The following is a 115,343-nucleotide window of genomic DNA, read 5'->3' as shown; positions in this document are numbered from 1 at the left end:
TCACGTATTAACTTTAAGATGAGTTCAATGTTCACTTTATGTGTACATGCTGCTGCGGAAACCACGTTCTCTTCTAACATGGTACTTCCAAAATCATTGCAACCATAAGATAAAGATTTTTTCCCTATTTCTGGTCCTAATGTAACCCATGAGGCTTGGAAGTTAGGAATGTTATCTAACATCAAACGACTAATAGCTAACGTCTTCAAATATTCTTCATTGGATACTTTCTCCGCTTTTAAATTGGTATTGTCTGGCTGGAAAGTCCAAATAATAAATGCCAGAAATCCTGGCGTATTTAATTTTTGTTGGATGACCTCATCTTGTGCATCACGAATGCGCATTAAATGCAGCACTCTTTCTTCCATCGTTTCACCGAAACCAATAACCATCGTAGCCGTGGTGTGTAACTCTGCTCGGTGTGCAGCTTTCATAATATCTATCCATTCTTGCCAAGAACCTTTCAGTCGACTAATTTTATTTCTAATTCGATCGACCAGCATTTCAGCACCTGCACCAGGAAGAGAGTCAAGCCCCGCTTTTTTCAGCTCCGCAAACACTTCCTCATACGTAGCTAAACCAGATAGTTCTTTCATCTTTCTAATTTCCACAGTAGAAAAAGAATGAACATGGATATCAAATCTATTTTTAATCTCTTTTAATAATTCAAGATAATATGAGAATGGTAAGTTAGGATTTACCCCACCTTGCATTAATAATTCTGTGCCACCTACATCGACTAACTCTTGAATTTTTTCATATATAACTTCATTTGGAAGCACATACCCTTCATCTGAATCAGGCCCTCGATAAAAAGCACAAAAACGACAATATACATCACATACATTCGTATAGTTTACATTTCTCCCTATGACGAATGTAGCAACTGGATCAGGATGAAACCTTTTCATCACTTGATCAGCAGCATGACCAATTTTCTCCACCTCATTTGAAGCAAATAAAGCAATTCCATCCTCCATGCTCAACCGCTTTCCTTTGATTGCTTTATCTAAAATGGAATCGATATGGCTCATATGAACTTCCCCCTTTTAATCCTACTCATATCCTATCATATGTGAGAGGCTTTTTCATGACATAACAGCATAAAGTTCATAATTATCTTATGGAAAATCACATTTTTTGTTAGGTTATTCTTTGAATTGTTTAACAAGTAAATATTAATATAAAAACGCTTTCATTTTATAAAAAAGTATGATATGTTTTGTGTTGAATAACACGTCATACCATAGAAATACACATATCACTACACCTATCATCTATCAACTAAATTGGGGGAAGGTACAAATGGCACGAAAAAAAGAAAAAAAATTCATTACACCTATCGTTTCATCTCTACTTGCTCTATCATTAACGACCGCACCAATATCTTTTGCTGCAGAAGAAGACGCAACGCTAAACCTAAGAATTATGGAAACAACAGACATCCATGTGAACGTGTTGAATTACGACTATTATAAAGACGAAGCAACAGATGAATATGGTCTTGTGAAAACAGCTACGTTAATCAAACAAGCAAGAGCAGAAGTAAATAACAGCATGTTGTTTGACAACGGAGATTTGATCCAAGGGAATCCAATGGGCGATTATGTCGCTAAAGTGGATACGTTAGAACAAGGTGAGATACATCCTGTATATAAAGCAATGAATGAGCTAGGATACGACGCAGGAAACATCGGCAATCATGAATTTAATTACGGACTAGAATTTTTAGAAAGAGCATTAGAAGGAGCCAATTTCCCCTATGTCAGCGCAAACGTGTTCAACGATGACGGGGACAACGATCCTACCAATGACGTTCACCGCTATGATCCATACATTATTTTAGAAAGAACGTTTCAAGATAGCCACGGTAAAGATGTCATTTTAAATGTAGGTGTCATCGGATTTGTCCCTCCACAAATTATGACTTGGGATAAAAGTAACCTAGAAGGACAAGTCATTGCAAAAAGTATGATAGAAACCGCAGAAATGTATATCCCTAAAATGAAAGAAGAAGGTGCAGATATCATCGTCGCCATTCCTCATTCTGGTATATCTTCTATAAGTGGGAATACAGAAAATGCCGTAGCAGATCTGAGTAAAATAGAAGGCATAGATGCCATTTTGTTCGGTCATTCTCATCGTCTGTTTCCAAGTGAAGAATATAGTGATGTAGAAGGCGTTAATATTGAAAAAGGCACGATTAATGGAGTTGCTTCTGTCATGCCAGGGTACTGGGGAAATCACCTAGGCATCATTGACTTAAAACTTGAAGAAGTAGATGGGGAATGGGTAGTCGTAGACAGTCAAAGTACAAACCTTGCAATATACGACAGAAATGAAGGGTCTTTAGTTGATGCAGATCAGGACATCATCGATGCTTTAAAAGACGATCATGAGCATACGTTAACTTACATAAGAGGACCAGTAGGTACAACGACCGCACCTATCAACAGTTTCTTTGCGCTTATACAAGATGATCCGTCGGTTCAAATTGTAAATAACGCTCAACGTTGGTACGCTGAGAAATATATTCAAGGTACAGAATACGATGGTATGCCTGTATTGTCTGCTGCTGCACCGTTTAAATCCGGTTATAGAGATCCAAATAATTATACAGACATGGAAGCAGGGACAATCGCAGTCAAAAACGTGGCAGACTTATACGTTTATCCGAACACATTTAAAGCAGTTATGCTCACAGGAGCAGAAGTGAAAGAATGGCTAGAGATGTCCGCAGGCCAATTTAATCAAATCGATGTCAACACAACAGCACCGCAGCATATTAAAAATGAAAAATTCCCAACGTATAATTTCGATGTCATCGATGGTGTAACGTACGAAATTGATATTACTCAACCTGCAAAATATGACAACAGCACAGGTGAAATCATTAATGAGGGAGCAAATCGTATTGTCAATCTTCAATACGATGGCAAACCGATTGATTTAGAACAATCATTTATCGTAGCAACGAACAACTACCGTGCATTCGGTGGCGGAAGCTTTCCTAACTTAGGTAGCGAAGACAAAGTTGTCATTGATTCTCCTGATGAAAATCGTCAAATTATTATTAATTACATTATTGAAAATGAAACTATTAACCCAAGTGCGGATGGAAACTGGACATTTGCCTCAATTGAAGAAGACGTGACTGTAACATTCGAAACTTCTGCAAAATCTGAATCCTTTGCAGCGGAATATGATCTTGAAACATTTGAAAGTGAAGATATGATTCCTGTAAGAGCTACTAGCGATTCCCTCGGAGTAGAAGTGAAGTGGGATGAACCTACAATGAAAGTGACGTTACAAAAAGATGACCAAATGTTAGAATACGTGCTTTATGAAAAGATGGCAATGCTGAATGGGGAAGAAATCGAAATAGAAACAGAAATAAGAGATCAACATCTATACATCCGTAACAACGTTTATAGTGACATCTTCGGCGGAACAGGTTATACCACCTATAAAGTTCCACTTCAAAAGTAAACCACATCATAAAAAACAAATAACAGATATGATACTGTCATCATCTTGTTCCCTGTTTACATAAGCAGGGAACATTTTTTGTATCGCACTGTTAATCTTATCATTTGACTGTTATACACTCCCACATGTTAAGATGCAGCAAATCATATCATAGGAGGAAATCTTGATGCATCCACATTTAGAACATGATAAATTGCAATTTCAGGCTCTTTTAGAGCAAGTAAAACACCATAGTGTTTCCCATTATGATCAAATCGCTGATCACGTTGTGTCCCCTGTCAGTCAACATAAAGAGCATGAGACTTTACCTGCTAACGGATTAGGTGGAGAACAAACGTTGCAGTATTTTATACAAAAATTCAATCAGGACCTTAAAGCGACAGCAGGCCCTCGTTATTTCGGCTTTGTCACAGGTGGTGCGACACCGGCATCCATTGCTGGAGATTGGTTAAGTAGTATTTATGATCAAAATGCAATGGGCGGGAATCAAGGAGATGTGGAATACGTCATAGAACAAGAAGCATTATCATTATTTAAGCAACTATTAGATTTACCTGATTCCTTATATGCTTCGTTTGTTAGTGGTGCAACGATGGCGAACTTTGTCAGTCTAGCAGTAGGAAGGCAGTGGTTAGCAAAACAACAAGGTATTAACGTAGCAGAAGAGGGCTTATTTCACTTAAACGCCTTTCCCATACTGAGTGCAACTCCTCATTCTTCCATCTACAAGGCAATATCTATGCTTGGAATAGGGAGAAAACAATTACAAGTCATACCGAAACAAGAGAATAGAGAAGCGATTGACATCCCATTGCTAGAACAACAACTACAAAAATTAAACGGAACACCATGCATTGTGATTGCCAATTGCGGTACCGTCAATACTGGCGACAGCGATGATTTGCATGCGCTACTAGCGTTAAAAGAAGCATATCCTTTTTGGTTGCACGTAGATGCTGCTTTTGCCGGCATTGCTGCATGTTCTCCTCGCTACCAAGCTATGTTATCGGGAATAGAGAAAGCAGATTCCATCACCATTGATGCGCATAAGTGGTTAAATGTGCCTTACGATTCCGCTATACAACTTACGAAACATAAAGCACTGCAATACGAAGTATTCTATAATGCAGCTCCTTATTTAGGTCATGAACCTTCGATGATCGATTATACCCCTGAAAATTCCAGACGCTTACGTGCGCTACCTGTCTGGTTTGCTCTCATGGCATATGGAAAAGAAGGTTATATCGACATTGTAGAACGACATTGCCGCATCGCTTCATTATTTGGTGAAAAAATAAAAAAATCGAAGTTATTTACTTTATTATCTCCCGTGCATTTAAACATTGTTTGCTTTACGCTAGATCAAAAAAATATTACAAAAGAAACCATTCATCAATTTCTGGTCAAGCTAAATGGCAGTGGAAAAACGTTTTTAACACCTACTGTATACCAAGGCATACCTGCTATTCGCATCGCTGTAAGTAACTGGATTACAACAGAAGATGATGTGAAAACAACTTGGGATGCCATCGTAGCAGCCGCAAGTCATGAATGATACATTTTTTAAATACATTCATCTTATGCATTGCGGTAATAAGTTGATTGAACACGTTCATTCATCTTATGCATGATGTTTAGGACATCGTATACCTACAACGGTACCTTGTCCTAATATACTTTCAATTAATAATGAACCTCCATGTAGTTCCATCAGCTCTTTACAAATGGCCAGACCTAGTCCACTGCCGGCGGTATGTGGACTATTTTTATAAAATTTTTCGGTCACATGTGCCAAATCTTCTTGGGATATTCCTTCCCCTGTATCACGAACATAAATCATCACGTACTCTGCTTTATCTTCCACTTCAATTATAATATCACCTCCCTGAGGCGTATGTTTTAACGCATTATCAATGACGTTAATCAGTACTTGCTTCAAGCGATTGTAATCTGCTATCAGAATGATGGAGTCTTTAACGTATTGAAGTGTAATTGCAATCTCTTTCTGTTTAGCAGTCATCACATACTGATGAAACACTTCTTGCAGCAATTCGATGACATTCATCGGTGTTTTAGACAATGTTAATTGTGCCGACTGCAACTTAGAAAAATCAAGTAAGTCTTCTACTAATGCAGACAAGCGATCTGTTTCTTTGGATATAATGAGTAAGCCTTGCTTCGTTTCTTCTTTATTGTGTAAATCACCTGTTATCATCGTCTCACTCCAACCTTTGATCGAAGTAAGTGGTGTTCTTAGTTCATGTGAAATGGAAGATATAAAGTCTTTTTTCAACTTTTCATTTTTCAATATTTGTTTTGCCATAAAATTTAACGTTTCTGCAAGTTGTCCAATTTCATCATTATATCGTTTCACAATGGACAATTGGAAATTACCTTCTGCCATTGTTATCGCGGCGTTGTTAATTTCTTTTATAGGTTTTACTATCGTTTTAGAAAGGTACAGACTAATGAGAAGGGACACCATAACAATGACAAACGCAATGGCAGAAGTAATGAATGTAATTTGGGCAATTTGTTTATCTATTAATGCTAAAGAAGTGGTATAGCGAATAATGCCTATTTTTTTTTTAGACTGACGTATTGGTGCAGAAATAGACAATATTTTTTCCCCAGTCATTTCATCCTTACCAATCCATATCGATCTTCCACCTTCTATGGCTTCCTCTACATCTGGTGAAAGGGATGTAGACTCTACATAAAACCCGTAGGAGTCCATCATTTTAATAAGGTCTAAATTAAGTACTTCCATGCGAATATACGGTCTAACAAACACACTATCTCTCATAAATAACGCTTGCTCGTATAAGGATGCCTGAGGTAAATACCGTTCTAAATAAAATGATGCCGTTTTAGCATTATGATTAAGTTCTCGTCTCACGCTTTCATAATAATAATTTTCCATCGTCATAATAAACAGTATTTGCAGCAAAATAATGATAAAAAGAATAATGAGCATAAAACTGAATACGATCCTACTTCGAATGCTAGTCACATGCTATTCCTCTTTCCATATGTACCCGTAACCCCAGATGGTTTGAATATACTTAGGTTTGGATGCATCTTCTTCAATTTTTTTCCGCAGCCTTCTTACGTTTACATCTACAATCTTTAGATCCCCTATGTAATTTCTACCCCATACTTCATTTAAAATTTCATCTCTGCTTATGTTTTCATTTGGATGTTGAATAAACAGACTCATCATATGAAATTCCGTTGGTGTCAAATACATTTCTATGTCGTGCTTGTACAATTTGTGTTCTTTCATCGCTAAAGTAAACGGACCCGAATATAACGTTTCTACCTTTTCTCCATTAACGGCAGGAGTTCTCCTCCGTTGTAATGCTTTCACCCTCGCGACCAGCTCAGCAGGGCTAAAAGGTTTGATGATATAATCATCTGCCCCAAGCTCTAATCCTTTTATTTTATCCTGCTCCTCCCCCTTTGCTGTGAGCATAATAATACCCATATTGGCATGATGCTTACGAAGTTTAATGCAAACGTCAAAACCCGTTATAGTAGGTAGCATCACATCTAATACAGCAATATCTATATCTTTATTTTCGTTTATCAATGCCATCTTCAGTGCTTCTTCTCCGTTAGAAGCTTCAATAACATCTATTCCTTCACGTCTTAAATTGATCGCAATAAAATGCCGTATCGCTGTTTCGTCCTCTACAATTAACACTTTCATTAGAGCAACCTCCTGTCCACATCATTGCACTAATTCGTCCAGTGAAAGCTTTTTTTTATCGTTTCTTCATCTAACATCATATTTTTATATTCAGCCAGAGCCGGTGGTGAAAGATCATATGGTATGGATGCCATAATAGCAATAACCATTGTATCTCTTCTTGAACCCAGTTCCACAAACGTTTGTTGATTTTGTTGTAAATTTTCTTTCTCCGCCCTCCAGTTGGTAAGGGAATAAGCTTGTAATTTTAATAGCTCGGCCTGCTCTTGTGTACTAGGGTTAAAATACTGAATGACGATGTCCTGCTCTCCTTCTTTAATTAACGTAATGTTATCCCACCAAAATGTCGGAAAGTCAAAGCGATAGCCTGCTTTACTATCGATAACACTTTCCTGCACTCTTACGAGCTTGTTATCTCCGTCCCATTGCATCCAACGATGAATCAATTCTCTCTCATTCAACGATACATCATCGGTATTAGATGGAATGACGAGCGTGTCCATTTCTATAATCCCATCTTCATTCACATCCATACTCATCGTCGGAATAGGCTTGTAGCGAATATTTTCTTCTTCTGATTGTTCCGATGTCGCGAACACATCTTGTAGTTGGCCATCCATCGCTAATAATAGTGCAGTATAATGCGCAACATCACCTGCTGTTAATTCTAAAAAAACTCCCGTCTTATCGAATGAAGCTTTTCCCACTATCATTTGGCTATATCCAGTAACATCACCGTATAATTCAACTTCATTTACTAACTCTAATTCCTCTGTTTCAGATGAAAAACGGTAATAAGACGCAAAACCAGAAGATGTTTCACTGTCTAATTGAAATGAAAGCAGGTCGTCTACATTATCTCCATCCAAATCTGCGATGACGATATCCGTATAGGTTAAACTTCCTATATCTCGCACATCGCTGTTATCAAACGTATAAGCAGAAAAACCATAACTCACTTCTGTTCCTCCGCCCCAACCTATGAGCATTTCTTTTTGCCCGTCCCCTGTAATATCTTGAAATATTGCCCTTTCTAATTCGAAGCCAACTTGTTCAATTTGATGCACTAGTGTCCAGTTTTCTTCGATCTTTTCCAATACAAGGACTCCAACATGCAGCAACTCTTCTTGTTTATAAAATACAATAGCTTCATTTGCTTCATCTCCATACACATCTATTTCTTGAATAGAGCCAATCCATTTGGATTGCGTAGGAATGGTTAATTTTGCTCCATCCGGTAATAAAGTCGTCACGGATTCTCTTAAATTTTGCAAGTTCGTAGCTACTTTTGGTGCAGTCAACAAATCTGCCGGTGCAGTTAAGAAACTACAGCCGGCAGCTAAACTGATGAGTAAACATACATAGATAAACCTTAGACTACTTACAATCATGTTTGCGATTGCAGCTCCTCAATCATTGGATTTATACTGCCCTTCGTTTTCATTAGTATGTTCACTTTCATTTATTTCAATCATTTTGATGTAAGCGCGTCTGACACTTTTTATTTCTTTGAGAATTTTTTTATCTCCTAATTTATGAAACACTCTAATGAGAGGTTTTGTATTCACCTCTATGATCCATGGATGTAATTGATCGTCTAATCCTATATCTAATCCTAATTCGCCCAACTTCGGATATTTTCGATGAAGGATAGTAGCTACTTTGATTCCCACTTCTTCTAACTTGGTTTTTACTTCTTCATATTGTTCTACTTTGTTTGCTCCCTTTAATAATTCTTGCAATGAAAGTACTTTTGCTCCTTTACTTGCATTCGTAATAATTTTTTTGTCACGAGCAGAGCGACAAACGATTCCTGTTACTTTCCATTCCTTTTTTACTGTTTTTTGAACCATGACACGAACATCACTGATTTTATTATAGTAACGAAGTAAAGGTATTCCTTTTTGAATAATATACGGTCTTTTCAGTCCACTACTTTTTAACGCCACGTACATGGCCTTTAAATATTTAAATCTTCTGGTCCTATTTCCAATCTGAAATTGAAATTTAAAGTTTGCTGTTGGTTTGTATTGTGCACGCATCACACCGTTGCCATTCGAACCTCTAATCGGTTTAACGTAAACTGTTTTATGCTTTAATAACATGTAGCGCAAATGGCGTAAGGTCAGCTTTCTTGATTCCGGAATATATGCTTTTAGTTCATTATGTTGTGCTAATAATCTCGCTTTATCCCATTTACTCTTAATAATCGCAAAACGATACTTACTCAAGCAAAACACCATCCTGTCAAATGTTAATGATGAATACCCATCATCCATACTTCACCATATGATGCTTACTGCAAAAAAGCTCTTCATAACATAAAATTCATCGCCCATTTTTACGCAAAAAAACTGCCCTTTAGCAGCATAGGCATTCCCCGCAAAAGCTATTTTTTACTCTAACTTTTTTGGAGAACGTTACTTTACTGTTTAGGACAGTGCTTTGTTCATTTATATTTACTTTTTAATTTGGTTCATTCATCTATTTTGATGTTTGATTTATTATTTATACTTCATATTGATGAACAAGCTTCCTTCGCTTTGTCCAATGCTTGAGCTAAGTCTGCAATTAAATCATCTACATGCTCTATTCCAACAGAGAAGCGAAGCAATGTATGATCTACACCAATTTGATTGCGGATTTCTTCTGGAATATCCATATGGGTTTGCATCACTGGATACGTCATTAGCGATTCGACTCCGCCTAAACTTTCTGCAAAAGCAATGAGGGTAAGATGTTCTAATATAGGCGCGATCATACTTTCATGTTTTACTTTAAATGAAAATATACCTGTGTTCCCTGTTGCCTGCTTTTTTTGTATTTCATAATCGGGATGAGAAGACAAACCTGGATAATACACATCGGTAATCAACGGGTGAGTTTGTAAATATTCCGCAATTTTTTGTGTGTTATGCTGGTGTCTTTCCATTCTAAGTGCGAGTGTTTTCATCCCACGCATCAACAAGTAACAATCATGGGGACTAAGTACAGCGCCAATGGAGTTGTGAAGAAAAGCTATCTCTTCTGCCAACTTCTCTCCTTTCACTGCTATTAACCCTGCGAGCACATCGTTATGGCCTCCCAAATATTTCGTAGCACTATGGACAACAATATCAGCACCAAGCTTTAACGGTTGTTGGAAAAAAGGAGTGAGTAGTGTATTATCCACCATCACCAATATATTTTTCTCTTTGGCCCAAGCACTGACTTTTGCAATATCTGTAATCATCATCAGTGGATTTGTCGGTGTCTCGATTAACAATGCTTTTGTATTGGGTTGGTATAGTGATTCTAGTTGCTCTATACTTCGCATGTCTGCATAAGTCGTCGTAATACCAAACCTAGACATAATTTGTTCCAACAAACGATATGTACCACCATATAAATCCAAGGAAACAATGAGATGATCTCCTTGTGAAAATAAAGAGAGCACCGTTTGCAATGCAGCCATACCTGAACTACATGCAAAAGCAGCATCTCCTACTTCTAACTCTGAGAATGCTTCTTCTAATACTTGTTTGGTAGGGCTTTGTGTACGAATGTAATCGTATCCCGTACTTTTTCCTAATCCAGGATGACGAAATGCCGTTGATGAATAAATAGGAAAATTAACAGCGCCTGTTTTTGTATCAACAGTAGAGCCAATTTGTGCTAACTTACTTTCTATTTTCATTCTCTCTCCCCCCTATAAATCATTACGATATGCCAATAGGTTTGACATTAAATACTCCAATCGTAAGGCGTCACTTGATATACGTAATAGTTCAACCAATTAGAAAATAAAACATTTGCATGCGCTCTCCAAGTAACGATTGGAGGTTGTTTCGGATCATCGTGCTTAAAATAGTTTGAAGGTAACTTTACATCCATCCCTTTTTGCACATCTCGCTCATATTCCCATTGCAGCGTATTGACATCATACTCTGGGTGGCCTGTCAAAAAAATTTGTTTACCATGATCTGTTCCAACAATATATACCCCGCTCTCCTGTGACTCAGACCAAATTTCTAATCTATCATGCTGTTCTATATCTTCTTTCAAAATATCTGTATGTCTAGACTGTGGCACATAAAATGTTTCGTCAAAGCCTTTCAACAACTTCACATTCTTTTTTGCAACTTCATGAGGGAAAACACCGAATGTTTTCTCAGGTAATGCCACTTTGCGTATCCCATAGTGATGATACAGCCCTGCTTGGGCTCCCCAACAAATATGCATGGTAGAAATAACATGATCTTTAGACCAAGTCATAATACTTTTTAACTCTTCCCAATATTCAACTTCTTCAAAAGGAAGTGTTTCGACTGGTGCCCCCGTAATAATCATCCCATCAAACTTCTCATATTTGACATCATCAAAAGTTTTATAAAATTGTTGCAAATGTTCCTGCGAAGTATGTTTAGAATGATATGTTTTGGTATGCAATAATACTGGATCTACTTGAAGCGGTGTGTTTGAGATTAATCTGAGTAGCTGTGTTTCCGTCGTTTCTTTTGTAGGCATCAGATTCACAATAGCCACTTTGAGTGGTCTAATATCTTGATGATAAGCCCTCGTTTCGGTCATCACAAAAATATTTTCTTTAGATAATACTTCTTTTGCCGGTAAATGATCGGGAATTTTAATCGGCATACAATCACCTTCCTCCATTTTTATTCCATCACTCAAACGGTTTTATTACAATCAATGAAGAGGGTGTGTATATAACAAAAAAACCTCTCTTCATGAAAAGAAAGGCTTAACAAGTTCACGTTCAGCCTCTCTCATCTGTCAGAGATACAGCATCTCTGCAAGACTTAGCACCGTGCATTTCCCAGGAAATGTCGGTTGCCGGGTTTCATCGGGCCAGTCCCTCCACCTGCTCTTGATAAAAGAGTTTCATATTAATTATGTTTACTTTAAAACATGAAGCACATTACGTCAAGGTTATTTTTGTATAAAGCTATGTATAAACATGCCTGTAACATGAAACCCTATTTCATGTGGAATGAAATTAGTGTAAAATTATAGATGAAAAACAAAAACTGTAATCAAAGGAGCTACTATCATGTCGCAAAACAACTTAATTGAAATTGTAAACAAGCAAGTAGCAAACTGGTCTGTACTGTACATGAAGCTACATAATTTTCATTGGTTTGTTAAGGGTCCAGCATTTTATACGTTGCATGACAAATTCGAAGAGCTATACACAGAAGGCGCAACGTACATTGATGATTTAGCGGAACGTCTACTTGCTCTAAAAGGGAAGCCTGTCGCAACGATGCGCGAAGCGTTAGAAATGTCATCTATTCAAGAAGCAGAGGGTAACGAGTCAGCTGAACAAATGGTACAATGTATCAAAGATGATTTTGATACCATGATAGAAGAGTTAAAGGCTGGTATTGAAATAGCTGGTGAATTAGGAGATGAAGCAACAGGGGACATGCTGCTCGCTATCTATCAAAGTCTTGAAAAGCACAATTGGATGTTCACGTCGTTCTTAGGAAAATAAACGACGGCATGATTTAATCATGAATAAATTTTAAATAACATCTGAAACAAGAACGTGATTTTTTTCACAAATAAAAAATGAAACTTAATACTTAGGCAAGCGCATGCAATGTATAAAATAGTGACGTGGAACTTGCCATGTACGTTACTTAGACGGATGTAATTTTCAATTTTTTTACACGATAACCCACTACCATTATGATATGATCTTAAGAGGGATCTGTTCAACTATCGTAGTGGGTTTACTTATTCTATGAAATATAATTGAGGTGATATGCATGACGCAACCATTAAATTTAGAGGACTCCTTGCTGCATGTCATTAAACTATTAAAGGAACCTCATCATCATGGACTACATGTTTATTTAGAAGAATTTCAACCGTATGACATTGCAGAAATTTATCGCAACTTACCTACCAAACATCGTGCAAAATTTGTTACAAGTTTAGAGGCAGAATTGCTAGCGGATCTCATTCAAGAGCTGGAGTATGAACAGCAGCTTAACATTTTTCTTTTACTAGGCATTGAGAGAGCCTCCAAAATCATGGATATTATGGAAAATGACGATTTGGCTGATCTACTGAATGAATTATCTAACGATCAGACGGAACAATTTCTAGGCTCCATGGAAGCAGAAGAATCCAAAAATGTAAAAGACCTCATGCAGTATCCACGTGAAACAGCAGGGGGTATTATGACAAACCGCTTCGTATGGATACGGGAAAACTATTCCGTCCGCGAAGCAGTAGACAAGTTGAAAGCATTTGCGGAATATGCTGAAAATATTTATTATCTCTATGTGTTAAACGATCAGAAGCAGCTAGTTGGTGTCGTATCGTATCGTGATTTATTGCTAGCTGACATCAACGAAACGATACATAACATTATGTACTCACGGGTTATTTCTGTTCCTGATGATATGGACCAAGAAGAAGTAGCAAGAACGATCGGACGTTATGACTTTATTGCTGTACCTGTTATTGATAATGAGCAAAAATTAGTCGGCATCGTTACCGTTGATGATATCATTGACGTTATCGTGATTGAAGCCAATGAAGACGTTGAAAAGTTATCTGCAACAGGTAAAAATAGCATCGATTTTACTACCAATGCCCTTACGGCCTCCTTACGTCGCTTACCTTGGCTTATTCTTTTATTATTTTTAGGTCTACTTTCTGGTAGTGTCATTGCCTCTTATGAAGCTACGTTGGATAAAGTCGTTGCACTAGCCTTCTTTATGCCAATGATTGCGGGGATGACAGGGAATACAGGAACACAGTCGTTAGGTATTGTTATTCGGGGTATTGCTTCACAACATATGGATCGCAAGACGATTTTTAATCTTGTTTGGCGTGACATCGGTGTAGGGCTTATATTAGGTCTTGTTTGTGGTATTTTGATTGCCGCTATCACGTTTGTATGGCAAGGAAACTTTATCTTAAGTGTCATCACTGGGGTTTCACTTTTATTAACCCTTATTATTGGCACGTTAGCAGGGACAATGATCCCACTTCTCTTATTCAAGTTAAAAATTGATCCAGCTATTGCTTCAGGACCACTCATTACCACCCTTAATGATATTTTTTCTTTAACCGTCTATTTTGGATTAGCTACCATCTTTATTCAATATATTATTTAACCTATTTTTTGAAGAAAACGGTTGAACCGTTGGCTAAAAAAGTTGTTTTATATGAACATCCTATAAGGTGAGCTTTATTACAGTTTTGCAGATGCATGCTCGTTAATAAGCTCACAAAGCCTTTGGACTGCATAGTCCATGTCTTTTTCAGAAAGGATGGAAAAACTAATCCGCAAGTGATTATACTCTCGTTCATTCGGATAGCAAACCGATCCTGGTAAAAAGGAAATCCCTTCTTGCATTGTCTGATGAAGTAACTCATCCGTATTCAACCATTCAGGTAAAGCTAGCCATAAATTTAATCCACCAGAAACCGTATGATATGTAAATTCCACTTTTAAGGTTTGATTTATGATTTGTTGCACCCTGTCACGACGTAATTGTAAAGCCGTTCTAAGCTTTTCTAAATGATCTATCATTCTTTTCGTACTTAAAAAAGGTAAGATGGCCTTCTGTAACAAAAACGGTGTTCCTAAGTCCATCGTTGTTTTAGCAGTAAGCAATAAGTTTAAAATTGGACCATTTGCTACCATCACACCCGTCCTTACACCAGGTGCTAATATTTTACTAAAACCTTTTAGGTAAATAACGTGGCCACTTTGATCAAATCGTTTTATCGATGGGGGTGGTGGAACATCATCAAAATAAATTTCACTCGTAGGATCATCCTCCATAATAATAAAGTGATACTGTTCAGCTAAGCGAATTAACTCCATTCGTCGTTCAATACTCCATACAGCTCCAGTGGGATTTTGAAAAGTTGGATTAACATAAACCAATTTGGGTCTCAGCTTGATGCACAATTTTTCCAATTGTTCTAATATCATGCCTTGCTCATCGGATGCAGCTGATACTACATTAGCTCCTTGATTCAAAAACACATCGATAGAAGTCGCATACGTTGGTGATTGTGTGATAACGGTGTCACCATAACGAATAAATGTTTTTGTAATGATTTCTATAGCTTGCTGTGTCCCTGAAGTAATGATCATATCCTGAGGATCAACTTTCAACCTACTTTGCTTATACAGGTAAGTGGAAATCTCGTGTCTTAAATGATCATCTCCTTGTATAGGACTATATATAGCTAAAATTTCTCTATTTTTTTGTAACATCGTATCCATTTGATCTGCTATATATGCGGTAGGAATTAGTCCATGGTGTACAACGGAATGGGAAAGTGGGTATCTACTCGGTTTAAGTTTAAGCAAAAATGGTTTTTTTACCAGTGAATGCGCTATGTTATGTTGCCAATCATAAGGGGAATCCATTTCATACTTTTCTGATGACTTCCCTCCAACAAAAACCCCTTTTCCATGTTTAATATAAACTAATTTTTCTTTCTCTAATTTTTTGTATGCTTTGTTCACTGTAATGAAGCTTACATTTAGTTTTTTTGCTAGGCTACGTAAAGATGGTAACTGTTCGCCAGCTGGTAACAACTTAGAACGGATTTTGTTTGATAATTGATCATATATTTGATCACTGACTGCAACTTTGCTGTTTGGTTCAATTTGAATCAACATGACCATCACCTCTTATGATTTTCCTTCATCCATTTTCCTTTTCATCGATCTAAACTTATTGTAACAAAAATAATACGTCATTTCTCCCGAACTGTTAACCATCTCGATTTACTGTTAACTATCTCGTTTTGCTGTTAACTCCATTTTACACTATAGTCATTACAACAAGAGGAGGAATACATGATGATTATACTCAGCTACATTATAGTGTGCATTATTTTTGGCACTACCTTTTTGGGGATTAAATTAGGAATTGAAGCCGGTGCACCACCGCTCATGTTCGCTGGATTACGATTTATGACAGCAGCATTATTGGTTCTGTTATGGTATGCTTTCAAAAACCACAACATTATTTCTATCTTAAGAAATAAACAAATGATGTTTATCGGATTCTGCCTTACATTTATGACATTCTCTACGTTATATTGGGCAGAGCAATATATTAGCTCTGGGTTAGCCGCTATTTTAGCTGCTTTTGGACCGATGATGATGTACTTTATGCAAGCCTATATCAACAAAGAAAAATTAGATATGCAAAAAAGCAGTGCACTTGTTCTGGCCATGCTAGGTGTAGGGATTATATGTATGCCTGCATTAGAATTTGATGCTTCGTTTTATTGGTTTTTAGGTTGTGCTGCTGTTATCGTAGGGATGTTTTTTTATGGATTAGGTTCCATTTTTGTTAAAAAAACGTTTGCGCAATTTGAGGGGACATCACCATTTCTCCTCAATGGGATACAGATGTTTTATGGAGGGTTAGGCTTAATCCTTTTCTCCTTCATTACGGAAGCTCCGACGTTAACCTCATTCGCTAATGCGAATGCCATGCTTGCCCTGCTGTATTTAATTTTTGTAGGTTCCATCATTGGTGCTGGATTGTTTTACTGGCTCATCTCAAAAACAAACCCTATTTTCCCTGCTACGTGGTTATATGTTTCACCGCTTATCGCACTTATTTTAGGTTATATATTTTTAGATGAAGCATTATATGTGGAAACCATCATCGGTTCGATTTTTATTTTAGCAGGTGTATTTGTTGTGAATAAAAATATATTATTAGCACAATTCAAACAAGGAACGTTTTTCAAATCTAGTACACCAACGAACAATCTCTGTGACAAGTCATATCGTTAAAAAATAATCGCAAATCTATGTTACAACTAAGATTTGCGATTACTTCTTGAGCATTCCATTTTACTATTCTAAAACAATAACATTATCGTAAATAAGGATGAATAAAGCTCAGCGCTTCTGAAAGATGTTTACTCCAATAATCCCAGTCATGATCCCCAGAAAAACGATCATACTGAAAGGGGTACTTTTCCTTTTCTAAAAAAGACGCTAACTTCTCATTGACAGGGTAAACAAAATCTTCTTTGCCACAATTAAAATATAAGGGAGGGAGCGTATCTTTGCTGTATGTTTTAATCCAGTATATTAAACTTCGTTCCTGTGCGTACAATCCATTCACTGGACCAAAGATTTGTTCATATATTTCCTCACCTAACCATTCCAGTTGATCTGAAAAAGCACCAGACAAACTTGCCCCTGCAGTAAACAACTTACGATATCTCAAGGTGAAATAAAGTGCCCCAAATCCTCCCATCGAAAGTCCAGCAATGGCTCTTGTTGGTTTTGTACGGAATTGTTCTTCTACTTCTGGAATAAGATCCTGAATGATATAGTCTTCAAAGTTACCATCTCCATTAAACCAGTTCATATAATATGTACCTTGATCATGACCACCATCATTCGGCATCACCACGATAGAAGGAGGAAATTGATTTTGCTCTATCATGTTCGAAATCGTTTCATTTGCCAATCCTTTGCTATCCCAATCTATTTCTGAACCGAATCTACCATGCAGCAAATAGAGAACGGGATATCGCTCCTTACTATGTTCATAATCAAGTGGAAGATAGACATAGTAGGTTTTTCTAGCGTTTAATACAGGAGAGTAAAACGTTACGGGTTTACATATCATATGGGTCATAGCAATTCAGCTCCTTATTGTACTCACCCAGTGTCGTTACATCATATGACGAAACAGCGCTATAACATAGATAGAGCAGCACCATAACAAAGCGTGCTGCTCGACATAACCTAGTACAGAATGAAGTTTCATTTGTAGCGATTTATGCCTTATCATCTATCTATAGCATGATGCATGCAAGACAGTCATTCATGTTCTTTCATGCTATTTACTGTCCTTCTCCCATAGCCTTGGAAGATAGTATGAACGTACCGCCTTGATCTTTTCCAGGTATAGTAACGACCAGCTGTTGATTTTGTTGAACGGTATACTGCATATCATTATATTCATCATACCATACTGTTCCAACAGGGCTGTCTCCGGTCAAGGTAACTTCTTGCTCTTTGTCTGTTACATTTAACCCAATCATTAACGATTTACCTTCATACTGACGATCGAACACCAGATATCCTAGTTCGTCATTGCCTACAACGCTGCCTCTCGTCCCTTTAGCGAAGATGTGACTATATTCATTGCGAATTTCAAGTAGCTTCTTGTAGTGATTAAGCAAACTATGTTCTTCATTTTTTTGTATTTCCACTTGTCCCCATGGCATATCGGTTCGATTTTCTGAATAAATACCTTGAGAAAAATCAGCCGTTTGCCCTGTTCTCCCTAGTTCTTCACCATAATAAATGACAGGTTGCCCTTTTGCTGTGATTTGTAAAGCCGCAGCTACTTTCAGCTTACCTTCATCTCCGTCCATTTCATACAAAAATCCATTTTCATCATGACTGCTTAAAAACTGCCCCAAAGTCGCTTTATTATCGATCATTTGGTTTCGCTCTTGTAGAAATTGGTTTACCAATGTTACTTCACCATTTACAAAGTCACGTGCTTGTTCATTAAAATCGAAGTCTAACAACGAATCCATCATGCCGCTATTCAAATATCCCTCTTGGTTATACACGCCACCACCGTAGTACTCTCCGATCATTTTGAACGTTGGATCGATCTTTGTAAGTTCATTTTTCAATGAAATCCAAGTCTCATCTTCTATATGTTTCAATGTGTCAATACGGAAGTAATCTATATTATATTTCTCCACTAACTCCGTTTGCCATGCTATGACTTGTGCTCTCACCGCTGGATCTTCTGTTTTAAAATCAGGCAATCCCGCTAATTCATCTCGAAAAGGATCTCCGGGCACAATATCTCCCTCTCCTCTAAACATACCTGCGAATCTGGCTTTATCTTCAGCAGTAATGCCTTCAACGGCTGCATCAGTTTCTTTTAAGCCATAACCAGCGTGATTTAACACGACATCTACCATGACCTTCATGCCTTTTTCATGAGCAGCATCAATAAATTCCATAAATTTCTCTTCTTTACCTAAATGCTCATCAATGGCTTCGAAATTTTTTGCCCAGTAGCCATGATAACCGAAATGATCGATTTCTGGGTTAATGTTATGATCTACGTTATCTACTACAGGAGTGATCCATAACGTGTTGATGCCAAGCTCTTGCAAATAGTCCATGTTGTCGATTAAACCTTGGAAATCTCCTCCACGGTATCGTTCTAACGTTGTTGCTGCTTCATCACTATGCATCTCTGACCCATTATTCATTTCATCTCCATCGGCAAATCGATCAGTAACGACGAAGTAAATAATAGATTCATCCCAACCAGCATCAGTGGGAGATGGGGAAGACACCACTTCAATCGGTATGGGCTGCATTATTTTATTCCCGTAAGCATCTACTATCGTCACAGTAATATTTTTTTCTCCCATCGGTATATCGTCATGTACACCAAACGCAATTTCGTTTATTTCTGTGTTAATAGCTGTATGTTCATTTCCACCAAGCTCACTTAAGTCCACGTACATGTCAGCTAGTTCAAAGGTAGCATCTGCATTCAACATATCCACTTTTAACAGTACATTCTCATCATAAGAAAGCGTATTTTTCGATAAGACAGGTTGAAAATTGATCTCTGGCTGCGCATAACGGAAAGTAGAACGTGTCCCGTCATTGACATAAGGATCTAGCATCGTATAAGTGGTATTCCCTCGTGTGACAAGAAACACATATTCGTATTCCCCTTCTTCCAGATCTGCTAATTCACTATGGAAGTATTGGGCATCGGAATGATACTCCATGTCCATTACCTGTACTTCATCAGTCTGTAAGTTTTTCACTTGTACTTGCAGGGATAACGTATTTAATTTATCTTTGGCATACATCGCTTCATCACGGTAATAAAACGTAATATTACCATCTTCCATCACGGGTCCCGTTACTGCAGGTAACGTTGTAATATCAAACTCCTCTTGTTGTACAAACACTTTTGTCACGTAATTACGAACATCCGTAGTCACGCTGCGATCTGCATCGATATCTACATTCAGCCAATCATTCCATTCACCGGTACTATCCAATCCACCTTGCCTTAACTTGAATCCTACATTGGTTGCTTCTGGTCCGATAGGGATGATTGCTTTCGCAGTTTTGTCTTCCGTGAGTTCACTAAAGGCAACACCACCGTCATTTGCACCAGTAAACCACGTCCAAATGTCCCATCCTTCATAGTCATGTTCTTCTCTGTCGTAATACATGACAATGTAGCGATCATCCATCTTTTCTGTTGTAAACGTCGAGGTTAGCGTTTGCTTCTGCTTCAACTTTCCACGTTCAGATTGCAATGCTCCCTTTCGAATATTTATAGCGTAATCTGCATCATGCCAAAGCTCATCCTGTAATGTAATGATTAGTTCGTTATTGTTCGTACTGATAACATAATCACTCTGGTCCACGACATCACCGTGGACCTTCACTTCAATCCAAGATTCTTTTTTCACTTTCACGTTATCGTTAAAGAAGAAATGGATTTGCTGCTGATCAACTGGCACTTTATTTTCATCCGTACTATCCATACCAGTGTAAAGCATCTCTAACTGCTTGCTTTCTATTTGTATCACGACAGCAGTCAATGGTTGTAACGTTATATTGTCTTTCGTTAAGGTGAATCCTGAAGCCTTCTTCACTTTTTTAGTTCCCGCTTCATCGTCATCTACAATCACTTTCCCTTTAGAAAGATCTTCAGATAATGTCAATGTTCTCTCTTTATCATCGGCATTGATGAACACGTAGTACTCCCCAGTTCCGTCTGTCGCAATATTCTTGTATGCAATGACAAGATCCTCTTCTTCCATTTCAGGTGCTTCCAAGCGTGTCACTAATGTATCTACTTGTGCTTGATCTCCTAGTCTAAATGCATTGGTGTATTGACGAAGTTCGATTAACCCTTCTGTGTATGCACGAGTGAGGTTATGCGCTGGGTACTCTTTTTTATTCGTTGCTTTCTCCCAATCGAACTGATTGACAGCATCCGATGAGTCATAAGAATCATGGATCATATAACGTATCAACTTACCGTCCTCATCTAATAGCTCTGTAAATTTCTGTTCTGGCATGTCATCAGACAACCACTGCTTGGTGCGACCATATTCCTGTCCTGCATGTAAAAATACTGTTCCTTGTGATGTTAATATCATCGTATTTCCAAGTCGCATCCGTTTTAAAATTTCTTCATTGTTCTCTGGTATGGCTGGATCTTTTTTAATAGAATGAGCGATGACATCATAAAGTGGTAAGTTGTCATGTGCTGCAATGTACTGAACCATATCACCTGGATCATCGGCAGGCGTATTACTTGGCTGCCCTTTAATATTATTGAAAATGACATCCAAATTTCTTGCTCCGCCAGTAATAAAACGCGGCTCTCCTTCAGAACCAAAACCAGATTTCAACTCATTGCGTATTTCATCCGAAAATACGGCTACATCATTCGTCTGATTCATCCAATCTTGTGTGGCACCTAATCCTGCTAATGATGGTTCTGCTTCCGCAGCACTGAACGTTCTCCAACCTTCTCCGATGAATAGTGCATTTGGATTTACTTTTGCAGCTGCATCATACGCCTGCTGTACTGCTTCATATGTTGCATCTCCCATCATATCGAAACGCATACCATCGATACGATATTCCTCAAACCAATAACGCACGGAATCGACCATTAATTTTTCCGCCATCTTATGATTAGTCGCTAAGTTGTTACCGAATCCCCCTACGAAACTACCGTTTTGATCTACCCAGTAGTAGTAATCCGGAACGATGTCATTCAATGTACTCGATTTCGCTGTATGCGTGTACACCACGTCTAAAATGACACCCATTTCTGCTTCGTGTATCGCATGGATTAGTTGTTTTAATTCTTTTATTCTTAATTCAGGATCTTCCGCATCCTCCGAATACGCTCCGTCAGGTGAAAAGTAGTGATGAGGGTCATATCCCCAATTGTATGCATTCCCTGCTGCAGCATATTCCGTTTCTCTCTCGTCCATACCTAATTCATCCCCGTAATACCAAGCCATCACAGGTAAAAGTTGAACATGGGTCACACCTAATGATTTAATATAATCCAATTTTTCGATAAAAGCTTGATAGCTGCCCCATCTCACTTTATTCAAATCATCTTCGATAGAAGGATCTGAAGTAAAGTCTCTAATATGTACTTCCCAGATGATCGCGTGTTCTCTTTTTTCATAACCATCTATTTTTGCAAAATCATATCCTTTTGGATCTGTACCTTGTAAATCTACAATGGCAGATTTTCCCACTTCATCCCCATCTGCTCCTACTTCTCCGTTACTATTCACACGAAAAGCAGCCATGGACTTACCATAAGGATCTAGCACCTTTTTAGTTACGCCATTGTTTGTCACTTCATATTGATAAAAATAATGCTGTACATCTGAAAGCTCAAATTGTGCTGGCTCTAATGTAACAGACCATACACCTTGCTCTCCTAACGTTAACGCTGCTGTTCCAATTTGCTTCGTTGCATCATTTTTATCGTATAGATGAGCGACAACGTCACTTGCCATCGGCGCCCATAATTTTAAGGTAGCGCTTCCATCTTCATGATAGGTTGCTCCTAAGTCATCTCCATCATAAGCATACTGTTCATCTAACCATCTCCACCCTATATCTGCACTAACTTGTTGACCTTGATGGGTAACAGATAAAGGAACATGGTTCAAATCCATAGAAGCCAGTGTAATTTTAAGTTGAATATCATTGATAACATCAATACTTGTAATGGATAATACCTGCTCATTGGCATCCGTTATGACGAGATCACTTACCCATTCTTCTGGTTGTAATTCTTCCGTTGTGCTTAACGTTAACAACAACTCATTTTCTGATATGATTTCTGACTTTTGGAGACTATGAGAAGATTCCCAATAAGGCGTTTGATATATCGCATCATCATTTTCTCTCATCCAATAATGTTGCTGTTCTGGAGAAATTGTAATGATTTTATCTCCACCATCTTTATCTCCAGTCACTTTATTTACGATTACAAAACCTAGTTCAGCGGCTGTTTCCTGTACCGTAACATCCACATATGCGCCAAAGTCATCACGCTGCTCATCTGAGAAGGAAGTTGCTCCTGTAGGCCACTCTCCATTGGCATCAGATGCAGTCTTCACGTCCCCCCATAACCACAATCCGAGATCATCAAAGTTCTGATCTTCCCTTACATAATGTATACGTATTGTTTGATCTGGAAGCATGACCGGTTCAAATAAATGTACCATATCGGAGCCCTCACTGATCCAGACTTCCTTCATCTCAGGAGTAGCGATCATAATCAGTTTATCGCCGCCATCTTTCTCCCCATTAGCCCTATTCACAACGACTAAACCTACATTTTTTGCACTGTCCTGCAAAGGAACATCCACATATGCACCAAAATGATCTTGCTGTTCATTAGTAAATGGTAGCGCCCCACTCGGCCATCCATTTGATGGAGAAACGACATCATTGAATAACCACAATCCGTATTCTTCATATTCACCATCAGTTCGCTGGTAATGAATACGAATATGATTTTCAGGTATGACGTTCTCTTTCATTTCACTGTCCCCTGGAGACTCTATTTCGTTTGCCACCGTTTGTACCGGTGTTCCTGTAAAAATAGAAGTAAAAGTAAACATGAACATAATTCCTATAACCCATAGTTTTCTGTGAAGTCTTTTGCTCAACAATTGTTTCATCTTTTCTCCTCCTTATCATGATCCATACTACAATGGAAACGTTTGCATTTTAGGTCATCAAGTACCCTCTTTGTCTCGAGAAATAATTTGTGATTTATCAACCATTTTTTCTAACTACTTATTAATATTCTACAAATTCCCGTTTATTCTTTAAATGCAATCGTTTTCATGATTATGATAGATTCTTGTGTTTTCGTCAATACCTTTCTCTATTCTCTAAAAATAAAAAAAAGTAAAACTATTGAAAACGTTTTCACAATATAGTAAACTATCAATATAGAAAAATTTTCATATAAGGAGGGATAAAAAGGATTTAAAAAAGTAAAAATAAGTTGTTTTGTTAAGTGTTATACCTTACCAACTGAAAGCGCTTTATTTTTATTTTGATCTTTATGCAATCGTTTGAATTGCATTAAAAAATAACTTGGAGGAATATGATATGTTTAAAAACTTAAAGAAATTTTCCGCTATTTTCTCTATTCTTTGTCTCTTATTGACTTTAACACCAGGCATTGGTGCCAGTGCGAATGACGAAGCAACCACAGCAACATCATTTAATGGTACGATGATGCAATATTTCGAATGGTATCTACCAAATGGTGGAGACCATTGGAATTTTCTAAAAGGACAAGCCGATGAGCTAGCTGATGCAGGGATTACCGCAGTTTGGATTCCACCTGCATATAAAGGTGATTTCGGAATCGATGATGTAGGGTATGGGGCATATGACTTATATGACTTAGGAGAGTTTAACCAACAAGATACGGTTAGAACGAAATATGGTACAAAATCTCAATTAGAAAGTGCCATTTCATCCCTACACAGTGAAGGTGTACAAGTATATGGCGATGTTGTAGTCAACCATAAAGGTGGTGCAGACGGCACAGAATACGTTCAAGCCGTTGCAGTAAATGGTGGCAATCGTCTAGAAGATATTAGTGGACAACAAACCATTCAAGCATGGACAAAGTTCAACTTCCCTGGTCGTAACAATAAGTATTCTAGCTTCAAATGGGATTGGACACATTTTGACGGCGTGGACTGGGATCAATCTACACAACGAAACGAAGTTTTTAGATTAGTTGGAGATTTCAAATATTGGGATAAAAACGTATCATCTGAAAATGGTAACTATGATTATTTACTTTATGCAGATGTAGACTTTGAACATCCTGATGTACAAAAAGAAGTTAAAAATTGGGGAACATGGTTTGTTAATGAATTAGACTTAGATGGTTTCCGCCTTGATGCTATTAAGCACATTAACAGCGATTTCATGAAAAGCTTTTTAGACAGCACAAGATCCAATACGAACAAAGAATTGTTCTCTGTAGGAGAATATTGGAACGATAATTTAGGTTTACTCAAAAATTACTTAAATCAAGTTGACTATTCCATGTCCTTGTTTGATGTACCGTTACATTACAATTTCCAAGAAATTTCAACTGGTAATGGTAATTTTGATATGCGTAACATTTTAGAAGGAACATTAGTACAAACTGACCCAGTACATGCGGTAACATTTGTCGACAATCATGATTCACAACCAGGACAATCGCTTGAATCTTGGGTATTAGATTGGTTCAAACCTTCTGCATATGCGTTTATTCTAACTCGTGAAGCAGGATATCCTTCTGTTTTCTACGGAGATTACTACGGTATTGATCCTAACAACACAGCAGGTAAAAAGTGGGATGGAATGAAAAGTGAAATTGATCCTATTTTAAAGGCTAGAAAAGAATTTGCTTATGGAACACAGCATGACTATATCGATGATCAAAATATCATTGGTTGGACGCGTGAAGGTGACAGTTCACATGATAAATCTGGTCTTGCTGCTATCATCACCGACAATGCTGGTGGTTCCAAAACGATGTACGTTGGAAGTCAGCATGCAGGCGAGACATGGGTAGATATGACAGGAAACCAACAAACGGAAGTCACCATTGATGGAAGTGGAAACGGACTCTTTACTGTTGGTGGTGGATCTGTATCCATCTACGTTAACAAAGCTGCTTTAAATGGTGGCGGCGGTGGCGGCGGTGGAGGTGGCGGTGGCGACGATACAGTCACTGTCTACTACAAAGAAGGTTTCAGTAATCCATACATTCATTACAATGCAAATGGTACTTGGACGACGCCTCCAGGTGTGAAAATGGAAGATACAGTTGTCGATGGATACTACAAATATACGGTGGATATCAATAGTGGGACAGAACTAGAAGCTGTATTCAATGATGGCAATGGAAACTGGGATAATAATGATGAAAAGAACTACTTCTTCCCTGCTGGTACATGGACTTTTGATGAAGGTACTATCACAGCTGGAGCTCCTGCTGGCATAGATGATGAAGTCACCATCTACTACAAAGAAGGTTTCAGTAATCCATACATTCATTACAATGCAAATGGTACTTGGACGACGCCTCCTGGTGTGAAAATGGATGACAGCGATATCGATGGTTACTACAAATTTACGGTGAACATCAATAGTGGGACAGAACTAGAAGCTGTGTTCAATGATGGCAATGGAAACTGGGATAACAATGATGAAAAGAACTACTTCTTCCCTGCTGGTACATGGACTTTTGATGAAGGTACTATCACAGCTGGAGCTCCTAGCGGCGGTGGTGGTGGTGGCGACGATTCCGTCACGGTCTACTACAGAGAAGGTTTCAGCAATCCATACATTCATTACAATGCAAACGGTACATGGACGACTCCTCCTGGTGTAAAGATGGATAGTGCAGATACCGATAGATACTACAAATATACGGTGAACATCAATAGTGGCACAGAACTAGAAGCTGTATTCAATGATGGTAAAGGCAACTGGGATAACAATGATGAAAAGAACTACTTCTTCCCTGCTGGTACATGGACTTTTGATAATGGTCTGATTACATCTGGAGCTCCTGGCGGTGGTGGCGACGAAGATGGGTTAACCATTATCTTAGATGCACCTGCGGATACAGAACAAGTGTATTTAGCTACTGATTTAAACGAATGGGATCCTGGTGATGAAGCATATAAGTTAACAAAAAATGGAGACGGTGAATTTGAAATTACGCTAGACCTTGAAGAAGGAACATCTTTCAAATATAAATTCACACAAGGTTCTTGGGCATCTGTAGAAGTTAGTAGTGATGGAGGAGATGCTCCCAACCGTAGTTATACTACTGAAGGTGGTAGCGAAACGATTACCGATACTGTTGTAAGGTGGAATAACAGTTAACAACTCACATTGATATTCTAATGTATTCGTTAACAAAACATAAGAAGAGACTAGTTTAATACTGACTAGTCTCTTCTCTTTTTATTGAGGACTGTGTAGATTTGGGAAGCATTTTATATGTTCATGACACTATAATTGTACTTTTATTGTTAGTGTAGATTTTTGAAGAAATATGTCAAAATATATTCAGTGATACTATTGAAAACGTTTGCATAACATAGTAAACTAGTAAAGTAGTAAATTTTTCATATAAGGAGGAAATTATAATTAAATAAAATGTAAAATTGTTTTACATCCAGGAGGTGCAGAGGTAAATATAAATGATACTTTCGATATGTATAGCGAAATACACGCTTATAACAAATGAACTTTAATTTAAGTATTGACGTTTGTGCAAACGTTTTCAAAAACATCAGGAGGTCTATAATATGAATAAAACATTTAAAAAAATGACTGCTATTTTTTCTATCCTTTGTCTTATATTCACTTTAACACCCGCTTTCTCTGCCAGCGCAAATGAGGAAGCAACAACAGCATCATCATTTAACGGAACGATGATGCAATATTTTGAATGGTATTTGCCGAGTGATGGTTCTCACTGGAACTTTATGAAAGAACAAGCAGACGAGCTCGCGGATGCTGGTATTACCGCTCTTTGGATTCCACCTGCTTACAAAGCCGCAGGAGGAACTGAGGATGTAGGATATGGAGCGTATGACTTATATGATTTAGGAGAATTTTATCAACAAGGTGCGGTTAGAACCAAATACGGTACAAAATCTCAGTTGCAAGATGCTATTTCTTCTCTTCACAATGAAGGTGTGCAAGTCTATGGGGATGTTGTTATCAATCATAAAGGTGGCGCGGATGCAACAGAAAATGTACAAGCCATTCAAGTCAATTGGAACAATCGCTTAGAAGATATTAGTGGTCAACAAAGCATTGAAGCATGGACAAAATTTGACTTCCCTGGCCGTAACAATAAGTATTCCAGCTTCAAATGGAACTGGACACATTTTGACGGCGTGGACTGGAATCAAGCAACAAAAACGAAAGCATTGTATCGTCTAGTTGGAGATTATAAGTATTGGGATTTAAATGTTGGATCTGAGAATGGAAACTATGATTATTTACTTTACGCTGACGTAGATTTTGATAATCCATACGTACAACAGGAAATGAAAGATTGGGGAACATGGTTTGTCAATGAATTAGGATTAGATGGTTTCCGTCTTGATGCTATTAAACACATTGACAGTCAATATATGAAAAGCTTTTTGGGGAGCACAAGATCCAATACAAACAAAGAATTATTTACTGTTGGAGAATATTGGCTCAATGACTTGGGTGCACTTAAAGGTTATTTAAATCAAGTTGACTATTCAATGTCCTTATTTGATGTACCTTTACATTATAATTTCTACGAAATTTCTAATGGTAATGGAAATTATGATATGCGTAACATTTTAGAAGGAACATTAGTACAAAGTAATCCTGAGCACGCGGTAACGTTAGTAGATAATCATGATTCACAGCCAGGACAATCGCTAGAATCTTGGGTGCTAGATTGGTTCAAACCTTCTGCATATGCGTTTATTCTAACTCGTGAAGCTGGATACCCTACTCTTTTCTACGGTGATTACTACGGTATTGATCCTACCAATGCAGATGGTAAAAAGTGGGGCGGAATGAAAAGTGAAATTGATCCTATTTTGAAGGCTAGAAAAGAATTTGCTTATGGAACTCAGCATGACTATATCGATGATCAAAATATCATTGGTTGGACGCGTGAAGGTGACAGTTCACATGATAAATCTGGTCTTGCTGCTATCATCACCGACAATGCTGGAGGTTCCAAAAAAATGTACGTTGGAAGTCAGCATTCAGGTGAAACATGGGTAGATATGACAGGAAACCAACAAACGGAAGTCACTATTGATGGAAGTGGACATGGCCTATTTACTGTTGGTGGTGGATCTGTATCCATTTACGTCAACAAAGCTGCTTTAAATGGTGGCGGAAGTGGCGGCGGTGGTGGAGGTGGCGACGATACAGTCACTGTCTACTACAAAGAAGGTTTCAGTAATCCATACATTCATTACAATGCAAATGGTACTTGGACGACACCTCCTGGTGCGAAAATGGATGACAGCGGTATCGATGGTTACTACAAATATACGGTGAACATCAATAGTGGTACAGAACTAACAGCTGCATTCAATGATGGACAAGGCAACTGGGATAGTAACAATGATAACAACTATGTCTTCCCTGCTGGTACATGGACGTTAGATGACGGTACTATCACAGCTGGAGCTCCAAGTGGCGGTGGAGGTGGCGACGATACAGTCACTGTCTACTACAAAGAAGGTTTCAGTAATCCATACATTCATTACAATGCAAATGGTACTTGGACGACACCTCCTGGTGCGAAAATGGATGACAGCGGTATCGATGGTTACTACAAATATACGGTGAACATCAATAGTGGTACAGAACTAACAGCTGTATTCAATGATGGACAAGGCAACTGGGATAATAACAATGATGACAACTATGTTTTCTCTGCTGGTACGTGGACTTTGGATGACGGTACTATCACAGCTGGAGCACCAAGTGGCGGTGGCGGTGGAGGTGGCGACACAGATGAAGATACGTTAAAAATTGTCGTAGATGCACCTTCGAATACAAGCCAAGTGTATTTAGCTAGTGAGTTAAACAATTGGAATGCTGGTGATGAAGCATATAAGTTAACGCAAAATGGAAACGGTGAATTTGAAATCACCCTAAACCTTGAAGAAGGAACGTCTTTCAATTATAAATTCACACAAGGCTCTTGGGAATCTGTAGAAGTAAATCAGGATGGCAGTGATACGAACAACCGCAGTTATACTACTAAGGGTGGAAGTGAAGTAGTTTCTGTTACTGTTACAAACTGGAAAAACTAATAGTTGACAACATCACTTTAATATTTTAGTCAACAATGCTCATTTAAAGAGACACAAAAAGAGACTAGTTTCTACTAACTAGTCTCTTTTCTTTTCATTCAATGTTGCGTAGATTTGTGAAGTCCATATCATTGCATTTCAATCTTATTCAGCTTCTATTGTTGGTGTTGTGTTCTTTTTTTTGCGATTTCTCATAACACCTATAAAGATTCTTCCAGCTTGTATCAATATAGCCATGATCAGTGCAGTGAAAAAATGTCTAATTATGATCATGATGTTATCCATCTCATCATAAGCTTTATAATATTTTAGCTCTATTACAGGCGTTGCTATAATGTCGTCGTAATATCCTAGCAATTCACCATAGAACGTAATAGAATGTCCAACATCTCCATTTGATTTCGCAATAAGATCTGGTAAGCCACTATCACTTTGTATTACAAAACTAGCAAATTCTTCATAATAAGAGAATAAAGAAATTTCGTTGTATGGGTAATCATCCTTCTGTACATTTAAAAAACCACTAATATACACATTATCTCCTGCAACGGAGTAATCGTTCGCCCTTGAAAACTCATCACCATTTACTTCAACCACAGAATTCCAAAAACCTAACCAGCTAGATACTGTACCTATAATTGCCGTCATTAATATAATTGTAAATATATGTTTCATTACAGAACGTACTTTTTTCATTATTATTCCCCTATCTTCATTGAATTAATATAATGTTTTAAAATCATTATTTCATTTTATTAATGAAACGTTTCGATGTAAATAGGTCTTTGGTTTTAATATTTATATAATATAAGAGTATTTAAGAGTAAAATTGGAAAAATAGATCAAAATGTGATAATTTTGAATATATACATAATGAATGAAGGTGTTAACCATGGAGTAGAAAGGATGCGCTACTTATGCATATCGTTTCCTGTGAAACAATAAACAAAAAAGATATAGAAACATTTTTGATTAGACATTGGGGCAGCACCCACATGGTTATTTCAAGCGGCGTCTATGATTGTAGTCAATTAGCAGGGTTTGCAGCTATTCAGAATGATAGACATATGGTAGGTCTAATTACATATATCATAAAAGACAAAATTTGCGAAATCATCTCATTAGATAGTGTGGAAGAGCGTAAAGGTATTGGTACGGAGCTACTTCATGCAGTAGAGGAAGACGCAAAGAAACAACGTCTTGACGCAATAAATGTAATCACGACAAATGATAATTTACAAGCCCTTAAATTTTATCAAAAAAGAGGCTATCGTATGCAGACAATATACCCTAATGCAGTAGACAAAGCGAGAGCAATCAAACCGCAAATTCCTCTCATCGGTCATGATGATATACCCATTACGGATGAAATTGAATTGTGCAAAGTCATACAAATAGAAAGAAAAAGAAATAGTAAGCATGAAAGGTAGGTTATTATTTATGCATACAAAGCTAATATTAATAGAAGGACTAGTAGGATTCGGAAAGTCTACCACTGCTAAAATGGTCAATGACATACTAAAAGAGATGGGTATTCAAACTAAACTATTTCTAGAAGGAAACCTAGATCATCCGGCAGATTATGATGGTGTATCTGTCTTTAGCAAAAAAGAATTTGATGAGCTCTTATCTTTCAGTAACGAATTCAAGGATATTTTCATGAATAAAGTGATGAAAAAAGAAGATATGTATTTCTTACCTTATCGAAAGATAGAAAATGAACAAAATACAAGTTTCCCCAAACCATTATTTGATATGATCTTTAAAAAGGATATTTATGAAATTCCACTAGATCAAAATATCGAACTAATCTCAAATAGGTGGAGAGCGTTTGCAGAAACCGCTGTTCATGACGATCATACTTATATTTTTGAATGTTGTTTTATGCAAAACCCACTAGCTATCGGTATGATGAAAGAAAATGCACCAAATGAACAAGTCATAGACTACGTTATGCAATTGTCGGAGACTATTGAACATTTAAACCCACTACTCATTTATATAGAACAAGATGACCTGGCATTTTCTTTTAACAAAGCGCTGACGGAAAGATCGAAAGAATGGTCTGAAGGGTTTATTCAATATGCTACTAATCAAGGTTATGGCAAAATGCACGGACTTAAAGGTGCAGAAGGCACGTTGAAAGTACTGGAAGCGAGAAGGCAGTTAGAGTCACAAATATTGGATATGCTAAAAATGAATACGATCAAAGTGAACAATTCAAATTATGACATGGATACGTATAAGCTAAAATTAGCTGACGCTTTAAAAGTGTCATGTGATCGTGTATAATAATGATAATCAAATGAATGGAATCAATGAAGAGAACAGTAAGTTAAGCCCTGATCTATAGAGAGTTGGCATTTGGTGCAAGTCAACGTTCAGCCTTAACCGAAGATCATCTCTGAGATATAAAGCTGAACAGCGCATAGATGAAGCAATGAAGCACATTTCTTCATAACAAGTAAGCTTTATCGGAAATCCACCGTTAACAGGATCGTATCGAGAGTCCATGATATAGCGTCAACATATTATGGGAATTAGGGTGGTACCGCGAGTATAAATAACAGCAGCTCGTCCCTTTTTGGGATGGAGCTGTTTTTTAGTTTGTTTATAACATAACAAAGTCTGTTTATAATAAGAAAGGGTGATTGAAGTGGAGAAAGTAAACATTAAAGAAAATGCGCGTTCCAGAGAACTTCGCATATTAGAGCAATGGAAAAGTGAGAACACATTCCATCAGTCCATGGAAAAAAGAGAAGGTGCGCCGCCATTCGTCATGTATGAAGGTCCACCCACTGCAAACGGAATGCCTCATATTGGACACGTACTTGGACGTGCACTGAAGGACTTTTTTGGTCGTTACAAAACGATGGCTGGCTATCAAGTCACTCGTAAAGCAGGATGGGATACGCACGGTCTTCCCGTAGAGCTTGGTGTAGAAAAACAACTCGGCATCTCTGGTAAACATGAAATAGAAAATTACGGCGTGGAAGCATTCATTAACAAATGCAAAGACAGCGTATTTAATTACGAGCAAGAATGGCGTGAATTAACGGAAGCAATTGCGTATTGGACAGACTTAGACGATCCATACATTACACTAAAAAACGAATATATTGAAAGTGTATGGGCCATCTTATCCGATATTCATGAAAAACAACTATTACAAAAAGGACATCGCGTTAGCCCGTATTGCCCAAGCTGTCAAACGACATTGAGCTCGCATGAAGTGGCACAAGGATACAAAGACGTCAAAGATTTAAGTGTCATTGCCAAATTTAAAAATAAAGAAGTGGACGGAGAATATTTCTTAGCATGGACGACAACACCTTGGACATTGCCAGCTAACACCGCGCTAGCTGTGAACAACGACATGGACTATGTCAAAGTGAAACAAGGATCAGAAACGTATGTCGTAGCACATAGTTTAGTGGAGAAAGTTTTCTCCGACAGCGAATATGAGATCGTTTCACAGCACAAAGGAAGTGAATTTGTTGGACAAACGTATGTCCCACCATTTACTTACAATGCAATTGAAAAAGGTCACTTTGTCATCCATGCAGATTTCGTTAGCGACACTAGCGGTACAGGTATTGTTCATACCGCTCCTGCGCACGGGGAAGATGACTATAAAGCAACGAGAAAACACGGCATTAGCATGCTCAACGTCGTGCAATCAGATGGTACGTATGACAGTTCGATCACACCATTTGCTGGTCGCTTCGTAAAAGATTGCGATGTCGATATTATTAAGTATTTAGCAGAGCATGGATTGCTATTCTCCAAAGAAAAATATGAGCACAGTTACCCATTCTGTTGGCGTTGTGACTCTCCACTCTTATACTATGCATCTGAAAGTTGGTTCATTGAAACCACGAAAGTAAAAGAGCAGCTCATTGCAAACAACAACACCGTACAGTGGTTCCCCGATCACGTACAGCAAGGCAGATTCGGTAAGTTTTTAGAAGAGCTCGTCGATTGGAATATTAGCCGTAACCGCTATTGGGGTACACCACTTAACGTATGGGAATGTGAATCTTGTCAAACACAGTACGCACCGGGCAGCATCGCAGACCTGAAACAAAGATCGATTAAACCGTTAGAAGAAATCGAATTACACAAACCATACATTGATGAAGTCAAACTAACATGCCATGCATGTAACGGTACGATGGACAGAACACCAGAAGTAATTGATGTGTGGTTCGATAGCGGATCGATGCCATTTGCACAACATCACTATCCGTTTGAAAATAAAGAGCAATTCGAAAAACAATATCCTGCGGATCTCATCATCGAAGGGATTGATCAAACGAGAGGATGGTTCTTTAGCTTACTGGCTGTTTCCACGTTATATACTGGAAAAGCACCTTACAAAGCCGTTATTGCTACAGGCCATATTCTTGATGAAAATGGGCAGAAGATGTCCAAGAGTAAAGGCAACGTCATCAGCCCTTGGGATATTATTGGTGAATACGGTACCGATGCTTTTCGTTGGGCTTTATTAGGAGACAGTGCGCCATGGAATACGAAGCGTTTCTCCAAACAAGTCGTACAAGAAGCAAAATCGAAAGTCATCGATACATTAAATAACACCCACTCATTCTTCACCCTGTATGCGCTAATTGACGGATACAATTTAGAAGAAAATAAAGATGTAAAACCAACACATCGTCTAGATCGCTGGATTTTATCCCGCTTAAATAGCACGTTAAAGCAGATCATTCCAGCACTAGATAGTAACGACATATTGAATCCAGCGAAGCAAATAGAGCAGCTCATTGATGAATTAAGCAACTGGTACATTCGTCGTTCTCGTGATCGTTTCTGGGGCAGCGGATTGACAGAAGATAAGCGTTCAGCTTATTTCACATTGCACCACGTTCTTATCACCATTAGCAAAATGATTGCACCGTATGCACCGTTTATTGCAGACGATATTTATCGTAATTTAGGTCATGAAGAAAGTGTACATTTAGCAGATTATCCGAAAGTAGACGAAGCATGGATAGATGAGCAATTAGAAGAAGAAATGCTAACGGTTCGTCAAATCGTTGAACTTGCTCGCAACGTACGTAACACAACGAACATTAAAACACGTCAACCACTTTCTGAACTTAAAGTGTCATTACCTAGCAACGTGGATATGACTTCTTATGAAGAAATCATTCAAGACGAAGTCAACGTGAAAAATATTAATATTGTGCAAGATGACAGTGAATTTGTACAATACAACTTGAAAATGAATTTAAAAGTAGCTGGACCTAAATACGGCAAACATATCGGTCCATTACAAGGTTTCTTAAAGCAGAGATCTGCACAAGAAGCTGGTGAAATCGTGTCTAATGGTGGCTTTACATTCGAAGCGCCTACGGGTGACACATTATCGATAACCAATGAAGAGTTGCTTATCGAAAAGCAGGCCAAAGAAGGCTTTGCTTCTGCATCAAGCAGCAACATTACGGTAGCGTTGTTAACGACCATTACACCTGAATTAAAGCAAGAAGGACTTGTAAGAGAAGTCATTCGTGCCGTACAAGACTACCGTAAACAGTTAGATCTTCCTGTGGAACAACGCGTACATCTCACTTTGGATGTCCATGATTCATTAAGAGAAGCGATACAGAACTTCGAGCAAGTGCTGCAAGATAATGTACTATTGCTTAGCATCACCTTTGCAAGCGAAGAAGGCATGGAACAAATCGAAATAGCGGATGATACCATTGGTGTACGTATCAGTTAATTTACTGTCATGCAATTAAAGTAGTATAAAAAGTAGCGAATTCAAAATATAAGGATGATGGGGCTGTTTTATTAAACTTCCCTCATCCTTATTTTTATGTAGACACACTTATCTCATTGCATAAATGAGTATAAAATTTCTCCATTTACTTTACTACAATACTGACTATTGACATTATAAAGTTTAGTTACTATACTATATACAATGAATAGTGTTTTTTATACATTTAACTCTAGATTGTCTTTATGAGCGTAAACTTATATTCCATTATTTCTTCAACTTATTACCGCTAACTTAAGATGGAGAAATTTCTACTTCACAACCTTTACGCCTGGTTACTGAGGCGTAAACTTATATTTCATTATTTCTTCAACTTAAAATAAGTTGAATGAACTTGTTCAACCAACTTATTACCGCTACATGTAAAATTTTTTTCATTATTTTGTTTAGTAACTAAACTACATGGGAGGAAAGTACAATGAGATGTAAAGCAACTGTTCTTTCAGAAAATACTGTATTTGGTAACCTAGGGGCTATCGCAGAACATGGATGGGCCGTATATTTAGAAACAGATTATGGAAACTATTTATTTGATACAGGGCAAGGTTATGCGTTAATTAACAATGCTACGATATTTAAAAAATCGTTAACCGACCTAAAAGGCATTATCTTAAGCCACCATCATATCGATCATACAGGAGGGTTACTGGATGCAGTGAAAATGGTAGAGTCCAAGCAAGTGAATGTATATGCACATCCACATTTATTTAAAGAAAGCTACCTTGTAAGAAATGATTATAAGCATATTGGTGTACCACATGCTAAATCTGTACTAGAAAGCAATGGAGCCAATTTTGTTTGGAATACAACATTTACAGAAATTGCTCCACATATTTTCCTTACAGGAGAAGTTCCACGCATAACGAATTTTGAGCATGGCGATCAAGATATGGTGGAAAAAATAAATCAAAACTATGTGCAAGATGATTTTATCGACGATCAATCCATTGTCATTCAAACTACAAAAGGATTATTTGTCATTTTAGGCTGCTCCCATGCTGGAATCATTAATATTCTTCATCACGCTATCAAACAAACCGGAGACGATAGAATTCATACCGTCATTGGTGGCACTCATTTATGGCCGGTAAGTGACGAACAAAAGAAAAAAAGTATTGCAGCATTAAAAGAATTAAATGTGCAACATCTGGGCGTATCACACTGTACAGGTTTTGAAGTGAGTACTCAGTTAGCAGAACAATTTGGAGATGCATTCTTTTTATGTAATGTAGGTACCAGTGTAGCATACTAATTCAATCACCCATCTATTGGGCTCATTGACACCAACACAATTCATTTTTATACTACGTGTATGAATAATATAAATCGAAGTCAAAAATTAGGCCGTTTGTTTTTTCAATTACAACGCCTTGAAAAAAATCCAAAAAAATATGGGGAAGCAGGTCACTTAACTCCTAGTGAGATTCATACCATTGATGCGATAGGGATAGAAGATCCCATCCAAATGAGTGAACTAGCTACTAAATTAAAAGTAACAAAAGGTGCGATCACACAGATTTTCAAAAAACTAGAAACCAAAGGACTTGTCAAAAAAGGTCCTCATCCAACCGATTCGCGATCGTTCATCATATCTCTTACCGAAAAAGGCAAAGCAGCTTATCTCCTTCATGAACAATTACATTTGCGTTTTTTTCAATCATTAAGTGATCAGTTTAACGAACAAGAATTGGAAATTTTTGAGTTGGGAATTGAAAAGTTAACGAAATTCATTCAAGATAATGAAGAAGTATGAAAACGAATGCAATATGATGATGAGAAAGAAATGCCATAAAAAGGGCTGTACGACGAAATGTACAGTCCTCTTCTAGTTTTACTCGTGTTTTATTTCCCCTCTTCTCCATCTGTCACCAACGGAAGCAGTAGTGTCATCGTCGTTCCTTCACTGGAACTTTTTTTCAAAACCAATTCCCCTTGTTGCATCTCAGCAATCATTTTACTAAGCGCTAATCCTAAGCCTAGTCCACGCACTTTATGTTTTTTATTTTCTCCTCGATACAATCGTTCAAAAATAAAGGGTTGCTCTTCTACTCGAATGCCACATCCTTGATCTCGAACATCGACAGAAACATAATGTTGATCATTTTTCATTATACTTTTAACCAGTACAGTAATTTTGCCTCCAGTTTCCATCGCTTGCTGACTGTTTTGCAGTAGATTAATAAGTATTTGCTTCGTTCTTAGGGAATCTATATTGACTGGTAAATGTTCATCAAACAGAATCATCTCCACTTCCATTCCACTATGGTGAAGTACTTTCCACTCATGAATGGTTTCCTTTATCCATGGAATAAGGTTCATGTTTTCTGCGTTTATCGTTATGGCACCGGTTGCAAATGTATTAAAATCAAGTAAATCTTCTACCATCGTTTGCAATCGCTGTGTTTCCCTTAATGAAATATCGAGAAACTCTGCTTTTTCTTCCCCATCCACCACTTCATCTTTTACAGACTGAATGAGCGCGCTTATGGAAGCTATTGGTGTTTTTAATTCATGAGTCACACTTGCCAACAGCTGTGTTCGTAGCTTTTCAAGTTGATCTAGCCTTTTTGTCATTTCAGTAAATGACCCGACGAGATCGTAAATTTCTTTTTGCTTTACGATGGATGGATGAATGTCGACATTGTAGTTTCCTTTTTTCACTTCATTTGCAGCTTGTGCAACTTGAATGATAGGCTTAGCTAATTTCTTGGATAAAATATAAATCGTAACCCAACCTAGTATAGCTAAGGAACATAACCAAATAACCAGAAGAAAAAAATCTCTACCAAGCACTAATCGCTTTTCAGGTTGTACAACAATGACATGACCTATAATCGTATTATCTTCATCCAATACGACAGGTTCGACAACTAAATAGGTTTTCCCTATACTTTTTAATCTCTTAGTAAGTACAGTAGTATCAGTGATGTCCTCAGGTAAAACAACACCCAATATGTCTTGCCCCATTTTCTCATTATAAGCCAGATCATTCTGATCGTTCGGATTATTTGGATTGGGACGAAGTTGCTGTTCTTTTGAGAACGGAAATAATACGTTCCCTTCATCATTGATTACCATCAGTACCAGTGGCTCATTGATACGAAAAAATTTCCTTCTCTGTTCGATAAGATTAGGAAAGTTTCTGTCCACTACCACTTCCCCATCCGATGTTATCACGGTTTCAGAAAGATCTGCAGCTAGTATTTTATTGACATTCAACGTATTTTGATTATTGTTATACTGCATCCAGAATGTACTTACCGTACCGATCAGAAACAATCCAATGAGCAATGTGACTAAATATCTGCTCGTTAAATAATGCAGTAATGGTATTTTGTTATTCCTTGTCCTCTTTATAAACACGGAACTGATACCCCAATCCTCTCAATGTCTTAATTTCTCCGTACGCATGATCCCAGCCATACAAACATTTTCTAATCCTTTTGACCGCCAAGTCGACCGCTCTATCACTGCCATCAAAATCAATTCCCCACACCTTTTCAATAAGCTGCTCTCTTGAGAATGTTTGATTAGGATGTTTCAGCAAAAATAAAAGTAAGGAGAGGTCTCGTGGTGTCAACGTAACCTCTTCCCCATCCACAAAAATATGATGAGCGCGAAAATCAACTTTGAGATTACCTAGCATCAGCATATCATCACTAGATTCGAAAATGGGGGAAGACCTTCGCAATACGGCACTGACACGAGCAACCACTTCATCAGCAATGAAAGGTTTCGTAATATAATCATCGGCACCGCTATGCAGTCCATTTAAGCGATATTCTACATCGCTAAGTGCAGTGATCATGATGACAGGACAAGCATTCTGTTTACGTATATGTGCTAGTACGTTCCATCCATCTTGACCTGGCATCATCACATCCAGTAGCACAAGGGCAGGGGAGAAAGCTTCAAACTTCTCCACTGCCTGATGCCCATCATGTGCGAACTCCACTTCATAATCTGCTTTTTTTAAATATGCCCCGAGTACACGAGCAATGGGAACTTCATCTTCAACAATTAAGATCTTTTTTGCCATCGTTCCTCCTACTATTTTGGTATCACTTTAACTTCTCCATTTATTTAATTAACTTGTGTTATAGGTTAACGGCTTCTTTATTTCCTTTATGGACTTGCTCTCCTATTTGTTTCACACCTACAACACTTTTCATATAATCTAACAGTGGCTGTTTTAATTCGGGGTGCTCTGATAATGCGATTTCAATCGTGGTAGTAATAAAACCTAACTTCTCCCCTACATCATATCTTGTCCCATCAAATTCATAAGCATAAATAAATTGTTCTTCATTTAAGGAGGCTATCGCATCCGTTAACTGAATTTCATTTTTACTACCAGGCTTTGTACGTTCTAAATGAGTTAAAATATCCGGAGTAAAAATATATCTACCCATAATTGCTAAATTGGAAGGTGGATTCTGCAACGGCTTCTCCACACAACGTTTCAAGCGGTGCATGCGCTCTGCACTGTGTTCTATTTCTACTATACCATAACGATGTGTTTCCTCCATAGGTACCTGTTTCACTCCGATAATAGAGGCATTCGTACGCTCATACTGCTGCATCAACTGCTGCAAACACGGTGTTTTTGCCTTAACGACATCATCGCCAAGTAAAACGGCAAAAGGCTCGTTACCAATAAACTTTCTGGCACACCATACGGCATGCCCTAGACCTAGTGGCTCTTTTTGACGAATATAATGAATATCAATAAGGCTAGATGGTTTCTGCACTTTCTTCAATATATCTGTTTTATTTCGCTGCTCCAATATTTGTTCTAACTCACAGGCATGATCGAAATGATCTTCAATCGATCTTTTCCCTTTACCTGTAACGATAATAATTTCTTCTATTCCAGACTGAACCGCTTCTTCTACAATATATTGAATCGTAGGTTTATCCACGATAGGTAGCATTTCCTTGGGCATTGCCTTCGTTGCTGGTAAAAATCGTGTGCCTAATCCTGCTGCAGGAATAATCGCTTTTTTTATTTTCATGTTCTTTTCCCCTTTTCACTTTATTAGATTCCCTGTTTATGATTTAAATACCCATACTTTCGATGCGATAAAATTAATCGACATCGCCCCAATCGTTGCTATTGCTTTGCTCACCAACATATTGCCATTGGAGATGAACATCACCGACTGTAATAAACCTAAACTTAACAGTAAAGAGCAACTGTTCACTACGATAAATTTCATCCATTCTCCAACATTAGATTTACGCTTGCTTTGAAATGTAAAATGCTTATTCAAAAAATACGAATGAACCATTCCACCGCTATAAGCTACGATTTGCGAAACGATGAAAGGATATTGAAATCTTTCATATAAAATAAAGAAAATGATAAAGTCAACGACCGTATTCATGACACCAACAAGTGCGAATTTAATGCCTTGTTTCGATAGCATCTTCGCTAGTATGAACACTGTGCTGGTGCTCTTTTTCATAAGTGTTGATGTTATTTTGCACTTGGTCTACATCAGCCTCTGTGCCATGTTCGATCGTGTCAATGATATATAACGGTCGATCCCTTGTTTCATCGTAAATTCTAGCTATATATTGGCCCATAATGCCAAGCATAATAAACGTAAATCCAAAGAAAAATAAGTTAATAGAAACCATGGAGGACCAACCTGTTACTGTACTATCCGTAAACAATCTCATATAGAGAACGTACAGTAAATATACAAAGCTTGCACCAGAAAGCATAAAACCTAAATATACTGTCATTAATAATGGCTTATACGAAAAAGAAGTAATAGCATCCATCGATAAACGAAGCATTTTTTTCAATGGATATTTAGTTTCTCCAGCAAATCGTTCCTCTCGCTCATACTCTATTGCTGTTTGTTTGAATCCAACCCAACTGACAAGCCCGCGTACAAAGCGATTCTTCTCCTTCATTCGAGACATGACTTCCTTCACTTTACGATCTATTAAGCGAAAATCACCAGTATCTAGAGGAATATGAACTTCCGTCATTTTGCTTAACATGCGATAGAAACAAGCTGCTGTCCATTTTTTGAATTTTGTTTCTCCTTTACGAGAAGAGCGTTTGGCATAAACAACTTCATATCCTTCCTCCCATTTCTCCATCATAGAAAGAATGAGGTGAGGCGGATCTTGTAAATCCGCATCAATGACTACAATAGCTTCCCCTTGTGCATGTTCCATGCCAGCCGTAATCGCAACCTGATGACCAAAATTACGAGAAAAGTTAATGAGTTTAACATGATGATCTTCATGACAATAACGTGTGATGATTTCTTTTGTTTTATCTTTACTACCATCGTTTACAAATATCAGTTCATAGGGCCTTTCCGTTGCTCTCATGACTTTTGTTAGTGCATCATAACACTGCTCTATGACTTCCTCTTCATTAAAAGCGGGGATAACTACGGAAATGATGACTTGTTCTTCTCTCATGTCCCTACCTCTCCTTCCGTATCTGGTATTAGTTCATATAAGTTACTTGTATTAGCTCCATCTATCAGTACTGGAATGGTATGCTCTCTTAACCACACATCCAGCTCTGAGTTACCATTTTGATCTAGCAAAATATATTTCAGTGTGCCTTCATGGACTAGCTGTTCAAAATCAGCTACCGTATACACTTCATCTCCACCGTTAAAACCCCCATACGATATAGCCGGAAGACCTGTTTCGATAATAAATTCCGATACACTGTGTGAACTATTTGCAGCAACAAGATACGTTCCTTCTTCATACTGTGATACTAAGAAATCTTGCAGTGCAGAAGATTCATCTTCGTCATTTCTTTCATCGCCTCTAGTATCTGTAGCCAGCTCTGGACCAGCGTAAGGTAATGCAGCATTATTCGAATAGATCATCGGAGTAAGTGACCAATATAATGGTGCAGCCAGCATAGCAGCGAGACTGATAATTAATATCCCATTCGTCATCCACTTTACATGCTTTTGTCCCAGCATGTGATAAAGCATCAAACCTATGCTAACCACCGTGAATATCATCATAATGGGTAGCAGCCATTGGCTTACTTCTGGATAACGTAGCACCACAATAGATTGCCATACCATCGTAATAAGGATACTAAGCGGCATGATCCAGCCCCATAATTTATCTTTGTTCTTCATTCGTTTCCACATCTCCACTAATCCTGTTCCTACAAGTGCAGCGATAGCAGGAGCCAACATGATCAAGTAATATCGGTGAAAGAAAGATGCAAAGCTAAAGAAGTACAATATCGGCAGTAACCAACTCAACCAAAACAACGTTTTTAGTTGTTGTTCCGTTGGTGCTTTCCACGTTTTTACGATATTTCTTAATAGTACAATTGCGGAAATAAGTGCAATGAATATAAGCCAACTACTTTGCCCTGCTAGTTGAGTACTAAATAAACGAAATAGTCCTGGGTCACTTACTTCACTATTTCCTCTTCCCCCATCTGCATTACCTCCGCCTGTATTTCCTCCATCTGTATTGCCTCTATTTCTGCCATCGTTGCCATTAGGTGCATTGGGTCTATTTTGAGAACCGTCATTAGGCGGATTTTGCATATTTCCACCACTACCATCTGGATTCACAGTACCATCTAACGCTAGTGACAGGCCACTCATTGCTTCATTCATACTTACAGATGACGTAGGTGTAACTTGAATACTTGGTGGGGTTGTGTTATTGGGATTTCTGCCATTCCCTCCATCATTATTCCTACCATCATTTCCGTCATTATTTCCGTCATTATTTCCGTCATTGTTACCATTATTATTACCACCATCTCCACCGCCATCATTGCTACCACCACTCCAGCGATTAAGCCCGTTATGTCCAAAAATTAATTCCATTACCGTATTATTTTCACTGCTGCTAATATACGGTCTATCCTCTGGATCTACGAGATCTACGGTTACGGCCCATGATAATGAAATCACAACTACGATGATACCAACCAACATGAGATGCACTATTTTTCGGAGCCAATTGGTTTGAGCTGCAAGAAAATAAAATAAGAAGAACGCAGGTAGTATCATATAGGCTTGCATCATTTTGATATTAAACCCAACCCCAACTAAACCTGCTGCAAACATCAGCCACATTATTTTTTTCTTTTCCACCGCTCTAAACAAACACCAAGTAGACAGCAGCAATGTAAAAACGAGCAAACTATCTATCGTATTGTTGCGAGCCGCTGCTACAGCAATTGGAGTCACAGCTAGAATCAATGAAGCTATCCATCCCGCTGTTCTGCCAAATGGTTTTGCAACTAAGACATACAACAGTAGAACCGAGCCTGCTCCTGCTAACGCTTGCGGCAGCATGATAACCCACCCTTGGTAGCCAAATAAATTGGCAAAAGTCGTTTGAATCCAAAATCCAAGGGGCGGCTTATCAATCGTAGCCACTCCAGCAGGATCATAAGAATTAAAGAAGAAGTTATGCCAACTCTGCATCATACTTTGCACACCAGCTGCATAATAATCATTCCCAAACCCTTCTACTCCTATATTGAAAAAATTAAGAAAAAACGAAAGTAAAACGATCATACCAATCACAACATGATGGTTCCATTTGTATATGGTAGTTAAAGGTCTCATGTACTCTCCTCACTCCCTTTATATATTGTTCATAATTGAACTATACAGAAGAAGAGTGTCAGATAGATGTCAATCAATAAGATAAATGCATGAAGCATGCCTAGGCATGTTTTTATAATATAAAGATAAGACAAATACAGAAGTAACAGACAAAGAAGGGCACACTGAAGAAGTAAACGATAAAGTTTACGAAGGAGGATAACGATGAGGTTAACCGAAAGTCATTTCGTCTAACCGCTTTTTTTACTTTAATATGTTTATTAGCTTAGAGTACAAACTGAAAGAGTAGATAAATTAACGTTGGACAAAAAGAGGGGCAGATGCTTGGCAGCGAAGTTGCAGTTGTAAGAGTGAAAAACGTCGACAGTGCAGTACAAAAAAACCATTACACGTGTCGACGTTTTATCCTATTATCGTTACCACAACTTTCGTAGGGAACTACTTTCACTTATCTCACATGGTTTCGCTGTTTTTTCCTTTTCTCCTAAATTGTCTTCGCAAGAAAGGCAGCACATAGTAATCTAATCCAAATCTACCGGCATTGGCACCTGCAACAAGGATAAAGATCGTGAGTAACACCATTTGAGGGTTTGTACTGGTTGTCCCAGAAAACAAATAAGCAAAATTCATAATAATACCCATCAATCCTGCAAACGTCGTAAAAATACCCGCAATAAGAGCGATACCCACTAAAACTTCTCCCCATGCAACAAGAAAGTTGAATAATTCAACGTTTGGTATGGCGAATCCCTCTAAAAAACTTGCCCACCAACTTTGTACTGTGGGGCGCTCACCCTCCGCTTTTGTTACGGCATCTTGTAAAAAGAACGTTGCATCAAATTCTTTTGTCACTTTCCCCCATCCAGCAGAGAGCCATTCCCATCCAAGATATACTCTCACAACGAGAAGAATGATGGATGCATAGACGTTTTCTCTTAAAAATTTAACAAAAATTCTAACCACTCCTTTGTTATATTTTGTGTAAAAGCATATTTATTATATCATATGTAATATTTGGTTTATTTTTTTGAATATTATATTATTTTGTAACATGTTTAAACAGCGATACCGAGAAAAACAGATTCACGATATCGCTGTTACTTAAGATACAAGTTTGCCCCTCAGTACAGACATAAAGGTTGTTATGTTGAGATTTCTACATCTTATGCACAGTGGTAATAAGTTGGGTAAACAAGTTAATTCAACTTATATAGCATGATTTCCTGTCCTGGGAAAATAAGATGCGGGCTATGGAGATTGTTAATCACTTGCAGCTCTCGCCAAGTTGTTTCATAACGTAATCCAATATGATACAATGTATCTCCTGGTTGGACAATATATACACTATCTTTAGTTGGAGCTTGACTTTCTTCAGCTACGGAAAATCTTCCGTCCACGGTTGGATTTACTTCACCCATAGATTGAATGTAATCAATTAATACTTCATCTAACGCTGGATACTCATTCACTATCGGTGCTTCAGCAAACATTGTATACTCGTCTCCACCTGCTGCCATGAAATCGTTCGTCGCTAACACGTAGTTTTTGCTCATATCCAACGCTTCGCCATTAATCATCACCTTCGACACTCTATCTCCAGCCGGTTGACTTGGATCAATTTCGAATGTCATGCCGGACACATGTGGGAAAGCACCTTTTAATTCAGGATAATCCGTGACTCCGTTTTCTAACGCTGCTTTCATATGTTCCCCTGTTACTTGTTTCGTTACCACGTAATTACCGAATGGGAATACCGTTATAATATTACCTTTCGTGATATCACCAGCAGGGATAGAAGCACGAATGCCACCACCGTTTGTTATAGCAACATCTGCGCCAGATACACGGATCATTGCATCCGTCGCTAAATTCCCTAAGTTTGTTTCTCCGTTTCTTACTTGTTCTCTCTCTCCATCTAACGTTACTGCAGAAGTCCCAATCACTTCATTTAAGATAAGCTCCTGTTCAGCTTTAATGTTTTCAATGATTGCAACTACCTCAGGATCAGGCACAACATCTGCTGCATCTTCTTTTGTCATTCTTGATGCTGTTTTAGTGACCAATGTATTTTCTTCATCAAATTGTAATTCTACGACACCAAGATTTTTAGTGTATTCACCCGCGCTGACAATTAATGTTCCTGCTTCTGTATCTAAATTATCCACTGTATGGCTGTGACCATCTACGATAAGGTCAATACCTTGTGCTTCCTTCGCTACTTTAATGCTCGTATCCGTACTAGAAGCATCTGTACCTAAATGTGTTACTGCAATGATGGCATCCACGTTTTGTGCTTGTAATTCTTCTACCATTAATTTTGCTTCTGCAGCTGGATCTGTAAAGGTTAGTCCTGCAACATTATTCGGATGTGTTTTATAATGTGTTTCCGGTGTAGACAAGCCGAAAATACCTAATGAAACGCCATCTACTTCTTTAATGACATATGGAGTTAACAAACGTGATCCATCTTCTTTACGCACGTTGGCACTTAGGATAGGAAAATCTAATAACTTCTCAATGTTAAGCAATTGCTCATAACCGTAATTAAAATCATGATTTCCTGCTGCCATACCATCATAACCGACTTCGTTCAACACCTCTACAATGCTTACACCTTCTTCAAGCGTAGCAAATGATGTACCGTGTAACGTATCTCCAGCATCAAGCAACAATGTGTTTGGATTTTTCATGTGATATGCTTCTACTAATGTCGCAATTTTAGCAAATCCCATGCCGTCATACTTTCCTTCTTCTACTCTACCATGTGAATCGTTTGTGTGTAGAATCGTAATCTTCGTTCCGTTGATCTCTTTTTCTTCCATGTGTTGTTTCATTTCATATACTGCAATAGTTCCACTTACTTCATGTGCTACTAGTAATAAAGCATTTCCTGTAGGACTGTGCTCAGCAGCAACGAATGTTAATCCTTCTGGAGCTGTATCCCCACCAAATGCTTCACCATCTAGGTTACGACTAGAAAAATAACCAGCAAATTTTGCTTCTTTCACGTTAGTTACATCATATGCCATCACGCCACCTACACGCTCTAGGCCAATGAAAGAGTACGTTTTGTCCCCTACTTGACCAACCACTACGGCTTCTGGTTCAGGACCTTTATCGTCACTTCGATCATCTGCACCGTCTTCGTCGTTCGTAGCATTAAAGTATGCAGGAATAATTTCAGCCGTTTTCATTTCAAAATCACTACCACTGTCATATACAACGCTCATATCTGATGTATCCCAAATCGTAAATGAACGTGCACCGTAACCGTAAATCGCTTCGTATTGACCTTCTTCATTCATTGGAGCAGATATCGTTGTTTTCAATCTTCCAAGCTGCTCCTCTTCGAACAAGCCATTAGCAACCATTTCATCTAATTGAGCTTGTGTCACATTTTCATAATGTTTCGCGTTCAAAGCGTATTGATCTTTTATATCTGAAACTCTAGTTTCTTCGGAAAATCCTTCGTAATCTGCGCTATCCCCTTCATTTGCAGTGAGTAAATACGTCTTTCCTCCCTGTTCAAACAACGTGATACCGTCAGGTTGATACATTCCAAGCACTGGCCAAGATTTAATTTGAACAGCATCATCTTTGTTTGATGCATCCAACTCGTTTCCAGCTATACTGTGATCTTTATATCCTAAATCGTTGACACTAACCATGCTCATATTCACCAAGTCCACTAATGCGATGGCATTCGCCTCTTGTAAAACAACGTAAGCCATTTCACTATTAGCATCTACTGCAATGTACTCTGGTTCTAAATCTTGTGCATACGATGCACCCCCATATACTTTCCTAACGCTTTCATCGATGATAGATTCATCAGCAAATGATAATGTTGTAACTTGATCTGCACTCAAAGCAGCAATATCTCCTGTTACATCAATAACGGAAATACTGCCTTCTGGGTTTATAGTATAATCAGCATTTGGCTGTCCTTCGTTAGCTACTACTACCTTCGTACCATCTGGCGTTACGGTTACCATATCTGGTAAAGCTCCGACTTCAACAGCGTTTAACACGTTACCTTCCATATCCATAAACACGATATGTCCTGGATCATGCTGTGGGTCAGCTGGAGCAGCAACAGCAATCCAATCTGAATTGGGGCTCACCGCAACACTCGTTAAATCGCTTACAGATGTTAACGTTTCTTTTAATTGATCTAAAGATACTCTCTTCACTAGTGAAAGCTCCGATGCTCCTTCACTTAAAACAGATAAATCTAATATATCTAATGCTTTCTCCGCACCATTTACAGAGAAAGTCGTTTGCGTCTTGTGGTCATAAGCAACGATTTCAGTGCCGCCTTCTCCCTCTACTTTACTATCATAATGAGCAATTTTTTCAACATGTAATAAACTTTCCTCTTTCATCGCTGAAGTTAATCCCATATCTGCAAAGCCGACGGTTAAAGACGAAAAAATCAAGATTAAGCTTAACAATAATGCACTATATCCTTTAATTTTCTTCATAATCTACTCCCTTTTTTGAATTTTATCAACATTTTATTCACTCTAAGCATACTGGTAAACTATTAATTCTTTATAACGGTTATATTAATTCAGTGTAAATAATAGCTTGTACTGGACATATGGATAAGTACAAATGATACCAAAAATCTATTACCTATATACGAATGTTTAATTAAATAACCACACATGTATAGTTGAATCAAAGGTATTTTTTCAACTAACAGTACATAAAAAAACTTCCCACCGTATATAAGTGGGAAGTTTTTATCACCATATTCCTCAGCCGTCTATAGATTCTAACTGCTGAACAATACTATTTATTCGATCATCAATGAAAGTAAGTAAACCATAGGCAATTTGAGCTCCACTTTCACCTGCTTGGGTTTGCATTCCACCATTGGGTCCTTGTTGGTTTCCATTCGGTCCTGGCTGTCCTTGTTGATCTGGATTTAAACCTTGTGGATCTGGATTTAGTCCTTGTTGACCTTCATTCGGCCCTTGTTGGTTTCCGTTAGGCGCTTGTTGATTTTCTTGGAATGAATAATCCTCTGTCCATGCATTCAAGAATGCTTCATACCCATAAAAAGACGTAGGATCATTTTCTACATAAGGATTGATTAAATCCGAAACCTCTTCTATGACCGCAGAAATATTATCGTAAGCCATAGGACCAGTAATAATGTCCTCTACATATTGATAATAGCGTTCTCTATATTCATCCACTTGTAAAAGCTGATAAGTGAGGACATTGGATGAGTCGTTCACAATATCACTGATACTATACGTCGCATCTTTATTACCGAATGTTCCAAAACCCATATTATAGTCCCATGGAATCATGGTATACACATCATCATTTTGATACAAGTAATAGTTATGCTGGTATTTACCTATATAACTGTCCATACTCACCGTTGTCGTTACTAGAGCTGCATATTTTAGTACACTATCCACATCGAGAACAGATTCATAATCATCGCCACTATTCAATTCATTTAACATCGCTACCAACATATCAGTATCTTGTGTATCTTCATCGGTTTCCAATTCAAATCCAGGATAACTCTCGAAGTTATCATCTATCCATGCGTAACTCTCTTCTTCAGGTTGGTACAAATCACCTTCGGTGTAAGTGAAATTCTTCTCAATAAATTGCTCATCCACTTGTTCAATACAAGGGAATAATCCTATTAATTCGTCATTAATATACACATTAACAAACGTAACGTCTGGTGTAGCTAATCCAATCTCATCCGCAATATAATAAGATAAATAGTCTCTCAAATAACTTGGATCGTATAAATTATTATTCAAATTAATTCGTTCGATACCATCAACATATTGACCATCTACATATTTATCAAAGTCCACCTTCAAACTATAACGATCACTATCTTCATTATCAGCAACGTCCATTAAACTTGAATTCCCTTTTGTTCTTACAGCTATATCATTAAATTCCACTCCATTAATGACAATATCACCTTGTTTCCATTCTTCTTCAAGTGGATTAGCTAACATATCAGCGTAATCTTCCTCGTCCAGATATATCTTTACTTCACCAACTTCGTCATCACGAAACAATATATTTTCCTCTATATCACTATCTGCTTCACTTTCATCCAAAAGCTCATCTTCTTCTGCACTATAGTTCGCATCATTATCTGTCCATTCATCTTCATTCTCCAAACTAGTTGCATTACCTGTACTACAACCAGATAAAATAACAAGCATCGCTAACAAAGAAATGACTACACGCTTTTTAATCATTTTCATTTATACTCCCTCCGTTTGTGTGTTCTATTGTTGTCATGGGTTAAAACGACTACATGAGGAAGTATAACTAAGATTTATGTCAGCAAAAAGTCAAGTTCAAATTAAAAACCAGTATCCACAATAAAGTGAGATACTGGTTTAAAAAAACTATAAATTTGTTATTCTAAAAAAACAATTTCAAAAAAGATATTCCTAAAAAGATATCACAGTCATGACGTTACTTTTCATATGAAAACCCCACTACACCCTAGCCTTACCACTACTTTCCCTTACGACAAGGTGAGAAGGAACGATAACACGCTTCGTCAGCTCTCTTTTAGATTGCATTTGGTCTAGTAGTAGCTCTACCGCACTTTCCCCCATGAATTGGGTATATACTTTCACTGTCGTTAAGGATGGCTGTAGAAACTTCGACGTCCCATTATCATTAAAACCTACAATGGAAACTTGATCAGGCACACGTATATTTTCTTCGTGCAGTGCTCGGAGCGCCCCAACAGCCATCGAGTCGTTAGCGATGAAAAAAGCCGTCGGGATTTCCTCTCCAGTCAATGCCTTCTTCATCAGCTCATATCCTGATTCTGCGGAAAAAGTGTCCTCCCATACGTACTTCTCATCATACATATCTCTCAGCTTTAAAAATTCGTAAAACGTAATACTCCGCTCATCTACAATTTGTTCGCCTAAATCGTTATACTCTTTTCCACCAATGTACCCAATATCCGTATGACCTAAGTCCAGTAAATACGTTAAGACATCGGTCATCGATTTACGGAAATCTACAACAACACAGTCCATATCATCCACAGGACTGTAATCGATGAGGACAATACAGTCACTTACTTGTTTAAATTCCTCTATCTCTTGCTTACTGTACTTTCCAACGACAATTAATCCATCCATGTCGCTTATCCATTCATCTGAGCGATCTGCTTTATTTTTAACCACTTTTATCAGCTCGATATCCCGCTCCATACATTCATGCTCTATACCTAAACGAACATCCATATAATATGGATCTGTCAACTCTTCAGCATCCGAATACCAGTACAGCATACCGAATGTTAAACGCTCGTTGGGAGGAGTCATATGTAATTGCTTCTTTTTCTTCACATAGTTTAACGATTGGGCAGCTTCAAACACACGTTTTCGTGTATCATCAGTGACTGACAGGGTGCTATCGTAATTTAATACACGAGAAACCGTAGCTAGTGAAACTCCCGCCATTTCAGCAATGTCTTTTAATGTCGCCATCGATGCTCCCCCTTTTTCTTGTAACGTACACCTTTGTAACCATTAATTTCATTATACACCAATAGGACAAAATACATAGTTGTATGCTTTTCTTTATGTTTTCTTTTCTGTTTTGTTTCTTCCGTTTTATCTATTCCTTTAGCGCACTTCCAAGCATCCCGGAAATGAAATAACGTTGCAATGATAAAAAGAAAATAATAATCGGCACGGTAGCAAGCGTTACTCCCGTCATCACCTGTCCATAGTCAATACGAGAAAGACCAAATAAACTAGAGAGCGCAACTGGGAATGTATACATATCTGTAGAAGAAAGCGCAATTAAAGGCCACAAAAAGCTGTTCCACTGATACATAAATAAGAAAATAGCAGTTGCAGCTAGTGCAGGCTTCATACTAGGCAGTACGACTTTATAAAATATTTTCCATTCCGATGCCCCGTCTATTCTGGAAGCTTCAATAAGTGCCGTAGGGAAGGCCAACATATTTTGTCGCATCAGAAAAATAGCAAACGGATAAGCAATATTAGGAAGGATGACAGCTTGATACTGATTCAACCATCCCCAAGACGCCATCATTTTAAACAACGGAATAATGGTCGCGTGATAAGGAACCATCATCGATAGTAGAAATATGGTGAAAATGATGTCTCTTCCTTTAAATTTAAATTTAGCAAAAGCATACGAAGCCATGGAGCAAACAAATAAAGCAATAATGGTATATGTGATAGATATAAAGAGAGAGTTGAACATGACTCTACCAATCCCAATTTGTTCATTTAAGTTGCTCATATTCTCAAGTAATTGATTGCCAGGAATCAACGTTGGTGGTTTGGTAAACATACTACCAGATTCATTCGTCGCTCCTATTGCGGACCAATAAAATGGAAACAAGGATATTAACGCACCAACTAACAACAAGAAATATAATCCAAATTTCCGAACTTTAACATTTCTCTTCTTCATTCTGAATCACCTGCAATCTTAAATTGGAAATACGTCATGATGGCAACCAATATGACAATGACATAAGCAATAGTTGAAGCATATCCAAAATCGAAATAACGGAATCCAGTTTGATATAAATACATCCCTATCGTTAACGTTTCATCACTTGGTCCGCCTTCCGTTAATGTGTAAGGCTCATCAAACAATTGCAACGTTCCAATCGTGGATAGTACAGCGGAAAACAAGATCACTGGCTTTAACTGTGGGATGGTAATGCTGAAAAACTGACGAAAACGAGAAGCACCATCGATATCCGCAGCTTCATAAAGTTGATCTGGTATGTTTTGCAATGCGGCTAGGAAAATGATCATATTATAACCACACCAACGCCAAGTTATCGCTAGAACGAGCGAAGCTTTGGCCCAAAACGGGTCGCTTAACCATGGTATTGCACCAAATCCTAAACTCATTAACACCTGATTGATGACACCGTCATTCATCAGCATAATCGAGAAAATGATAGAATACGCAACAAGTGAAGTGACTGCTGGTAAAAAGAAAGTAACTCTAAATAAACCTTTAAATTTTAAAATAGAGGAATTCAATAGATTTGCCAATACTAACGCCAGAAAAATCATAATTGGCACTTGTATAATAAGTAGAATAAACGTATTCTTTAATGCCTTCAAAAAAATCTCATCTGAAAATAATCGCTTGTAGTTCTCAATTCCATTGAACTCCATGATACCACCAACACTGGTTTGAAAACTCATTACGAAAGAGTATAGTATGGGGTACAACATAAAGACGGAAAATAGAATAACAGCAGGTGCAATAAAAAAGTATGGGACATAGGCTTTATTTTTCATGAGGTGTCATGTCCTTCCCTGTATAAATTTGCTTAAGATAAAATATAAAAAAAGAAAGACTGAAGGGATATCAGAGATAACCTTTCAGTCTCCCCTTTACGACGCTAGTATTGATTCAATTCTCGTTCTGTACGATCAGCTAAGCGATTCGCTGACTCTTGTAATGCTGTTGCAGGGTCTTCTCCGTTAAACACACTCGCCTGTGCTTTAATCGCTTCATCTAAACCGATAGAGAAATCTTTTGTGAAATAAGGTGTCTCTACATCTGCCATTTCATCTGCAAACAACTTCCATATCGGTTGATTGCCAAAGAACTCTATTTCCTCTGTAAAGATATCCGCCTCATATGCACTTGAAAGAGAAGGGAACAGTCCGTAATCTTTCATCGCCATAATCTGTACATCTGATTCTGTCGTGAAAAATTCCATAAACTCATATGCTGCTTGTTTTTTCTTAGATGCCTCTAATACCATAAAGCTGGAACCACCTAAGTTGGAAGCGCGATTACCTCCTTCTTCAAATGCAGGAAGTAAGAATACGCCCCAATCTCCTGCTGTATCTTTCGCTTGATCAATAATGGTTCCATAATACCAAGCTCCAAATGGAATTGCCGCTGTCGATCCATCTACCGTTGCAGACACGGTACCATTCCAACCATCTACATCTTTAATAAGATCAGCTTCTCCAAACTTTTTAATCATTTCCATCGCTTGCACGGCTTTCGGATGAGTAAGGTCTATATTTCCAGCTTCGTCGAAATAAAATATACCGAGCTGATTTAACATCATACGAAATGTTGGATCATCTTTGAACTTATCCAGCGACATAGCATATACGCCTGTTTTTTCTTTTATCTCTTTTCCTGCTTCAAAAAAGTCATCCCACGTTTCTATGCTGTCCACATCCACTCCAGCCTCATTAAAAATAGAGCGGCGATAGAACATGCCACCAGGGCCTGCGTCAAACGGCATCGCATAATAACTATCATTTAGACTTGCTAATTCATTTTTAAAATTAGGAAAATTCTGTTTGTGTTGATCAAACCCTAGTTCACTTAAATTTGCAAATCCTTTCGGAAAAGCTTCCAAATAGCTTTGGATTCGGTCATCTTCCACTAGAACAATATCAGGAAGTCCTACTCCACCAGCAGCGAGTCCTGTTGACAACTTATCATACACATCGGATCTACCGATGTCCTCTACTTTAATAGAGATATTAGGATTCTCTTCTTGATACATGGTCATTGCATCTTCTAACGCACCAACATTAACGTTCCATGCCCATGCTACTAACTCTACTTTACCATCTTCGGAACTACCTTCATCACTACTGGAGCAACCTACTACGAATAACGATAATGCCATTATCATCAAAACTATGATTTTAAATTTCTTCATTTTAAAAACCCCTCCTCGGAAAGCGCTTACAACTCTTTTATTAAATTTTAGTTAATTTTTGCGTATTAGTCAATAACTTTTACTAAATTTTTTACTAAAAATTTTAGGATGATGGTTTAAAGCAACCCACCATCCTCTAAGTATTCATTTTCTAATGTTGTTCTCTCTTTACTTGTTTACTCTTATACGCTGCTATGCAGGTGTTTACTTTGCTAGTGTTTCATTTACTATGCTAGTATTGATTTATATCTCGAGCTGTACGATCAGCCAGACTCTCGGCAGCATTTTGCAATGCTGTAGCAGGATCTTCCCCATTAAACATACTTGCCTGTGCCTTCATCGCTTCATTTAACCCAAGCGAGTAATCTTTCGTATAATAAGGCATTTTTACATCTTTTATTTCTTCAGCAAATAGTGTCCATATTTTTTGCTCTCCGAAAAATTGCACATCGGATGTAAAAGCTTCAGTATCATATACAGTGGAGAGGGAAGGGAATAACCCGTAATCCTCCAACGCAATGATTTGTACTTCTGGATCCGTAGTGAAAAACTCCATAAAATCATATGCTGCTTGTTTTTTCTTTGATGACTCTACAAGCATAAAGCTAGAACCTCCGATGTTGGCAGCACGATTTCCGCCTTCTTCAAAAGCAGGCATCAAGAATACTCCCCAATCTCCTGCGGAATCTTTAGCTTGATCCATGATGGTCCCGGAATAGGCAACACCAAACGGAATCGTAGCTACTGTACCATTGATCGTTGCTGACACGATACCATTCCAACCATCGACATCTTTAAGGAGTTCAGCCTCTCCAAATTGCTTGAGCATCTCCATCGCTTGCACTACTTTCGGATTGGTAAGATCAATGTTACCTGCTTCATCGTAGTAAAACACTCCTAACTGACTTAACATCATCCGAAAAATGGGATCATCTTTATACATATCGAGCGGCATCGCATAAACCCCTGTTTTTTCTTTAATGATTGTACCAGCCTCTAAAAAATCATCCCATGTCTGTATCGCATTCACATCTACGCCAGCTGCATTGAAAACGGACCGACGATAAAACATTCCCACAGGTCCCGCGTCAAATGGCATGGCATACGACGTTTCATTATGACTAGTTAATTCGTTTTTAAAATCTGGGAATACTTCTTTGTGCTTATCAAAACCTAATTCACTTAAGTTTGCAAATTCATTTGGAAAAGCTTCTAAATAACCTGCAATTCGATCATCCTCAACAAGCACGATATCTGGAAGTCCTACGCCACCTGCAGCGAGTCCAGTTGCTAATTTATCATACACATCCAACCTTCCAATGTCCTCCACTTTCAGCGCAACATCCGGATGTTCCTCTTGATATATCGCTATGGCATCTTCTAAAGCACCTACGTTGACATTCCATGCCCATGCAACGAGTTCTACTTTCCCATCAGCAGAGCTTTCCTCTTCTCCTGAACAACCTGCTGCCAACAATGCTAATGCAATAAACATGAAACCTATCTTGTTCCATTTTTTCATTTTAATATCCCCCTTTAAGAAAACGCTTTCACTATATGATTAAATATTATTGAAATGAAGCAAAATAGTCAATAATATTTACTAAAATTTTTACCAAAATATACTTACTTTCGTAAAATTTTTTATTAATAGCTTTTATAATGAGCTTTTCTTAAAGATAAGTATTGCATTATTTTTCCCTTATTTTACTTTCATATGGGGCATACGTTTCTCCATCAAAAGCGATTTGTTCTTCTGTATGATTACAAACAACATCATACGTTTGGTTCCCTACGTTTCTACGATACACTTCTAAACCTTCTGGTGTTTCTACATGATAGATTTGTTTTTCTACTAGCACCTCTTTTGCGATGTCCATCACAATGTTCTTCTCTACACCGCCTCCAAGATAATACACCGTACCTTTTCCAAATTGATTTTTGGTTACTGCTGCTTTCCCTTTATAGAACGCATCATCATGGGTGTACAGTACTTCTGCAGTCTTTGGTGTAATCATATCTCTCCATACCGTTAGCGCACTGGTTCCACGTGTTCCTGTAATCGGTGATGTACAATCTCCAAGCAACGACTCTGTTTCATCAATTTCAATACCTGCTAAATCAGAGATGAGACACGGCAAGCTTTTACCAAAATGAATATTGTTATCTCTATCTTTCAATCCTGCTCGAAATGTAAAAATGATCGTTCCACCATTTTCAACAAAATGCTGAAAACGTTCGCTTAATGCTTCATCTATGATTTGCATCACGGGTACGACAAGTACTTTATATGCCGTAAAATCACGAGAAACGGGGATGACATCCATGTGAGCATTGTACTGGTAAAACCCTTCATAGCCACGTAAAATTTCTTGATTGAAATCAAAATTCTCACTTTGCTGCTGTCCGCGCCACGACCAAATATTATCATAGTCATATAGCACGGCAATGTCCGCCTCAATAGGTGACTGCAATACGTGCTCGTAAGGCTTGATGTCATGAAAAACAGTCTGGACTTCTTTATATTTTCTACCGTACACATTATCTTGATCGACTACACCAAAACAGAACTGCTCCGCTCCTTTTGTCATGCCTCTCCAACGGAAATACAACATGTCCGTACATCCATGAGCAAACGCCTGGTAAGACCACATTTTCGCTTGATTTGGACGCGGTAAATATCCGATGATGTTATGTCCCTGCGCTCCCATCAACTGCTCTACGATCCAGTAGTTCTTCCCTAGTAATCCACGATTAAAATCATGAGTTAAAGCGATAGCTGCAGGAGGAATCGGTTTTTGCAACCCTCCCCAAACTGGATAGTTGTCATAAGATACGAAATCTAGCGAACGAACATTGCGTTCATGATCGAACCATTTATCAAAGAAGCCACCTGATACATTCGTAGTAAGTAGTTGATGCTCCCCTTTCTCTGCCGTAATACCCGCTAACATATAGTCGGTATAATCATTAACGGAAAAAGAACGGAATCTTGCCCAGTCCAGTTTCAACGTTGGGTTATGGGTAGTCACGGTCGGTGTAGGCATCGGAATTTCACTAAAATCGTTATACGTTTGTCCCCAAAAAATCGTTCCATATCGTTCATTCAGTTGTTCGATTGTTTCATACGTACGCTCTAAATAATGTTGAAAACGTTCATGACATTGACTGCAGTAGCACATATCACTACCTTCGTGCCCCAATTCATTATCAAACTGCCATGCAATGATCGTTTCTTCATTAGCATAATGATTCACTAGCTTTGTCGTAATACGATAACTATATTCACGATACACAAGGGAATTAAAGCAATACTGACGCCTTCCTCCAAACGCTCGCACATGACCTAACTCATCTTGCGATAATATACTAGGATGTTTTTTAGCTAACCATGCCGGGAATGTAGCCGTAGGGGTGCCAAACATCACTTTCAATCCATTTGCTTTCGCTTTCGCAATTACTTTATCAAAATAAGAAAAGTCAAAGTTTCCTTCATGGGATTCCATCTTATGCCACGCAAATTCGCCAATACGAATCAGATTTGCTCCTAACCCGACAATCCCTTTCATATCTTCTTCCATCATGGACTCTGGCCAATGTTCTGGATAATAATCTACACCAACGTACATGTTGAAACCTCCTGTCTACACTGTTGTTCCGATATACTAGATGCCCCTTCTCCTACTGAAAAAGTGTAAAAGCTAGGCGCATATCCTACTATCTTTTCATATTCCACAGATACTTGCTCTTTGAATGCTTCAATACCCTCGTCTTTGACGATATTGACAGTACAACCGCCGAATCCTGCGCCGGTCATTCTAGCACCAATACATGCTTCATGTTGCCATGCTGCTTCCACTAACGTATCGAGTTCCAATCCCGTCACTTCATAATCATTTTTTAGCGACAGATGAGATTGCTTCATTAATGCACCAAAATGCACTAAATCACCTTGTTTTAATGCTTCTGCAGCTTGTTTTGTACGGTATTCTTCTGTTACGACGTGACGAACGCGCTTCACTTCTTCTAACGTCAATACATCTTCTAACGGTACAAAATCCGCTGGTGTAATATGGGCAAGTGCATCCACCGTGACATAGGCTTGCAGTTTTTTCAGTGCCCTTTCACACGTTGCACGACGCGCATTATATGCTGAATCTGCTAATTCACGCTTTTTATTTGTATTTGCAATGACGATAGAAGTAGAAACTAGATTAATAGGGTAATATTCATAGCTCAATGTTTGGCAGTCTAACAGCACGGCATGATCCCGTTTACCGAAACCAACTGCAAATTGATCCATGATTCCACATTTTACACCAATAAAATCATTCTCGACTTGTTGGCTAAGTTGGACAAGTTGCAGCTTATCTTTATGGAGTCCAAACAGATCATTAAACAACACAGCCGTAACCAATTCAATAGAAGCAGAAGAAGAAAGACCCGCTCCGTTAGGAATATTACCGTAATACAGCACGTCTACACCGAACGGCAGTAATGTTTCCTTTTGCAGCATATGTGCAATACCAATCGGATAGTTGGCCCAGCCTTGCTGCTCATCATACTCCAGCGCATCTAATGCTGCCTCTACGATTCCTTTACTGCGAAAATTAATAGAGTACATGCGTATCTTTCGATCTGATCTGATTCTTGCCACTGCATACGTACCTACATCCAGTGCACATGGAAACACATGCCCGCCGTTATAATCGATATGTTCGCCAATAAGATTTACTCTCCCAGGAGCAAAAAAGTAATGAAGTGAGCCTTCACTTCCAAAAATATGTGAAAATTCCTCAGTTACGTTCATGTTACCACCAAGCTTTCTTATATTATAAATGCATGACTGTCAGCATAACGGAAGTGTGTTGTAAACATAGCAGCGTTACCATGTTTTCATTTTCAAGTGTTAACCTTTTTGCAAAACCCACAGTTTAGAGCAAAAATCACCGGAGTCCTCCACGAGTCCAGGGTTTGTGCCAGAAAATGAAATGCCTAGATTTAACCCTGCATACATTAACTCATCTCCATAGTGGTGATGCTCAACATTAGATTTATTTTTGAGATAAGAGTCTAACTGTTGCACGCTATATCGTTGATCCTTATCTAGACCACGTAAACACAGTCGTTTAAATCCATCATTAGGTTTTGCTAGCACTTGATAATGACCTACCAAGGCCATAGATTGATCTGGCAAGACGACCATCCATGCCGTTTCATTTCCATCCCCTTCAAATGGAGAGCGCAATCGATAAAACACACCATCGTGAATGAGTGATCGACATTGTTTATAAAATGCAATTTGTGCTTTTACTTGCTGTTTTTCTTGCTCATTCATCTTACTTACATCCAGCTCATATCCGAACGTACCAAAGAAAGCAACATTGGCTCTCGTCGATAATGGCGTCACTCGCATCACTTGATGATTCGGCACTTCGGATACGTGCGCACCTAAGGAACTCAGAGGATATACCATCGATGTGCCGTATTGAATTTTCAATCGCTCTACTGCATCCGTATCGTCACTAGTCCACGTTTGGGGCGCATAATACAGCATTCCTGGATCATATCTCGCTCCCCCACTAGCACAAGACTCAAACAAAATATGAGGGAACCTCGTCGTTAGTCGTTCATAAAGCTCATATACACCTAAAATATAGCGGTGTGGAACTTCTTTTTGACGATGAGCTGGTAAAGCAAGCGAACCGATTTCGGTCATGTAGCGATTCATATCCCATTTCACATAATGAATACTGCAATCTTGTAAAATATGTGCCATTTTCTCATCAATATAATTCACTACTTCAGGGCGTGAGAAATCCAAAACGTACTGATTTCTACCATGTGAACATGCTCGGTTGGCAACTTGGATAACCCATTCCGGATGCGTTTCATATAGTTCACTGACTTTGGATACCATCTCCGGCTCAAACCACAGTCCAAACTGCATGCCCAATTGATTTATTTTTTCAGATAAACCTTTTAAGCCGTTCGGCAATTTGTTTTTATTTTCAAACCAGTCGCCTAAAGAAGTCTTGTCGTCATTCCGTTGACCAAACCAGCCATCATCCAGCACAAACAACTCGATTCCCAATGCTTTTGCTTCTGTTGCAATGTGCAATATTTTATCTTCGTTAAAATCAAAATACGTCGCTTCCCAGTTGTTGATTAATATAGGTCTAGGCTTGTTTCTCCACATGCCTCTCGCTAGCCGATGGCGATACAACCCATGATATTGCTGACTCATTCCGTTTAACCCTTGGTCTGAATAGACGAGCACTGCTTCAGGAGCTTGAAATGACTCTCCTTCTTCTAATGTCCAACTAAAATCAAACGGGTTAATACCGATAGAAGCGCGTGCAACGTCATAATGATCTACTTCCACTTGCGCTAAAAAATTACCACTATATACTAAATTAAAACCGTATACGTCTCCCGTATCTTCCGTCGTTTCTGGACGTTTCAGTGCAAAAAAAGGATTATGCTGACTTGAACTTGTACCTCTTGTACTGCTTATAGATTGCACTCCACTTTGTAAAGCACGACACTTCACATGCCGCTCCCGCGACCAACTTCCAGAGAGCTGCACCATCTCGTAATTAGCATCAAAAAAATCAAGAGAGCAACTTAACATATGGTTGATATTTAGCGGTTTATTTCCATGATTACTAATGCTGGCGGAGCGAGTGATGACTCCATAATCTGTGAAAACGGTATATAATAAACGCAGTTGTGCATTCGTCACTTCATCATATAGTGTAATTTCTAACGTCTCTGCTTCTTGCTCGTCCTCTACATACGTCGCTGGTAAGCCTTGCAATGCAGGTTTCCCTTTCATGATGCGATACGATTGGTATTTAAAATCACTAATACGACTTCCATCCTCTTGCTCTATATGCAGGGCTGGATAACGAAAATCAGTTGTGCCATAGACGGGATACTCCTGTTGCACTAAATCTAATGAGAATTGGTTATTTCCTTCATACACATAAGCGGTTGCTCCTCTTTCATCTTCCTGATAAAAAGAGGAAAAGTCTTCTACATGATGTAACCGCTTCCCAAAATAAAGATGTCCGATATGACCATTTTTTAATACGTGAAAGATGTAACTTAAGCTGTCGTTTTGCAGATGGAACTGTAAAGAAGATGCATTGACGTGAATCATTCCAACCAGCCTCCTTTTCCATTTTGTTATTTTCTATCACTGTTGATCTTTTACTTTTACAAAAAATTTATTTATTTTAACACCATGTTGAAATACCATTCATAGCATCCATTCGCTGGGATGGTGCTCACTTTGCGCTGCTTATGTGCTACATACACGTCATCATATACACCAGTACATGGTTCTAACGCAAAATTGTAGTGTCCACGGTAGCCGCCTTCCGTTTTCCATATGCCTAAATACGGCACTTTATCAGTAGGAAATTGATAATGCAATTCTCGCTTCCTATTTTCCTGCAAGACACCACACCATCCTTCTTTTAAGGCAGTGGTAAAGTAAAATTTTTCACATTGTTTCGTTTGCAACGCAAATGTAGATAAATCCAACCTCTCATCTGTATGCGCATGTTTTGTGATCGGATAACGATGTCGCGTGCCCCATTCCCCTAAATGATGACTGCTGTGTTCCACATTCATGACTTCGTTCAAGTCTGGCGGAAGGATAATGCGCGTGTGCTCATCCATGTTGAGCAAAGCATGCGGTGTCCAAATAAAAGCAAAGTCATCGTCACTACCATTGATTGCGGTATACGAAAAATGCAGCCCATTATCCACAAGTTCCACTTCTTTCACCAAAGTATACGGAAAAACAGGACTATTTACCCTTAGCAAAAGTGTAGAAGCGGAGTACTGTATGCATTCCCATGGCATCGCCCAAACTTCTCCGTGGTCGGGAACGGGCTGACCATGTAGCGGATGGAAGGATGCATCGATACTAGGAAACACTTCATCAAATCCGCTAGCATCATAGTGTGAAAAATTTGCTCCATACGACGGCACTTGAAGTTCTGTTTCATCACTTTGAAACAACCACTCGTACTGGGCTTGCTTATCATAAAAACTGCATAACTTGCCTCCATAAGAAGGTAAAAATGTCGCTTTCACCATCTCATTTTCTAATGTGATCGCTGGAACACCTTTATAGTTCATGCTTGTTCCCTCCCGCTTCATGATGAAGATGGTGAAGGAAACGATCAAAAGCTTCCAACCCTTGCTGGTCCTGTTTGAACACTCCAGCATGCTCCAACACCACAGAAAATACTTGACCCACTTGCTGTTGGAGCATTTCCGTCACGTTGTCTTCATTCACGAGATGAGCCCACTCTTTTGCCCATGGGACATGCTTTGCTGTGACTTCATCTTGCATGGCGATCTGTTCAAAATCGGGACGCAGCATGTAATTACCGAGTAACGTTAACTCCTCTTTCAACCGCCCTGGTAATACCGCTAAACCCATCACTTCAATCAATCCAATATTTTCTTTTTTAATATGATGCACTTCGGCATGAGGGTGAAAAATACCGAGCGGATGTTCATCACTAGTACGGTTATTCCGTAGCACCAAATCCATTTCAAACTTTCCGTTGGCATGACGCGCAATTGGTGTAATGGTGTGATGCGGCGTATCTCCTGATGAACACATCACTCCCACTGTTTCATCACTGTACTGTTGCCATTGCTGTAAAATGTATGCTGCTGCTTCTGATAATCGATGGCGATCTGTACTTGTAATACGAATGACACTCATCGGCCAATGTAATCTACCTGCCTCTACCGTCTCAAACTGTGGCATAGTAAAGGAGGCTGCTGTACTTGCTTTCGCCATAGGAAATTCATGATGCCCACCTTGAAAATGATCGTGAGTTAAAATAGATCCTCCTACAATCGGTAAATCTGCATTGGAACCGACAAAATAATGAGGAAATTGATCTACAAAATGCAGCAAGTGATCAAACGTGCGCTTGGAAATCTTCATCGGCTCATGATCTTTCGAAAAGACGATGGCGTGCTCATTAAAATAAACGTAAGGCGAATACTGTAAATACCAAGTCTTCTCACCTAAATTCAACGGTATAATACGGTGATTTTGCCTACTAGGATGATTGACTCTGCCACCATATCCAACATTTTCTTTACAAAGTAAACATTTCGGATAAGACGACTGTTTCATTCGCTTCGCGGCAGCAATCGCTTTTGGATCTTTCTCTGGCTTTGATAAATTAATGGTTATTTCCATATCTCCATAATCGGTACTGCTGAGCCAATGTTCATTTTTTTGTACTCTATCGGTTCTAATATAGTAACTATCATGCGATAACTGATAAAAATAGTTTGTAGCTGTTTTGGGACCGTTTTCATAATACGAGAAAAAACGTTCATTGACCTCAGATGGCCTTGGCATTAAACAAGCCATCAGCGCTGTATCTAGCAAATCACGATACGTTACTGTATTTTCCTGCAATAACCCATGCTCAAATGCCCAATCTAACATATCTGCTAGAATGTTAACGGGTGTTTCGGGTATGGATTCTTCACTTTCATTGGCTTCATATGGATGATCATACTCATCCAGCTGTAACACATGAAGCAACCTATTTCTTGCATCATCGACATCACTATGTTGTAATAACTTCTTGTTTACACCATACTGTAAAAGTCTATTAATGGAACTGTAAATGTTCATGTCCCATCCCTCCTGATTGTTGTAAAACAAGGCAAACAAATCTTTACTAAAAGTTTACTACTTATTTAGTAAAATTGCTACAATAATTTATTAAAAAAAGACCTCTTTTATTAAAAGAGGTCTTCCAGCAAACAGTTGCTTTACATGTAAATAAAGCATAACGTTAAAAAAGTACTGCCTTATACACATGTAAAGCTAAGTATATTCATCATTGTAATGTATTGTTATCTCATATCTAGATGTAAACCTATACATAATAATTGATTTGTATATCCACCCATTTCATTTTTAAACCTAGCCCATCCAATAGGAATTGCCCAAAATCTACCGTGTGCCATATAAGTTAAACCTTTTGTCGTCTTAGGTATAATGACTTTATAAAATGTTTTTTCTTCTTCGTCTTCTGCTTCAGCTTCTTTTTCATCCAAGATCATGTACACATCAGAAAAAATACCATCTTCATCTTTCATTTGTAACTCATCAGAATCAGTTACTATAAATCCAGTATACGATAATATTTTTCCACTGTATGGAGTGATATCTTTGCCCAATAACTCTATATCAACAGGGTCAGATGTTGCATCTTTAACAGCTTGTATATCCTGCTCTGTTTTTGCAGGGAAAAGTTGGTGATGTTCAGAGATAAGCTTGAAAGATGAAGCAGGTAAGTTTAATGCTCCATTAGTTTCTATATTAATAAGTTTATTAATATACATTGCAATTTCCTGTCCCTCGTCATGCACCGTAGAATTTACCCTAAAACTATCCACTATAGGATTGAATTTCACTATATGATTGAATACATTCTGATAACTATCATAGTCTTCTGCTGTTGTTTCACATTTAATGATGTAGCCTATGTTATCTTCTACGTAAAACACTTTTTTAGTTAATAATGGATATTCCTTATTTAATACATTAATATAAACATATTCTAGCGCCTCAACCCCATTTACTATAACAACGGAGGTGGGGCTAACTTGTTTAAAATATCGGACGTTTGGCGTTCTTATCAAATGATCATTAAAATATTGTTCATATGTCATCTCTTTTGACAGCTGCTCCGTCGAAACGGTGACATTCGTTGCAAAATGTCCATCTAATACAGTTTGTGAGGAACTTACAGTATCCAACTTTACATCCACCTGTGTGTCCCAAATATCAGGTAAACTAATGTGAAAAGTACCAGCTTCGTATTCCACTAGTTCGAATTTTTTTACTTCCATTTCATTACCTCACTATCGTCATTTTTATTGGTATTATTTCCAGGTTTACAAAATAAAAATTTGTTTCAAACGTTTCATATTTGTAAACGATGTACTTTATATCTAAACATATGATAACACACTTTTTAAATATACGTATAATATATTTGTTTCGAAATGATGAATAAAATAGTAATACATATTCAATAATCATTTAAATTTTTTTGCATTTTATGTATCTAACACGGATATGACTGATATATCTATACAACATCACAAGAAAAAGACTGTCTTCCAATCTCTTTGGACAGACAGCCTTATTGCATGTATTTTAAACATTCTATTATGTGGTCGATGTATTATTCTACTATCTCCATATGGGAACCAACAAATAATTGTACATCTGTATAGCCACCATATTCATTTTCAAACTCATAGCGCCCTACAGGAGCCCCCCAAAATTGAACGTAGTCTTCTTCAAATATATCTCTTGTAGATTTAGGTGTCATCACTTCATAGTGTGTATCCCCTTCTTCATTCTTAATAAGATACACATCAGAAATCATCCCATCTACATCTGTCACTTCGTACGCATCAAGCACTGATCCAGAGTAAGTTAATATCGTCTCATAGAATGGAGTAACATCGATGTTCAATAACGCTATATCAACAGCATCATCTGCTGCATCCTTCACAGCTTGGATATCTTCCTCTGTAACAGCAGGGAAAATAGTATAGTTTGCAGCTATGAATTGATAAGATGCATCGGATAATTCTAATGCTTCATAAGATTCAGTATAAATGAGTTCATCAATATAGATCGCTGCTGCTTCTCCATCTGTGTACACGGCAGTACTTAGTCCAAAACTACCCGCTATATCTTTAAATACATTTTCATAACTGCTGTATACTTCTTCTGTTGTTGAAAATGTAATAACGTAGGCGATATTTTCTTCTACATAGAACACTTGCTTAATTTGCAAGTTGTAATTATTATATGTGTACGTATACACAACTTCTTTCCCTGTAATTTCATTTACTGTCACATCAGAGGATGAAATTTGATTATAATCTTTAAGTCCAGCTAAACTTTCGAATGAAAGCTGATTGTAATCTTCAAGTGTCATCCCTTCTGGTATTTCCTCACTCAACACATTAACATTAGTTGCAAAGTCGCCTTCAAATTCACTATCCAAGGATATTATAGCATTCGTTGCTTGGTCGATCTCTATATCCCAATCTACGGGTAAACTTATGTAATATGAACCAGCGTTGTACTCTTCTAATTCAAACTCTTTGGCTTCCATTTCTTTTTCACTACTGCTGTCTTCTTCATCACTTTCTTCTGTGCTAGTTTCTTCTTTTGTTTCACTTTCAACTTCTGCTTGGTTGGTTTCTTCTTTCGTTTCTTCTTTTGTTTCGCTTACCACTTCTTCATTTGATTCACCAGAAGAACAAGCCACCACTACCATCATCATTAACATGATGAAAATAAAACTTTGTAATATTTTTTTCATTTTCCTTCTTTTCCTCCATTTTTCTACAATATATACTTTAATCGTACATATCATAACATATTTTTAAAATATACGTATAATATATTTATCGAAATAATGAACAAAAAAGTAATACATATTCAATATAAGTTTTACATTTTTTATTTTATGTATCCCGTACGAATATGTAGGATGGATTTTTACAACTTCACAAGAAAAAGACTGTCTACCAATCTCTTGGTACAGACAGCCTTATTGCACTTTGTTTTACTTGTTTATTGTGTATTGAAATTATGATTTGATTTCGAAACTATTCGTTATGTCATTCACTATATTCTCATAACTATCAAATTCTTTTTGCGTAGTAGCAAATGAAATAACATACGCGTAGTCATCTTTCATTAAGATAGTTTGTCGATTTTGCAACGCAATCTTTTCATTACTACCTTCAGGTGTATTGGTATACGTATATATAATCTCTTTTGCAGCGACATCATTTACCGTTACATCCGTATAAGAAACTTCATTGTAATCCACAAAAAAAGAAGTTAGACTTTGCCTTGCTACTTCGCTGTATTGTTCCAATGTACTTCCTTCTCCTAGTTCTTCAATCAGAACATTGATATTCGTTAGAACACCGTTAACTACATTTGTATCCCAAGCAATGATAGTATTTAATTGCTCGTCTACCTGCTTGTCCCACTCTATAGGTAATTGAACATGGTACATTTCCAATTCATTTTTCTCTAATTCTAGCACTTTTTGTTCCACTTGCTCTGCATTATTATCTTCTTCCCCCATTTCTTCCTTCTTCATATCGTCTGTGGATTCATTTTCTTCCTTCTCCATTTCTTCCTCTGTTCCACTTTCCATTTCATTCTCATCTTTGCTTGTATCATCAGAGGAACAAGCCACCGCTAACATCATCATAAGCAGCAACAACAAAGAAACTTGTAACATTTTTTTCATTTACATTCTCCTATCATCATTTTTTACAATATAGAAACACTACAGCTAATTATAGTTTATCATTTTAATAGAGGAATTAACATATTTTTCATTCTAAAGTATTGTCCATGTACAGCCCTTACAATGTGATACATTTTCCTTTACAATAAAAGTATATACAAGAGGAGGAATGAATGGATGACATCATTTGATTTTTTATCGGATAGCAAAGAAGAAACAACCACCCGCTTTGTATGTTTCATCGGTGAAGATAGTATGAAAAGATTTGATTTGGCCATTACGACAACAAATCGATTTTACGGAAAAAAATTAGTGACCGATTTACAAGGTGGCAAGACAGCTATCATTGGTCCAGACGATTTAGAAGAAGAAGGATATTTAGCGTATACGTTTAAAATAAGCGAAGAGGAAGAAGAAGAGCTGAAGCAATTTTTATACCAAGTGGTAGGCACGATTAATTTTACCGATCAATAAAAAGCACGTATTCACATAGACAACAGATTTGATCATAACTTATGTGCATTAGGGCATACTACAACTGGTATGGAAAACAAAGGAGAATGTCACTTGCAACATGTGCGCGAGGAAAGAAGAAGCGACTATACCGATTTATCTACTGTAGAATCACATCGTAATGATTTAGCAGCAGAAGAATTCCCAGAAGGGCCGTATGGTTCCAGCTTGCCATCGACGTCCTTAGGTAAAAGTACCCCTTGGCGTGAAGATCAGCGCCCTCCAAACCGATTTGTTTATGAAAATCGAAAGCTACACGCTGATTTGCCAAGGCAATATCCACCTGAGCATGTTACACATGACTCCTCTGATGAACAAAAATAACCATACCAAAAAAACAGGAGCTGCGATGAAAAGCAGTTCCTGTTTCGTTTTGTTAATGACAGATGTTGAACAGATGTTGAACATTAACTAGCAAACGTTCTCAGTATGGATCTAAATTCAAATTCCTCTAACTTCGCCATCACTTTACCTTTTTCCACTTCATATAAACAGTCGTCCAAGGAACAATCCAACTCTAGATCTGTCGCAATGGTCGCTAATTGTTTAGATAAATAAATTTGATCTTTATGCTCTAGCAATCTTTCTTTCAGTTTCCCCTTAATTTCATCAATATGAGCATACACATTATCCACCGTTTCATACTGTTGAATGAGTTTTAGGGCTGTTTTTGGACCAACATTCGGACAACCTGGAATATTATCAGACGCATCTCCCATAAAAGCTTTCATTTCTATCACATGATCTGGAGATGTAATTTCTCTGAGTGCTTCTAAGTTGTGCAAGTCAACTAGCTCGTAATTGCCAAATCCTTTTTTCATCAGTGCTACAGAAGTATTGGCATTAATTAATTGCAGCGTATCTCCATCCCCTGTTAAAATATGCACTCGCTGCCCCTCATCTGAAAATTTGCGGGATAACGTACCGATCACATCATCCGCTTCATACCCTTTCACACCAACGGCAGGTATATTAAATGCTTCGACTAGCTCCCAACACTTATCAAACTGAGGAATTAACTCCAACGGAGGTTCCCCCCGATTTGCTTTGTAAGCATCATACAGTTCATTACGAAACGTCTTCGATCCCATATCAAATGCACAAACGACATGGGAAGGTCTAAAATAATCTATCGCATGAAGCATATATCTCGTAAACTGATACACACCATTCGTGTACAATCCATAGGACGTTTTCATATAGTTACCTACCGAAGCCGTAGCATAAAAACCACGAAACAACAAAGCAAAACTATCAATAATGAGCACAGAAGATGCTTGTTGATTCTGTCCATCTAATTTCATATCATTTGTCATGATTGCAACATCCACTCCCTTTACATCATTTCATAAAAAGGCATTAAGTAAAAAATACAATACCCATAATCCCCGCACCTAATAAAATAAAAAAAGGATGCAGTCTATATTTCATTAATCCAAATAAACAGCCCGCAAAGATACCGATCATAAAAACAGTTTTACTAGAAAAACCTGTTGTCGGAATAACGCCGTTTTTCATGGCGAACAATATAGCGGCGTAAGCAATAAAACCAGCAATGACAGGGCGCAAGCCGTAAAATGCCGCTTTCATCGTCTTACGCTGATATATTTTATAAAAAAAAGTGGCAACGATGGTACAGAGTAAGAAAGTGGGTAATACGATACCGATAACAGCAAAAACAGCGCCTAGCCAGCTCTGCGTTTGGAATCCTATCATGACCGCACTGTTCACGGCAATCGGTCCCGGTGACATGCTAGCGATCGCAATGACATCGCTAAATTGCTGCAAATCCATCCACGCGAACTTATCCACTACTTCATGCTGCATAATTGGGATCATCGCGTAACCACCACCGTAAGAAACCATCCCTATCATAAAAAATGTAACGAACAAGTCGAGCAACGTCTGCACAACATCTCTCCTTAAATACCGTCACCGATATAATAATCTCGGTATTTATATTTACGCTCTTCATGCTCTAAGGTCGTAAACAGCCCAAGCATATGACGTATTTTCACGACAACAATACCTGTGACCATACCAAGTATGATCATGAGAGCAGGATGCACACCCAACACGTATAACAATGCTATGGATGCGATGGCAATAGCTAATGTGGTCTTATCTAAAATGGCCGTTCTGCCTACTTTCCAAGCCGCATACGTAATGATAGCCACTATAGCAGCTCTTATACCTTGGAAAGCAGCGGCCACTTTAGGGTGATCCTTAAATTGTAGAAAAAAGATACCGATGACAATCATCATTAAAAACGTGGGAATGACCACACCTAGCATGGATACGATCGCACCCTTTATCCCCTTGAGCCTGTACCCTATAATAGCCGCACAGTTGATGGCAATGGCACCGGGCACAGATTCGGCCAAAGCGATAATCTCCGCCATTTCTCTTGGGGATATCCATTTTCTCCTCTCCATCATTGCCTTTTCTATTAAAGGAATCATGGAGAATCCACCCCCGAATAAGAGTGGACTCATTTTAGTAAATATAGTAAACAATTCTGTATTGCGTATAGACTCGTTTGGATTCATGGCTACTTTTCATCCTTTTTACTCTATCTACTACAATCCTTTGCGGCTGGCTACGGAGGCGTAAACTTTTATTCCATCATTTCTTCATCTTATCTACTTACAAAGAAAGGCAGTTGCGTAGCGATGCTCATCATCCATAATAAAAATAACGCCAAGCCAACGTACAACAAACCAAACTTCCATCTCGTTGCTGGTTTCACTTCATAATACGTATCATTTTCAAATGGCTTTGCAGAAACCACGACAGGAAGATGTAAATAACGCCCTGACTCCTCCATTTTCTGCTTAAACGATGTCACTTCTACTTTCTCAATCAACGCTTGCGAAGGCATTTCTATCGTCTCGTGTAAATCCAGCATGTCCCAATGTACATCGACGATTTGTGTACCGTCTAATTTGGAATACGTCGTAAAAGCAATTTCACGACGATGTGCTTCTCCTGGAATCATCATTCCACTTTGTAGCATGGGCTCCAGTGGCTTTTTAAATTCAAATGTGACCGGTAACGTCTTGTCTGCATGCTTCTTTTTTAACACATATTTTTGATATAAATCAATGGCGAAAAATACCCAGATGATAAAAAACAAAATACTTTTCAGCCAAACAATAACTGCCAGACCACCAATAAGCCCAAGCAGCCACAGCCATCTTGTCACGGCAACTGAAATTCTGCCTCCATCCAGTGGATGTATCGGTAATAAATTTAGTAAGTTAATGAAAAAGCCTACATAAGCGATAGTGACTAATAAAGAACTTTCCAAATACATCGCTAATCCTAGTGTGCCCACTGCACCCATCGTACCTACTAACGGTCCTCCATAAGCAATGTATGCCTCTGTCTCTGCATCCTGTGGATGTCGCTTCATATTTATCAACGCACCCATAAAAGGAATAAAGAGTGGAGCAGAAACAGGCAACCCTTTCCGCTTCGCGGCGATAACATGTCCACATTCATGAATGAAAATCATGAGGACAAGCCCGATAGAAAACTGAATCGGAAATATAAGCGCATAGGCTCCTACAGAGATCATCATACTGATAAATGGAGTTAAAAACTTTGCCGATTTCAATAAAGCAAACACGGCTTTGTATTTAGATAAAATAAAAATTCCGATGGTTCCTAGTATCCACCATTTACTTCGTTCTTTTTGTCCTTGTTTATCTACTTCTTTATTTTGTAGTTCGTTATCATTCAAAAGACTATACACCACCTAAAAAGCCCAACATTTTGTCTTGTCATTTCAAACATGAAATTCAAGCATGGAAGCATAACTTCATGTATTTATTTTACCATACTTGTTCAAATGTTATTTCTTTGAAACCAACTGTCACTTGCTTGTCTCCTACTACGATAGGACGTTTAATTAACTTGCCGTCGGATGCAAGCAACGTTATTTTTTCTTCTTTCGTCATACTTGGCAGTTTGTCTTTCAAGCTCATCTGTCTATACACTTGACCAGAAGTGTTAAAAAACTTCTGTATATCTAACTCACTCGTTTCGATGATCTCTTCTAATTCCTTTTCACTTGGGGGCTGCTCCACAATATCAACAAGCTGTAACTCGTGCCCTCTCTCGTTCAACCATTTTATCGCTTTGCGACATGTGCTGCATTTCGGATAATGATATACCTTTAACATGTTTCATCTATTCCTTCCTCTTATGACTTCCATTTAGTTTGTTGGTATTCGTTCCATCTTTCTTATCACTTAATATGTGTTGTAATTGGTGTAGATCTTCTGGCCAAGGTGCTGTGAATTCACATCGTTCTTTTAACGTAGGGTGTTGAAAAGATAACGTTTCGGCATGCAGTGCTTGTCTACTAAAAGCGTAAACGTTGGAAGGAGCGTACATCGCATCCCCAATTAAAGGATGTCCAAGATGTTTCATATGCACACGAATTTGATGCGTTCTTCCTGTCTCCAGCCAACACCTTACTAACGTAGCGCCCTCATAACGCGTTTGCACTTCATAGTGCGTACGTGCGTCATAACCGTCCTCTCTTACGACACGTAGGTGAGTATCTTCATCGTCTCTACCGATAGGTGCATTGACCGTACCGTGTGACGTCTCCACGTTGCCATGTACGAAAGCAATGTATTGTTTATTCACGGTTCCTTCTTCCATTTGTTTCGCTATGTTTTGATGGGCGTAAGGATTTTTGGCAATCACAAACACCCCGGATGTATACTGATCTAATCGATGAGCAGGTCGATAACGATAGTGTTCCCCTTTTTGCTGCCAGTAATATACAACCCCGTTGCCTAATGTTCCTGTATGGTGACCTGTTGTAGGGTGAACGACAACACCTGCTTGTTTGTTCAACACTAGTATCGTGTCATCTTCATACAAAATGTCTATATCCATACGTTCTGGTTGAATATAGTCAGAATCCTCTTCTAACATGCGTACGGCAATGACATCTCCCTTTTGCACAACATAATTGACATGCTGCCGCTCCCCGTTCACCTCAATTCCACGAGGTGTTACTTTTATTTTCGTCAACAACCTTCTGGAAATGCCTAATTGAGAGGACAGCACTTTCTTCACTTGCATTCCATCTTCTGCTGCTGTAATGTCCACAAAGATTGGTTTATAATATTCACTCATTTTTTTGGAGGAAACACCTCTGCACTGCGAATATACGCTACGTCTTTCTCCTGCTCTAACGCGTTGCCTACTCTTGCTAACACAAAGAAAAGATCCGATAGACGATTCACATATTTCAATACTTCGTCGTTGATGTCTTGTTCATGACACAGCGTCACGATTCTTCTTTCCGCTCTGCGACAAACGGTGCGACACACATGAAGTTTGGATGAGAAATCTGTTCCGCCTGGTAAGATGAACTTCGTAATCGGCTCCGTTTGCGCCTCCCACTCATCAATCCAATGTTCTAGTTGCTCCACCTGCGAAGCTTGGATTTTATAACCTCTCTCTCCCTCTTTCAGTGCCGCCAAATCAGCACCACAATCAAACAATTCATGTTGAATGGATAGCAGCATTTGAGCAATATCATCGTATTTATGCTGTTGATCTTGCACTTGTTTTTGTTGTACTATACTTCTAGCTTCCCCTACGAAGCTGTTCAATTCATCTAATGTACCATACGCTTCTACTCTGGCATTATCTTTTTGGACGACGCCACCAATGAGTGATGTCTTCCCTTTATCTCCTGTTCTTGTATATAGTTTCATGAAGATCATTCCTTTTCATGTAATGTTGGCTCATCATGTATCTTACCCCTATTATACACGAAGTAACTTTACACAAAGAAGTTTCATGCATGTATGAACAAAAAAAGATCGCTAACCACGTCAACGTGATTGCGATGCTTTACGATACTTTTCTATTTTTTCTATTTGCTTTTGTTAGAGAAGGGCTTATGATCCATTCATTTGTTGTTTCATTTTCATGAATTCATTAATTTTAATGTCGAGCAAGCAGCTGGTATCAATGACGACCGCTGATGTAAATGCGTGACCACTTAAAAACTCTCTCTCCATCTTCCTCCGTAGTTGCATGATGTCTTCTTCTAAATGTATCAATTTAGATGGGAAAGAAGGAGTACTGCGAGTTTTAATTTTCCAAGTGTTATTGTCTCTTCGTTCAAATAAGTACATTTTTTTATTATCTGGAAATTGATATTTCACTATTTCTACCATGTCCCGCACCACCTTCTCATCAAAAAGATATTTTAGTAGAACATTTCATCACGACACCGTATATATACTTTCCATTGTAACTTGAAATATTTGATTACAATTGTAAAAAAATATAGTTACATTATAAAATAAAACACTTGTTAAAGTCTACTTATATTTGAAAAATATAACTATGTTATTCACACAATCCTCATCATATAACAAAATGAGGTCGTAAGGGAACCCATCATTCACGCACCCTAAAATTGATTTACAAATCTACCGATACGTTGTATTGCTTCTGTTAATTGCTGCTCTGATGTTGCATACGAACAACGAACAAAACCTTCTCCACCTTGTCCAAAAGCATCGCCTGGAACGACTGCAACTTCTTCTTCCTCTAGTAGTTGTAATGCAAATTCGGAAGAAGAAAGTCCAGTAGATTTAATGGATGGAAAAGCATAGAAAGCGCCTTTTGGCTCGTGACAATCTAAACCAATGGAACGAAAACCTTCTACAATTAATCTTCTACGCTGATTATAGGAATTGACCATCTTATCTTTTTCCTGCATCCCATTTTGCAATGCTTCTAACGCTGCCATTTGACCCATTGTAGGTGCGCACATGATCGTATACTGGTGTATTTTGAGCATCGCTGCAATTAAATCTGGATGGCCACACGTATATCCGATACGCCAACCTGTCATCGCAAATGCTTTGGAAAAACCACTAACGATAATCGTGCGATCCTTCATCCCCGGAACAGTAGCAAAGCTGACGTGCTTCCTTTCATATGTCAATTCCGCATAAATTTCATCCGATATAACGATGAGGTCATTTTCTTCTACTATTTTTGCTATGGGCAGCCAATCTTCATAAGACATGACAGCGCCGGTTGGATTACTTGGGTAGCACAATATTAATACTTTCGTATTTGGCGTAATGGACTGTTGTAATGCCTCTGCCGTTAATTTAAATTGATTTTCTGCTGTCGTTTCAACAGCCACGGGAACCCCACCAGAAATCGAAGTAATCGGTAAATACGACACATAGCACGGTTGTGGGATTAATATTTCATCACCCGGATTAATTAACGTACGAAGTGCTAGATCGATAACCTCACTTCCCCCTACGCTAACGACAATTTCATGATCGGGATCATAATCCAACTCAAATTCACGATGTAAGTAATGACTGATTTCATTTCTTAATTCAGGCAAACCCGCATTCGGTGTATAACTCGTTCTGCCTCGTTCTAACGAATAAATAGCAGCTTCACGAATGTGCCATGGTGTAATAAAATCTGGCTCTCCTACACCGAGGGAAATCGTATTTTTGCTTCCACTACTCACTAAATCAAAAAATTTACGAATGCCAGAAGGAGGAATTTGTTGTACTTTCGATGTTACATATTGCTTCATGGACTCTTTTTCAAATCTAGGTTCATTACCCATTCGTTTCACATCCTTATGGAGAAACCATCATGCGATGATCTTCTTCGTGATCTTCGAAAATGATGCCATCTTGCTTATATTTTTTTAATATAAAGTGTGTTTTTGTTGATAACACCGCATCCAATGTGGATAGCTTAGATGATACAAATGTTGCTACTTCTTTTAATGTTTTTCCTTCAATCTCCACTTGCAAATCGTAAGAACCTGACATTAAATACACTGTCTTGACTTCTGGATATAAATATATACGCTCCGCAATTGCATCAAACCCTCTACCGCGTTCAGGTGTAATTTGCACTTCAATCACGGCGGTCACTTTACTGTCATCCACTTTACTCCAGTTAATGACTGGTGCATACTTGACGATAATTTTTTCTTCTTCCATTTCTTTGATCGCCTGATCCACTTTTTCTTGTGGTACACCTAGCATGGTCGAAATGATGTTGCTGTTTTTACGTGCGTCTTCTTTTAGCAACGCTAATATTTGTAATTTAAACTCATCCATCTGTCACTCCACCTTTATCTTTATTCTATATTAACTTTAATAAATAATTTTTCATGATCATCAATATTTTCCATATAATGAATTTCCTAAAATGAATGTTCTTTCTATTCTACACCGTTCACCTACAACCTGTAAATTGAAATACGTAGCCATATTTTTATGTATAAGCAGCAGTATTGCGATGATGTAAGGTTTATAATGATTAAAGACTTATTTTTTATTAGAAAAATAATTTGAAATGAGGTATGATATGTTAATCATGTATCTATGCTATCTAAGATGAAGAAATTTTTTTTAAAGGCGGAATGAAACAACATGCGGTGGAAGAAACCGAAACAGCTAACTCCAACTCAATACATTATTTTAGGGTATTTAGCTGCAATTCTTATTGCTTCTGTAATTTTAATGCTTCCTATCAGTTTAGAAGAAGGTCAGGAATTATCTTATATTGATTCTTTATTTACAGCGACAAGCAGTGTGAGTGTCACGGGGTTAACGGTGGTCAATGTGAAAGACACCTTCACCACATTTGGTGAAATCATTATGCTGATTTTGTTCTTGTTAGGCGGAATTGGCATTATTACGCTAGGTACTTTTTTATATTTATTACTTGGCAGAAACATTAGTTTGTCTTATCGCCAGCTGATTATGATTGATCAAAATAGAAATCAATTATCTGGTTTAGTCCAGCTTATGCGATTAGTGATTTTTCTTTCTCTTATTTTTGTACTCATCAGTACCGTATTGTTCGGTCTATATTTCTATATTAGAGGGTATTTTGACAACGTATTAACGGCACTGTATTATGGGTTATTCCATTCCATATCTTCTTATACGAATGCTGGTTTCGATATTTTCGGAAACTCATTACAAGATTTTTCGCATGACTATATCGTACAGCTATTGACGATGTTACTTATTATTATTGGGGCAATTGGATTCCCTGTATTAATTGAAGTGAGAGAATATTTATTCGGTAAACATAGCAATTTCCGTTTCACATTGTTTACGAAATTAACGACGTTTACCTTTTTTATTTTATTAGTGATCGGTACGGTTGGCATCTTTATATTAGAAAATAGCTTATATTACGCTAACATGGCTTGGCACGAAAAATTGTTTTATTCCTTGTTCAATTCAGTAACCGCAAGGAGTGGTGGACTATCCACAATGGATGTTAGTGAGTATTCGTCAGCTACTCAAATATTTATGTCTGTACTGATGTTTATTGGAGCAAGTCCATCTAGTGTAGGTGGTGGAATACGAACAACGACATTCGCCATTATTTTATTAACGTTTATGACGTATGCTGTTGGGAGAACAGAAGTAAGGGTATTTCGCAGATCGATAAAACAAAGTGACATGATCAAAAGTTTCGTCATTATTACAGGTGGAATCATGTTAGTCATCACCAGTTTAATCGTCTTGCAGGCAGTAGAACCAGACAAATCAATTAATGCGATTATATTTGAAATCGCTTCTGCATTTGGAACATGTGGTCTGTCGATGGGCATAACGCCTGACCTGTCCAATATTGGGAAGTTGATTATTATGCTGTTGATGTTTATGGGTCGAATAGGAATCTTCTCTTTACTTTATTTGTTCCGTACGAAGAAAAAGAAAGAAACATACCATTACCCAAAAGAGGACATTATTATCGGCTAACCAGAGTTAAGGAAGATGTGAAGGAACCAAATCATTTGGTTCCTTTTTTATTATTTATCTCATTTTGCTTTGGGTGGTACTTATTTCTGGCTTCTTCCTTCGTATGGTTTAAATGGCTTCACATTTCGCTCATGTTGATCCAACAAATTTCTCATAAACATCCAAGCCACGAGTGGCGTACTACCAATAATTAAAATAAGCACGGTCATAATCAATGCGTTGTTTTGTCCAAAAATAGCCAGCACGATGATAAATAATACAGTGCCTAATATTCTTCCAAGATTTAATCCTGTTTCTCGCAATACGACGTATTCTACACGATGCTGCGCGCTTTCCTGCGTCTTCCCAATGATATCAAAGACAGATGAGGTCATCGGAACGACAAAGTAAGGTAAAAATACGGCGGTACCAATGCCAAAAATGAGAATGATAGGATAAGACAGTGCGATAAATAACGGTAAAATAAAAGCGATTAATGCAATCGTCCCTAGCAGCATCAACAAACTACGGTTTGAAGGCTTTAAAATTTTACCTGCTACCCAATAACTGACGAGGGCAACACCAGAAGTAACGAGGGAGAAGTTACCGAGTCTTAGTTCACTACTGGTCGCCTTAAACACTAATAGCGCAATGAGAAAAGCAAATACACCTTCTCTAAAACCTTGAGCGGTTAATGCTGGCATTACTTTTCGCCAAACGTTCCCTTTTTCCCCCAACTGTCTAAACCCATGAAACCATTCATAATGGTCCTGCACTTCTCGTTTGGTAAGGAAAAAACTAATGACCGCGGCAACAAAGAAAATACCTAACGACACAGCAAATATAAACATATATCCCACTTCATCCTTCATTTGCGTAATGATAATACCCGATATCCAAGGTGCAAGCATGCCGGCTAATGAGCTAAGCAGCCCTGCCCAGCCGTTGAACTTATCTCGATTATCTCTATCCGTTATTTCAAAATAAACGACATTGAATGCGAGCCAGAAAAAACCTGCCGCTATCCCTTGCAATGCACCAAGTAACAACACGTAATGAATCGCCTTCTCTTGCAACAGCAAAATGAGTAAATAAAAAGCCCCCGACAATACGACACCTAGGCGGAGACTATTCATTTTGTTATATTCCTTCACCCATTTCCCAGCTAGAAAAAAGGTTAGTGCCCCTGCAATTTGATGCGACAACGCAAAAGAGGCTATAGTAATGTAGTTGTTGGAAATTTTCCATAAGTACACATTCACGAACGTAGAAGAGAGTGCTGTAGCTGCTGCATGCAGCCCTTGCACGATGAGTAAAAGTATGGCTTGTTTGCCGAATTCATTTGCATGATGTAACTTTTTTGCAGATTTATCCATGAAGAAATGCACACCTTTGCTACTCTCTTTGTAACACAAGGTTTAGCTTCCCCAAAAAACGAAATTATATAGCAATGATCATTTACTGGAGTATTATCATGTATATAAAACTTAAATACTTTATCCTTTTTGTTTCAGCCGCTGCATTAAGTCAGCACGATCTTCCGTAGATAAGTACGTTTTCTGTTGAAAACAGTGAGGACATAAAAATACATCCATATGGTATGGAGCAACGAGAAAAGGCGTTTGCAGCTGTTCATTGCTTTGGAAAGTGTCCGCTGTTACTTTTTGTTGGCCAGTAAAGATCATTTGCTCCTCGCAGTCTTTACATAGTGCGTATCCTTCTGTTTGCTGCAAGCTTTGATCTACATACGTTTCATATACTTCTAGTTCTTCCTCATCATTCTCACTCATAAAATCTTCTTCTAAGAAAAATAGATCTTCTTCTTCACTTTCTTCATGATTCTCGACGGTGTTTTCTTGTTCCGTAGCATCCTCTTCTTCCATCTCCATTGGAATTTGCATACTTTTATAATCACCGAGTTCGTTTTCGCAATGTGGACAAGTCGTTTCCGGATTTTTCTCATCCATCATGATTTCTGTTTGGCACCACTGGCACACTGTTTGCATTTATATATTCTCCTTCTTGTATTTCTCCAATTTATTTTTCAATTTGGTTTATCATTTTTTATATTCCATCACTTACATTAAATAAAAAACACCTACAATAAAAAAAATAGCAGCACAACATAATAAAGATCCCCATAAATATTTCACGCGTATTACCCCTTTCTATATCAACAACATGATATCAACAACATGAACATCAACGATGAATAATTAAGGAATACTTGCACCTATAACTAAAGATAGGGATACGGAAAGCAACATGGCAATTAACCCTACAGCTTTGTTCCCTTTCTCTAGTTCTTTATCTACCTTAAATACTGGTGTTAAAAACTCAAAAATATAATAAGCAATGAGAAGCAGTAAAAAACCGAAAGAACCCCATATAAGCTCATGATAAATAGATTCTGGTTTTTGAATGAGAGCAAATCGAAAAATAATACAAATACCAATGATTTTTCCTACTATAGCCATGGAAACTGCAACATTTCCTTGCTTTATTTGCTCCCAATCTTTATACCGTGTCACTAATTCAAAAAAAGATATAAAAATAACAAGCGCTAAAATAGATACAGAAAAGACTGCTAGTGTCTCGAAATAAGGGTTGGTAAGTAGCTTGTCTATTTGTTCATTTATGACACGATCACCCATCACTTCTACACACCTCTCTTTAACCAAAATATACAGATGCGTTACTTTATCTATTTCAATTGAGCAACGGTAACACCTGAACCTCCCTCGCCATATTCACCTAGGCGAAGACTCTTCACATATTTGTGCTTTCTTAAGTACTGTTGAATTCCATTCCGTAGCACTCCCGTGCCTTTTCCGTGAATAATGTGCATTTGATTTAAGTTTGAAAGCACACACTCATCAATGAAACGATCTAATTCAATATATGCTTCTTCCACATTTTTACCTCTTAAATCAAGTTCCATTTGTACAGGGTCATCAGCAGCACGTTTTAATATAGCAGAGCGGCTTGCAGTGGATTGTTCTTGTTTTTTCTTCTGTATAAGCTCTACTCCGTCTTTGCGTACTTTCATTTTCATAATGCCAAGCTGGACGGTGAGTTCTTTTTCATTAATAACATCTATCACGAACCCTTTTTGATTAAACTGTTCTACAAACACTTCGTCTCCAGCTTCGATATTGACCTTTTGGTTGTTTTTCTTTTTCGGTTTTGGTGCGGCTTCTTTTTCCGGAATGGCTTCTTCTAGCTTTTTCTTCGCTTGTATTAATTTGTGTTCCTTCATACTCGTCTGTTCTTCCAGTGCAAGTTTACGAAGGTCTTGAATGATGCTTTCAGCTTCTTTTTGCGCTTTTTTTACTAGGTGTGCTGCTTCATCTTGTGCTTTGTTCATCACTTTTGCTCGCATTTGTGCTTGGCTTTCTTTTTCACGTTCCAATTCGTGACGCAGTTGCTGAAGCTCCGTTCTGATTTGCTCTGCTTCTTTTCTTTCTGCTTCAGCGGTAACCCGATTTTCTTCTAAGTTAGCGATCATCGTATCCACTTTTTGATCTGCATGGTTTACTTTACTTTTCGCATCCAAAATAATGTCCTGCGATAAACCTAACCTTTGTGCGATATTAAAAGCGTTACTACGTCCAGGAATACCAATTAATAAGCGGTAAGTAGGACTCAGCGTGTCCACATCAAATTCCATGCTCGCATTGATAATGCCTTCTCTATCATAGGCATATGCTTTTAGCTCGCTGTAATGCGTTGTAGCAATGAGGCGACACTGCCGCTTATAAATGTGCTCAATAATGGAAATTGCCAACGCTGCACCTTCTGTAGGGTCGGTTCCCGCTCCTACTTCATCTAGTAGAATCAAACTATTTGGTGTCATTCTCTCTAAAATGTGAATGATGTTCGTTAAATGACTGGAGAATGTACTTAAATTTTGTTCAATACTTTGCTCATCACCAATATCGGCATAAACACCTTCAAATACACTGATTTCACTACCATCTTCCACAGGAATAAATAATCCTGACATCGCCATCAGAGATAACAGGCCTACCGTTTTTAACGTGACGGTTTTACCACCTGTGTTCGGTCCTGTAATAAGCATCGATGTGTACGTGCCACCAAGCTCGATGCTGCATGGTACGACATCTTCTATACGGATAAGCGGATGGCGAGCTTGTTTTAACTTCAGATATCCTTGATCATTTACTTTCGGCAACGTAGCTTGCAGCGTATTGGATAATTTGGCTTTGGCAAAAATAAAATCAATGTGCCCGATCATATCTAAATTTATGTGAAGATTGTCTTGTTCCTCTTCAATAAGATGGGAAAGTTGAATTAAGATTTTTTCAATCTCTCTTTCCTCTTTCAACTTCCATTCTTTCAATTTATTATTCATATTCACGATAACTTCTGGCTCAATATATAATGTGGCTCCTGAAGAAGATTGATCATGAATAATACCACCAAAATGAGACCGATACTCTTGTTTCACAGGAATAACATAACGTTCATTACGAATCGTTAAAATACCATCCTGTAATTTCTTTAACGTATTGGGCGATTTAATCATCTGCATTAATTTATCACGCACTCTGGATTCACCAAGACGCAGTTCTCTTCTAATTTGAGCAAGTGCTGACGTCGCATGATCGACGATTTCCCCACTCTCATTAATACATTGCGTTATGGCTTGCTCCACATGTTGCAAGTCTTGCATCTGTGTCCATAAATGCTCTAAAATAGGCAGTTCTTTTTCTTCCACTGCGTTCAAAAATTTCACTAGTCGTTTTCCAGCATAAATTACATTCGCAATATGAATAAGTTCTTTGGGATTTAACATGCCGCCAATCTTTGCTCGTTTCAAAGCTGGCACGATATCTTCTATGTTGCTAAATGGTGGATGTCCTTTTAAGCGAATGACTTGGCTTGCTTCTTCTGTTGCCTGTAATCGATGATTCACTTCATCTATATGAGACAAGGGCATGAGCGCTGCAACCCTTTGCTTTCCAAGGAAAGTGGATGCTTGTTGTGCAAGCTTGTCCATTATTTTATGATACTCTAATTTCCTTAATACTTTGTTGTCCAAACCGAATCCCTCCTTGCTGCCTATATTATATCCAATTGAGTTGTAATAAGCTAATTTTTTTAGTGGAATGAACGTGCACAAGTCATTTTTCATTCATTATTACATATTATCTGCTTAATTAACAAAGTATAAATGAATACAGAAATAAACAAGGTAGAGAATTAATACGAAATAAGTTTACATCTCAGTAGCAAGGGGATAAAGGTGAATGTCAATATTTCTCCATCTGGATAGTGGTAATAAGTTTTTATATAAGGAGGTGAGTGCATGGGAATTGTTAGACATATTTTTCGCTTTATTGTTTCCGCTATTGTCTTATTGTTTGTCAGTTGGATTGTTCCTCAGTTTTCGATCGGTGGATTCTTTAGTGCATTGTTTTTTGCTGTCGTTATCGCACTGATTGGTTGGGGAGTGGAATCTTTACAAGGCGGGCGTAGAATTACTCCTTTCGGAAGAGGAATTGTCGGATTTATTATTAGTGCGGCAGTCATATGGGTGTCACAATTTTTTGTCGGCAATGTAGATGTTACGATTATAGGTGCGCTTTTAGCAGCACTTGTTATCGGTTTATTGGATTTATTTTTCCCAATCAGTACCCCTTTTCGATCCGCAAAAAGCAGGTAAATGGGAAAAAGACAGGCAGTTGTTGATGACTCACTACCTGTCTTCTTTTTTGTTCACATTTTGACTATTTGTATGTTTCATTGGTTTCAAACTGTTCCGCTAAATTATACGCTGTTTTGGGATCATATCCCATTCCTAATAAATAAGAAATAATACCTACTTCAGTCATAGCATGTTTATAACTCGTTTTTTTAGCTTCCTTCATGCCATACTCTACCCACGGGCTAACTTGGTCTAGTATCATCGGTAAACTAGCATGAGGCATATTACTATGTTGATCTGCTGATAGCGGAGACACCATATTTGGTGCTTGGTTCGGCATCATGCCAAATGGCGATACCATGTTCGGTGCTTGGTTCGGCATCATGCCAAATGGGGATACCATGTTCGGTGCTTGGTTTGGCATACCTCCAAATGGCGATACCATATTCGGTGCATTCGGCATCATGCCCGCTGGCGATACCATATTCGGCTCATTCGGCATCATGCCTGCTGGCGATACCATATTTGGCTCATTCGGCATCATGCCTGCTGGCGATACCATATTCGGTGCATTCGGCATCATGCCCGCTGGCGATACCATATTCGGTGCATTTGGCATCATGCCTGCTGGCGATACCATATTTGGCTCATTTGGCATCATGCCTGCTGGCGATACCATATTTGGCTCATTTGGCATCATGCCTGCTGGCGATACCATATTTGGCTCATTTGGCATCATGCCTGCTGGCGATACCATATTTGGTGCATTTGGCATCATGCCAAAAGGGGACACCATATTGGGCTCATTCGGCATCATGCCTGCTGGCGATACCATATTTGGCTCATTTGGCATCATGCCTGCTGGCGATACCATATTTGGTGCATTTGGCATCATGCCAAAAGGGGACACCATATTGGGCTCATTCGGCATCATGCCTGCTGGCGATACCATATTTGGTGCATTTGGCATCATGCCAAGAGGGGATACCATATTCGGCTCATTTGGCATCATGCCAAGAGGGGATACCATATTCGGCTCATTTGGCATCATACCAAAAGGGGATACCATATTTGGGGCGTTTGGCATCATACCAAAAGGGGATACCATATTCGGCGCGTTCGGCATCATGCCAGCTGGGGATACCATATTCGGCGCGTTCGGCATCATGCCAGCTGGTGACACCATATTCGGCGCGTTTGGCATCACACCTGCTGGCGATACCATATTTGGGTTTGCGGTTAGCGATGTATACATGTTGGCATTTGCTGCATTCATAGCATTCAAATCATACATATCATCTGCATCATTGCCATTTCTCGCATTATTTGACTCATCCGGGGAAACTTTTTTATTATTCTCCTTCATCACACTGCTCCTTTTCTTTCAATTCATAATAGGCTAATATAACGTATGCATCTTCTAAACTATATGCGCCTATATATAAAAAATAATTAAAAAGGGTTCTTGGTGATAAAAATTTCTGATGATAGGTAGTATGATTATTATTGTTTTTAATTCAATATCTCGGCGTAAGAAACAATGTCTTCCCAACTATCTTTGGCTGTATTGAGATTTGGTATAATGAAGATGAGTCCAAGTTCTTGAATATCTGCTAAACTGTCAAACAAGGTAACAAATTTAGCGTCCATGAATAGCCATTCTGTATTCAGTTGCTGCAGGGATTCCAAAACACTTTCGACTGATGTTAAAAATGAATGAACGACACTATCCATCAACTTTAGCGCGCCCACTTGTGCCATGGCTGCATTAAGTTCTGCTTGCTTCTGACTTAACTTTTCTTTATCCTTCTTCAGATTAATAGAAGCTGTAATGACTGCGGGTAATCCAAATATGCCACCAATCGCGCCAACAGAAATAATCGCTTTGTTCTTTTCTATAGATTTTTTCAAATTAGATATCTCTTTATTCAACGTCTGGATGATGGCGTTCTCGCCTTCCAATTGAAGGAGGATAGCGTCTGATTCTTTTTTAAATTGCCGTACATCGCTAGACAAATCATTTCGATAATCACTAAATGATGTAATTAATTGTTCCACACTATTTTTTTGTATCCCAATTTCGCTTTTCAAGATGTTTAATTCGTTTTGTACACTTTCCAAATCATCATCGTTTGCAAACGTAACTAATGCATTGTAATGATCAAGAAAGGTTGCTCCATATTGAATAATTTGTTGATTCGTGCTTTTCACCATTGGTCTTACATCATTGGACCACTTGCTCATATGCACCGTTGCAATTTTAAACAGAGAAGATGGAAATGCTGTTGTAGCCATACTTTGTTTAAGGGTATGTTCTCCTGCACTCATCACATCGTATTGCTGCTGGATATCTGATGACAACATATCCATATGAATGAGATGAGAAGCCGTATCAACCATAATCTGTTCTATGTTTTCCGATGGTGTAAAGTAATCTGTTTCATCCACTGAAGTTGCTTCCTCAGCAAAGCTATGGAGTGGATGTGCGAATAGATTCAGTAATAACAGTATGCTAAAAATAATCATGAACGTAGATCTCATCTCATTCACTTCCCTTTCTATCTCTATATTTTTAAATATCTTCTTCCGCATATCCAATATCTAAATATAAAGTTTGAGCAAGGTCACTAATATCTTGCCAGCTATCTTTCGCTGTTTCTAGATCCGCAATGACGAATATACCGCCACCTGGTTCAATATCTTCTACATGATCAATTAAAGTCGCATATTTTGTATCCATAACAGTCCATTGTAACTTTAATGTCTCTAAAGCAGTGATGGCACCGTCAATTTGATCTTTCAAATCTCTAACTTGGTTTTCCGTAAGGGTTAACGCAGCAACCTCTGCTCTTAAACCTGTCAATTGTTGCGTTAAATTTTTCAAAGCGTCTTTTTTCTCCTCCAAGTCTTGCGCTGCTAAGGCTACTGCAGTGGTTGCCCCTCCTAAGATAACCGTTCCTCCAACAATTAATTTGGCTCCGGCACCGCCAGCCCAAATACTTAACACTCCAGCTGTAATAATCGCTACGCCAACCAGTTGACCTACGGCACCACCTGCAATGATGCCAATATCTCTATCAATGGCTTGATTAACCGCATTAATCTCATTTTCAATGGAGGTAATTAAAGCATCGTCTCCACTTAATATAGCCGTAATCTGAGCAGCATCCTGAGAGAAGTTTTGAGAGTCAGTGGATAATTCTTGTCTGAAATTTTTTAATATGGTGATAACATCTTCTACTTCTTCCTTATTCTCTACTACATCACCTCGTAGCAAGGTTAACCCTAAAGCCGCCGTCTGGGAATCTCCAGTTTCCAATCTTTGTTTAATCGTACCGAAGTAATTTTGATACTTTGTATTGTATCCAATAATATTTTGGTTCGTTTGCACTAAATGCGGTTTAATATCATCCAACCACTCGTTGGCATGACCTCGAGCAAGGTTCAAATGTTGTGCTAGACTTTTATTCAAGTCCACTTTATCTGAGCTTTCAATTTCTGACAGAGCAAAATTAGGCTGTTTAATTAATGTCATTGCATACGTATCCATGATGAGCGTGTTAGCTGCAGTGCTATTCATTGCTTCTTCTAAATTTTGTGGTCCTGCACTTCCTATATCATCTGCGTGCATAGGCATCGCCGTAGTGAACATGACAATGAAACTTAACGATGCAGCTCCTAATATTTTTTTCCAATTCATTGATTATTCCTCCTTTTTTTTAAAACCATTTTATGAAGAAGTTTACTCATTATCTTCTTCGTAGTTCATTTGTCCAAAGCTAGTGATGTGATTTGCTTTTTCCGCTAAATCATCCCAGTTTTGTTTTGCTTCCGTTAACTGTTCCTTTAAAAATTGACTATCGACATCTACACCGTTGTTCACGTCATCAATAAACTGTGCAAATCCATTACTCACTTGTAACCACGTTTGTTCCAAACCATTTAGTGCTGTAATGGCATCATCAGTACCATAAACAAAATTATCTACCTGGGCTTGAAGTAGGGCTAGTGATGCCGCATTGTACTCAGCAGATGTTAATGCTACCGTTGCGTCTTTTAACTCGTTCTTCAACTGTATCACTTGGTCCGTTGCATACCCAATCGCTATACTTCCACCAGCTATCGCTGTGACTCCACCTATAATGATAGCGGGAGAGGAGGGATTGCCACCTGCAAGAAACAAACTAGTACCGACTACAACCAACGCAACTCCACTTACCACAGAGACAGCACCGCCTGCAATCACCTCAAAGTTGGTTTGTAAATCGTTGTTTATAGACTCAATTTGATCTTGAAGTGCTTGAATTGTTCCTTCTTCATCATTCAGTAACTGCTCTGCTTCTTCTGAATCAGATTTAAAATTTGCATGATCTAATTGAAGCGCGTTGCTATATTGCTGGAAGTTATCACGTAATCGGTGTAATTGTTCATAATTCTCATCAATTTCTTCTTTTAATTCATTCATGCCTAACACAAAGTTTGCTTTATCCTGCTCGCTGCTACTTACTGTTGAAGCTAATTCCAACAAAATAGGAAAATAGTTATCAAATTTATTGCTAAAGCTAACAATATTTTCATTATTCTGAATTATTATAGGTTGAATGTTATCTAGCCAAAACACAGCATTATTCCTAGCTGTAGTCTGGTGCGATGCAAGCGTAGGTATTTGTTCCAACTCAATGTTATGTTGTTTTAACAAACTTAAAGCGTATGTTTTCATCAATATGAGCTGTGTTCCCATTGCTTCCAATTCTGTCGTAAGTTCACTTGAAAATAACTTATTTGCCTCATTTACATCTGCCGACACATGCTGTGCAGGTACAATACTATAAATGACAACAGCGAGTATAAGTAGACTAATTCCTATTCCCTTTTTCCATATCATGTAACAAAACCTCCATTAATGTCTGTCATTTCTTTTCATCTAATCAGTTTGTAAGAGAAGTTGTATTCCATGACTCACCTCATTTCGCCATGTTTTCAACACCATTATAAAAATATGACCATTACATGATCATTACAGAAAACTGGAAAATGAACTCATTCATTAGAAAATATATTTTTAAATTTCTTCTTCCGCATATCCAATATCGAAATATAAAGTTTGAGCAAGGTCACTAATATCTTGCCAGCTAGCTTTCGCTGTTTCTAGATCCGCAATGACGAATATACCGCCACCTGGTTCAATATCTTCTACATGATCAATTAAAGTCGCATATTTTGTATCCATAACAGTCCATTGTAACTTTAATGTCTCTAAAGCAGTGATGGCACCGTCAATTTGATCTTTCAAATCTCTAACTTGGTTTTCCGTAAGGGTTAACGCAGCAACCTCTGCTCTTAAACCCGTCAAATGTTGCGTTAAATTTTTCAAAGCCTCTTTTTTCTCCTCCAAGTCTTTCTGTGCTAAGACTACTGCAGTCGTTGCCGCTCCAAAGATCACCGTTCCGCCAACAATTAATTTGGCTCCTGCACCGCCAGCCCAAATACTTAATACTCCAGCTGTAATAATGCCTACTCCAACCAATTGACTTAGTGCACCTCCTGCAATGATGCCAATATCTTTATCAATAGCAGAATTTACCGCATTAATCTCATTTTCAATGGTGGAAATTAAAGCATCATCTCCACTTAATATAGCCGTAATCTGAGCAGCATCCTGAGAAAAGTTTTGTGAGTCAGTAGATAAATCTTTTCTGAAATTTTTTAATATGGTGATAACATCTTCTACTTCTTCCTTATTCTCTACTACATCCCCTCGTAGCAAGGTTAACCCTAAAGCCGCCGTCTCGGAGTCGCCACTATCCAAACTCTGTTTAATCGTACCGAAGTAACTTTGATACTTTGTATTGTATCCGATAATATTTTGATTGGTTTTTACTAAATGAGGTTTAATATCATCCAACCACTCGTTCGCATGACCTCGAGCAAGGTTCAAATGTTGTGCTAAACTTTTATTCAACTCTACTTTATCTGAGTTTTCAATTTCTGTAAGCGTGAAATTAGGCTGTTTAATTAACGTCATCGCATACGTGTCCATGATGAGCGTGTTAGCTGCTGTGTTGTTCATCGCCTCTTCTAAACCTTGTGGACCTGCACTTCCTATATCATCTGCTTGCATAGGCATCGCCGTAGTGAACATGACGATGAAACTTAACGATGCAGCTCCAAATATTTTTTTCCAATTCATTGATTATTCCTCCTTTTTTTAAAAAAACCACTTTTCGAAAATTGTAAGTAATTTGAAAATTGAAATAAATTAGATTACATCGTATTTAGGCAATAAAAAATCCATTACAATGGATGAACAGTTGGTTTCCTGTCCAAATCCAACATAAAGGAGTCAAACATGTACAATACACTATTTATGCAATGCTAGTGAGCTTGTAAAAGAGTTGTATTCCATGACTCACCTCATTTCGCCATGTTTTCCATACCATTATAAAAATATGACCATTACATGATCATTACAGAAAACTGGAAAATGAACTCATTCATTCCATTTGTTTTTCCTCATACCCAATGTCTAAATAGAGATTTTTGTACGACAGTGCTAAACATTAATGAGGCACTAAGCGTTGCCACGCCTAGTGCTCTTTTTTATTTCATTATTTACTCCTCCTTATTTTGAAAAAATCTTAAACCTTTCCATCATCTCCTTATATACAACTGTCATATGGTTACGAGTTCATTTTGTTTTAACTGATTAGATAAGTGGTATAAACCCTTTTTCTCTAAAGTGAAAATTAATGCTTCCACTATCACAAGCAATCTCTGTTCTATCCGATACCGTGTACTGATGATCCAGTCATGATACAATCCAGGCATAAAGTTATTCATACATAATTCCAATAACTGCTGACACTTATGAAATTGTACGTGCATATCCGGCTCTGTACTCATAAGATCTAATTCTTGCAGGAATTGATGTATGTCCAATTGTACATTGTCATCTAGTGTGATACATTCCCGGTCTATTCTCAGAAAAAAGTGTTCTCTTTTTTGATGCTCATAGCTCGTCAATTTTTTTAAGCCATTTAATGCGACACGTAAACTATTTTTAGCTTTTTCTATTGAAACATCAGGCCAAAAAGTGTCAATCAACTGTTCTCTTGTTACTGAAGTATGATAGGCAATATAAATTAGTAACTCTTTCGCTTTACGACCGTTCCAATTTCCTTGTACGCTCTTTCCGTCTATTAATACCTGAAATTGTTTTAACGTTTGTATCTCTACTCTAGGCTTTGGCTCACTACCTTGCTCTTTTTGCTGGAGTGACGACATGCCTTCTAGCATCGTCTCCGAATAAGAACGAATAGTATGAATAAAATCATCTTCCTCCTTATCGTGACAGCTTCTATTACTCTCAATAAAATCATCCATCCACTTCGAGACGACATCAGGTTGATCGTAATAAATAATTTGGGAAGCATTAGGCACGATTAAATAACGTGCTTGGGGCATGGCACGTTGTGCGTAATAAGTTAAGTTGACGGGGATGAATGGATTTTTGTCTCCCCATAATATTAACGTGGGTATTTGCAGCGGTGTTACTGCCAGAGGGGCCTGATCCAAATGAAGTAGTTGCAATGAAGTCAAGCACACATCCAAAGGAACATCCATCATCATTTCATATACTCTACTAACATTTTCTTTATTTTGTATTAATTTTTCGGCAAAATAATTAGCATAGGCATGTTCATGTTGGTCTATTAATTTTGTTATAAAGTTTATGGTTGCATCCATAATTTCATTAGGAATATAGTGCATCGTGGAACTAAGTATAAGCGACTGAATGCGATGTGGACTTTGACAGGCAAATGCATAACATAATTTTGCCCCTAATGTGTCTCCAACAAGGTGACAACATGACACGTGAAGATAATCTAATAGATAGAGTAAATCATCGCACAACGTTTCTAGCGTCAGGGGATAACATGAGGTGCTTTTTCCATGTCCTCTTATATCATAGCGTATAATGGTGTATTTTGAAGTTAAATATGGAATGATGTCATCCCACTCTTTCATGTTCAAACTTACCCCATGTGATAAAATGATAGTTTCAGCACCTTCTAGTGTGGACTGTAAATACTCATAATGAATGATATCCTTACCTTTTTTTAAGTAAGCCACTTCATCACCTCCCATGTTAAAACCAATATTAAATATTAGTATTTAGATAATTATACTAAAAAATATCATAAATTGGTATAAAGAGATACTGATTATTTACTGTATTGTTCTCATCATGTGGTCATGAAATTTTAGGATTCTCGTATTTTATATTTAATCACCGCAATCCTTCTATTAAAAATATTATCTATGTTAAAACGCCTCTTACAGTCAAATAAGACAGTAAGAAGCGTTTTGGTGTTGTCGAAAATGTGTACACTTTTTATACTATGCTACTTATTCACTCAGCCAAGCTTCAAAATTTTCTATCATTTTATTATCATGTACACGCTCAGCATTTTGAATGTTATGATGTGATAATTCAAATTTTTCTTTTAATTGTTGTGACATGATGGGATCGGTATTCACTAGATTACCGTTTTGAATTTTAAATTTACCTTGTTTTTCAGCACCCATAATATAATAAGCATTTTCTTCTGCATTACCTTGCTTTTTGAGGAAAAGAATATACTCCTCTCCTACTTCTAATAAGTTATCGTAAAAATCTTCATTTTCACCAAGCTGCCCCATTTGATAAACCTTAATTTCATCATGTGAAATTCCTTTTTTAGTCGATAAAACATCAACTTCAGAACGTACTGAAAGTTCACTTGCATTACTATGATCTGAAACTTTGCCCGAAACAATCAAATCCGCATTGCTTTTTAATACCGTTAAACTTTCAAAATGATCTAGGTGAGAATAATGAGCAAAAATAAGATCTGAATCATCTAATTTATCACTTTCTTCATTAAAGATAAATGTTACACCATTTTTAGATTTCTCTTCATCATTTATATGATTCAAAATCACTTCGTTGGCAGCGTATAAAGATCCTATCATAACGCTAACACTTAAACCTAACGTCATCGTTTTATTCAACTCTAAACACCCTTCTCATTTCATATTTGAATAGACATTACTTATGTAATTTTTATCACTACTACTTGGTGTTGTTCTGATTGAATGGGATATATTGTAATAAAATACAAAAAATGATCTCGTTGTTCATATTCGGAGTAGGTATTCTTTTATTATATCATGTGCTTTTTTATAACAAGCACTTTATAAGTAAAAATATGAAATTCACTATACTTCAATATAGCCTAAACACTTCATCATAAACACATAAACATTTCATTAAATATGTGTAACGAAGTATTGTGCTGTACTTCGTAATAAAAAAACAAAAATAGTATTAATTTCTAGTATTACTCTTTGGCTTTTCCTTGTCCACAAGCTCGATCCACTCATTAAATTCAATTTGCAGTTTCTCATAATCTTCCTGTAGCTGTTTTACTCGTTCCTGATAGTTTTCTGCTTGCTGTAGCTGCTCTTTTAATTTATCTACATTCGCTTGCTCTATTTGCAATTGATCTCTTTCTTTTTGCACTTTACTCAACTCTTGTAACAGACTTTGATAAGCTTCTTCTTGTGCTTTACACTGTTCCTCTAGTGATTGATACTCTTGCTTCAATTTAGAATGTTCTTCATTTATCTGATTTAATTGTTCACTTTGCAACTGTTTATTAATTAATTGTTTTTGTGTAACTTCATCACATTTCTTAGTTAATTTCGTACATTCATCGACAGCATTCACCGCTGTTAGCACAGCAATTCTAGGCATATCTAATCTAGGGTTGGCACTAGATATTTCTCTCATTTGTTCATCCACTAGTTTAGCTACGTCTTGTACATGTTGAATGGATGTACTTGAACCAGCGAGCACTTTATATTGTGTTCCATATATTTCAACGTTTACACGAGTTTTCCCGTTTTGTTCCATTGATGTTATCCCCCTTCCCATAGATGCAGGATCATCGTTCTCATCATAACATAATTCGATGAGAACGATCTATTTTCCTGCTCCTATATGGTCATATTACCTTAATTCTGCGTTGAATTCCTTCTGCAAATGGGCTATGACTTTTTGGTGCGCAGCAGACACTACTTCGTCTGTTAAGGTTTTTTCATAGTCTAAATACGTTAGCGCGATAGCGATACTTTTCTTTCCTTCTGGCAAATGACTACCCGTGTAAACATCAAATACATTCACGTGCTGCAATAAATCTCCCGCACTTTGTTTAATTGCTGCAACGAGTTTATTTCCTTCTAATGCTTCGTCTACTAATAGCGCCATGTCGCGCTGCATAGAAGGATATTTCGGTAACGGTGTGTAGTCGATATGGAAATGCGCAGCTTCATATAGAGGTTGCAGCTCTAGTTCCATCACATATGTTGCATCAAGATCCTGCTCTTTTTGCAATGCTGGATGCAATTGTCCCATATATCCGATCACGTTTCCGTCCAAGCATATTTCTGCCGTTCTTCCCGGATGGAATCCTTTGAGATTCGCAGTTTTGTATTGTATCTGTCTCGTTATTCCTAAGTAGTCAAATAGCTGCTCCGTCAACCCTTTTAGATCATAGAAATCCACTGGCATTGGTTTTTGCGCCCAATTGACCGTTTGCTTGTTCCCGCTTAACAATACAGCTAACATCGGCTTCTCAGTAGGCAAAGTCGTAAGTTTTTGCTCCTCTGTGCGGTACACACTGCCCATTTCAAACATAGCTAGATCATGATTGTTACGATTACGGTTATACGTTGCCGTTTGAATGAGTTGTGGAGCAATACTTGTTCTGAGTACGCTTCTTTCCTCACTCATCGGCATAGCAAGCTGAATAGGATGTAAACCTTCGTCAAACGCGTGCAATAGCTTCAGGGATGAAGGTTCTACAAGTGTATAGTTGATCACCTCATACAGACCACTTCCACTTAGCGACTGGACGATAGCTCTACGAATTTTTTGTTGTTTCGTTAGCGCTCCTGGTGTCGTTTTCCCTTCCATTAACGTTGTTGGGATATGGTCATAGCCATAAATACGAGCAATTTCTTCGATCACATCCACATCAAGTTGGATATCTCCTCGGCGGGTAGGGATCGTAATGTTAAACTCGGCATTTTCTTCTTCATATGTGAATTGAAGTTTAGCTAGTATTTGCTTTACTTCATCTATCGTAATGGTGGAACCGATGTATTCATTTATTTTGCTTAAAGAAATGGTAATGATGGATTCTTTTGTTTCTTTCGTTATTTGCTCTACGATTCCAGTTGCAACGACTCCTCCTGCATACTGACGGATGAGTTCCGCTGCACGGTTTACCGCTTTATTGACGATACCACGATCAATTTCTTTTTCAAAGCGTAAACTGGATTCGGAACGCAGCCCTAATTTACGTGATGTTTGTCGAACGGAGCTACCACTGAAAATAGCCGATTCTAATATGACATTTTTCGTTGTGGAGGACACTTCGGAGCTGCTGCCTCCCATTACCCCAGCAATTGCTAGCGGTTGTTTACGGTCTGTAATGAGCAGCATGCTGCTATCTAATACACGCTCTTGTTCATCTAGCGTCGTGATTTGCTCATCATCATGTGCACGACGCACGATAATTTCACCTTGATCCACTTGATCGGCATCAAACGCATGTAGAGGTTGACCATATTCGAGCATCACATAATTCGTAATATCCACTATATTATTAATCGGGCGTACCCCTGCTGCCATCAGTCTGTTTTGCAACCACTGTGGTGAATCTTGAATCGTAATATCTTTGATATAACGTGCACTGTAGTGCTCACAGTCATCGGCTTCGATGTTCACTTTAACATGCTCACTTGCCACTGTATCTGCATCTTCTGTTACGTTATCTACGTCTGGTAATGTTACTTCTCTTCCAATGTTCGCTGAAACTTCATATGCGACACCGCGCATACTTAAACAATCCGCTCGATTAGGCGTTAGATCCAATTCTAATATTTCATCGGAAAGTCCGAGATATGCAATCATATCACTACCGATTTCCGCTTCTTCTGGAAGCACGAGAATTCCATCTTGCTTTTCTTTGGATAACAGTTTGCTATCGATACCGAGCTCTTTCGCAGAACAAATCATACCATGCGAAGGTACACCGCGCAGTTTTGCTTTTTTAATTTTAAAATTACCCGGAAGTACGCTACCTACTAACGCTACAGGCACTTTCTGTCCTGCATCTACGTTTTTAGCGCCGCATACGATTTGCAAATCTTCTGTTTCGCCAACGTCTACCGTACACACGTTCAGCTTATCAGCATCTGGATGCTTTTCTTTCTTTTTTACGTATCCGACAACGACACCACGTATACCTTGATTTCGCTCTTCTACAATATCGATTTCCACACCGCTGCGTGTTAATATTTCTCCTATTTGACTTGCATCATATCCTGACAAGTCGATATAATTTTGTAACCACTCGTATGACACTTTCATCGTATTCACATCCTCTATCTATATTAAATATGGGCAAATTGTTTTAAGAAACGTAGGTCGTTCGTAAAGAAATGACGAATATCTTCGATACCGTACTTTAACATGGCAATCCGTTCTACTCCTGTACCGAAGGCAAATCCAGAATACTCTTTCGGATCGTATCCAGACATCTCCAGCACTTTAGGATGCACCATGCCGCTACCTAGTATTTCAATCCATCCTGTTTGTTTACATACTCTGCAGCCTTTCCCTTTACATACCGTACAAGACACATCGACTTCCGCACTCGGTTCTGTGAACGGGAAGAAAGAAGGGCGAAGTCGAATTTCTGTATCATTGCCAAACATTTCTTTTACAAATTGCAGCAATGTCCCTTTCAAGTCACTCATTCGAATATGCTTATCGATCACGAGTCCCTCTATTTGCGTAAACATATGGGAATGCGTCGCATCGTCGTCGTCACGTCGATATACTCTTCCCGGACAAATAATTTTAACTGGCACTTCTCCCTTCATGTTTTGCATCGTACGAATTTGAACGGATGAAGTATGCGTGCGCAGTAATAAGTCATCGGTAATATAAAATGTATCCTGCATATCTCTTGCTGGATGATTTTTATGAATATTTAACGCTTCAAAGTTATAGTAATCGGTTTCCACTTCTGGACCTTCTGCAACTTGAAAGCCCATACCTAAAAAGATATCTTCCATTTCTTGAATAATTTTCGTCAGTGGATGAATGGAGCCTTTTTCTGAAGGACGTCCAGGAAGTGTTACATCTATTTTTTCTACCTGTAGTTTTCTGTCTGTTTCTTCTTTTTCTAACTTTTCCTGCTTTTGTTGAATAGCTTCGCTTATCGCTGCTCTAACTTCATTTGCCACTTGCCCTATGATCGGTCTTTCTTCCGCAGACAAACTTCCCATCCCGCGTAATACTTCCGTAATAGGTCCTTTTTTGCCTAGATATTTAATACGCAAATCATTCAACTCAGATAGTGACGTTGATTGATGCAATGTATCCAGTGCCTCTTGCTGCAACGACAACAACTTATCTTTCATTACCTAATCCCTCCTAATGATTTTCCAACTAAAATGAATTACCTGTGTGTTCTAGCTCTGCTAAAACGTCTGCGCTTGCTTTGCTATTTGTTACTATTTTCCCCATCAAAAAAACTCCTCCGTCTGTAGGGACGAAAGAGTCGTGGTACCACCCTAATTAGATAGGTATAGATTACCTATCTCACTTCATTCACGTAACGGTTTCACCGGAACTTCTTACTTTCTTTACCCTCATCATATTCCATAGATAAAGCGTTCAAAAGTCTGCTCCGAAGTGAATTTCAATAGTTGCACTATAGAGCTGCTCGCAGTCTCAGGGCAGCTCCTCCCTGCATAGTCGTCGTTATTTACTTATCTTCATCATCGCATTTCACTATATTCGCATTTAGCATTATTATATGGAATACAAGATAAAGATGCAAGTGTGTTGTGGTGATCGTTACACTTATGAAGAAAAAATGACGTTAAAGCTTATTAATGGCTAAGGAAGCTGTGACATCGCCTTTTTTATTTTTTGTTAGCGTTACTCCTGCTACATTAATTAACTTCACTACATCTCCTCGCTTTAGCTTTACCACCACTTGACCAGAATAATTAATAAGTGGATCATTATCTAAAAATGTAGCATACGTTGAGCCTGGAACCGTTTTACCGTTAACCGTAACTTTGTACCTTGCTTTATTTCTGCTATTTGCAGCTCGACTCGTTGTGTTATACGTTATTTTATATACTCCATCCACTTTTGCTGTGAGGCAATTAAATCCTCTGCAAAAGTTGAAACAAGGGCCACTTTTCTCAAACGATACCGCTGCACCTTTTCTTTTAAATTGAGTTCTTAAACTATACACATAGCAGTATGCTCTTCTAAATCTTCTCATACTCAAGCACAACACTCCTTTCTTAAAACTATCTTCCATATAACTTATGTACTAGCTGTGATAAACGGAATGATGTGCTTGACTCAACTTTTGAAAATAAGGCTCTATTGGTAATGCTGTACTGAGAAGTGAAATGTTAAAAAACAGCACAAAAAAACAGCTTCTACAAAGCTGCTGCTGATGGTTGTATATGGAGCGGGTGATGGGAATCGAACCCACGCTACCAGCTTGGAAGGCTGGAGTTCTACCATTGAACTACACCCGCGAATATAAAATTAATGGTCGGGACGACACGATTTGAACATGCGACCCCTTGGTCCCAAACCAAGTGCTCTACCAAGCTGAGCTACGTCCCGTTAACACTTATCATTATTGCGACAAAAATTAATATATCACGTTTCGAATACAAAGGCAACTGTTTTTTACATTATTTTAGATATTTATTTTTTTGAAACACCGAAGAAGTACCATCCACTTATCCCAAGAAAATATTTTCTAAAAAGGACATGGCACAAAAGCAAAACAAAAACCATGACCGCATTCTTATAATGTTTCTTCATGAACCAAGCACAGCTGCGGAAAAGAAAAGCGATAATACAGTTAATTTTCCACTGAATACTTTACAATAAAATGGAAATAAAGCGATTACTGGATAGTAATATTCGTGAATATAAGTCAGCAAAATTTATGAAATTTATACTAACTCCTCAAGGGATTTAAATAACACAAAATATGCAAATGAAATCAAATAAAATAACATTAAACGCTGAAAAGCTAGATGCACCAAGGGTTTCATGATATAATAGAGATAAGAGTACAATAGTACGGCTCACGGGGGCAAGGCTCACCTATTTTTTCTTTTTCATCTTCGAAAAAGAAAGGAGGTGTTGCCACGATGAAAATAAGACTAAGACTTGTTATTAAAGGATTAGGCGAATTATTCATTGAGTGTACGACAAAAAAGTAAGCTGCCCCCGTTCCCAAACGAAGCAGCTTACTTTTTAGTTCAACTTGAGCCTTGCCCATATGGGCATCTATTGCTACTCCACCACAAGTGTTATCAGCACTTGTGGTTTTTATGTTTTCTTTTTCATCTATATTATATCACAAATGAATCATGAAATATACAGACCAGAAAGTAAAAATAAAAGATCACACCCACCAACTACAACAAGAAAAACCATTGTACATCAAAGGTTTTACTACAAAAAATAGACTCACCTCGCAAAATGTTATGCACCATCATCTGACATGATATAGAAGTTGTAACACCACGTAGAATAAAAAATGTCGTATACTATACTCAAGGAAAGTAGTGTTTACAATGGGAAAAAAAAATTATATATAATATAAAGACAAGGAGGTTTCCAGATGATTTATCGCAAACTAGGAAAAACAAATCTAAAAGTATCTACAATAGGCATTGGTACATGGCAATTTGGCGGAGAATGGGGACTTACTTACACACAAGAAGATGTAGACGGTATATTGGATCAAGCACAAGCAGTAGGCATTAATTTCATCGATACTGCTGAATGCTATGGGGACCATTTATCAGAATCTTTAATAGGCGGATATTTGCAAAAAAGAAAGCGTGAAGATTGGGTCGTTGCTACGAAATTCGGACATCACTTTCACGGATTTTATGATCGAACGACGCATTGGTCTCCAGAAGATGTCTTGCAGCAATTGGAAGGCTCTCTTAAAGCGCTACAAACCGATTACATAGATGTATACCAGTTCCACTCCGGAACAGATGAAGTATTCGATAATGATGATCTGTGGACCATGCTGGACAAGCAAGTACAAGCAGGCAAGATTAAACACTTAGGGATTTCATTAAAAGCAAATAGCGAAACGTATCAAACTAGTCAAGCTGAAAAAGTAGGGGCGAAAGTGATCCAAGTCGTATACAATCGCTTAGACCGTAGTCCTGAGAAAGACATTTTCCCACTTTGCGAAAGCAATGATCTAGGCGTAATGGCCAGAGTTCCATTAGCTAGTGGTTTGCTCAGTGGTAAGTATAAACCTGGTTCTACCTTTGCTAAAAATGACGTTCGTTCCGTTAAAGATCAGGCGGAATTGCAGCAAAAAATGGTTGAAGCAGCTCAAATACAACAATTTGAAGTACCCGAAACGATGGATATGTCTACTTGGGCACTTGCTTGGTGTCTAAAACATGATGCAGTAACGTCTGTCATTCCAGGTTGCAAAAATAAAGAACAAGTTATTGCAAATGCGAAAGCGGCACAATACGCAAATGAGAACCATCCCCAAGCTTGGGACAAAGACGAAGCTTAAACCATCTCTTTCCTCATATTACATTCGTTATAGCAAGTCATTAGAGAGCACTTGAATGACAAGGGTGCTCTCTTTTTATTGCTTATATAAAATGAAGAAATACTGAGAACTAAGTTTACGCCTCAGTTGCCAGCCGTAAAGGTTGATATTGAAATTTCTTCATCTTATGGTTAGCGGTAATAAGTTGGTTGAACAAGTTCATCAACTTATTAAATGAAGAAATACTGAGAACTAAGTTTACGCCTCAGTTGCCAGCCGTAAAGGTTGATATTGAAATTTCTTCATTTTATGGTTAGCGGTAATAAGTTGGTTGAACAAGTTCATTCAACTTATTAAATGAAGAAATATTGAGAACTAAGTTTACGCCTCAGTTGCCAGCCGTAAAGGTTGATATTGAAATTTCTTCATCTTATGGTTAGCGGTAATAAGTTGGTTGAACAAGTTCATTCAACTTATTTATTTTCATAAATTACCACTGTATCATTTTCTTATTCTTGCATATAATAAGAACACATGTTCAGAACTTATGTTCTTATTCCGGAGGTGCTTTTTATGCAAACACAAAACATCATCTTCCTGGCAGATATGCAAAGTTTTTACGCTAGTGTAGAGAAAGCAAGTGATCCCGATACGAAAAATTATCCTCTTATCGTTGCAGGAGATCCGAAAAAGAGATCTGGCATTATTTTAGCTGCTTGTCCACTAGCGAAAAAATACGGAATTAAAACTGCGGAACCGCTGCATCAAGCGATAGCAAAATGCCCAAACGTCATCATTAAAAAGCCAAGAATGCAACAATACATTAACGTTTCCTTACACATTACGTCCATTATGAAACGATTTACGGATTTAGTAGAGCCGTACAGTATTGACGAACAATTTTTAGACGTGACTGGCAGCACTGCTTTATTTGGTTCTGCCACCGAAATGGCACAACAGCTACAGCACACAATTTTACAAGAGACAGGGGTCTACGCTCGAGTAGGCATAGGTCAAAACAAAATGCTCGCCAAACTCGCCTGTGACAACTTCGCAAAAAAGAACAAAAGTGGCATCTACACGTTACGCAAAAAGCAACTTGCTTCATCCCTTTGGAAACTACCAACAAAAAACATGTTCGGTGTCGGTAGAAAGATGGAAGCTCATTTTAAACGTATTGGCATTCACACGATTGGTGATCTAGCCCATTACGATGTGCATAAACTAAGACAAAAATGGGGAGTTAATGGAGAAGTGTTGTGGCAAACGGCAAACGGCATCGATTACTCCCCTGTCACACCCCATACACATGACACGCAAAAAGCAATCGGTCACCAAATGACATTGCCGAGAGACTATACAACAGAAGCAGAAATTAAAGTGGTTATGCTAGAACTAAGTGAAGAAGTATGCAGGAGATCAAGAGTCAAGCAACGAATGGGAAGTACGGTTTCTGTAGGTTGTCGTGGTGCTAGCTTTGATTTCCCTACTGGTTTTTACCGTCAGCAAAAACTACCCTATCCTACGAACGATGGCAAAGAGGTGTTTGCAGCTGCATGGCAATTGTTCAAACATCACTGGGATAGGGAACCTGTGCGCAGTGTCGGCCTTACGTTGTCACAACTACAAGACGATCAACAATATCAACTGGATTTATTCCGTGACATGGAAAAACAAAAAAAATTAAATCATGTCATGGATGCGATTAAGCAAAAATATGGAGCTACAGCAATTCTCCATTGTAGTTCTTTACAAGAAAGTGGACAGGCGATTGCACGGTCTCAAAAAATTGGTGGTCACTATAAGTAACATTGGATGACTCAAATGATCAATTCATTGCTTACTACAAGAATAAATAGCAAAAAAGAACAGATGCAAATAAAGCTTTAAAGTGAATTAACTTTTATAAGAGCTAGTAAGAAGATAAACAATATTTTGACTACTTAGAGAATGAAAAAATCAAATAATAAAAAATCTAGAAGCACATCAGTGAATGATAGGCTTCTAGATTTTTTACTTTATTCCCCGTTCCCACCCTCGTTTTGCATTATAAATCAGTACATGGTCATAACAATAATTAGTAACATTACTCATGTCACATTGTAGGCATAGCAATTATACTTGTGGTACTGCCCCAATACCAATCTAATCGAATTTAGCCTCTAGTTCCCGTTAAAGGGTTTGCACTCGCTTTTATAATGAAAACTACCTTCTAGCACTGAATTATGTTAATAGATCAATCGTCCAATTTTTACCTTGTATTTGTGTGTCCAACTCTCGATGTCGTTTTGATAGCAAATCAATTTGTTTTTGTATTTCTGTAACTTCAATGGTACTTATGTATTTGATCTCGGATCTACTGAATCGATCCTGTTTAATAGAAGCTTGTTCTGAAAGGCTGCTTAATGCCATTCTTCTACTCCACAGCATATCACGTTCTACCAATGCATCTGAAAGTGTCCTTGCTTCATCTAATTTAATAGTATTATTTGTTTTGTTAATGCTCTTTATGATGTTTGTTAGTTTTTCCATGATACGATCCAATTCCTCTAATAATAGATTTGGATCTTCAGCAGGTTCTTCATCTTCTTGTACTTTTACATTCTGTTGTAAGCGATGGTTCAGCTGTTGTACTCTTTTTTGATAGTCTGCACGCAAAATTAAAGCTTCTGCTAATTTCAATATAATCAACTCCATCGGTTCTTTGCTTTTTACAGTATGCACCATTATATACTAAAGTTAGACAAAATACAAATAATAAAATATTTTTTGTTGATTTTTTATTTACGTATATTAATATAGTATATTTAGTCACCTGCAAACCAAGTTATGAGTACAAAGTTGTCATCAGCATATGCATAGCTGTCCCTTCAAAGGGAACACAAACATTTCTTTCATTATGATGAAATGGTTAATTTATCTATTTGAACTATATTTTTTTCCACTTTTATGATAAAACGTATATATAAGAGATTCTAATAAAGAAAGGTGAGATTGTTGATGGCTCTAAAAGCAGAAAAATTGGAAAATTTAGATTTTAACTCTCCTACGTTTAAGCAACAAGCCTACTCATGGTATGAAAAACTCAGAGAAGAAGAACCCGTCCATTTAACCAACATAGGAGGAAGCGATCGCACTTGGCTTGTCACCAGATATGAAGATGTACAAGCCATACTAAAAGACAATGATCGTTTTGCGCAGACGAAGAGCGCCCTTTGCCCATTTCAACATGAAAAGTTACCAGAATCGATTGAAATTTTAAACACAAATATGCTTCGCATGGAACCACCTGAGCACACCCGCCTCAGACGATTAGCCGCTAAAGTATTTTCACCACGAATGACACAAAAACTAGAACCTCAAGTAAAAGAGATTACGCAAAAACTACTAGATAAAATGGAACAAAAGGAAGAAATTGATTTAATTCGCGACTTTGCGCTACCATTACCGATTGAAGTCATTAGTGATTTACTAGGCATTCCAGAAGGAGAGCGCACCAAATTTATAACATGGTCGAATATCGTCATTACGGGGATACTCAATCAGGAAAAAATGATTCAGCAGATAGACACGCTAGATGAGTTCTTTGATTATATTTCGAATCTCATTCGCACGAGGAAAGAAGAACCTGGAAATGACCTCATCACTGCATTAATTCAGGCTCATGAAGAAGAAGATAAGTTATCCGAGAGAGAACTGCTCAGTATGCTGTTACTGCTTATTGTTGCAGGGCATGAAACTACTGTAAATTTAATTAACAATGGTGTATTAGCTCTACTGGAAAATGAAGAGCAAAAAAAATTATTCATGTCAGATCCATCCATAGTAGACACCGCTATGAACGAATTTCTACGTTATTATAGTCCTGTTGAAGTATCCACAGGTCGTTGGGCAAAACAAGACTTCGTATTACATGGAAAAGAAATTAAGATGGGAGATCAAGTGCTTGCCTGCATTGCATCCGCAAATCGTGATCCAAACGTTTTCGAGCATCCTAACCAGTTAGATATTACGAGAGCACACAACCCTCATTTAGCATTTGGTTATGGCACACATCATTGTTTAGGAGATTCTCTTGCTCGTTTAGAAGGAAGAATTGCTATCTCTATGTTATTTGAACGTTTTCCACATCTACAAGTCAACATTTCACGAGAAGATTTACGCTGGAATACAGATATGTTGATGCGATCTCTTGTTCAGTTTCCTGTTACGCTAAAAGGATAACTCAAAAATAAAATAACTATAAATAAAAATGGAATAGCGTATAGCAACAATAAAGAAGAGACTGTCATGTTCTTCGGATTTTCTTTTCTTCTTTGCTGGTATACGCTTTTTTTCATTTTCTATTTTTCATACTTTTCATGTATGTTTCCCTTTACATGGTTTAAACAAGTAAATGTAAAATTATTAACAATAAACTAAAATAAACAATAATAGCTATCTATGCATTATGTTTTTAATATGCTAATCTTTCTATTTAGAAAGGGGGCATTTATTACATGTAAAATATTCTGTATTATCAGATAAGTATAGATTGTAACTGATGATATAGTGCTAAAGAAAATAAAATATAAAATATTTGTACTAAAGGAAAGGTGGTTTATTCATTGTTGCACCCGAATCCATTACACCATTTTGATCTTTCAAGTCCAGCGTTTACTAAGAACCCACATCCCTACTTCGAATACTTAAGAAAGCACAAACCTATCATAAAGATAGATATTCCTGGTGGAGATCCAACTTGGCTATTGACCAGATACGAAGATACTCAGATTATACTCAAAGACAACGACAATATTACGAAACATCGTTCCTCTTTATGTCCGTATCAGCACCAACACATACCTCAATCATTAAAAGCATTTGACAACTGCATGTTAAACGTAGATCCCCCAGACCATACCAGACTGAGAAGATTAATTTCCAAAGCGTTTACTCCAAGAGCAATTGAATCCTTAAAGCCTAGAATGCATGAACTTGCTAATGATTTAATCGATGAGATGATGAGCAAAGAAGATCCTGATCTGATGCGGGACTTTGCTACCCCATTTCCTTTTACTGTCATCTGTGAAATGTTAGGAGTACCGAAAGAAGCACAATCTCAATTCGGTATGTGGTCTAACCAATTAATACAAAGCCTTGGTAATCAAGCAGCTTATCTCAGCATTGAAAAAGACATGGATGAATTTTTAGCTTACACGCATGAGCTGATTTCATTACGTAAAAATGATTTGCAAGATGATATCATTAGTTCACTTATTCAAGCACATGAAGGAGAAGACAAACTGACAGAAGAAGAATTGGCAGGAACGATCATTATGCTTATGACTGGTGGCTATGAAACGACATTAAATTTAATATGTAATGGTGTGCTTAGTTTATTAGAGCATCCAGAACAACTTGCCCTGTGGAAAGAAGATCCTAACGTCAGAGATTCCGCTATTGAAGAGTTCCTGAGATATTATCCACCTATTAAAACCACAGTAGGTCGATGGGCGAAACGTGATTTTGAATATCTTGGAGAACAAATCAAACTAGGTGATGCTATTCTATGCTCTGTCGAATCTGCAAATCGAGACGAACAATTTTTCGATTCTCCAAACCGTTTTGATATTACAAGAAAAAATAACAAACATATCGCTTTTGGAGAAGGTGTACACTTCTGTCTTGGTGCTTTCCTTACTAGAGTAGAAGCACGAATAGCGATGGAAACATTACTAGATCGACTTCCTAACCTTACAAGTACAAAACCGTTATATGAAATGGAATGGGAACCTGGAATTCCAACGCGTGTACTTACTGAATTTCCAATCAAATGGTAAGGTGATATAGCCTCATCTCTTCATATAAACGTGATTTTCACTTCTAATCAGCATGGATTGGTTTCACCCTTGTTCACCTTCTACATGAAGCCAGAAAGTAGAATTCAAACCAAAGTGTTGCCCAATCTGTACACTAAAATTGGAGAGCGTATTGCAACGACGAACAAGAGGATACAATGGTGTTCATTTTCGTTGCTATACGCTTTTTCATTTCCATTTTTCAATATATCTTTCACCTTTACATAGTTTAAACAAATAAAATATAAATTTATTAACAATAAACTAAAATTAACAATAATAAACATCTATGCATTATCTTTTTAGTATGCTAATGTATCTAGGTAGATAGTGTTTTTATGGAAAATAATCTGATATTTTTTTATATTCAATATTATCAGATAAGTAAGAATATTACTTGTTACAAAAATATTATGAGAAGGAAAGGTGGTTTATCCATTGTTGCACCCTAATCCATTGCACCATTTCGATCTTTCAAGTCCATCGTTTGCAAAAAACCCACACCCTTACTACGATTACTTAAGAAAGAACAAGCCTATCATTAAAGTTGATGTCCCAGGTGGGGATCCAACTTGGCTAGTAACAAGATATGACGATGTTCAGTTTATACTAAAAAACACTGAATTACTCTCAAAGCATCGTTCCTCTGTATGTCCATATCACAACGAACAGATACCTAAACCATTAAAAGCATTTAATAAATCCATGTTAAATGTAGATCCTCCAGATCATACAAGATTAAGAAAACTAATTGCTAAAGCTTTTGCTCCAAAATCAGTAGAACCCTTAAAACCTAGGATGTATGAGATTGCTAATGATTTAATAGATCGAATGATGACGAAAGAAAATCCTGACTTGAATCGCGACTTCTGTATTCCATTTCCTTTTACCGTAAACTGTGAAATGCTGGGAATATCGAAAGAGAAACAAGCCGAATTTGGGATCAATTGGTCCAATGCATTAGTGCAAAGTCTTGGTAATCAGACTACTTATCTCGGCATTGAAAGAGACATGAATTCATTTTTAGAATACGTAGATGAGCTTATAGCTTCACGAAGAAACAATTTAGAAGATGATATCATTAGTTTACTTATTGCAGCATATGAAGATGAAGATGAAGATAAAATTACTGAAGAAGAATTACAAGGTACCATTATCATGTTAATGACCGGTGGATATGAACCAACGGCCAATGCAATAAGTAATAGCATGTTTACTCTTTTAAATCATCCTGACCAACTTGCTATGTGGAAAGAAGATCCTAGTGTAAGAAGTTCAGCTGTAGAGGAAATTATAAGATATTGTCCACCGTTCAAAACGATAGTAGGCCGCTGGGCAAAACAAGACTTTGAATATCTTGGAGAGCAAATCAAAATGGGTGATGCTATTTTCTCTTCTGTTGAATCTGCTAATCGAGACGAGAAATATTTTGACTCCCCAAATCGTTTAGATATTACGAGAAAAAATAACAAACATTTATCTTTTGGAGAAGGTATACACTACTGTATCGCTGCTTATCTTAGTAAACTAGAAACATTGGTATCGCTAGAAGCACTGGTAGATCGACTGCCTAACCTTACAACTACAAAACCATTGTATGACCTAGAATGGGCACCTGGAATTCCACAGCGTGTACTTAACGAATTTCCTGTCAAATGGTAGAAACTATAAAGGAAGCAAGTATAGTCATTGGATGACGTATACTTGCTTCTCAACTTATGAATGTATTTCTATGTTTTACTATTTTAATTTACCAAATGTGAATAAAGTATGAATAAACTTAATGAAACAAACTCTCTACTAATTTCTCCGATACGTGAATATAGTCTACTCTTTGTTTTATATCATCAATGGTTGTTCTTCCACAATCAACATCCTATGATCTATTTAAATAAGCTTTTACGCCTTTCTCACGAAGTTGATCCGTTGTTTTAAAACAATCCGCAGTGAAACATCTTTTTCTTAAGCAGATCCATACCATCGATGGGTTATGAGTTGTTCCAGCTTGAATGGTAGTCCTTTGAATGGTAACAAGTAATAAAATAGCTACTGTCACTAATATCTTTATTATAAGAGTGTAATTTAATCTTTAGGGAGGTTGATAATGATGAAGAAATTTCTATCTCTATTTGTCGTTATTATTTTGATTTTCCAGATTAATATTTATCATGTTATGGATGATCAATCAGAAGCAAGTAAAAAGGTTTATGCAGAAGGGGAATGGAAAGTAACGGTCATTGATCATGCTAATCCCCTTCAATCTTTCACCAACTCACCTATGTTATCCAGTTTAGCTAACTCAAGTGCTTATGATAAGACGGTTATTATTTCTAACAAGCCAGAAACAGAGTGGCAGCATATATTTGATGGGATCAATAAATTTCACAATGCTATTGATAAAAACACGCTTAGATTCAATTACAAGAAAGCATTAAACATTGTAAATAACGATCCAAAACTACAATTAGTCAAAAATTATGATGGAACATTAAAATATTTCTTTAGTGATTATGATGAAGCAGTGGGATACGCAACAAATTTTATTACTAATTATTTTCAAATGAATGTAAACACTAGCGAATACAACGAGATAAGAAACGCCATTTATGGTTTAGGTTGGGGCGGATACTATTACAAGTTATTATTTGCTGTCGATAACAATAACAATGTAGAACTCACCCCTTTCTCCTTATGTTGTAAAGGTGTTGCACCTGCAAACCCCTTCCAAATCCCTCCTTTACCACGCCTGGAAGTAACTACACAAGGACTCAAAGCAATTTATAGACCCTGATAATTGACATGAGGGGAGACTTAAAAAATATATCCCTGATTAACCATACAAAACGACAGCATGATTACTTTCAGAAGTATAGCCTAATTCGTACAATGAATTAGGCTTTTTATGCAAGGTTAAACAATAAGATGAGCAGCAGGATACAGATGCTAATCCATCATTTAAACGTTCATCTCATGGATAGTCCAGCATTTTTGACTTCACTTAAAAAATGATCTTTATAATCTTCATGACATGCTATCAAATAAGGCGTAGTAATCATTCCGCCTTCGTATACATTTCCCTGAAAATCCATGATGACTGCTCCCGCCTCTTTGGCCATTAACATACCAGAATATAAGTCTTCTCCTTCAGAACGATAAACATAAATCGCTTCAATATCCCCTTTCGCTAACATGCACCACTGTAACGTCGGTGCCCACAATCGTATCATCCTTTTATACTTTACATCCAAATAATGTTTGAACTTTACAGCATCATGCTCGTTTTGAACTCCATGACCTTGTATCCATCCCACAGTGCTTTTATATATCTCTTTTACTTTATTCTGCATCGTAATGACTTCACCATTGCATCTCGTCCCTTTTCCAATAGAAGAGGTATATACTTGCTCTGTCATCGGCTCATATATGACAGCAAACACACATTGTTTTTTGTACATTAATCCTATGCTTACACTGAACAATGGCATTCCAATAACAAAATTATTTGTTCCGTCGAGTGGATCGATGTGCCATTCCCAATCCCCTTCTTCACCAATACAACCCATTTCCTCACTGTAAATTTGATGATTAGGAAACACTTTACGTATTCGATTAATAATCATTTCCTCTGCTTTCAAATCTACTTCAGTTACTACATCGCCATAATCATCTTTTTCCGAAACATGATTCTTATGATTAAATCTACTTTTTATGTATTGTCCTGCTGCATTCGCTGCTTCCACCGCAATCATTTCTGCATGATGCAATATATCCATATCATCACCTCTCATGAATCATTAATATATTAATTACATCTTACACTATAAAATGGAAATTAAATACTGGTATGAAGAAAAGTCGAAAGAGGTATACCCTCTTGACTTTCAAATCTTTGAAATTTACTTAGAACCAATCATATGGTATATTTATGCAAAAGCAGTGTTGAGGTGTTCATGGTGAAAGAGATAACTTCATTAGGAGAGTTAGTTAGAAATAGTAGAGAGCAACAAGGGCTCACCCTTCATCACCTGCAAACCACGTTAGGAGTAAACAAAGGTGTCATCAGCAAATTAGAGAATGGGAGTACGAAACGTCCAGAATGGAAGACAGTTATGACCATCACCAATGCATTGCACATCCCTATGGAGCAGGTTATCCATTGTTATGTTGAAGTGGAAGAACGTCCCACAATGTTACTTGATTTACTTGAAAAGGCATTGCATATATCCCATGATACAGCATTGATTACTAAAGTTGCGTTAGCTTACTTAGAATCACCTCGACAGGAAACTGAAGAAGCACTTTCCGCTCTTTATCAGTTTACGAATGACATAGAGGATCAAGAAACTAGATTACTACTATATCAAACCATGGGTGAATACGCTCGAACAAGAGGGGGTCCACCTTTTATAGCCAAAAATTTGGTGCAAGCTTATTTTATTAAGCGCCTTGATATTCAAAGAGACCATGAAACATATGAACAAGCAAAAGAAATTTTTCATTATGTTGACTTTTTAAACAATGAGGAACAAAGAGAATTTTATTTCAAACTTGCTATCCAAACATATGCGATAAAAAAATATGAAGAATGTATAGCATTAGTAGAGACAGGAGTGTCTATACCGGGTGAAGCAACGGAGCTAGAAGCAAGAGCATATGGAACCATGATTAATTGTTATTTTCTTCTAGGACAATATTCTGAGACCGAAGAGCACTTGAATAGTTTTAGAAAATATAAACATCAATATGATGTAGTTGATGAAACTATTAATATGACTTATGCATTAATAAAAGTAAAACAAAAGGAATATGATACTGGTATCCCAATGCTAGAACGATGTTATAAAGAAATCAGACCAAATCAAAAAATAAATGTAATTATTGATTTATTCCCCGTCTATATCGAATTAAACGATTTAACCAGTATACAACAGCTAATCCTTAAAGAAAATGAATTTTTACCAAAGAAACCTGTTTCACACCAATACAAAGCACTAGGAAAATACTATTTATATAAAGGTCAGTTCGAATTAAATCAAGGCCGATTAGATAATGCAATGGAATGCTACAATCAAAGTGTAGAAGCATTTACTCACGTGGGAGCACAGGAAGAACTCACTGCTGCCTATGTTCACATCATGTCGTCCAGCATTACTAACATTTTACTATTCCCACAAAAATTCAAATAGTTCAGCGCTATAAAAAAAACTCGAGTCCTCTTCGTCGTTATTCCTTGAGGTTCGAGTTTTTTAAAAACATTTTATTTAGATTTACTTAAAATGAGTAGAACAGAGATCAAAAAGAAAGCAACAAGAGATAAAAATGGAATGGTTATAAATCCAAACCAATTAATATATTCCAAGTTACAAGGGATACCGTTCGTACAAGGTTTGATTTCTGCAAAACCTGGCACTTTTTGTTCTAAGTAATGGAATACACCAATACCGAATCCCAGAATAGATAGAGGCAGCACATACTTTTTAATGTTGAAGTTAGATTCGTAGGCGGCTATACCTAGAATGACCACCAAAGGGTACATCAGTATTCGTTGATACCAGCATAGCTGGCACGGCATATAACCTAAAACTTCACTAAAATATAGACTTCCTCCCGTTGCAATAACAGAAATAATCCACGCTCCGTATAATGCGAAGTAACGCCAATTCAATATCTCAACCTACCTCTCCTATTGTAGCTCGGCCTCTATCAACCCTTTTAACTCTTCATAATCAAGAAATTCTTGTATTTTCGTTCCATTCACCATAATGGTCGGCGTTTGCATGACCTCATAATACTGTACTAAACCCATGTCGATGTTTAAATTATTCATGAATGCATTTTGTGCCATATCTTCTTGAAATTTCTGTAAATCTAGTGATGGAACGGTCTCTGCTGCTAAGTTCGTCATTGCATCGATCGTTACCCATGCTTCATCATGATTCACATCGGGTTGAAGTTCATATATTGCTTGATGAAAATCCCAATACGCTTCAGGATCTTGAGCGTAGACCGCTTCTGCTGCTAATGAAGCAATGACCGACTCTTGTTGATGAAATAATGTATTGATAAATGCATAATTGATCTTTCCTGTATCAATATAATCTGCTTTCAATTGTGGAAATATCATTTGTTCCCATATCTTACAAGATGGACATTTATAATCTCCGAACTCTACAACCGTTACGTTGGATTCCACATTACCTAACGTCGGCTGACCTTCTGTAGATGGGGGATTAAGTTTAAATTGTTCTGCTTTTTCACTTTCTATTTCTGCTAATTTATTTTTTTCAGCTTGGTTAACATAAATCAGTGCTGCAACGATAAGAACCATCAATGCTGTAAAAATAACGATGATTTTTGCTGGGCTTTTACTCTGATTTGCCATTTTTCATTCTTCACCTCAAATTATTAAATAATATCTCCATCATCAAACATGCTTCTAGTATGTTTAAAACTACTAGGTTGAAACGGATACTCCATACTTCACTTTCAAAACTAGCAATGTGATCTTTCAATTCATGTTGCTGCAATATTCATCTTATCTATTTTATATCGTTTTGCTATCAAAAACAATCCACTTACTTGAATTAAGACTTACTCATTCAGTGCTAGTTTTCGATAATCTTTTGGCGTCATTGCTTTATATTTTTTGAAAAGAGAAGTGTAATAGCTTTGATTACAAAAATGAAACAACACAGCGATGTCGGATATGGTAATATTAGTATGAATAAGGAAAAATATCGATTCTTCAATTCTTTTTTTGTTAATGTAATCTCGCATGGAAATCCCTACTTCTGATTTAAATCTGTGGGATAAATAACTAGGGTGCATGTGAACTTGTTCAGCTATTTCAGGAAGGGGGAGCTTTTGTAAAATATTTTCGTGAATATACGATATGGTCAAGTTAATCGTATGACTGTAGGATAGAAAATTACTTCTCTGTTTTAACGTTTGTACAAAGTCCGTAACCATCTCAAATTCCATCTGATTTAACTGCTCTTCGTCCGTTATTTTTTCAATTTCATTGATGTATGCGTCACTTAATTGAAACGCAAACTCAGGATGAACACCACCTTCAATGATTGCACGAGTAAACAAGGTACAAGAACATATTAACGAATTTTTTAAGGAACGAATAGGAGAGTGCGAGAGCGACGCCCTTTTCAAGGCGTTGATTTGTTTTAAATATAAGTGGCCTTTGTTTGAGTCCCCATTTTTGATGGCATTGAGTAATTGTTGCTCCAAGTTAAAGGGAGGGTGTAAGAAATATTCTTGTTGATTTTTAATTCTAGATCTCAAAAATTGGCGAATGATAGAAGGATGAATCGATAAATTCATAGGGCCACCCCGTATCTTTCTAAAAAATTAATAAGAATATAATTTTTTTGATATCATTGTAGTCCAACTCATTTTAAAATGCAAGTGAAGAGATTGGAAAAATACACTATAGGGGGTAATTACATTGAAAAAACTATTTATTTTATTGTTATCGCTTACATTTATATTGACTATGGCAGCTTGTAGTACTGAAGAAGAAACAAATGAAACGAATGAGCCGACAAATACTACAGAAACAGAAAATGAAAATACGGAAAATAATGAAACTAGCAATATGGAATCTGGTGATAAAATTACTATTAAATTTGCAGCACAAAATGACAACACACCTGCTACGGATGCTGTTATTAAAGCATTCAATGAAAGTCAAGATCAATACGTCGTAGAATGGATACTTATGAATAACGATTCTGCACAAATGCATGATCAGTTACTCACATCATTATCTGCTGAGTCTGATGCATATGACGTCCTCTCACTAGATGTCGTTTGGGCTGGTGAGTTTGCTGGGGCAGGTTATTTAGAACCGATTGATGTTAACATGAGAGAAAACAACATAAACAAACAAGATTATAACAGCGGATCCATGGCTTCTGGTAATTATAACGGGAAACAGTATACGCTCCCTTTCTTTCCTGATTTAGGGTTGCTATATTACCGATCAGATATCGTTAGTGAAGAAGATAGCCAAAAATTGATTAGTGGAGACTACACTTACAGTGATTTAGCTACTATGGCAGAAACGTATGCAGGACAAGCAGAAACAAAGCACGGCATCGTGTATCAGTCCAAACAGTATGAAGGATTAACGGTTAATGTGACGGAATTTACGAGTTCTTTCTCCTCTATTGAAGATGGCTTAAAAAA

At 37.7% G+C, this 115,343-nt stretch carries 88 protein-coding genes, 2 tRNA genes, 1 pseudogene, 1 riboswitch and 2 other annotated features (2 of these 94 cut by a window edge); of the genes and pseudogenes, 26 read left to right on the top strand and 65 right to left on the bottom strand.

Annotated features, from left to right (window positions below; translation table 11 throughout):
• Positions 1-1,034 carry the 5' portion of a cyclic dehypoxanthinyl futalosine synthase gene (mqnC, locus tag D1Z92_RS06835; protein WP_128894916.1) on the bottom strand. 100 nt of this gene lie to the left of the window's left edge, so only the first 1,034 of its 1,134 coding nucleotides appear in the window; it begins with the start codon at positions 1,032-1,034; its stop codon lies off the left edge, out of view.
• A 271-nt stretch (positions 1,035-1,305) separates the two neighbouring features.
• Between mqnC and D1Z92_RS06830 the strand changes: the two genes are divergently transcribed.
• Positions 1,306-3,489, top strand: a complete 2,184-nt coding sequence (locus D1Z92_RS06830; protein WP_128894915.1) for a bifunctional 2',3'-cyclic-nucleotide 2'-phosphodiesterase/3'-nucleotidase — start codon at positions 1,306-1,308, stop codon at positions 3,487-3,489.
• Positions 3,490-3,655: 166 nt separating this feature from the next.
• On the top strand, positions 3,656-5,044 hold the full coding sequence (locus D1Z92_RS06825) for a pyridoxal phosphate-dependent decarboxylase family protein (protein ID WP_128894914.1): 1,389 nt from the start codon (positions 3,656-3,658) through the stop codon (positions 5,042-5,044).
• 66 nt (positions 5,045-5,110) lie between these two features.
• On the opposite strand, the gene D1Z92_RS06820 is transcribed toward D1Z92_RS06825, so the two are convergent.
• The 6 genes from D1Z92_RS06820 to metA form a co-directional block, all read right to left on the bottom strand.
• Positions 5,111-6,502 (bottom strand): sensor histidine kinase, encoded by a 1,392-nt coding sequence (locus D1Z92_RS06820; RefSeq protein ID WP_128894913.1) that lies wholly within the window; start codon positions 6,500-6,502, stop codon positions 5,111-5,113.
• Between the two features lie 3 nt (positions 6,503-6,505).
• Entirely contained in the window at positions 6,506-7,201 is a 696-nt protein-coding gene (locus tag D1Z92_RS06815) for a response regulator transcription factor (RefSeq protein WP_128894912.1), read from the bottom strand.
• Positions 7,202-7,230: 29 nt separating this feature from the next.
• Complete coding sequence (locus D1Z92_RS06810) at positions 7,231-8,592, bottom strand: FG-GAP repeat domain-containing protein (RefSeq protein WP_128894911.1); 1,362 nt, start codon at positions 8,590-8,592, stop codon at positions 7,231-7,233.
• Between the two features lie 18 nt (positions 8,593-8,610).
• A complete protein-coding gene (locus tag D1Z92_RS06805) occupies positions 8,611-9,432 on the bottom strand; it encodes a YheC/YheD family protein (RefSeq protein WP_164931486.1) in 822 nt (273 codons plus the stop codon).
• 284 nt (positions 9,433-9,716) lie between these two features.
• A complete protein-coding gene (locus D1Z92_RS06800; RefSeq protein ID WP_128894909.1) occupies positions 9,717-10,877 on the bottom strand; it encodes a PLP-dependent transferase in 1,161 nt (386 codons plus the stop codon).
• A gap of 47 nt (positions 10,878-10,924) precedes the next feature.
• A complete protein-coding gene (metA, locus tag D1Z92_RS06795) occupies positions 10,925-11,836 on the bottom strand; it encodes a homoserine O-acetyltransferase MetA (protein ID WP_128894908.1) in 912 nt (303 codons plus the stop codon).
• Between the two features lie 128 nt (positions 11,837-11,964).
• Positions 11,965-12,078: riboswitch (SAM riboswitch) on the bottom strand.
• A gap of 173 nt (positions 12,079-12,251) precedes the next feature.
• Between metA and D1Z92_RS06790 the strand changes: the two genes are divergently transcribed.
• Together D1Z92_RS06790 and mgtE are read left to right on the top strand one after the other, a co-directional pair.
• A complete protein-coding gene (locus tag D1Z92_RS06790; RefSeq protein WP_128894907.1) occupies positions 12,252-12,695 on the top strand; it encodes a Dps family protein in 444 nt (147 codons plus the stop codon).
• A gap of 277 nt (positions 12,696-12,972) precedes the next feature.
• Positions 12,973-14,334, top strand: a complete 1,362-nt coding sequence (gene mgtE / locus D1Z92_RS06785) for a magnesium transporter (RefSeq protein ID WP_128894906.1) — start codon at positions 12,973-12,975, stop codon at positions 14,332-14,334.
• 77 nt (positions 14,335-14,411) lie between these two features.
• On the opposite strand, the gene pdxR is transcribed toward mgtE, so the two are convergent.
• Positions 14,412-15,860, bottom strand: coding sequence for a MocR-like pyridoxine biosynthesis transcription factor PdxR (gene pdxR / locus D1Z92_RS06780; RefSeq protein WP_164931485.1), 1,449 nt, complete (start codon positions 15,858-15,860; stop codon positions 14,412-14,414).
• A gap of 183 nt (positions 15,861-16,043) precedes the next feature.
• Between pdxR and D1Z92_RS06775 the strand changes: the two genes are divergently transcribed.
• Entirely contained in the window at positions 16,044-16,994 is a 951-nt protein-coding gene (locus D1Z92_RS06775; RefSeq protein ID WP_128894955.1) for a DMT family transporter, read from the top strand.
• A gap of 82 nt (positions 16,995-17,076) precedes the next feature.
• Here the strand turns inward: D1Z92_RS06775 and D1Z92_RS06770 are convergent, their stop codons facing one another.
• Together D1Z92_RS06770 and D1Z92_RS06765 are read right to left on the bottom strand one after the other, a co-directional pair.
• Positions 17,077-17,853, bottom strand: coding sequence for an alpha/beta hydrolase (locus D1Z92_RS06770; protein WP_128894904.1), 777 nt, complete (start codon positions 17,851-17,853; stop codon positions 17,077-17,079).
• A 208-nt stretch (positions 17,854-18,061) separates the two neighbouring features.
• Positions 18,062-23,959, bottom strand: a complete 5,898-nt coding sequence (locus tag D1Z92_RS06765) for a pullulanase (RefSeq protein WP_128894903.1) — start codon at positions 23,957-23,959, stop codon at positions 18,062-18,064.
• Positions 23,960-24,398: 439 nt separating this feature from the next.
• Here D1Z92_RS06765 and D1Z92_RS17570 point away from each other — a divergent pair.
• The 3 genes and pseudogenes from D1Z92_RS17570 to D1Z92_RS06755 form a co-directional block, all read left to right on the top strand.
• Positions 24,399-25,970, top strand: a pseudogene (locus tag D1Z92_RS17570) (alpha-amylase); the annotation flags it as partial.
• Positions 25,956-27,194 (top strand): carbohydrate binding domain-containing protein, encoded by a 1,239-nt coding sequence (locus D1Z92_RS17565; protein WP_240666600.1) that lies wholly within the window; start codon positions 25,956-25,958, stop codon positions 27,192-27,194. The pseudogene D1Z92_RS17570 and the gene D1Z92_RS17565, both read left to right, overlap by 15 nt.
• A 428-nt stretch (positions 27,195-27,622) precedes the next feature.
• Positions 27,623-30,142, top strand: a complete 2,520-nt coding sequence (locus D1Z92_RS06755; RefSeq protein ID WP_128894901.1) for an alpha-amylase — start codon at positions 27,623-27,625, stop codon at positions 30,140-30,142.
• 144 nt (positions 30,143-30,286) lie between these two features.
• On the opposite strand, the gene D1Z92_RS06750 is transcribed toward D1Z92_RS06755, so the two are convergent.
• Positions 30,287-30,838 carry a hypothetical protein gene (locus D1Z92_RS06750; RefSeq protein ID WP_128894900.1) on the bottom strand — a complete coding sequence of 184 codons (552 nt, stop codon included), beginning with the start codon at positions 30,836-30,838 and terminating at the stop codon, positions 30,287-30,289.
• A 221-nt stretch (positions 30,839-31,059) separates the two neighbouring features.
• On the opposite strand from D1Z92_RS06750, the gene D1Z92_RS06745 reads away from it, so the two are divergent.
• From D1Z92_RS06745 to D1Z92_RS06725, 5 genes are all read left to right on the top strand, one after another.
• Entirely contained in the window at positions 31,060-31,572 is a 513-nt protein-coding gene (locus D1Z92_RS06745) for a GNAT family N-acetyltransferase (protein WP_128894899.1), read from the top strand.
• A gap of 10 nt (positions 31,573-31,582) precedes the next feature.
• Positions 31,583-32,434 (top strand): P-loop NTPase family protein, encoded by an 852-nt coding sequence (locus tag D1Z92_RS06740; RefSeq protein ID WP_128894898.1) that lies wholly within the window; start codon positions 31,583-31,585, stop codon positions 32,432-32,434.
• A 17-nt stretch (positions 32,435-32,451) separates the two neighbouring features.
• Positions 32,452-32,727: a binding site (T-box leader), on the top strand.
• A gap of 71 nt (positions 32,728-32,798) precedes the next feature.
• The gene (gene ileS, locus D1Z92_RS06735; protein WP_128894897.1) at positions 32,799-35,888 is read left to right on the top strand and encodes an isoleucine--tRNA ligase; all 3,090 of its coding nucleotides are present in this window, start codon (positions 32,799-32,801) and stop codon (positions 35,886-35,888) included.
• 478 nt (positions 35,889-36,366) lie between these two features.
• Entirely contained in the window at positions 36,367-37,200 is an 834-nt protein-coding gene (locus D1Z92_RS06730; protein WP_128894896.1) for an MBL fold metallo-hydrolase, read from the top strand.
• A 60-nt stretch (positions 37,201-37,260) separates the two neighbouring features.
• Complete coding sequence (locus D1Z92_RS06725) at positions 37,261-37,701, top strand: MarR family winged helix-turn-helix transcriptional regulator (RefSeq protein WP_128894895.1); 441 nt, start codon at positions 37,261-37,263, stop codon at positions 37,699-37,701.
• Positions 37,702-37,790: 89 nt separating this feature from the next.
• On the opposite strand, the gene D1Z92_RS06720 is transcribed toward D1Z92_RS06725, so the two are convergent.
• The 22 genes from D1Z92_RS06720 to D1Z92_RS06615 form a co-directional block, all read right to left on the bottom strand.
• On the bottom strand, positions 37,791-39,311 hold the full coding sequence (locus D1Z92_RS06720) for a sensor histidine kinase (protein ID WP_128894894.1): 1,521 nt from the start codon (positions 39,309-39,311) through the stop codon (positions 37,791-37,793).
• Entirely contained in the window at positions 39,286-39,987 is a 702-nt protein-coding gene (locus tag D1Z92_RS06715; RefSeq protein ID WP_128894893.1) for a response regulator transcription factor, read from the bottom strand. Before D1Z92_RS06715 ends, D1Z92_RS06720 begins: the two co-directional genes overlap by 26 nt.
• A 58-nt stretch (positions 39,988-40,045) precedes the next feature.
• Positions 40,046-40,963 (bottom strand): UTP--glucose-1-phosphate uridylyltransferase GalU, encoded by a 918-nt coding sequence (gene galU, locus D1Z92_RS06710; protein WP_128894892.1) that lies wholly within the window; start codon positions 40,961-40,963, stop codon positions 40,046-40,048.
• 36 nt (positions 40,964-40,999) lie between these two features.
• Positions 41,000-41,395 (bottom strand): GtrA family protein, encoded by a 396-nt coding sequence (locus tag D1Z92_RS06705; protein WP_164931484.1) that lies wholly within the window; start codon positions 41,393-41,395, stop codon positions 41,000-41,002.
• On the bottom strand, positions 41,355-42,395 hold the full coding sequence (locus D1Z92_RS06700) for a glycosyltransferase family 2 protein (protein WP_128894890.1): 1,041 nt from the start codon (positions 42,393-42,395) through the stop codon (positions 41,355-41,357). Before D1Z92_RS06700 ends, D1Z92_RS06705 begins: the two co-directional genes overlap by 41 nt.
• Entirely contained in the window at positions 42,392-44,545 is a 2,154-nt protein-coding gene (locus tag D1Z92_RS06695) for an ArnT family glycosyltransferase (protein ID WP_128894889.1), read from the bottom strand. The genes D1Z92_RS06700 and D1Z92_RS06695 overlap by 4 nt, the downstream gene beginning before the upstream one ends.
• Positions 44,546-44,998: 453 nt before the next feature.
• A complete protein-coding gene (locus D1Z92_RS06690) occupies positions 44,999-45,499 on the bottom strand; it encodes a DoxX family protein (RefSeq protein ID WP_128894954.1) in 501 nt (166 codons plus the stop codon).
• A 242-nt stretch (positions 45,500-45,741) separates the two neighbouring features.
• Positions 45,742-49,029, bottom strand: coding sequence for a choice-of-anchor I family protein (locus tag D1Z92_RS17260; RefSeq protein ID WP_164931483.1), 3,288 nt, complete (start codon positions 49,027-49,029; stop codon positions 45,742-45,744).
• Between the two features lie 279 nt (positions 49,030-49,308).
• Positions 49,309-50,805 carry a CotH kinase family protein gene (locus tag D1Z92_RS06680; protein WP_128894888.1) on the bottom strand — a complete coding sequence of 499 codons (1,497 nt, stop codon included), beginning with the start codon at positions 50,803-50,805 and terminating at the stop codon, positions 49,309-49,311.
• A gap of 240 nt (positions 50,806-51,045) precedes the next feature.
• Positions 51,046-52,059 (bottom strand): LacI family DNA-binding transcriptional regulator, encoded by a 1,014-nt coding sequence (locus D1Z92_RS06675; RefSeq protein WP_128894887.1) that lies wholly within the window; start codon positions 52,057-52,059, stop codon positions 51,046-51,048.
• 130 nt (positions 52,060-52,189) lie between these two features.
• A complete protein-coding gene (locus D1Z92_RS06670; RefSeq protein WP_128894886.1) occupies positions 52,190-53,020 on the bottom strand; it encodes a carbohydrate ABC transporter permease in 831 nt (276 codons plus the stop codon).
• Positions 53,017-53,871: a carbohydrate ABC transporter permease gene (locus D1Z92_RS06665; RefSeq protein ID WP_128894885.1), complete on the bottom strand. Its 855-nt coding sequence runs from the start codon at positions 53,869-53,871 to the stop codon at positions 53,017-53,019. Before D1Z92_RS06665 ends, D1Z92_RS06670 begins: the two co-directional genes overlap by 4 nt.
• A 104-nt stretch (positions 53,872-53,975) precedes the next feature.
• Positions 53,976-55,268, bottom strand: coding sequence for an ABC transporter substrate-binding protein (locus D1Z92_RS06660; protein ID WP_128894884.1), 1,293 nt, complete (start codon positions 55,266-55,268; stop codon positions 53,976-53,978).
• A gap of 232 nt (positions 55,269-55,500) precedes the next feature.
• Positions 55,501-56,790, bottom strand: coding sequence for an ABC transporter substrate-binding protein (locus tag D1Z92_RS06655; RefSeq protein WP_128894883.1), 1,290 nt, complete (start codon positions 56,788-56,790; stop codon positions 55,501-55,503).
• Positions 56,791-56,959: 169 nt separating this feature from the next.
• Entirely contained in the window at positions 56,960-58,897 is a 1,938-nt protein-coding gene (locus D1Z92_RS06650; RefSeq protein ID WP_128894882.1) for a beta-galactosidase, read from the bottom strand.
• Positions 58,882-60,078: a galactokinase gene (locus D1Z92_RS06645; RefSeq protein WP_128894881.1), complete on the bottom strand. Its 1,197-nt coding sequence runs from the start codon at positions 60,076-60,078 to the stop codon at positions 58,882-58,884. The genes D1Z92_RS06650 and D1Z92_RS06645 overlap by 16 nt, the downstream gene beginning before the upstream one ends.
• A 99-nt stretch (positions 60,079-60,177) precedes the next feature.
• Complete coding sequence (locus D1Z92_RS06640; protein ID WP_128894880.1) at positions 60,178-62,433, bottom strand: alpha-galactosidase; 2,256 nt, start codon at positions 62,431-62,433, stop codon at positions 60,178-60,180.
• Positions 62,434-62,504: 71 nt separating this feature from the next.
• Positions 62,505-63,422, bottom strand: coding sequence for a DUF5107 domain-containing protein (locus tag D1Z92_RS06635; RefSeq protein ID WP_240666594.1), 918 nt, complete (start codon positions 63,420-63,422; stop codon positions 62,505-62,507).
• Complete coding sequence (gene galT / locus D1Z92_RS06630; protein WP_128894879.1) at positions 63,412-64,956, bottom strand: UDP-glucose--hexose-1-phosphate uridylyltransferase; 1,545 nt, start codon at positions 64,954-64,956, stop codon at positions 63,412-63,414. The genes D1Z92_RS06635 and galT overlap by 11 nt, the downstream gene beginning before the upstream one ends.
• 224 nt (positions 64,957-65,180) lie before the next feature.
• Positions 65,181-66,182, bottom strand: a complete 1,002-nt coding sequence (locus tag D1Z92_RS06625) for a hypothetical protein (RefSeq protein ID WP_128894878.1) — start codon at positions 66,180-66,182, stop codon at positions 65,181-65,183.
• Positions 66,183-66,520: 338 nt separating this feature from the next.
• Positions 66,521-67,678: a DcrB/PsbP domain-containing protein gene (locus D1Z92_RS06620; protein ID WP_128894877.1), complete on the bottom strand. Its 1,158-nt coding sequence runs from the start codon at positions 67,676-67,678 to the stop codon at positions 66,521-66,523.
• A 270-nt stretch (positions 67,679-67,948) separates the two neighbouring features.
• Positions 67,949-68,626 (bottom strand): DcrB/PsbP domain-containing protein, encoded by a 678-nt coding sequence (locus tag D1Z92_RS06615; protein ID WP_128894876.1) that lies wholly within the window; start codon positions 68,624-68,626, stop codon positions 67,949-67,951.
• A 177-nt stretch (positions 68,627-68,803) separates the two neighbouring features.
• Here D1Z92_RS06615 and D1Z92_RS06610 point away from each other — a divergent pair, with 177 nt between their 5' ends.
• Together D1Z92_RS06610 and D1Z92_RS06605 are read left to right on the top strand one after the other, a co-directional pair.
• Positions 68,804-69,100, top strand: a complete 297-nt coding sequence (locus tag D1Z92_RS06610) for a DUF3055 domain-containing protein (RefSeq protein WP_128894875.1) — start codon at positions 68,804-68,806, stop codon at positions 69,098-69,100.
• A 69-nt stretch (positions 69,101-69,169) separates the two neighbouring features.
• Positions 69,170-69,463, top strand: coding sequence for a hypothetical protein (locus tag D1Z92_RS06605; RefSeq protein WP_128894874.1), 294 nt, complete (start codon positions 69,170-69,172; stop codon positions 69,461-69,463).
• Between the two features lie 83 nt (positions 69,464-69,546).
• On the opposite strand, the gene D1Z92_RS06600 is transcribed toward D1Z92_RS06605, so the two are convergent.
• The 10 genes from D1Z92_RS06600 to D1Z92_RS06555 all read right to left on the bottom strand — a co-directional run bounded on the left by D1Z92_RS06600 (position 69,547) and on the right by D1Z92_RS06555 (position 77,289).
• On the bottom strand, positions 69,547-70,455 hold the full coding sequence (locus tag D1Z92_RS06600) for a 5'-3' exonuclease (protein ID WP_128894873.1): 909 nt from the start codon (positions 70,453-70,455) through the stop codon (positions 69,547-69,549).
• 43 nt (positions 70,456-70,498) lie between these two features.
• Positions 70,499-71,050 (bottom strand): chromate transporter, encoded by a 552-nt coding sequence (locus tag D1Z92_RS06595; RefSeq protein WP_240666592.1) that lies wholly within the window; start codon positions 71,048-71,050, stop codon positions 70,499-70,501.
• 11 nt (positions 71,051-71,061) lie between these two features.
• Positions 71,062-71,688, bottom strand: a complete 627-nt coding sequence (locus D1Z92_RS06590; protein WP_128894872.1) for a chromate transporter — start codon at positions 71,686-71,688, stop codon at positions 71,062-71,064.
• Between the two features lie 89 nt (positions 71,689-71,777).
• Positions 71,778-72,884: a site-2 protease family protein gene (locus D1Z92_RS06585; RefSeq protein ID WP_128894871.1), complete on the bottom strand. Its 1,107-nt coding sequence runs from the start codon at positions 72,882-72,884 to the stop codon at positions 71,778-71,780.
• 91 nt (positions 72,885-72,975) lie between these two features.
• On the bottom strand, positions 72,976-73,326 hold the full coding sequence (locus D1Z92_RS06580) for an arsenate reductase family protein (RefSeq protein ID WP_128894870.1): 351 nt from the start codon (positions 73,324-73,326) through the stop codon (positions 72,976-72,978).
• Between the two features lie 7 nt (positions 73,327-73,333).
• A complete protein-coding gene (locus D1Z92_RS06575; RefSeq protein WP_128894869.1) occupies positions 73,334-74,296 on the bottom strand; it encodes an RluA family pseudouridine synthase in 963 nt (320 codons plus the stop codon).
• Positions 74,293-74,883, bottom strand: a complete 591-nt coding sequence (locus D1Z92_RS06570; protein ID WP_128894868.1) for a cob(I)yrinic acid a,c-diamide adenosyltransferase — start codon at positions 74,881-74,883, stop codon at positions 74,293-74,295. The genes D1Z92_RS06575 and D1Z92_RS06570 overlap by 4 nt, the downstream gene beginning before the upstream one ends.
• Before the next feature lie 186 nt (positions 74,884-75,069).
• On the bottom strand, positions 75,070-75,351 hold the full coding sequence (locus tag D1Z92_RS06565; RefSeq protein WP_240666591.1) for an aspartyl-phosphate phosphatase Spo0E family protein: 282 nt from the start codon (positions 75,349-75,351) through the stop codon (positions 75,070-75,072).
• A 239-nt stretch (positions 75,352-75,590) separates the two neighbouring features.
• Positions 75,591-76,751 carry an aminotransferase class I/II-fold pyridoxal phosphate-dependent enzyme gene (locus D1Z92_RS06560; RefSeq protein ID WP_240666599.1) on the bottom strand — a complete coding sequence of 387 codons (1,161 nt, stop codon included), beginning with the start codon at positions 76,749-76,751 and terminating at the stop codon, positions 75,591-75,593.
• 46 nt (positions 76,752-76,797) lie between these two features.
• Positions 76,798-77,289 carry an Lrp/AsnC family transcriptional regulator gene (locus D1Z92_RS06555; RefSeq protein WP_128894866.1) on the bottom strand — a complete coding sequence of 164 codons (492 nt, stop codon included), beginning with the start codon at positions 77,287-77,289 and terminating at the stop codon, positions 76,798-76,800.
• Between the two features lie 315 nt (positions 77,290-77,604).
• On the opposite strand from D1Z92_RS06555, the gene D1Z92_RS06550 reads away from it, so the two are divergent.
• Entirely contained in the window at positions 77,605-78,954 is a 1,350-nt protein-coding gene (locus D1Z92_RS06550; protein ID WP_128894865.1) for a TrkH family potassium uptake protein, read from the top strand.
• 80 nt (positions 78,955-79,034) lie between these two features.
• On the opposite strand, the gene D1Z92_RS06545 is transcribed toward D1Z92_RS06550, so the two are convergent.
• The 4 genes from D1Z92_RS06545 to D1Z92_RS06530 all read right to left on the bottom strand — a co-directional run bounded on the left by D1Z92_RS06545 (position 79,035) and on the right by D1Z92_RS06530 (position 83,998).
• On the bottom strand, positions 79,035-80,309 hold the full coding sequence (locus D1Z92_RS06545) for an MFS transporter (protein ID WP_128894864.1): 1,275 nt from the start codon (positions 80,307-80,309) through the stop codon (positions 79,035-79,037).
• A gap of 120 nt (positions 80,310-80,429) precedes the next feature.
• Positions 80,430-80,939: a hypothetical protein gene (locus D1Z92_RS06540; RefSeq protein ID WP_128894863.1), complete on the bottom strand. Its 510-nt coding sequence runs from the start codon at positions 80,937-80,939 to the stop codon at positions 80,430-80,432.
• A gap of 210 nt (positions 80,940-81,149) precedes the next feature.
• Entirely contained in the window at positions 81,150-81,572 is a 423-nt protein-coding gene (locus D1Z92_RS06535; protein ID WP_128894950.1) for a DUF350 domain-containing protein, read from the bottom strand.
• A 65-nt stretch (positions 81,573-81,637) separates the two neighbouring features.
• Positions 81,638-83,998 (bottom strand): endonuclease MutS2, encoded by a 2,361-nt coding sequence (locus D1Z92_RS06530; protein ID WP_128894862.1) that lies wholly within the window; start codon positions 83,996-83,998, stop codon positions 81,638-81,640.
• 267 nt (positions 83,999-84,265) lie between these two features.
• Between D1Z92_RS06530 and D1Z92_RS06525 the strand changes: the two genes are divergently transcribed.
• Entirely contained in the window at positions 84,266-84,622 is a 357-nt protein-coding gene (locus D1Z92_RS06525; RefSeq protein WP_128894861.1) for a phage holin family protein, read from the top strand.
• A gap of 64 nt (positions 84,623-84,686) precedes the next feature.
• On the opposite strand, the gene D1Z92_RS06520 is transcribed toward D1Z92_RS06525, so the two are convergent.
• Complete coding sequence (locus D1Z92_RS06520; protein WP_128894860.1) at positions 84,687-85,028, bottom strand: hypothetical protein; 342 nt, start codon at positions 85,026-85,028, stop codon at positions 84,687-84,689.
• Between D1Z92_RS06520 and D1Z92_RS06515 the strand changes: the two genes are divergently transcribed.
• Positions 85,006-86,007, top strand: coding sequence for a hypothetical protein (locus tag D1Z92_RS06515; RefSeq protein WP_128894859.1), 1,002 nt, complete (start codon positions 85,006-85,008; stop codon positions 86,005-86,007). The two genes, D1Z92_RS06520 and D1Z92_RS06515, sit on opposite strands and share 23 nt — an antisense overlap.
• A gap of 109 nt (positions 86,008-86,116) precedes the next feature.
• On the opposite strand, the gene D1Z92_RS06510 is transcribed toward D1Z92_RS06515, so the two are convergent.
• From D1Z92_RS06510 to D1Z92_RS06455, 12 genes are all read right to left on the bottom strand, one after another.
• Positions 86,117-87,145, bottom strand: a complete 1,029-nt coding sequence (locus tag D1Z92_RS06510; protein ID WP_164931482.1) for an HBL/NHE enterotoxin family protein — start codon at positions 87,143-87,145, stop codon at positions 86,117-86,119.
• Positions 87,146-87,176: 31 nt separating this feature from the next.
• Positions 87,177-88,304: a ClyA family alpha-helical pore-forming toxin gene (locus tag D1Z92_RS06505; protein WP_128894857.1), complete on the bottom strand. Its 1,128-nt coding sequence runs from the start codon at positions 88,302-88,304 to the stop codon at positions 87,177-87,179.
• Positions 88,305-88,346: 42 nt separating this feature from the next.
• Positions 88,347-89,489 carry an HBL/NHE enterotoxin family protein gene (locus tag D1Z92_RS06500; RefSeq protein ID WP_128894856.1) on the bottom strand — a complete coding sequence of 381 codons (1,143 nt, stop codon included), beginning with the start codon at positions 89,487-89,489 and terminating at the stop codon, positions 88,347-88,349.
• A gap of 177 nt (positions 89,490-89,666) precedes the next feature.
• Positions 89,667-90,794 (bottom strand): ClyA family alpha-helical pore-forming toxin, encoded by a 1,128-nt coding sequence (locus tag D1Z92_RS06495; RefSeq protein WP_128894855.1) that lies wholly within the window; start codon positions 90,792-90,794, stop codon positions 89,667-89,669.
• A gap of 482 nt (positions 90,795-91,276) precedes the next feature.
• Positions 91,277-92,737, bottom strand: a complete 1,461-nt coding sequence (locus D1Z92_RS06490) for an alpha/beta hydrolase (RefSeq protein ID WP_164931481.1) — start codon at positions 92,735-92,737, stop codon at positions 91,277-91,279.
• A gap of 276 nt (positions 92,738-93,013) precedes the next feature.
• Positions 93,014-93,658 (bottom strand): hypothetical protein, encoded by a 645-nt coding sequence (locus D1Z92_RS06485; protein WP_128894853.1) that lies wholly within the window; start codon positions 93,656-93,658, stop codon positions 93,014-93,016.
• A gap of 316 nt (positions 93,659-93,974) precedes the next feature.
• Positions 93,975-94,562, bottom strand: coding sequence for a cell division protein ZapA (zapA, locus tag D1Z92_RS17700; RefSeq protein ID WP_128894852.1), 588 nt, complete (start codon positions 94,560-94,562; stop codon positions 93,975-93,977).
• Positions 94,563-94,658: 96 nt separating this feature from the next.
• Positions 94,659-97,085 (bottom strand): phenylalanine--tRNA ligase subunit beta, encoded by a 2,427-nt coding sequence (gene pheT, locus D1Z92_RS06475; RefSeq protein ID WP_128894851.1) that lies wholly within the window; start codon positions 97,083-97,085, stop codon positions 94,659-94,661.
• Between the two features lie 23 nt (positions 97,086-97,108).
• Positions 97,109-98,143, bottom strand: a complete 1,035-nt coding sequence (pheS, locus tag D1Z92_RS06470) for a phenylalanine--tRNA ligase subunit alpha (RefSeq protein WP_128894850.1) — start codon at positions 98,141-98,143, stop codon at positions 97,109-97,111.
• Between the two features lie 124 nt (positions 98,144-98,267).
• Positions 98,268-98,516, bottom strand: a binding site (T-box leader).
• A 91-nt stretch (positions 98,517-98,607) separates the two neighbouring features.
• Complete coding sequence (locus D1Z92_RS06465; protein ID WP_128894849.1) at positions 98,608-99,027, bottom strand: hypothetical protein; 420 nt, start codon at positions 99,025-99,027, stop codon at positions 98,608-98,610.
• Positions 99,028-99,212: 185 nt separating this feature from the next.
• Positions 99,213-99,286, bottom strand: a tRNA-Gly gene (locus D1Z92_RS06460).
• 14 nt (positions 99,287-99,300) lie between these two features.
• Positions 99,301-99,377 (bottom strand) — tRNA-Pro (locus D1Z92_RS06455).
• Between the two features lie 1,015 nt (positions 99,378-100,392).
• Here D1Z92_RS06455 and D1Z92_RS06450 point away from each other — a divergent pair.
• Together D1Z92_RS06450 and D1Z92_RS06445 are read left to right on the top strand one after the other, a co-directional pair.
• Complete coding sequence (locus D1Z92_RS06450) at positions 100,393-101,322, top strand: aldo/keto reductase (RefSeq protein ID WP_128894848.1); 930 nt, start codon at positions 100,393-100,395, stop codon at positions 101,320-101,322.
• Between the two features lie 552 nt (positions 101,323-101,874).
• Complete coding sequence (locus D1Z92_RS06445; RefSeq protein ID WP_128894847.1) at positions 101,875-103,110, top strand: DNA polymerase IV; 1,236 nt, start codon at positions 101,875-101,877, stop codon at positions 103,108-103,110.
• 414 nt (positions 103,111-103,524) lie between these two features.
• Here D1Z92_RS06445 and D1Z92_RS06440 read toward each other — a convergent pair whose 3' ends face one another.
• On the bottom strand, positions 103,525-103,983 hold the full coding sequence (locus tag D1Z92_RS06440; RefSeq protein ID WP_128894846.1) for a DIP1984 family protein: 459 nt from the start codon (positions 103,981-103,983) through the stop codon (positions 103,525-103,527).
• Positions 103,984-104,301: 318 nt separating this feature from the next.
• Between D1Z92_RS06440 and D1Z92_RS06435 the strand changes: the two genes are divergently transcribed.
• The 4 genes from D1Z92_RS06435 (at position 104,302) to D1Z92_RS06420 (ending at position 109,932) form a co-directional block, all read left to right on the top strand.
• Positions 104,302-105,525: a cytochrome P450 family protein gene (locus tag D1Z92_RS06435; protein ID WP_128894845.1), complete on the top strand. Its 1,224-nt coding sequence runs from the start codon at positions 104,302-104,304 to the stop codon at positions 105,523-105,525.
• A 383-nt stretch (positions 105,526-105,908) separates the two neighbouring features.
• Entirely contained in the window at positions 105,909-107,123 is a 1,215-nt protein-coding gene (locus D1Z92_RS06430) for a cytochrome P450 family protein (RefSeq protein ID WP_128894844.1), read from the top strand.
• A 456-nt stretch (positions 107,124-107,579) separates the two neighbouring features.
• Complete coding sequence (locus D1Z92_RS06425) at positions 107,580-108,803, top strand: cytochrome P450 family protein (RefSeq protein WP_128894843.1); 1,224 nt, start codon at positions 107,580-107,582, stop codon at positions 108,801-108,803.
• A gap of 442 nt (positions 108,804-109,245) precedes the next feature.
• Entirely contained in the window at positions 109,246-109,932 is a 687-nt protein-coding gene (locus D1Z92_RS06420; protein ID WP_128894842.1) for a hypothetical protein, read from the top strand.
• A gap of 172 nt (positions 109,933-110,104) precedes the next feature.
• Here the strand turns inward: D1Z92_RS06420 and D1Z92_RS06415 are convergent, their stop codons facing one another.
• A complete protein-coding gene (locus tag D1Z92_RS06415) occupies positions 110,105-110,914 on the bottom strand; it encodes an inositol monophosphatase family protein (protein ID WP_128894841.1) in 810 nt (269 codons plus the stop codon).
• 177 nt (positions 110,915-111,091) lie between these two features.
• Here D1Z92_RS06415 and D1Z92_RS06410 point away from each other — a divergent pair, with 177 nt between their 5' ends.
• Entirely contained in the window at positions 111,092-112,327 is a 1,236-nt protein-coding gene (locus D1Z92_RS06410; RefSeq protein WP_164931480.1) for a helix-turn-helix domain-containing protein, read from the top strand.
• A gap of 71 nt (positions 112,328-112,398) precedes the next feature.
• On the opposite strand, the gene D1Z92_RS06405 is transcribed toward D1Z92_RS06410, so the two are convergent.
• The 3 genes from D1Z92_RS06405 to D1Z92_RS06395 form a co-directional block, all read right to left on the bottom strand.
• Positions 112,399-112,806 carry a disulfide oxidoreductase gene (locus D1Z92_RS06405; RefSeq protein ID WP_240666590.1) on the bottom strand — a complete coding sequence of 136 codons (408 nt, stop codon included), beginning with the start codon at positions 112,804-112,806 and terminating at the stop codon, positions 112,399-112,401.
• 18 nt (positions 112,807-112,824) lie between these two features.
• Entirely contained in the window at positions 112,825-113,523 is a 699-nt protein-coding gene (locus tag D1Z92_RS06400) for a DsbA family protein (protein WP_128894838.1), read from the bottom strand.
• Between the two features lie 209 nt (positions 113,524-113,732).
• Positions 113,733-114,476 carry an AraC family transcriptional regulator gene (locus D1Z92_RS06395; protein ID WP_128894837.1) on the bottom strand — a complete coding sequence of 248 codons (744 nt, stop codon included), beginning with the start codon at positions 114,474-114,476 and terminating at the stop codon, positions 113,733-113,735.
• A 172-nt stretch (positions 114,477-114,648) separates the two neighbouring features.
• On the opposite strand from D1Z92_RS06395, the gene D1Z92_RS06390 reads away from it, so the two are divergent.
• Positions 114,649-115,343, top strand: the 5' portion of a protein-coding gene (locus D1Z92_RS06390) for an extracellular solute-binding protein (protein WP_128894949.1). It continues 553 nt past the right edge of the window; only the first 695 of its 1,248 coding nucleotides appear in the window; it begins with the start codon at positions 114,649-114,651; its stop codon lies off the right edge, out of view.

It is taken from the genome of Longirhabdus pacifica (genome assembly GCF_004115085.1).
Lineage (GTDB): Bacteria > Bacillota > Bacilli > Paenibacillales > DSM-105158 > Longirhabdus > Longirhabdus pacifica.
This window is presented reverse-complemented; position numbering and strand designations above follow the sequence as displayed.

Coding starts and splice junctions, on each gene's coding strand:
- D1Z92_RS06830 (WP_128894915.1), top strand. CDS start 1,306: ATGGCACGAAAAAAAGAAAAAAAATTCATTACACCTATCGTTTCATCT.
- D1Z92_RS06825 (WP_128894914.1), top strand. CDS start 3,656: ATGCATCCACATTTAGAACATGATAAATTGCAATTTCAGGCTCTTTTA.
- D1Z92_RS06815 (WP_128894912.1), bottom strand. CDS start 7,201: ATGAAAGTGTTAATTGTAGAGGACGAAACAGCGATACGGCATTTTATT.
- D1Z92_RS06810 (WP_128894911.1), bottom strand. CDS start 8,592: ATGATTGTAAGTAGTCTAAGGTTTATCTATGTATGTTTACTCATCAGT.
- D1Z92_RS06800 (WP_128894909.1), bottom strand. CDS start 10,877: ATGAAAATAGAAAGTAAGTTAGCACAAATTGGCTCTACTGTTGATACA.
- metA (WP_128894908.1), bottom strand. CDS start 11,836: ATGCCGATTAAAATTCCCGATCATTTACCGGCAAAAGAAGTATTATCT.
- D1Z92_RS06790 (WP_128894907.1), top strand. CDS start 12,252: ATGTCGCAAAACAACTTAATTGAAATTGTAAACAAGCAAGTAGCAAAC.
- mgtE (WP_128894906.1), top strand. CDS start 12,973: ATGACGCAACCATTAAATTTAGAGGACTCCTTGCTGCATGTCATTAAA.
- pdxR (WP_164931485.1), bottom strand. CDS start 15,860: ATGTTGATTCAAATTGAACCAAACAGCAAAGTTGCAGTCAGTGATCAA.
- D1Z92_RS06775 (WP_128894955.1), top strand. CDS start 16,044: ATGATTATACTCAGCTACATTATAGTGTGCATTATTTTTGGCACTACC.
- D1Z92_RS06770 (WP_128894904.1), bottom strand. CDS start 17,853: ATGACCCATATGATATGTAAACCCGTAACGTTTTACTCTCCTGTATTA.
- D1Z92_RS06765 (WP_128894903.1), bottom strand. CDS start 23,959: ATGAAACAATTGTTGAGCAAAAGACTTCACAGAAAACTATGGGTTATA.
- D1Z92_RS06755 (WP_128894901.1), top strand. CDS start 27,623: ATGAATAAAACATTTAAAAAAATGACTGCTATTTTTTCTATCCTTTGT.
- D1Z92_RS06750 (WP_128894900.1), bottom strand. CDS start 30,838: ATGAAAAAAGTACGTTCTGTAATGAAACATATATTTACAATTATATTA.
- D1Z92_RS06745 (WP_128894899.1), top strand. CDS start 31,060: ATGCATATCGTTTCCTGTGAAACAATAAACAAAAAAGATATAGAAACA.
- D1Z92_RS06740 (WP_128894898.1), top strand. CDS start 31,583: ATGCATACAAAGCTAATATTAATAGAAGGACTAGTAGGATTCGGAAAG.
- D1Z92_RS06730 (WP_128894896.1), top strand. CDS start 36,367: ATGAGATGTAAAGCAACTGTTCTTTCAGAAAATACTGTATTTGGTAAC.
- D1Z92_RS06725 (WP_128894895.1), top strand. CDS start 37,261: ATGAATAATATAAATCGAAGTCAAAAATTAGGCCGTTTGTTTTTTCAA.
- D1Z92_RS06715 (WP_128894893.1), bottom strand. CDS start 39,987: ATGGCAAAAAAGATCTTAATTGTTGAAGATGAAGTTCCCATTGCTCGT.
- galU (WP_128894892.1), bottom strand. CDS start 40,963: ATGAAAATAAAAAAAGCGATTATTCCTGCAGCAGGATTAGGCACACGA.
- D1Z92_RS06700 (WP_128894890.1), bottom strand. CDS start 42,395: ATGAGAGAAGAACAAGTCATCATTTCCGTAGTTATCCCCGCTTTTAAT.
- D1Z92_RS06695 (WP_128894889.1), bottom strand. CDS start 44,545: ATGAGACCTTTAACTACCATATACAAATGGAACCATCATGTTGTGATT.
- D1Z92_RS17260 (WP_164931483.1), bottom strand. CDS start 49,029: ATGAAGAAAATTAAAGGATATAGTGCATTATTGTTAAGCTTAATCTTG.
- D1Z92_RS06680 (WP_128894888.1), bottom strand. CDS start 50,805: ATGAAAATGATTAAAAAGCGTGTAGTCATTTCTTTGTTAGCGATGCTT.
- D1Z92_RS06675 (WP_128894887.1), bottom strand. CDS start 52,059: ATGGCGACATTAAAAGACATTGCTGAAATGGCGGGAGTTTCACTAGCT.
- D1Z92_RS06670 (WP_128894886.1), bottom strand. CDS start 53,020: ATGAAGAAGAGAAATGTTAAAGTTCGGAAATTTGGATTATATTTCTTG.
- D1Z92_RS06665 (WP_128894885.1), bottom strand. CDS start 53,871: ATGAAAAATAAAGCCTATGTCCCATACTTTTTTATTGCACCTGCTGTT.
- D1Z92_RS06660 (WP_128894884.1), bottom strand. CDS start 55,268: ATGAAGAAATTTAAAATCATAGTTTTGATGATAATGGCATTATCGTTA.
- D1Z92_RS06655 (WP_128894883.1), bottom strand. CDS start 56,790: ATGAAAAAATGGAACAAGATAGGTTTCATGTTTATTGCATTAGCATTG.
- D1Z92_RS06650 (WP_128894882.1), bottom strand. CDS start 58,897: ATGTACGTTGGTGTAGATTATTATCCAGAACATTGGCCAGAGTCCATG.
- D1Z92_RS06645 (WP_128894881.1), bottom strand. CDS start 60,078: ATGAACGTAACTGAGGAATTTTCACATATTTTTGGAAGTGAAGGCTCA.
- D1Z92_RS06640 (WP_128894880.1), bottom strand. CDS start 62,433: ATGATTCACGTCAATGCATCTTCTTTACAGTTCCATCTGCAAAACGAC.
- D1Z92_RS06635 (WP_240666594.1), bottom strand. CDS start 63,422: ATGAACTATAAAGGTGTTCCAGCGATCACATTAGAAAATGAGATGGTG.
- galT (WP_128894879.1), bottom strand. CDS start 64,956: ATGAACATTTACAGTTCCATTAATAGACTTTTACAGTATGGTGTAAAC.
- D1Z92_RS06625 (WP_128894878.1), bottom strand. CDS start 66,182: ATGGAAGTAAAAAAATTCGAACTAGTGGAATACGAAGCTGGTACTTTT.
- D1Z92_RS06620 (WP_128894877.1), bottom strand. CDS start 67,678: ATGAAAAAAATATTACAAAGTTTTATTTTCATCATGTTAATGATGATG.
- D1Z92_RS06615 (WP_128894876.1), bottom strand. CDS start 68,626: ATGAAAAAAATGTTACAAGTTTCTTTGTTGTTGCTGCTTATGATGATG.
- D1Z92_RS06610 (WP_128894875.1), top strand. CDS start 68,804: ATGACATCATTTGATTTTTTATCGGATAGCAAAGAAGAAACAACCACC.
- D1Z92_RS06605 (WP_128894874.1), top strand. CDS start 69,170: ATGGAAAACAAAGGAGAATGTCACTTGCAACATGTGCGCGAGGAAAGA.
- D1Z92_RS06600 (WP_128894873.1), bottom strand. CDS start 70,455: ATGACAAATGATATGAAATTAGATGGACAGAATCAACAAGCATCTTCT.
- D1Z92_RS06590 (WP_128894872.1), bottom strand. CDS start 71,688: ATGAATCCAAACGAGTCTATACGCAATACAGAATTGTTTACTATATTT.
- D1Z92_RS06580 (WP_128894870.1), bottom strand. CDS start 73,326: ATGTTAAAGGTATATCATTATCCGAAATGCAGCACATGTCGCAAAGCG.
- D1Z92_RS06575 (WP_128894869.1), bottom strand. CDS start 74,296: ATGAGTGAATATTATAAACCAATCTTTGTGGACATTACAGCAGCAGAA.
- D1Z92_RS06570 (WP_128894868.1), bottom strand. CDS start 74,883: ATGAAACTATATACAAGAACAGGAGATAAAGGGAAGACATCACTCATT.
- D1Z92_RS06565 (WP_240666591.1), bottom strand. CDS start 75,351: ATGGTAGAAATAGTGAAATATCAATTTCCAGATAATAAAAAAATGTAC.
- D1Z92_RS06560 (WP_240666599.1), bottom strand. CDS start 76,751: ATGAAGCAATATGTAACATCGAAAGTACAACAAATTCCTCCTTCTGGC.
- D1Z92_RS06555 (WP_128894866.1), bottom strand. CDS start 77,289: ATGGATGAGTTTAAATTACAAATATTAGCGTTGCTAAAAGAAGACGCA.
- D1Z92_RS06550 (WP_128894865.1), top strand. CDS start 77,605: ATGCGGTGGAAGAAACCGAAACAGCTAACTCCAACTCAATACATTATT.
- D1Z92_RS06545 (WP_128894864.1), bottom strand. CDS start 80,309: ATGGATAAATCTGCAAAAAAGTTACATCATGCAAATGAATTCGGCAAA.
- D1Z92_RS06540 (WP_128894863.1), bottom strand. CDS start 80,939: ATGCAAACAGTGTGCCAGTGGTGCCAAACAGAAATCATGATGGATGAG.
- D1Z92_RS06525 (WP_128894861.1), top strand. CDS start 84,266: ATGGGAATTGTTAGACATATTTTTCGCTTTATTGTTTCCGCTATTGTC.
- D1Z92_RS06515 (WP_128894859.1), top strand. CDS start 85,006: ATGTTCGGTGCTTGGTTTGGCATACCTCCAAATGGCGATACCATATTC.
- D1Z92_RS06520 (WP_128894860.1), bottom strand. CDS start 85,028: ATGCCAAACCAAGCACCGAACATGGTATCCCCATTTGGCATGATGCCG.
- D1Z92_RS06510 (WP_164931482.1), bottom strand. CDS start 87,145: ATGAGATCTACGTTCATGATTATTTTTAGCATACTGTTATTACTGAAT.
- D1Z92_RS06505 (WP_128894857.1), bottom strand. CDS start 88,304: ATGAATTGGAAAAAAATATTAGGAGCTGCATCGTTAAGTTTCATTGTC.
- D1Z92_RS06500 (WP_128894856.1), bottom strand. CDS start 89,489: ATGATATGGAAAAAGGGAATAGGAATTAGTCTACTTATACTCGCTGTT.
- D1Z92_RS06495 (WP_128894855.1), bottom strand. CDS start 90,794: ATGAATTGGAAAAAAATATTTGGAGCTGCATCGTTAAGTTTCATCGTC.
- zapA (WP_128894852.1), bottom strand. CDS start 94,562: ATGGAACAAAACGGGAAAACTCGTGTAAACGTTGAAATATATGGAACA.
- pheT (WP_128894851.1), bottom strand. CDS start 97,085: ATGAAAGTGTCATACGAGTGGTTACAAAATTATATCGACTTGTCAGGA.
- pheS (WP_128894850.1), bottom strand. CDS start 98,143: ATGAAAGATAAGTTGTTGTCGTTGCAGCAAGAGGCACTGGATACATTG.
- D1Z92_RS06450 (WP_128894848.1), top strand. CDS start 100,393: ATGATTTATCGCAAACTAGGAAAAACAAATCTAAAAGTATCTACAATA.
- D1Z92_RS06445 (WP_128894847.1), top strand. CDS start 101,875: ATGCAAACACAAAACATCATCTTCCTGGCAGATATGCAAAGTTTTTAC.
- D1Z92_RS06435 (WP_128894845.1), top strand. CDS start 104,302: ATGGCTCTAAAAGCAGAAAAATTGGAAAATTTAGATTTTAACTCTCCT.
- D1Z92_RS06420 (WP_128894842.1), top strand. CDS start 109,246: ATGATGAAGAAATTTCTATCTCTATTTGTCGTTATTATTTTGATTTTC.
- D1Z92_RS06415 (WP_128894841.1), bottom strand. CDS start 110,914: ATGGATATATTGCATCATGCAGAAATGATTGCGGTGGAAGCAGCGAAT.
- D1Z92_RS06410 (WP_164931480.1), top strand. CDS start 111,092: ATGGTGAAAGAGATAACTTCATTAGGAGAGTTAGTTAGAAATAGTAGA.
- D1Z92_RS06400 (WP_128894838.1), bottom strand. CDS start 113,523: ATGGCAAATCAGAGTAAAAGCCCAGCAAAAATCATCGTTATTTTTACA.
- D1Z92_RS06395 (WP_128894837.1), bottom strand. CDS start 114,476: ATGAATTTATCGATTCATCCTTCTATCATTCGCCAATTTTTGAGATCT.